Here is a 112,233-nt window from a genome sequence, read left to right on the forward strand (position 1 = left end):
GTTTTTGCCAAGTCAACCGAAACAGTCGTAAGCTGCATGAGGACGCTCCCTTCCGCTAAGTGTGGGTAACACTTTAACTTTGGCACATAGATGCCGTTAGGAAGGGGGCGTCCATTCCATTACCACAGCGTTACGCATCAGCCTTTGAGATGTGTGTAGAGACCTGTTTCAGCCAGCTCATTGGTAACTGATACGCCGCTATCGGAGGCATGGGTATCTACATCTCTTCGGTGAAAACATCACCTGAAAAATGCGGTTTTAGTGGTGAGCAGGCTTGCCCTGCGCGAGGCAAGCCCGTTCACCACAGCGCTATAGAGCCGCTTTAGGATATCTATGTCTCCACGGGGACCGACAACGCCGAGTTACCCAATGCGTGAGTGCGCGCCGCAAAGAACTTCAGCGCGACTCCAGTGCCGTCGAACAACTGCGAATACCGGCGCTTCTGCTGACGAATGAACCCCTCACTGCGCCCCGACACCGAGATCGCCAATGTGCTGGGGCGAGCGTGGCGAATCGCTTCCACCAGGTGGCTGTCCTGCGTGCCCAGCTCGTGGCCGAAGACGCACAACGCACCCTGATGGTTGAGCAGTTGCGCGTAACAGTACGACAGGTAATCCGAACTGCGGATGGTCTTGAGCTTCTCCTGGACGTTGCCTTCGCTGACGAACAGCGGCACATCGTCCAGGGTCTTGAGGGTGTTGTTGATCGCGAAACTGCTGAGCAGGGTGCTGTCGGTACTCGGCAGTTTGCGCGCGGTGCCGTCGAGGTTGCGCACCAGATGCAGGCCGCCATGCAGGTAGAGGATACGCGTGGCGTCGGTGCGGGTATTGCCCAGGTCGAAGCAAGCTTCGGTGCCGCGAAACAGGTCATCGATGCCCGGGGCGTGCAGGATCGCCCAATAGTTGAGCAAGTCGTAATTGCTGGTGAACACCGTGGTGTAGCGGGCCAGCTCGCCATTGATCGCCGCCAGGGTCGAGGGCTGCACCAGGCGCCATGGGATATGCACGGCGTGGATGGTATTGATCAGCGCTTCCTTGATCGCGTAATAGCGATTGCGTGGCGCGGCTGAGCTGACTGCCAGCGCTTTGTTGACCCGGCTGGTGGTTTTCAACGCGCCCAGGGCTTGCTCGAAGCTGCGGGTCTGTAACGCATCAAACACACTGAGTTCGGAGGCGCTCAAGGGTTTTTCTTCGACGGTGCGGGCGTTTTCGAACAGTGAGTCGTAGGCAAAGTCTTCCCAGATCGCCCGGCTGGCGCCGTTGCCGATCAGTATCGCGCTGAAGTCGTGGGTGCTACGCAGCGCGCTCCAGTCTTCAAGGTGGGCGTCAATATCCTGGAAATCCTTCATTGCGGCGGGTCTACTCGAAATCGGCTGGGCGGTGACTTTATCACGAGCCGGCGTTGATCTTGATCAAGGTGCGCCAGGCGGCTGAGGTTGATGCTGTACCTATAACGTCATCCGAGGATTCGCCATGAGCAGCACTTTCTTTATTCCCGCCGTCAACATCATGGGCACCGATTGCCTCGACGAAGCCATGAATGCCATTCGCAACTATGGTTTTCGCAAGGCCCTGATCGTCACCGACGCCGGGCTTGCCAAGGCCGGCGTGGCCGCGATGATCGCCGAGAAACTGGCGATGCAGGACATCGACTCGGTGATCTACGACGGCGCCAAACCCAACCCCAATGTGGAAAACGTCGAGAAAGGCCTGGCGCTGTTGCAGCACAGCGCTTGCGACTTTGTGGTGTCCCTGGGCGGCGGCTCGCCCCATGACTGCGCCAAGGGCATTGCACTGTGCGCCACCAACGGTGGGCATATCGGCGACTACGAAGGTGTCGACCGATCCAGCAAACCGCAACTGCCGCTGGTGGCCATCAACACCACCGCCGGCACCGCCAGCGAAATGACCCGGTTCTGCATCATCACCGACGAAACCCGCCACGTGAAAATGGCCATTGTCGACCGTAACGTTACCCCGCTGCTGTCGGTCAATGACCCGTCGCTGATGGTCGGCATGCCCAAGGGCCTCACTGCCGCCACCGGCATGGACGCCCTGACCCACGCCATCGAAGCCTACGTGTCCACCGCCGCCACGCCGATCACCGACGCTTGCGCGATCAAGGCCATTGAACTGATCAGCGCCAACCTGCGCCTGGCCGTACGTGATGGCAGCGACAAAGTTGCGCGGGAGAACATGGCCTACGCGCAGTTCCTCGCCGGCATGGCCTTCAACAACGCGTCCCTGGGCTTCGTGCACGCCATGGCGCACCAGTTGGGCGGTTTCTACGATCTGCCCCACGGCGTGTGCAACGCGGTATTGCTGCCTCACGTACAAAGCTTCAATGCCAGCGTCAGCGCCAAACGCCTGAGCGACGTCGGCCGCGCCCTGGGCGCCGATACCCAAGGCGCCAGTGACGAAGAGGGCGCCCAACTCGCCATCGCGGCCATCCGCAGCCTGGCCCACGACGTGGAAATCCCCGCCGGCCTGCGCGAACTGGGCGCCAAGTTGCAGGACATTCCCCTGCTGGCCACCAACGCACTTAAGGACGCCTGCGGGCTGACCAACCCACGCCGGGCCGATCAGCGTCAGATTGAGGAGATCTTTCGCAGCGCGTTTTGATCTGCCTTGCAACGGGCGACGCAGATCCACGCGCCGCCCGCTAATGCCACGCACAGAAGCGCCAGAGGCGATGCCTGCTGAGTGACCAGCAGGCTCGCCACGCCACCGATCATGGCCGCCATCAACTGATGGGTAAAACCACTCAAGGCCATGGCGTACGAGCCGCTAATGGGCGCCCCATCGTTGGCCAGTGACAGGCTGATGGGGTAGCTCATTGACTGGCCCAGAACGGCCACGCAATACGGCAGCCACAGCAGCACGGCAAGCCCACTCGCAAACACACTGCCCAGCAACATCACGGCGCTACCCAATAGCACCAGCGCAACCCCCCAACTCATCATGGTCAATCGCCCCGTGCGTGCCACGAAGCGATTGACCATCAAGGCGCCTGCCAGATACGCCCCGCTGATCGGCCAACCCAGCCAACCGTATTGCGCCGCGCTCCACTGAAAATGCCCCTGCAGGATCAGCGGAGCGCAAGTATTGAACGCGATGATCACCCCGTAACCCAAACCGCCGAGCAGCGCGGCATGCAAGAAGGGTGGGTGCCGCGCAATCGTGGCGTAAATGCGCCATGGGGGGGAGCGAGGAATCGGCTTTCAATAATTTAGGAAACGTCACACGTTGCAAGACCATCATCAAGAGGGCTGAGCCGATGGCTAGGCCATAGAAAATTGCCTCCCAGCCAAACGCCAGTTGCACCCTAGATCCCGCAAACTGACCGATGCCCAGTGCGATGACAAACGTCATCCCCAGCCACGACAACCCCTTGGCCAGAAGCGCGCCGCTGAAACTGTCCCGTACCAGAACCCTCGCCATCACCGATACACCGCCCGCGCCAAAGCCCTGAATCAGACGCAAGGTCAAAAACACTTCAACGTTGAACGCTGATGGAATGGTCGCGCTGGCCAACCCATACAACGCGAGCGCCGCCAGCAGCACCGGCTTACGACCAAACCGCTCACCCAGGCTGCCCCACAGCAACATCGGCAGCGCCATGCCTACCAAATACACCGCCAGCGCCAGAGCCACTCGATCCTCGGCGGCGGGCAGAGCAAGGGCGATGGCTGGGACCGCCGGCAAGTAGCTGCTGATGCCAACTTGGGCGAGGAAAGCGGCACTGCAGGCGAGCGCAAGGGTGGTGGTGCTTTTCAATGGCAAGCTTCCTTATTGTTGTTTGGCCGTGGAGCTACAGCGGGGACGCCACAAGCTGGTAGTGTATTTGTCTTCAGGATGCCGTTCATGGCGGGCCTTTGAAGGTAAACCTTATGAGAGTTCTGTTATTCGGCGCCACTGGCATGGTCGGCCAGGGCGTGTTGCGCGAGTGCCTGCTGGCGGCGGATGTGCAGGAGGTCGTCGCGGTTGGCCGTACGCCGCTGCCTCAGGTGCATGGCAAGCTGCATCAGGTGTTGCACGCCGATATGCTGGATTTCCAGCCGTTGGAAAATCTGTTGCAGGGCTTCGATGCGTGTTTCTTCTGCCTGGGTGTTTCTTCGGCGGGCATGAGTGAAGCGCGCTACACCCATCTGACTTACGACCTGACCCTCGTCGCCGCCAGTACCCTGGCGCGGCTCAATCCGCAGATGACGTTTATCTACGTGTCCGGCGCCGGCACCGACAGTACCGAGAAGGGCAAGTCGATGTGGGCGCGGGTCAAGGGCAAGACCGAGAATGCTTTGCTGCGCTTGCCGTTCAAGGCGGTCTACCTGTTCCGCCCCGGGGTCATTCAGCCGATGCATGGCGTGCGTTCCAAGACGCCGCTGTATCAGGCGTTCTATAGGCTGTTCGGGCCGTTGCTTTCGCTGGTGCGTCGGATAAAACCCGAATGGGTAGTGAGCACCGAGTCGGTGGGGCGTGGGATGCTGGCGGCGGTACGCCATGGCGCGCCGCAGGCAGTGGTGAAACAGGCCCAGATCCAGCGTCTGGCCAGCGAGCGTGTGTGATGTTGCACAAGAGCCTGGTGCGGCGCCTGGACTTGATCACCCTGCAACTATTCGTCGCGGTGTTCGAAGAGGGCACGCTGACCCGCGCCGCCACCCGGGAAGCCATCGCAGTGTCCGCCGCCAGCAAACGCTTGATGGAATTGGAGCAGGTGCTCGGAGTCAGTCTGTTTGTGCGCCGGGCCAAAGGCATGGAGCTGACGGCAGCCGGCGAGACCCTGCTACACCATGCACGCAGGATGCTGTTCAACGTCGAAAAAATGGGCCTGGAGCTAGGCGAACACAGCCATGGTGTGCGCGGTTATGTGCGGATGCTGGCCAATCTGTCCGCGATCATTCAGTTCCTGCCCGAAGACCTGCGGGATTTTTCCGAGCTGCATCCCGAAGTCAAAACCGATCTGGAAGAGCGCCCCAGCAACGGCGTAGTGCAGGGTGTACTGGACGGGGTGGCGGACCTGGGGATCTGCTCCTGCGACACCGACACCAAGGGCCTGCCCAGCGTGACCTATCGCCACGACAAACTGGTGGTGCTGATGCCGGCCGATCATCCGCTCGCGGCCCGGCCGGCCCTGGCGTTCGCCGACACCCTGGGCAGCGATCACATCGGCCTGCACGCCGCCAGCTCGATCAACATGCGCACCCATGCCGCCGCGCGCGAGGCTGGCCAGATGCTGCGCCTGCGCATTCATGTGCCGGGGTTCGATGCGATGTGTCGCATGGTCCAGGCCAAGATGGGCATCGGCATCCTGCCGCGCAAAGCCTATGAGCTGTTCGGTCGCCCGCTCGGCCTGCACGCCGTGGCGCTGACGGACGCCTGGTCGGACCGCAGTCTGATCCTGGTCGTACGTGATGAAACACAGTTGTCGCCCGTCAGCCGTTTACTGTTCGACTACCTGAGTCTCTCAGTGCCTTCCCTGGAGCGGCCTGACAGCCTGGTCCTACGGAAAAATCCCTGAGCGTTCGCGTTTAACGAACGCTCCTTGCCAACTGACGGTTGGATTTCTCCCGCGGCGGTCCTCTAGCCTTGGTCACTATTCCAAGAATAAGAGGGACTCCCGATGACGGCTCCACTAAGCGGAATCAAGGTGATCGAGATCGGCACGCTGATCGCAGCGCCGTTTGCCGCACGGCTGATGGCAGAATTTGGCGCCGATGTGATCAAGATCGAATCCATGGGGCAGGGCGATCCGCTTCGCAAATGGCGAAAGCTGCACGAGGGCACTTCGCTGTGGTGGTACCTGCAATCGCGCAACAAGAAGTCCCTGGCCCTGGACCTCAAGTCCAGTGAAGGCCTGGACCTGATCAAGCAACTGCTCGGCGATGCCGACGTCCTGATCGAAAACCTGCGCCCCGGCGGCCTGGAAAAACTCGGCCTGGGCTGGGAGGTGCTGCACGCGCTGAACCCTAAGCTGACCCTGGTGCGCATCTCCGGCTACGGCCAGACCGGGCCGTACCGTGATCGTCCGGGCTTTGGTGCCATCGGCGAGGCCATGGGCGGCATTCGCTACACCACCGGCAACCCGGAATCGCCTCCGGCGCGGGTCGGGGTAAGCCTCGGCGATTCCCTGGCCTCGTTGCATGGAGTGATCGGCGCGTTGATGTCGTTGCTGCGGGTCAAGACCGGCCAGGGCGAGGGGCAGATCGTCGATGTGTCCCTGGCTGAAAGCGTGTTCAACGTGATGGAAAGCCTGGTGCCGGAATACGACATGCTCGGCCACGTGCGCGAGCGCAGCGGCGGTGCGTTGCCCGGCATCGCGCCATCCAATACCTACCCGACCGCCGACGGTGCCTACGTGGTGATCGCCGGCAACAGCGACCCGATCTACAGGCGTCTGATGCACGCCATCGGCCGCTCCGACCTGGCCGACGCGCCCGAACTTGCTCACAACGACGGCCGCGCCGCCCAAAGCGCCGTGCTGGACGCGGCCATCACCCACTGGACCAGCAGCCAGCCCATCGACCGCGTGCTCAGCGCCCTGGAGGCTGCCGAAGTGCCGGCCGGTCGCATTTATTCAGTGGCGGATATCGTCAGTGATCCGCACTACCAGGCCCGCGACATGCTGCTCGATGCCCAGTTGCCCGGCGGTGTGTCGGTGAAGATGCCAGGCATCGTGCCCAAGCTCTCGCAAACCCCCGGCGGCGTGAATTGGCAGGGGCCCGCGCTGGGTCAGCACACCGACGAAATCCTCGGCAACCTGGGCTTGGGTGGTGCTGATATCCAACGCTTGAGAGCGTCGGGGGTGGTGCAATGATCCAGCGTTATGACGACCCGTTGATCGTGCAGGAAGTGTCGCCGCGCGATGGCCTGCAGATCGAGCCGACCTGGGTCGAGACCGCCGATAAGATTGCCTTGATCGATCAGTTGTCCCTCGCCGGTTTTTCCCGCATCGAAGCCGGCTCGTTCGTGTCGCCCAAGGCTATCCCGGCGCTGCGCGACGGCGAGCAGGTGTTCCAGGGCATCGAACGTCGGCCGGGGGTGATCTACGTGGCGCTGATCCCCAACCTCAAGGGGGCTCAGCGTGCTATCGAATCCCGCGCCGACGAATTGAACCTGGTGATGTCCGCCAGCCAAACCCACAACCTGGCCAATATGCGCATGCGCTGCGAAGCGTCCTTGGCAGCGTTCGCCGATGTCGCGCGGTTCGCCGCCGAGCATCCGGTACGTCTCAACGGCAGCATCGCCACCACCTTTGGATGCCCGTTCGAAGGCAAGATCGACGAAGACCGGGTGCTGCAGATTGTCGAGGCGTACCAGGCGCTGGGTATCCAGGGCATTAGCCTGGCCGACACCACCGGCATGGCCAACCCGCGTCAGGTGACGCGCCTGGTCAAACGCGTGTTGCAGCGGGTTTCTGCGCGGGATCTGACCCTGCATTTTCATAACACCCGCGGCCTGGGCCTGTGCAATGTGCTGGCGGCCTATGACGCCGGCGCGCGCCGCTTCGATGCAGCGCTCGGCGGCCTGGGCGGCTGCCCGTTTGCGCCGGGGGCGTCGGGCAATATCTGCACTGAAGATTTGGTCAACCTGTGTGATGAAGTGGGCATTCACACCGGTATCGACCTGCCGCACCTGTTGCAGTTGTCCCGGCGCTTGCCGGCGCTGCTGGGTCACGAATTGCCCGGCCAGGTGGTCAAGGCTGGGCGTAATTGCGACCTGCATCCACCACCGGCGTACACCGCCGCGTTGTGACGCTACACCAGACAACAAAAACAATCGGACGCCGTAGAGCGATCCGCTGGGAGAAAACAATGAGCACCAATACAGTAGAGACCGGCGCGCGCCCGGTCGGTGATGTCGATCCGGTCAAAGCGGTGGTTCACAAGGTTGCGTGGCGCCTGATGCCGCTGATCATGGTGTGCTACCTGTTCGCCTTTTTCGATCGCATCAATATCAGCTTCGCCAAGTTCCAGCTGCAGGCCGACCTGGGCCTGAGTAACACCGCCTACGGTCTGGGCGCGGGGCTGTTCGTGATCGGCTACGTGATCTTCGAGGTGCCGAGCAACATGATGCTGTACCGGGTCGGCGCGCGCCGCTGGATCGCGCGGATCATGGTGTCCTGGGGCCTGGCCACGGCGGCCATGGTGTTCGTCACGGCCGAGTGGCAGTTCTACGCCCTGCGCTTTCTGATCGGGGCGATGGAGGCCGGGTTTGCCCCTGGCGTGCTGTATTACCTGACCTTGTGGTTTCCCCAGGACTTCCGTGGGCGCATCACCTCGATGCTGTTTCTCGCCTCGGCCTTTTCCGGGCTGGTAGGCGCGCCGTTCTCCGGCCTGGTGCTGGAGCATATGGACGGCGTGCTGCAAATGCGCGGCTGGCACTGGCTGTTCCTGCTCGGCGGTCTGCCGTGCGTGGGGCTGGCCTGGATGGTACTCACCCAATTCAAGGACCGCATCGAGGACGCGCCCTGGCTCAGCGCCGAAGAGAAAACCCTGCTGGCCAGCCGCATCGCGGTGCACGAAGTGCACAAGAAAGGCTCGCTGCTGCAAGCCTTGCGGATTCCCGGATTCCTGATGTTGGGACTGATCTACTTCCTGATCCAGGTGGCGTCCTACGGCCTCAACTTCTGGGCGCCGCAATTGATCCGCAGCGCGGGTATCGAAAGCGCGGTGGTGATCGGTCTGCTGACCGCCATTCCGTATATCTGCGGGGCTATCACCATGGTGGTGGTGGGGCGTTGGTCGGATGCCACCGGCGAGCGGCGCAAGTTCGTTAGCGGCTTGGTGGTCATGGGCGCGGTCGGGTTTTTCTGCGCGGGCATCTTCGATGATCAGCAGGTGTTTCTAATTATTGCGTTGGGCCTTTTGGGCGCCGGCATCATTGCCTCGATCCCGACGTTCTGGACCTTACCGCCCAAACTGCTGGCCGGTGCCGGGGCGGGCGCGGCGGGCGGGATTGCGCTGATCAACACGCTGGGGCAACTGGGTGGGATCGTCAGCCCGGTGATGGTGGGTCGCATCAAGGACATCACCGGCACCACCACGCCGGCGCTGTATGTGATCGGCGTGTGTGCGTTGATCGCCGCTGCGTTGCTGATGTGGGGCCTGCCGCAGAAAATGCGCACGTCCGACAAGCGCTGACGCGGGTTCACGCGGACGCCAGCGCTTTGGCTGGCGCGCCGCCGAACTGAATCAACGCCACGCCCCCCATCAGCAACAACGCCCCGACCACCCGGGGCGTTGTCAGTTGACGCTCTGCCAAACCAAACAGGCCGAAGTGGTCGAGCATCAGCGAGGCCAGCATCTGCCCGGCCAACGCCAGCGCGACAAACCCCGACGCGCCCAATTTGGGCAGCAGCATCAGCGCCAGGGAAATAAAACACACACCAAAGGCACCACCGGCCCACATCCACAGGGGCGCCTGGGTGATAAAGGCCAGGCTCGGCAACGGCAGGCGCAGCGCCAACATCACCGGCAGCAGCACCACAATGCTCACCAGCAGCGAGGCCAGCGTGGCCCACAGCGGGTGGCCGAGGCCGCGCCCGAGGTTGGCGTTGATCGCGCTCTGAAATGGCACCACCGCGCCGGCGATCACGGCCAGCACTATCAGCCCAAGCCAATGAAAGGGGGTCATCTCGAATCTCCTGAATGGTTTCGCTGGACTCTAGGATATTCGTCACGCAAATTTAAATTCCAAGTTCTTATGATGAGCATGCAGCTGATGAATGATCTGCGTCGCATCGACCTCAATCTGCTGGTGATCCTCGACGCGTTACTCACTGAGCAGCACGTCACCCGCGCCGCCGAGCGCCTGCACCTGAGCCAGCCGGCGGTCAGCCATGCGCTGGCGCGTTTGCGCGATGTACTGGATGACCCGTTGCTGGTGCGCCAAGGCGGCACACTGGTGCCCACGGCCCGGGCCCTTGAGCTGGCTACGCCGCTGGCTGAAGCCTTGGCACAGGTGCAGGCGCTGCTGGCACCGAATCAATTTGACCCGGCATCGGCCAAGCGCCGGTTTCGTGTGGCGATGTCGGACTACAGCGCGGCGATTTTCCTACCGAGCCTGGTGCGCACTTTGCGCCGCGAAGCGCCCGGTATCGACCTGCAAATCGTGCAAACCAGCCGCGAAGGCATGGTCGACGGCATACTCAACGGCGACCTCGACCTGGCCGCCGGTGTGTTCCCCGATATCCCTAGGGAACTGCGCACCACGGCGCTGTTCGATGAGCACTACACCTGCCTGATCGATCGCGACAGCCTACCGGACAACGCCACGCTCGACCTGCCCACTTACCTGGCACGCCCCCACGTGCTGCTGGAAATGCGCGGCAGCGGCACCCCGGAAATCGAGCGGGCGCTGAGGGCGATCCGCCAGCGCCGACACGTGGCGATCAGCCTGCCGCACTGGGGCGTGGCGCCACAGTTGATCCTGGGCACGGACCTGATCCTGACGGTGTCCGCCCGTGGCGTGCAGAACGTTGATCATCGGCAATTGCTCACTCTGCCACCGCCATTCGCTATTCCATCGTTTGCCTTCGAACTGGCCTGGCATGCGCGGCGGGGTGGGGATACGGGGCTGCAATGGCTGATTGGGCGTATACAAGCGGTGGTGGGTTGAGATCCGCTCGTTTCATAATCTGCGCTCGCACTGTTGGATCTTGCTCAAGCTATTGCGCCGAGGAAATATCATGCTTTCTGGCTTCAACCACCTGACTCTGGCCGTCACCGACGTGCCGCGCAGCGTCAATTTCTACCATGATGTGCTGGGGCTTCAGCTTGACGCCACGTGGGATAATGGCGCGTATTTATCATTGCCGGGGTTGTGGTTGTGCCTGTCCCTCGACAGCTCATGCGGGTCGGAGCCGGCTGCGGACTACACGCATTACGCGTTCTCGGCTGAGCCTCAGGGGTTCACCGCGCTGGTCGAGCGTCTGCGTACCGCCGGCGTGCAGGAATGGCGCGATAACCGCAGCGAGGGCGCCTCGTTCTATTTTCTCGACCCGGACGGCCATAAGCTCGAAGTCCACGTCGGCGATCTGGCGTCGCGCCTGCGAGCCTGTCGCACGCGGCCTTATACCGGCATGACGTTTTACCCGTAAGGCCGGAACGTGCAAAATCCTTGCACCCTTCACTGATCAGAGTCGCGCCATGACCCCTTCCTTGCTGCTCGCTGTGCTTGCTTCGGGTTTTATCTACGGGATTACCCCTGGCCCCGGTGTACTGGCCGTGTTCGGCATCGGTGCCGCCCGTGGTCGGCGGGCCGGGGCGGGTTTTTTGTGCGGGCATTTGCTGGGGGACGTGGTGTGGTGCAGCACTGCGTTGATTGCCATCGTCGGTGCGCGGGAGGTGGGCAGCAGCGCGTTCGATGTGCTGGGCGTGCTCAGCGGTGCGTATTTGTTCTGGCTGGGCTGGCGCGCGATACGCACCCAGCGTCGCAGCAGCGATGCTCCCGAGGGCGCGGCGCGGCATCCGTTCTGGCACGGCATTCTGTTCGGCTTGACCAACCCCAAGGCCTACCCGGTGGCGGTGGCCACCTTTACTGCGTTGTTGTCCAGCCGTGCCGAGCTGCTGACCTGGTCGATGCTGCCGTGGTTGATCGTGTTGAGTTTTATCGGCGGGTTGCTGGCTTATGGGATTCTGGTCGGCGTGGTCGGCGCTCAGCGGGTGCGCACCCTGTACCAGCGCCATGAAATCCTTATCACCCGTCTCTGTGGCGTGATGTTTATCGGCTTCGCCATTAACGCCCTGGCCCATGCTTTGCCCGGCTTGTTTAGCAGCAAAGCGGCCTGACGAGCCGATGACCGTTCGTCGCACTGGTAAGTTTTTTCTAAACCTTTACTCCTGTGAAAATTCGAATTCAGGGCAGGGCCTGTGCCCCGCCCTAATTTTTGCTCTGGAGGAACCCATCATGAGCCGCATGGCTATCCGGTTACGCACCGCCAGTTTCGCGATGCTGCTGGGCCTCGGCGCCAGCAGTGCTTTCGCCCAGTCGCCTGGCGAATTCATCGAGAAGGCGTCGGCCAAGGGCATGGCCGATATCGAAACCAGTCGCATGGCCCACGCGAAAACCTCGTCCCAGGAAATCAAGGACTACACCATCGAAGTCATCAACGAGCGCACCCTGGCCAATCAGCATCTGGCGGCGATTGCCAAGAAGCTCGATCTGCCTGTGGCCCCGCGCGAACAGATCGTGGATAAAGCCGAGACCTTGATGCCCGAACTCAAGGACGGCGACTCTTTCGATGCCGCCTACACGGCCCAGCAGGTCAAGGAGAACGAAGAGGCCATCGCGCTGTTCAAGCAAGAAGGTGCCGCCTCGGATGTACCGGAAATAAAAGCGCTGGTGGATGAAACGTTGCCACGCTTGGAAGAGCGTCTGCAAAAGGCCCGCGCGCTGGCCTCGACCTATGGCAAAGGTCATCAAGGCGATGGTTGAACCTTACGCCTGAACCAAAAAACGGCGGCTGGATCACATCCAGCCGCCGTTTTTTTATGCCTGATTCAGATCGGTTTTACTCGGCGCCGCATCGTCGGCGGCATGCCCGCAGCTGTTGTTGAGGTTCATCGAGGCCGTTTTGCCGATGCTGCGGTATTCCTGGCGCAGTTTTTCCAGTTCCTTGCGGTCAAGGCCATCCAGGCTCAGTACGGCATTCTGCGCGTCCTTGGTCACCCGCAGCAGTTCGTCGATCTTGATATGCAGGATGTCGTTATCGCGGTTTTGCGTGTTCTGAATCAGGAACACCATCAGGAACGTGATGATGGTGGTCGATGTGTTGATGATCAGTTGCCAGGTGTCGTTGTAATGAAAATACGGCCCGCTCAGGCTCCATAGGCCGATCAACGCGACTGCCGCGTAGAACGTGCGCGCGCTGCCCGCCCAGCGAGACAGAGATTGGGAGACTGCAGAGAATTTCATGACCGGGTTCCTTAAAAAATACAGGTGATGAAATTCTGACCGCAGCCGCGCTCTAAAATTTATTTTTACAATTTTGCGTTGTTATGCCTGCTGCATCGGCGCTTCAGTGCCGATACCTGCGCCTATTTCACCGCGCAAAAATCAAGCCCGTTTAACGTTCTTTCGGGAGGCTACAGCGAGTGGCAGCTCGGTGTATCGAAAGCTGGGGTTCGAACCCTTATACAACTGCCAGGCTTTTGTCCGCGGGCCCATCTTGCCCGCCTGATCAGAAGCCCATTTTCGTCTGGCCGCGATCCTCAAGGGCCAACAGATACCGCTTGGCCTCCAGCCCACCGGCAAACCCGGTCAAACTGCCTGACGCACCGATGACGCGATGGCAGGGGGCGATGATCGAAATGGGGTTCCGACCATTGGCCGCGCCCACGGCGCGTACCGCGTTCGGGTTGCCGATTTGCTGGGCGATCTGGCTGTAGCTACGGGTTTCGCCGAAAGGGATGGTCAACAGCGCCCGCCACACCTGGTTCTGGAAGTCGGTGCCGGTGAACTCCAGTTCCAGCTCGAACCTATCGCGCCGGCCCGCGAAGTATTCCGTCAACTGGCGCTCGGTTTCCAACAGCACCGGGTTGTCGTCAGCAGCGCGTAACTCGCCGAGTCGAACCCGATTGGCGCGTTCGGTTTCCCACAAAATGGCACTGAGCTTGTCGTGGCGGGCCACCAGGGTGAGCTGGCCGACGGGGGAGGGCATGAGCATGTAGTCGTAGGACATAGGCGAACTCCTGGGAGGGCGACAGTTTAACGGCGCATCCCAACACTAGCGCCAGCAGACTAAGCGGGCACTACGTTTCTTGCGCTCGAATTTTGCGCCCCTCTAGAAATTCCAATACACCCAGCTGGAGTAATAGGGGGCTACGTACCACCAGGCGATCAGAAACGGCACCTTCACTATCGTCGGATGGCCTACGGCAAACAGTGAGAGGGTATTAAGCACAGTGACGACCAGCGCAAACAGGCTGACGCGCCGGCTGGCGTGGCGCTTGGCAAATCGTACGCCGTACACCGACCCAGCAAGGGAGGCCAACACCAGTAGCAACCCAAACGGCACCGGCAACCTCAGGAACGAAACCAGCAGGGGCAGCACCACCACCCAGCCCACCACCTGATGCAGGGTGGGCTTGGGCGTGGTTTGTGGGTATTCAGGCATGGCGGTCATCTTGCTTCCGGGGGCAGGGGTCGCATCATCCTTACCGGAATCTTTCAGCGCATCCAGATTTTTCCGAACGTGATTTACCGCTGCTAAAAGGTCGCCTCCAGGGAAAACGGCACGCGCAACGCTTCGATGGGCCCATCGCGTACCCCGCACATTTCGTCATGGGCGCACTGTTGCACCAGCACGCAGGGGAAGGGTGCCACGCCTTGCAGCAGGTCGCGCAAGTGTGTGGTGGAGCGGATACGCAAAGGCTGGCCGTCCTCGCCCAACAACGTCATCTCGCCGTGAACCAGCCTGATGCGTGCCACATAGAAACCGCCCTCCAGCGACAGCAATTCCAGTTCGCGGACTTCGCCTTTTGCAGCCACATCCGACAGCATTTGCATATTCATCATTCATCCCCACGCCTGTCAGGCAGGCTGAAAAACCCGTTTATTGGCGACGGAAAAACAGCGTGACCTGCCCCCATTCCACGCCGAACTTGGACATGCTGGAGCGGTTGATCAGGGTGTCTTCGTCCATCAGATACATCCAGTCGTCGAAGCTGACTTCGTACACCGAACCGTCCACCGGCAAGTTGAGCCGATAGCGCCAGCGCAACGCGTTGCCCGCCACCTCACCGATCGCCTCGCCGACCACATCGCCGGCGCGCCCACGCCAGCGCCCGGGGCCGTCCGGGGTGAGCGTCCATACGCGACGTTGGCGAGTGCCATCGCTGTACACGAAACGCTCGTCGAGAATCAGCTGGTTGCCCTCGCGCCGGCTGTCGATCTGCACTTCAAAGCGCTTGGCTACCTCGCCGGAACGCTTCTCGAAAATGCCCCAGGCCTTGACCGGCTTGCTGAAAAAACGCTCCAGATCCAGCTTGGGTTGCTGATCGGCATAGTGATCCACCCCCACGCCCGTGCAACTGCACAGACTTGCGACCAGCAATAGAGAAACCAGTAGACGCACCATGGCGGGGCTCCGTGATCGTGCGAGGCGAAGTGCCCCTATCGCCATTGATACTTGTACAAAATAATTGATTTGTACAGGTTTGCGCTGCGTCGTGATGCGTAAAGGTCGCAAGATCGGGTGGTATCACTGAATTTCGCCCATAAAAAAACCGGCCACCAAGGGCCGGTTTTCTTATGCATCCCCGTCAGCAACGGCGTGACGGGGAGCGAATCTGAGTGGAGCGGGTGAAGGGAATCGAACCCTCGTTATCAGCTTGGGAAGCTGGAGTAATGCCATTATACGACACCCGCTCAGAGCGGCTGACTTTGTACCAGATGTGCGCTGGGATTTGAAGTTTTTCTTTGGAAAATGTGCAGGTTGCGTGCATCTGTCGAGGTGACGAACGGCTTCTTGCCGGCTCACCATGGCGACCGCACGTGTTCGCCATGGTGAGCCGGCAAGGCCTCTGCGGTTCAGAGTGCGAACGCATGTTGCGTTTGGCCGCGGTCGTAGCGCGGCCGGTTGATACGCTGCTCCGGTTTCAAGAAACCCACCACGGCGTCACGGCTGTCCCGACACGCGGCTTTGTGTTCCATGTCCAGAAAGTGACCGGTGGCCTGGATGCTACTGAAGCTGCTGTTCTTCACATATTGACCGAATAGCCTGGCATCGTCGGCGCTGGTGTATTCGTCCCATTCGCCGTTGACGAACAGCACCGGAATGTCGATCTGCTTGGCCGCCTTGAGGTAGCACAACCGGTCGCTGTCGAGCACTTGGCTGATGTGGAAATGCATCTGCCCGTATTCATGCTCGGCCAGGCTGCTCACATGCTTGTGGTTGAACCGTTTGAACAGCGAGGGCAGATGCTTGCCGATGGTGCTGTTGACCAAGTGGCCGACACGATCGCGGTCGAGGTTGCTCAGGTAATCGACGCCGCGTTCCAGGTAGTCGCGCATGGGCGCATTGATCACCGGTGAGAATGAGCTGATCACGGCTTTTTCCACCCGGCGCGGGCGCTGGGAGAGGGCGACCAGGGTGGCGGCGCCGCCCCAGGAAAACGACAACACATGTTCGGCGGCGAAGTGCTCGATCAGCTCCAGCAGGATATGGCCTTCGACGTCCTTTGTGAGCATATGCTCGTGGCGGTTATGGAGTTTGGAACGGCCGGCGTAGGGCTGGTCGTACAACACCACATTGAATTGCGGGTGCAGGCTCTTCACGGTTTGGGCGAAGGATGCCGTGGTGGCCATCGAGCCGTTGACCAGAATGATGGTCTTTGCAGCGGCATCCGCGCGATAGAACTCCGTGTAAACCCGATACTGACCCTGTATATCCAACACAGCGATTTCTGGCCTCATGTCGTAAGACTCCTGGCAAGCGGGTAGGGCGCGCAGAACACTCTGCACGAGCTTTGTGACAGGTAGGCATACGCCTGGAAAAGGAAGGCCCATGTCGGTCCGATTACGGCTGGCCGGCGGGTGTTGTTATGGCGGGCGGTTTGCCTGGAGGGCCCGTGGATCAAGCGCGGGCAGGGCAAGGTGGGTCTTGGAGTTTATAGGCGACTCGTCAGTCATATTGCGGCTGACGGTTTGATTCAAGCAGCAGACCCGGGATGCCGCAAGGCGCTCAAATAGGTTTTTGCAGTCGCCGGCTGAATGGTCGTCAGACCTGTCTGATTTCTGCGTCGGTCAATGCCCGGTACTCGCCCGGCGCAAGGGTCGCGTCCAGCACCAGCGGGCCCATGCGCTCACGATGCAGGTCGATCACTTTATTGTCGAAATGTCCGAACATGCGTTTGACCTGGTGGTAGCGGCCCTCGACGATGCTCAACCGCGCGGTCCTCGGCCCCAGCAGCGTCAGTTCGGCGGGTTGGGTGGTGAGGTCTTCGAAGGCAAAGTACAAGCCTGCGGCGAACGTAGGCGCGTACTCGGGGCCGATGTCCTGTTGCGTCTCGACCCGGTACACCTTGGGCAACTTGGTCTGCGGTTGAGTCAGCCGGCGCGACCATTGGCCGTCATTGGTGATCACCAGCAAGCCCGTGGTGTTGAAGTCCAGCCGCCCGGCAATATGCAGCTCGCCCTTATCCGGCTCATCGAGCCAATCGAGTACGGTCGGGTGTTCAGGATCCAACGTCGCGCTCACACAGCCCCTGGGTTTGTGGAGCATGAAATAACGCGCCGGCTTGCCCGCCTGCAGCACCTCATCGTCCAGGCATACCCGGCTGAATTCGCGCACTTCATGGTGAGGATCGCTGACGGCAACGCCATCGACCCGGATCCGCCGCTCCACCAGTAACAGGCGTACCTGTTTTCGATTGAAGCGCGGCAGGTTGCTGAGGAAACGATCGACACGCATCAGGATCGCTCGGCGTCGCGTAACTGTTGGTCGACTTGGGCACAGCGCGGGCACAGGCAGGCTTGGTTACGCAGGGCGTCCGGCAGGGCTTGCAGCACCGCCGGATCGATGGTGACGCTGTAGCACCAGCAGGCTTGGTCGACGCGGCGAGGGTCGGCCAGGGCGCAGTCGTTGCGAGCGCCGCAGGCGGGGCAGAGGGTGGGCGTGGTCATCGGTCGGTTCGGGCGGTATCGGGCAAGGAGCCGGTCCATTCCGGCGTGCCTTGCACGATACAGGGCCGACCTTGCCTCGGCTACTCAGAGCTGGAACTTGCTGACCAGCACATTGAACGAGGTAGCCAAGCGCGACAGGTCCTGGCTGGAGGCGTTGGTCTGGTGCGCACCGGCGGCTGTCTGAGTGGACAGGTCCTGAATGTTAAGCAGGTTGCGATCCACTTCACGGGCCACCTGGGCCTGTTCTTCCGATGCGGACGCGATGACCAGGTTGCGTTCGTTGATCTTGGCCACGCTGGCGGTAATGCGTTGCAGCGCTTGACCGGCACTTTGCGCCAGGGTCTGGGTATTGTTGGCCCAGGTCAGGCTCTTGTTCATTGCCGCCACCGCGCCGTCGGCGCCCACCTGCACTTCGCCGATCATTTTTTCGATGTCAACCGTGGAGGTCTGGGTGCGATGGGCCAATGCCCGCACCTCATCGGCAACCACCGCAAAGCCGCGACCCTGCTCACCGGCCCGCGCCGCCTCGATGGCAGCATTGAGTGCCAGCAGGTTGGTCTGGTCGGCGATGCTACGGATCACGTCGATCACCTTGCCGATCTCGCGTACCTGGTTGGCCAGGTCGACGACCGATTGCGTCGAATCGTTGATCTCCACCACCATCGACGACATGCCGGATACCGCCTGCTCCACCTGCTGGCGGCCGTCTTCGGCTTCGGCGGTGGCCTGGCGCGAGGCTTCGGAGGTGGACACGGCATTGCCGGCCACTTCGTCCACCGCGGCGGTCATCTGGTTGACGGCAGTGGCGGCCTGTTGGATTTCGTCATTCTGACGGGTCAGGCCACGGGTGCTTTCATCGGTGACCGCACTCAGTTCTTCGGCGGCCGAGGCCAGTTGATCCGAAGCATTGGCGATTTCCATCAGGGTGCTTTTCAGGCCGCCCTGCATGTCCGACAGTGCCATCAACAGTTGCCCGGCTTCGTCGGTACGTTCGGTGAGGATGGCGTGGGTCAGGTCACCGCTGGCAATGCGTTGGGCGCTCTGCACCGCTTGGGCAATGGGGCGGGTGATCAGACGGGTGATCAGCACGCCCACGGTGATGGCGATGATGAACGCCAGTACGATGCCACTGATCATCCACGTCAAGGCGCTGTTGCGCAGCTCGTCGGCGGCGATGGCGCCTTCTTTGATCTGGCGGTTGTTGGACTCGATGATCACGCGGATCAACTCGCGGGCCTGGCGGAACAGTTCGTTGTTGGTGGTGTTGAGTTCAGCCCGAGCCTGATCGATCTTGCCGCTGTCGAGCATCGCTGTAATGCGTTCGGCACTGCTGATATAGCTCGGCAGCACTTTATCCAGTTTGTCACCCGCTGCCCGTTCGTCATCTGCCAGTGGCGTTGCGCGGTAGGTGGCGTAGGCATCCTGGCTGCGCTTGAGTTCGTTGGCGATGTCTTGGCGTACGCGGTCGCGGTCTTGCTGGGACACATCGCCTTGGCTGGCGTCCATCAGGCGGTACAAGCCTCGGTTGTGCGCGACGATCCCATTGAGGGTGGCGGCCGTGGTGCTCACAGATACAAGGTTGTTGGAAAACGTGAGTTCCAATGCCGTGGACAGCCTGACCACGCCCTTGATACCCAGCAAGCCAACCCCGAGGGTGACCAGCGCACACAGTAAAAACGAAAGCAGCAGCTTGGTTGAAATTTTCATGGTTCGAATCCGGGGACGTTAGCGAAGTATGCACGCTAGAGCCTCCCTGGCTGCACGCGACATCATAGTGACATCATGGTAAAGCGAAGAGTTTCAACATCCAAAAATTAACTGAAACGTTAAAGCTCAAGTTTGGATTCGTTCTGCGGAAGTGCAGCGTCCATAGGCATTTATCAGAGGCGGCCTAGGTGTATCAAGTTGTTACAGGAACGCACCAGATTCCGTTTTTGATGTCAGATATTTCGTCATTCAGTGAAAGCTGAATGCCGCCCTTCAGCGTCGCTGAAGGTGCTCTTTCGCGGTCCAGGAGGCCGCCATGTATCGACGAATGCTGCTCAGCGCTTTACTCGGTCTGACCCTTTCCGCTTGCGTGCCCTATTACGAGGGAGGCCAGAGCTACTACCGTTCCGAGGTCTATACCTCACCAGCGCCGACGTACTACTACGGGGGTGGCTCGGTGTATCAATACCGGCGTGATTACTACCCTGCGCCCCGTTACTACGCACCGGCACCGCGTTATTACTCTGCGCCGCGCTACTACCAGCCGGCCCCGCGCTATTACTCGGCGCCGCGTTACTACCCGTCCGGGCCGCGCGCCGGCTACCGGCCTTATCCCAATCAGGGCTGGGGGGATCGCGGTGGGCATGACCGTCGAGGCGACCGTGGCGACCGTGGTGGCGGACGCGGCGGTCATTGGTAAGTTTCCCACTATCGAGCGGCGCATCTAGCGCCGCTTTTTTTCGTCTGCCGTTTGTCGGAACTGTCATATTTGACAGGTATCCTTCGCGCTCCAGATGTATTTCACTCACAGGGATCAGAGTGCCGGTCAGGCATGGAGCGTCCAGTGGTTAAGCGAACAATCTGCCTGCTTGTGGTGATGATCTGCGGCGTTATGCACGCCAGCGCGAAGCAGGGGTGTCCGTACGCGTCCTCCGTTCAATTAAAAGAGGGGCGTTTCCAGGCGCGCGATGGGCAGCTTTTGTGGCAGGGGCCTAAGGTTACCCAACTGGATTTCGTCAGCGGGTTCGTGGGCGCATTGTTCATTCCTACCCAGGGGCAGGCGCGGGAAAACGGCTACGTTGAGAAGTGCATCTACCGAACCAACGGCGATCAAGTAATTGCGCTGCGCTATGGCGGCTCGGAGGAGGTCGACAGCGTGTCGCTGACCAGCAGCCTGCATTGGCGCCTGGCCAAGGATCCCTTCGGCCAGGACATCTATATCTGCGATGACAGCCAGCCCGATAATTGCTCTTTCACCATCGACCGTTCCAAGCACTGAGCTGTCAAAAGTCGGAAAGGTCTGCCAGAGGGTGCCTACCCTCCCACGCTTTGTTGAAGTGCGCCTGCACCACGGCGTCCGGGATCGCATTGATGTCCGGCCAGTGCCAATGAGGCGTCTGATCCTTGTCGATCAACCGCGCACGCACGCCTTCGGCGAATTCCGGGTGACGGCAGCAATTGAGGCTGAGGGTGTATTCCATTTGGAACACCTGGGCCAGGGACAAATGCCGCGCGCGCTGGATCTGCTCCCACACCAAGTGCGCCGTCAGCGGGCAACCTTCACTCAATGTTTTGCCCGCGCGGTTGAACAGCGGGTCGGCATGCTCGCGCAAAGCACTCAAGGCCCGCCACGCACAGCGCACATCGCCCACGTCCAGCCAAGCGTCGATCTGCGCGCGCCGCGGCAGCCATTGCGCGTCGGGTTGCTGGTCGTGCGCCTCCTGGGCCAGGGCCTTGAGCAGGCTGTTGAGCTGCATCGCGGTCTGTTCCTGCCAATTCAATTGCAATAGGCCCTGGAGCAGCTGGTCTTGCTGGTCGTCCCGTAGGAAACGGTCGGCCAGCCCCAGGTCCAGTGCGTCACGCCCATTGATATGCGCTCCGGTCAGGCCCAGAAACAAACCGAGTTTGCCCGGCAGGCGCGACAGGAACCAACTGGCCCCCACGTCCGGGTACAGGCCGATGCTGATTTCCGGCATGGCCAGCCGGCTGCTGGGCGTGACGATGCGCACCGCCGCGCTTTGCAGCAGGCCCATGCCGCCGCCCAGCACATAACCGTGACCCCAGCAGATCAGCGGTTTGGGGTAGGTGTGCAAACGGTAATCGAGTCGATATTCGGCGGCAAAAAACTGCGCGCCCAGGGCGGGTACTTCGCCCGGGTGCTCAAGGCACGCCTGGGCCAGGCTGCGTACCTCGCCACCGGCACAGAACGCCTTGGCGCCATTGCCGCGCAGCAACACGCAGACGATTTGCGGGTCTTTGGCCCAGGCCTCCAGGCGGTCGCCGAGGGCCAGGATCATCGGCAGGGAGAGGGCGTTGAGCGACTTTTCAGCGTCCAGGCTGGCGATGCCGATACGGGCACCGCCGCTGCCGGTGAGTTCTTCGAAGTGCAGATTCATCGTGACCTCAATCGAGAAAGTGAAAAATCAGTATGATCCTTTGGTGGGAAAGTGCCGGTGGTGTGTCAGATCAATTGACAAGCGGGGGCGGCTTTCCTACGGTTCGCCTCATTCTTTTTTTACAAGACACTTCAACGATGACCGACGGCGACCGCATCAAACTCGAACCCAGTTGGAAACATGCCCTACGCGATGAGTTCGACAAGCCCTACATGGCCCAGCTGCGCGAATTCCTGCGCCAGGAGCATGCCGCCGGTAAACAGATCTACCCGCCTGGCCCGCTGATTTTCAACGCCCTCAACTCCACGCCGCTGGACAAAGTAAAAGTGGTAATTCTTGGCCAAGACCCTTACCACGGCCCCGGCCAGGCCCATGGCCTGTGCTTCTCGGTGCAGCCGGGAGTGCCGGCGCCGCCGTCGCTGGTCAATATCTATAAAGAACTCAAGCGCGACCTGAACATCGACATTCCCAACCACGGCTACCTACAGAGCTGGGCCGAGCAGGGCGTGCTGATGCTCAATACCACCATGACGGTGGAGCGCGCCAACGCCAACGCCCATGCCGGCAAGGGTTGGCAGTTCTTTACCGACCGGATTATCGAAGTGGTCAGCGAGCATCAGCCGCACTTGGTGTTTCTGCTGTGGGGCGCCCACGCCCAGAGCAAGCAGAAGCTGATCGATGCCACCAAGCATCTGGTGCTGACATCGGTGCATCCGTCGCCGCTGTCGGCGTATCGCGGGTTTATCGGTTGTGGGCATTTCAGTCGCGCTAACAAGTTCCTTGAGCAGAACGGCGAAACCCCAATTGAGTGGCGGTTGCCGCCTGTCTGAGTACGCCGCCCGGCTTAACCATGCGCCTCACGTAACTCGATGCTTGCGTGATGACCTGCGGCCTCTTGATGTGTATGCATCAAGGGGTACCTGTTATTCCTGACAGTATCCGACCTTCTTGTATCAGCATTAAATAATCTCCCTGGCCTCGTCGGTCTGGTACATGCCAGCACGCTTGTCAGTGGTCAATCATTGGTTCAATGCTTGAGGAGAGTAGAAATGTCTAATTCTAAAGTTTCTTCAAATGCGGAGGCGATGGGCTCAAAAAATGTCGACGTGTCCGGGCGCAAGCGCTCGGGTTCCGCCAAGACCCTCCAGATGCCAACAGTGCCTGAAGCGTTGCCATTACTGCCGGACGAGGCGGCTTGGACGATTCACTCGGACCTCCAGAATCAACCGTTGGCGGTGACGATCGAAGACGTATGGCCAGTCCACTATTCTCACGTCGCCATGACTACAACGGTTGTATATTTTTGGCAGAACCTTGAAGTTCATCGCCGTGAAATCGTGGGGCCTTACGATCCCAATGCTGTGTTTCCTTTGGTTGAGTACTTGCCGGCAAGCGTGTTAAGTACTGGCGGTATACGCCAGCTCAGATATCAGGTGAGTGCGCCGTTGCTAACGACGACTTCCTCGTTTATCACAATGATCAACGTCGACAAGACTGAACCCAATAATAATAATCCAGGTCCGGAGTTGATTTTTGGCCCTGAAGTGGCAGATGGCATTGTCACCGACGATGAACTGGTGGCAAACAACGGTATAGGGGCAGAAGTCGAGCGTTGGACGGATATTCGCCTTGAAGATGAGGTCGAGTTCTTTTGGGGAGCGGTAGCCAACGTCAATTTTGTGGGTAAGCTGATCATCGGGCCAAATCATGTGGCGGGTGCGCCGATTCTGATCCATTTCCCTGAAGACTTTATTCGTAAGAGTGGGCCAGGCCTCAGGTCCGCCTCTTATCGGCTGATCGACCGTGCAGGTAATATCGGCCCGTTCTCCGCGCCCACCGAAATTGAAGTCAGCACCATAATGTTGCCGGATCTTCCCCGTGCTGAAGTGCCCCTGGGTGAAGACGACGGCCTTATAAACCTGGACGATGCTCGTACAGGCGTTATTGTCGAAATCGAACAGATTTTCGGGGCGCAGCCGAACGACACACTCGTCATTTGGTGGAATACCCATACGCTTGCCGTCGTGACAATTGGGGTGGCCCACGCTTGGCCCATCCGTGTACCTGTGAAGTGGGAGATCCTTTCAGCCGAGGGGTTTGAGCAGGCGATTCCCGTGCGGGTGCGTTATCTGTTTCAACGCGGCAGCGCGTCGAAGCCATCGCCTGATAGCTTTTACATTCTGGACTTCAGTGTGGCCGGACCAGACCCGCAAGGACCTGATCCGATCAATACCCAATTGCCTTTGGTCGTCGTAAAAGGAGTTACAGGGGATGATGTTGTCACCCAGGCGGACGCCCCGGGTCCTGTTCGCGTCGAGGTGAGACTATGGAACGGTGACGTAATACCTGGGCAAAAGTTGGAACTGTTCTGGGGCGGAGAGGCTGCGCTGGCGGACGAATATGAGATTCAGCCCGGTGACCTTCCCGGTCAAACCGTGGTTTTTTGGGTGCCTTGGCTTTTGATCATGCGAGCAGCGTCAGGACAAGTACCGGTGTATTACTGGACGGATAACGCTGTCAATCGCCAGCGCAGTCCTGACAAATTGGTGCGAGTGGAGCTTGATACACTCAAGGGCCTGGTGAGGCCTGTATTGCTGAATGACAGCGACCGCAATTTCGTTGCTTGTGATACCCATCCGGAACCCTGGACAGGCGTGTTCATAGGTATACCGTGGGATGCTACCCACTTTGAGGTCGGTGACCGGCTTGAAGTGTATTGGAGTAGCCACCGCACAAAAGATGGTAGCGGAGATCCTTTCCCAGGTACGAGTGTTACGTTCCATGTTGAGTTGTCTGATGCTCACAGAGATCTTCAGCAGGTTGAGGTACAGATACAACCCTTCAATCCGCTGTTTACCCTTCCTGGGCTGGTCGCGGATTGGGGTTCGGGTGTTGTCTTCTATCGGTTATTCAAAGCGTCCGGGCCAACGGGTCTGTCGGCCAAGAAGCTCATTTACATTGATCTGAAAAGGCCAGGTGGTGGCACTTGCCTCGGGCCTATTCAGAGTGAGTGAAAACTGAAAAAAGCGCTCACGCCTGATGCCGATCAATCAAACCCTCTCGCTTGACCCTGGGCGCAAGAAATCGAAATCCGATGCCTGTACTGGCATCGGATTTTTTGCGTCTTGCGCGAGCACTGGAACTGACCCACGACATTGCTTGCACCCGATTTACTCTAGTCGTTGGATACCTTGCTCGATCACTCTTCGGGGGAGCAGCAGCTTGAACTGGCCGGCATGGTGGCACCGCGCAAGCGGCGTTTACCGCTGACAGTGTGCTGCCGGCCCAACGCCTGTCATGGGCCTAATACGCCACGTTTCCAGCGTGTGAGTCCTATAGGAATACCCCCAGTTTCCGCATCTTTACCTGTCAAGGTTGACAGGTGCGCGCCTGGCACAGGGGGGGTTAAATAGACTCGTCACTCGGTCCAGTTAGATGTCTGGAAGCGAGCCATTCTCTATTCCATGTGAGAGTAAGCAGCCATGACAAAACCCAATAACTCCCGAGCGCTTGGATCAACCTCCACGAGCAAAAAAAAACTGACGATAGCACCGAACTCTCCGTTGTTGGTGCGGCCGCCATGGGCTCGAACCCCTCGCGGACCGCGGGTGCTGGATGCGCTACATGTGGTGAATGCATTGCCCGACGTGGCGGACGGGCAAACGAATCTAATGGACATCGCGGAGTTGTACGCTGAAGGCGTTATATGTGAAATCGCAAGGTGGAACGAAATCCTGCCTGTTGGCGACGACGAATTGGAAATTCGTATTAATAATGTCCTTTATGGCTCTCGAATTCCTTTCAGTAAGCCGTTGTCTGCGCACACCTGGCCCTACCGCTTCTCGATACCGGAAGACAAGATCGGCGAACACGGGCTGAAAAGCCTACGCTATGAAGTATTTACCTCCAGCGGTACGACGGATGGCCCTGCTCTTCCTACCTCAGTGACCATTGACCGCCGAGACGCTAATGCCGGTCTTAGGCCAGGCGCGGTGACGTTACCGGGTTGGGTGGGCCACTATGTGACGTTACAGGATGTGGACGATAACGGCGGTAGCCTGACTTTCCAGGTACCGCGTCGCTTGGACCCACAAGTTGGCGACAAACTGGAGATCTTCACAAAGTTTCCCAGTGATACGCCCATACTGACTTTGGAAAATCTACCGCGTACCACTGCGCCGATACAGGTCAGTCTGACCACCGCTCAGCTTGCTGCGGATGGGGGGGGGCTAAAACAGATCAACTTTGTTTACACCGATCGTGCCGGTAACCAAACCAGCTACCCGAGCGCTATGCGAGAGTTCACATTGGTGACGCGCGCCCTCCCCGCTAACCTGCGAGACCCAGAGTGCCCTGCAGCACCGCTCGACCTGACCGACGCTCAATTGAATCGTGCTGAGATCTGGATCCGCAAATACGACAATGCGCAGGCTGGAGACCAGGTTTTTATCGAATTCAACAGTTTTTTGATCGTGGGTACTGTAGATCTGAGCTGGCCGCTTAAGGTAAAAATTCCTTGGGAGGACCTTAGGGATGGAGGTCTCACCGCACCCTACGTGGCAGACGTGTTCTACAACATTCATAGCGGCGGATTAATTGTCGGCCCTTCGGGAACCATCACGGTGGATGTGGACTTGACCTCGGCGGGCGGGCGGCCTGAAGACCCGGGTCCTGTTAATCCCGAGCTGGGTCCAGTGACAGTGACTTCATCCGGGGGCCTGACCAATGAAATCGGCCCTGGCGACTTCGGCGACGCTACCGCCCGGTTTGCGCGCTATACAGGGGCTACGGCGGGGCACCTTATTCAGCTGTGGTGGAAAGGCATCCCTTGTTTCGACCCGCCTTACCTAGTCACTGTGGCAGATGAGACTAATCCCGAGTTCATGCTTACGGTGCCTGCGGAGGTGATCAAGCAGGCAGGCAACGGAGACATTCCCACTTGGTACACACTCAATAACGGGGTGAACGATAACTTCGTCGATTCAGTGGAAACCCTTGTGCATGTCCGCGCGTTTGCCGTAGATAACCTGAATGGCATCGAGTACCCGGACGCGCTGGCCTTCGACGATTTGTTTGCGCTTACCTGCGACCAGGACATTGTTGGTGGGATCAAAACCGTAATCAGAGACCCTGCGAACTTGCAGGCGGGCGATCAGATAACGCTTCATTGGGTTGTTTATGGTCCGGATGATTTCTACTCCGCCGAGAAAACGGTGGATCTGCCTTTCCCTCCCGTGACGGTTAGCCACGACCACACTGATCCGGGCCATCCTGGCGAGCGTTTTACAGTACCGTTCCCGGTCTATATCCAGCCTGTCGTGAGCGGGCGTATTGAAGCTTACTATCACGTACTAAAAGCGGATGGCGTAACTGAAGGCGATTCACCCGTCACCTTTGTGCTGATGACTCGGCGTCAGACAGGTAATACCATCTGTGGTAACTGATGTAACGCGTTGAGGAGCCTTGTCCGCTACCTGGCGGCGAAAGCCTTTAGGTAGCGGTTCTTCGCGTGTGATCCACGCACGAAATTGCCCATTTGTGTGGACGCGGCTGATAGCGTGGTTTCGTGAGATGAAATTGAAGTATTGATCGCGCGCGCTTAGCTAGAGCGAGATTAAGAATAATCCTACGCGACCTTAGACTTGCCTTACATGAAGTTCCTCTTCGGCTCCGTACTCTAGGCCCCCACTGAAAGCCCAGGGCGATAAGCCTTTAATCGCTTGGCTTGTTCAGTCACCCGACTAGAGGTTAATTCTCCGTGACTCATATTAAATTTTTTACTCCAACTCGACTCGCTACTGCTATCAAGTTTTTGGCATTGATGCCATTGTCGCTCGCCGCCACAAAAGCGCTTGCTCTGGAAGTCTTTCCAGGCCATGAACTGACCATTGATGCCAGTTCTCCGTTAGACCGCTATAAGTTGAGCGGTGATGCAAAACTTATTTCCAATGGCGCCACGATCGTCAGTGTCCTTGCCAACGAATCGACCTTCGAAATGAATGGCGGTCGGGTACAGGCCGGCAATGAAGTGGGCGTTTCACTTTATGACAGTTATGCGAGCATCCGTGATGCGCATATTTCCAGTGACCGTTCTATCGGATTGATCGTGGGGAGCCAAGGTGCCCAGGGGTCGACGGCCGATGTTTTCAATACCCTGATCGAGGGCGCCACCCAAGGCGTTATCTTGAATGGCGCCAGCGTACTGACTTTGAATAACAGTGAGGTCATAGGCGGCGAGCAAGGCCTGTTGGCCGTTGATGGGAACTTGAACGCGAATCAGAGCCGCATCACTGGCGCCACCAATGGTATTGAAGTCTATCGGCACCCGACTGCACCGAACCCGGCGTCCTTTACGTTCAACCAGACGGCTGTGGTTGGCGAGAGCGGCGCGGCTATTGTGGTGAAGTCTCCTGGCGTGGTCGAGATCGATGTCAATAACGGCTCCACCCTGCAGGGTGGTAATGGCAACATGCTGGAATTGACGAATGGCGGTTCGGCCAACATGCGCGTCAACAGCAGCGCCCTGGCCGGCAACGTTCAAGTTGGCACCGGCAGCGCGCTGGACCTGAACCTGGACAGCGCCACCATGCACGGCGATGTGATCAACAGCGGCGGCACCGCCAGCGTCGGTCTCGACAACGGCTCGATCCTGACCGGCCGCCTGGAGAACGTCGACAAGCTGGCAATCAACAGCGATGCCACCTGGGTGATGGTCGATCACCAGCAGGTAGGCGACCTCTCCCTGAGCGGCGGCAACGTCAAGTTCGGTGAGTCCGGCACGTTCTACCAATTGGACGTCGCTAACCTGTCGGGCAACGGCACGTTCCATATGACTGCGGATTTCTCCACGTTGACTGGCGATTTCCTCAACGTTACGGGCACTTCCTCGGGTGAGCACAAACTGCTGATCGCCAGCAGCGGTGCCGACCCGCTTAGCGCTGATCGTTTGCACGTGGTTCACACGGCGGACGGCGGTGCCCAGTTCAGTTTGCTCGGTGATCGTGTGGATGTCGGTACTTATTCCTACAGCCTGATCAACGAAAACGAAGGCAAGGATTGGCTGCTCGACCCGGAGAGCAAAGTGATCAGCCCAAGCACCAACTCCGTATTGGCGTTGTTCAACGCTGCACCGAGCGTGCTGTTGGGTGAGACGACTACGCTGCGTACCCGTATGGGTGAGTTGCGTTTCAGCCAAGGCCAATCTGCGGGGCTGTGGACGCGCGCTTATGGCAATCGGTATGAGGTGTCCAACGACAAGACTGGCCTGGGGTACAACCAGTCGCAACGCGGTTTCTCCATCGGTGTAGACGCGCCTGTCGAAGCGGGCGACGGCCAGTGGATTATCGGTGGGATGGTCGGTCACAGTAACTCGAACCTGGATCTGAACCGTGGCAGCAGCGCCACGATTAACAGCTACTACGTGGGCGGTTACGCCACCTGGCTGGATGCCGAAAGTGGTTTCTACTTCGACGGTGTGCTCAAGTTCAACCGCTTGCACAACGAGTCGAACGTGGCCATGAGCGACGGCAAGAAAGCCAAGGGCAACTACACGCAGAACGCAGTGGGCGCTTCGGCGGAAGTGGGTCGGCACATCAAGCTGGCTGACGATTACTTCGTCGAGCCTTACGGCAAGCTGGATGCGGTGATTACCCAGGCCCAGAGTTATACGCTGGACAACGGCCTGGATGCCAAGGGTGACCGGTCGAGCACAGTGATCGGTGAGCTGGGCACCACCGTCGGACGGACGATCCAACTGGAAAGCGGCAGCGTGTTGCAGCCGTACCTGAAGGCGGCGATAGCCCATGAGTTCGATCAGAGCAACCAGGTGTCCGTTAACAATAACGCGTTCAACAATGACCTGTCGGGTTCGCGTTTCAAGGTAGGTGCGGGTGTCGCGATGTCCGTGTCGCAGAACCTGAAGTTGCATGCGGATCTGGAGCACAGCACCGGCAAGAACATCAAGCAGCCTTATGGTGTGAATGTGGGCCTGCGTTACGATTTCTGAGCAGGTAAAACCAACGCCGGATGTCATGCAGTTTGCCGGCACAATAAAAAACCCGCCTCGAAAGAGGCGGGTTTTTTTTAACAATTAAGTTAACAGCGTGGGATATAACACTTACAGGCTGACCACGATGATATTGGCATTTCCAGAGTTGGCCACATAAGCACGGCTGCCATCAGAGGTAATAACAATCTCTTTAGGTCGGTCCAGTGGGTAGCTACTGGTATTGATTTCTCCAGTGATGGATTGGGTGGACGTATCGATGATTTTTATCGAGTTTTCTCCATGTAAACACATGTAGGCTTTTGTGCCGTCTGGCGCAAATGCAATGCCCCAAGGATAGCCGAGGTTGTCAATTCTCTTGATAAGTGTCACGGGGACGGTCGCAGCGGACAACATCATCAAATACCCATCCGTCGCATACGAACCGGCGTTGGTTGCGTAAATAACGTCGGCAGTGGGGCTATAGGCTAATCCAAAGTTTCTTCCTGAGCCACGAGGAACAGTAAATGAGCCTATTATGGTGCCTGAAGCCTGATCGAATGTTCTTATATGATAGCCATTTGTATAAATTCGAGTGCCTGAATGATTGAAGGCAATTGCTTGTGTATAGTAACTGCCGCCATTAAGCCATCTCACATACTTGTTAGTCGAAGTGTCTATTTCTTGGAGACCTCCATAATATTCGTTTCCACTGTAAAGGCGGGATCCTGTTGGGTTTAAGCGTAGAGCTGAGTTGTATGGGAAACCAGCAGACGAGATCGTCGCTATTGTCTGAAAATGCGTGGTTTCAATAACCAGCGTCGAGGTACTCAGTAAGCTGACGTACAGATTCCGGCCATTCGGGCTAACCGCTATACCCGAAAGCGCCCCCGTTCCAGTCACTTGGAGCGTACGAATCACTTCCCCCTTGTCGGTGTCGATCACTGAAATCGTTCTGTCACCCACATTGGTCACATAGAGTCTCGAGTCGTCCTTGGACAGAGCAAGGTGACTAGGGGTATGCCCTACTTGAATCTCGCCTTCCACGACCCCCGATGCTTTTTTGATCCTGTACACCGGTGACCGGCTAAAGTGCTGAGCCGTCGATTCGTTCCCGCTGCCATCGAGCGATACCCGCGCCTGAATCGTCACTGTGCTGTTATCGGGCAGTGACCTGAGGTAGCTGGCAGGGATCAGATCGAGGGTACGTCCGGCCGTGAATTCAGCGGATGTGACGGGCATTGAAACGCGAAGCGCAAGGTCGGTGGAACTCAATATATCAATCCACAGCAATTGCGAGGCCCGGAAAAACGGCCACCGGTTAATTCGCACATGGTTGGCAACACTGGGGTTGATTGCCCCGCCTACTGTTTCGGGAATAGTGACCAAATCAAGTAACGAGTCCGGTAGCGCTAAAACCTCCACGGTAAGATTCGGCGAACTAGTCGTCCCAGAGGCTTCCATCAGTTGGTACGACACGTTGAACTCACCACCCAAGTAAGCCGCGACAAAGTCGCTCGATAAGTTGAAGCGCGTGTAGGTTTCACCCGGTTCGGGTATGGAGGGCCGTGCGGGGATGTCTGGAGTACCGACCCCCGGTTTACCGGTGATAATGATTTTAATGTCTGCGTCGTTCGGAAAGGTGTTCGACGTCACGCGGACTTCCAAGGAAGGTGGGTTGGGTGCAATCACATGCACAGGGTTGAGTTCAACCCGGGTTTCCGAGATGTACGTGGCTTGCACCACACTGGGTAACGGTAAGATACGCGGTCCGCCAATCGCAATGATCAGTTCCAGGGAAAACTGAGTGGGCCCTGGCATTACTGGTTTGAGTTCGTAATACAAATGCGCCGTGCCGCCCTCGTTGTTCAGTACAACGGTGCGACCAATGGTGAAGGGGATTTCGGCATCCTCCCAGTTTTCGTCTATTCGGAACCATGGGCTCGTGTAACTACCACCCGGTTTCGAACCGATGAATATGACTCTGATCTCCGTGCCCGCGACGATAGACGGATGCGGTTGTACCCTGACGTTCAAATTACCTTTGTGGATCAAAGGGTTGAATCTAAAGTCGGGTGGTACTGCCTGCAGTGTCGTAGGCGCCGGCAGTTTATTTTGAGTCTTGCCAACGTAGATGATCGCTACGTCTGACGGTGGCCTTGGAATACCGCCGTTAATGATGTAATGAGCCTTGAAATAGCCTCCGTAGAGGGCGAAGAAGAACGCGCCATCCAAGATGAAATCAATATCGCCCGTGCCGGCGACGTCCGTGTAGGTCGCATAAGTAGGGGCACCACTGGCTGGAAACCCCACCACCACCAGCTCAACCCTATCTTGCGAGTTTTGCCCCATGTAGTGCGGGACTACGATATGCACCGGGTCGGTATTTTCGGGCAACACTCCGTTGATCAGACCCTGCACCTCTGGAGGCGGCAACTGTGTACCGGTGGGGTTGCCGAAAATGTAGTAAAGCGCGGCTGAGGAGTTACGGTCGGGTGTGCCTGGGCGAATCCGTTTGTAGGTGATCAGAATCAGACCATCGACCAGGGGTAAGAGGAAAGAAAGGGGCAGGGGGATATATGCCCTGATCAGGTTGGTATTCGTTACCGTATAGCGCAGCACGATTGAGCTGGATATGGCATGAACAAGCCCATAGACGGTCAGGACGACCACATCGTTGATGTTGTAGCCGTTGAAGCGTATCGGCACTTCGATGGTCGCGTCACCTATGAGATCCGGCACATTGATGACGTCCTTATCGATTTCCGGGTCGTAGTGCGATTCAAGGACATGCACCATTGGCAGCAGCGGTTCCACACCGTTCCCGGCCCGAAGTTCGATCAATCTGGACGGTGAGAAGCCGGGGGAGTGATTGCCTGCCTTATCGACGACGTACCACTGGACCAGATGCACGCCATTGGGCAGTTGGCTCCAGGTCCCATGGTAAGCCACGATCCGTATTGGCTCATTGCCGGAAGCCTCGAAAGACGTGACGGTGTGCTTGATAATTACGCCGCCGATACTGACGTGAATGACATCGTTCTCTTTACGGCTATGGACGGGAGATTCGTTGGTATTCAAAGGGTAATTGGCGATCAGCATCGACACGCCGAGGCCTATCTGCTCATCGGTAACGAACCCAAAGTTTTCGATTTGGGGATCCTCAAACGTGACAGGGCTCATGTTGTCGTTGTAAGGCGTACTGGGGATCGGGTCCCTGCCCACAGGGGGCTCACGGTCTGCGAGAAAATTGAACACTTTGCTGCTTTCGACAGCGCCGCCCGTGCGCTTAACAAAGGCTTGCACGGTGTTGTTCGCTTGGTCGATAAAACGACCGCTGTCCATGAACAGGACAGTGATCTGGTCGTTATCTATTTCTTCTTGGCTAACGGTGTGAATAGGTCCCCGTACGCCATTGATCTCCAGCCAGATAAAGTCATCCGCCTCCCTTTCCAGGTACCCCGGAAGCAGACAGATAACCCCCTTCGTGTGGAGCACCAACGCCGCTTTGTTGAGCGCGGCATCGTGACCGGCAACGGGTTTTGTTTCAGTGGGAAAGATAATCACCAAGTCGCTGAACGGTTTGAGTTCGCCGGGAAACAATCTACGGGGTAAAAGCCCGCTAGGTGGCTTGGGGACGCAATGGGAGATGATTGCAGGTAGGTTAGTACCGTCTGAGCGGGTCTCAGCATTCTGATCCAAGGTCATGATCGTCAGCCTCTTGGGGTTGGTCGGTGCGGACACCCCACCCTCAAGGCAGGGCGCGTCGAGAATCATTGAGCGCCGAGCACAACGAGCTGCCTAGCTGTGAGAAATGACAGTCACGACCAACGGTCATTCGTCCGCTATAACACCACCAAGGACACAGAATCGCCGCCGATATTTGCCACATAGCCATGGGAGCCGTCTGGAGCCACCACCACTGCGCGTGGCTTGTTGAAGCCGGCGTATGTGCCGATCAACTGCCGCGAGCGCGTGTCGATAATGCCCAGTAGGTCGCCGTCGGTCTGCGACACGTAGGCACGGTCGCGACCGCGTTCAAAGGCGATATGCAAGGGCCCGGATAACCCTATCAGTCGCTGGGGGATGCCGTGATTCACGGTATTGCCGATCGTGACGCTGCCGCCTGTCCGGCTGACGATGTAGACCTCCGCCCCCCTGGGATTGTGGGCAATTGCACTGGGCGCCGAAGGGGTGTCGACGCTATCGATCAGGGTGTTGGTGTGCAGATTGAGAATCGACCAGTCAAAAAATGTAGCCACATGTGCGCGGTTGTTATCGGGGCTGACGACCACGTCAATCGGCTCGCGCACTGGAATCGAGGACAGGCGTTGATGGTTGGTGGTGTTGATCACCACCAGCTCTGATGCGCCTGTATCCGCCACATACAAGCGGGAACCGTTGGCGTTAAGAGTGATACCTGCGACCGTTGTAAACCCGGTGATGGTATCGATCAGCGTGTAATCCTGTGTGTTGTAAATGCGAATAGGCGTGTTGACCGCAACGCTGTTGTCCGTCACGTACAATCTTGGAGCGGTTGGATTGATCGCGATGTGCAAGGGCGTCCCTGGCACTGCGAAGTGGTGAATGACACGGTTGCGCAGTGTGTCGATTATCCAGATAGACGTGTCGCCAAACGCGCAGGCGACATACAGCAATTCTCCGTTCGGGCTCAGCACTATGGCGTTCGGCGCACGACCCACCGCAATAGTTGCAAAAACGCCGACGGTATTGGTGATCCTGTAGTGAGCGGTACGCAAGCGGATGGCCGAGGTCTTGTTGGCACTGCCGTTGAGCGATACCCGTACTTCAATCGTCAAGGTGCTTTGAGTAGGCAACGAACGCAGGTAATCGGCGGGTATCGTGACCTCCACGCGCCCGGCGCTGAATTGCGCGGCGGTCAGTGGTACGCCATCAAGCAGGGCAAGATTGGCTGCGCCCTTGAGATCGACCCATATCGCCTGCCCGACGCTTATGAACGGCCATGCAAGCATCAGCACGCTATTAAGCATGTTGGCTCTTACGATGCCGTTCGATGCCTGAGGCACGGTGACCAGATCCAGCATCTGCTCCTGGAAAGGGTCGATGGTCAAGGTTAAAAGCTGGGAGGCGGTGTCGGCACCGGCGCGGGTGACGATGTAGGACAACACAGCTTTTCGGCCCAGATTGGCGGAGATCACTTTGTTGCTCAGGATGAAATCCACATAGCCCTTCGCGGGGTCGCCTGGTCGCGGAGCAATGCTCGGCGTTCCTTGCCCGTGAGTGCCAACGAAACTCGGTTGAATATCGTCGCTGGCCAGCATCGGTGTGTAGCTTACTCGCAGTGTGCATATCGGCGGGTTCAGAACGTGTTGCGGGTTGAGCCTGGCGCTGTTCAATCCCGTGACTGTGCTCTCCAGCACCAGTGGCACCGGCAATTGCAGGCGACTGCCGACGGTGATCACCAGTGCCTTGGAGTAGCGGGTGCGCTGGCCCGGTTTTTCTACCCGATAATAAATGCGAGCCGAACCGTTGAGGTTGGCGAGAATGAACTGTCGTTGGATGACAACCGCCAACTCCTGCCCGACCCATGGTGGGGTGATGAGAAATGCATCGGGTGGGGCGCTGCCGCCGACTGCACTGCCTTCGCAATACAGAGTTACCGTGGCGTCTACAACGAAAGCAGCGTTAGCCGGGACTCTCACATCGGCATTGCCCAGGGATACGTCGGGGTCGAAGGTGAAACCGGGGGCAGGCGCTTGCAGTACTTCAGGCTGGGCCAGTGCGTCCAAGGGGTCGCCAATGCGCAATGACAAAATGTCAGAGGGGGGCCGTTGGCCGATATGGTTGATGAAGTAGTAGAGCATCAGTTCGCCGCTATCCAGTTGGCGGATGTCGCCGTCAGCGCTGTTGGGCAGTTCGAATACGATGCTGTCCTCGCCCGCCACTGCGACATACTCCCGATAAAACCGGTGGCCGTAGACGTTAGCGCCCTCTAGTACCAACGTGACGCAATCAAACGGCTTTTGCCCTGTGTAGCTCGTGATCGTGACTAATACCGGATCGGTCAAGGGGGGCAGGACGCCGCCGCTGGCGGCCGGCACTTGCGGCGCCGCGAGAGCGGTTTGCTCGGGGGTTCCCGTGACTCGGACGAAGGCGTTTTCAGAGGGCACGTTGGCCTGACCTGCGCGGACCCGTTCATAACTGAGTTCGATCATGGCGCCGATAAGCGCGCGTACATCGGCATTGGGCCACGGGACGTCGGTGAAGGTGGGTGTCGTCGACGTGATACTGACGGTGTAGGTTTTATCAACGTCGCCGCCGTCCAGCGCGCGCCCTCGAAGGGTCAGTCGAGCTTCGTCGCCCAATGCCCAGCCTTTGCCAGCAACAGCGAACCTGAGGGTTGCGTCTTTGCCTAGCAAGGCGTCCGCATCCAGCGTTCCTGTAGGTGCCTCGACAACGTGGGCAGGGTCCAGCAGGCGTTCGTTGGGATTAAGCCGCACTTCAATCAGTTGCGTCGGCGAGCGGCCCGGCGCGTGGTTGCCTACTTCATCGATGACATCGTAGGCGCAGGTCTGGTAGCCGCTGCCGATCTGCAGCCATGTGCCGTAATAAACCATGATTGAAATCGGCAGTGTGCTGCTGGCTTCGTTCTCGGTCACGGAATGCTCAATGATTTGCCCACCGATAATCAGGCGAATGCGATCACGAACCGCTCGGTGAGTAGTGGAAGGGCGGGTGAGGTCGGAGGGATAAAAGGGAATTCTCACCGCGACCCCGCGTTGGGCTGCGGCTGAATCGATCAAAAAATGTGCAGGTTGAGGGCGTGGCAGTTGTTCATTTACCCACGGCGGCTGTTGAATAAGGTCGTTGCCGGTTGGCGCTACGGTGTCGATCTTGAGAGTCAGGCGCTGGGTTTCTTCTGCACGCTGATCAGGGTGCGTCACCCGAAAAAACACAGGTCCTACCGCGCCCTCATCCAGTCGCGCCATGGATATGTGCAGGCTGATCGACTTCCCATCGCGCGCCTCCTCCTTGCTGACGTTATGGTGATCGATCGGTACCAGCAAGTCGCCGCAGAACAGTTGGATAAGATCGCCTTCTACCTGACCGGCGTAGGTGCGCAAGATGCAAATCAGGCCGGGGCTGCCATGGTTCTCCAGCAACAGTTTGTACACGCCACCGGAGAAGCCCGCGACTGGCGTCGTCAGGCCAGGAATGTTGGGGGCTAGTTGCCCAACGCTAGGGCGCGCGGTCGGAACCGGAGTCATGCTTGACACCTCGTGCGGATGCTCGAATCACATGCGGATTGAACGCCGAACGAGGCAGCTAGGCTAACTGTGAGAAATGACAGTTGCGACAGACGGTACGGTCCTGCGTGGGAAGCCCGCTACGGCTGGCGATTCCATCGTCGGAACAAGGGTTCCGCCAAAAACAGCACAAACAATAAACGCATCACCTGCATCGCCGTCACCAGCGGCACTGACAGTTGCAGGGTTTCGGCCGTAAGACTCATCTCGGCAATGCCACCCGGCATCATGCCCAGGGTCAGCGAGCGCAGGTCCAAGTGGGTGAGGGCGCTCAGGCCCACGGCGGCCAAGGTCGCCAGCGCCATGGTCAGAGCGGTGCCGACTAAAGTACGAGCCATGAACGACGGCGCGCGGCGGAAGAACTGGCGGTTGAAATGGCAACCCAGTCCACTGCCGATCAGCCATTGGCCGATTTGGCTGCCGCCGTCGGGCAGGCCGATATGCAAATCCCAGACAACGCTGGCGGTCGCACTGACCAATAACGGGCCGAACAACCATGGGTTTGGCTGACGCAGGCGCTGCCAACCCCAGGCCACCAGAGCCCCCAGCGGAAACAGCAACGCCAGCCACGCCCAACTCACCGGTGCCGGATGAAACTGCGGCGCGCCGCCCCCCAGCACATACTTGAAGATCGCCGGTACGCACAGCACCACCGCCAGCACGCGCAGGCTCTGCCCCGCCGCGACACGGCTGAGCACCGCGCCGTTGCGTGCGCCGAGGTTGACCATCTCACCGGACCCGCCCGGCATGCTGGAGAAAAACGCGGTGGCGCGGTCTTCACCGCTACGGCGCATCAGCCACACGCCCACCACGCTCGACAGGCTGGTGACCAGCGCGCCGAAGAAGATCAGGCCGAAGTGGCTCATCACCTGCTCAATCACCACTGGGGTGAAGTGCAGGCCGATGCCGATCCCCACCACCCATTGGCCGCATTTACGTCCGCCGGGAATCTCCGCCAACTGCCAGGGCGTGAGGCAACGCACCAGAATGATCGCCAGCAACGAGCCGACCATGTACGGCAATGGCCAGCCGATCAGGCTGGCCAGGTAACCGCCGGCCAGGCCGACCAGCGGTGTTCCCCACCAATGTTTAAGGGTGACCTCAGACATTGGCCACAGCGCGGCGCTGTTGGGCGCGTTTGCGCCAGATCCGCAGCAGCGGCACGAACAGCATGATCGCGGTCAGTACCCAGACGCCAAAGGTGATCGGGCTCGACCACAGAATCTCCAGCGCACCGTTGGAGATCGATAGCGCACGGCGCAGGTTCTGCTCCATCAGGCCGCCGAGGATAAAGCCCAACAGCACCGGCGACAGCGGGAAGTCCAGCTTGCGCAGGATGTAACCGAAGATGCCGATCCCGACCATCAGGAACAGGTCGAAAGTGGTGGCATGCACCGCGTACACACCGATCGCGGTGATGATGGCGATCACCGGCACCAGCGCCCAGTTCGGCACCGCGAGGATGCGCGTGAAGATCCGGATCATCGGGATGTTGAGGATCACCAGCATGATGTTGGCGATAAACAACGAAGCGATCAGGCCCCAGACAATGTCCGGTTGCTGTTGGAACAGCAGCGGGCCGGGGGTGATGTTGTACAGCGACAGGGCGCCGATCATCACTGCGGTGGTGCCCGAGCCAGGTACGCCCAGGGTCAGCATCGGCACCAGAGCGCCGCAGGCGGATGCGCCGATCGCGGTTTCCGGGGCGGCGAGGCCGCGCATGTCGCCCTGGCCGAACTTGCCGCTGGCACCAGCCATGCGTTTCTCGGTCATGTAGGCCACGGCCGAGGCCAGCGTTGCACCGGCGCCCGGCAACACACCCATGATGAAGCCCAGCAGGCCGCAACGGATATTCACCACGAATACCGACGCCGCTTCCTTGACGTTGAACATCATGCGCCCGGTGGCCTTGACCGCTTCCTGGCCACGGTGGGTTTTTTCCAGCAGCAACAGGATCTCGCTGATGGAGAACAGGCCTAGCACCAGAACAACGAATTGGATGCCGTCGGTGAGGTGGATATTGTCGCCGGTAAAACGGTAAACGCCGCTGTTGGCATCGATGCCGACTGCCGACAGGAACAGGCCGATCAACGCCGCGACGAAGGTCTTCAACGGCTTGTCACCGGCCATGCCGCCCAGGCAGACAATCGCGAACACCATCAGTACGAAATATTCCGCCGGGCCGAAGGCAATCGCCCATTTGGCCAGCAGCGGCGCAAACAGCACCATGCCGCAGGTGGCGATGAACGCACCGATGAACGAACTCCACGCCGACAAAGACAGCGCCACACCGGCCAGGCCTTTGCGGGCCATCGGGTAGCCGTCGAGGGTGGTCATTACGGTGGAAGCTTCGCCCGGGATGTTAAGCAGGATCGAACTGATCCGGCCGCCGTATTCGCAGCCCAGGTACACCGCCGCCAGCAGGATCAGCGCCGATTCCGGCGGCAGGCCCAGGGCGAACGCGATGGGGATCAACAGCGCCACGCCGTTGATCGGGCCCAGGCCCGGCAGCAGGCCGACCACGGTGCCGATCAACGTGCCGCACAGCGCGGTCACCAGGTTGTAAGGGGACAGCGCCACGCCAAAGCCCTGGCCCAAGTAGCCAAAAGTATCCATATCAGTTCTCCAGAACGTCGAGCAGGCCAAGGGGCAACGGCACATCCATGACCTTATCGAACAGCAGGTACAAACCGATGGCCATCAGGGAGACGATCACCACGCTGGGCATCCAGCGGCCGCCGTACAGGCGCGCCATCGGGATGCCGATCAGCATGCTGCTGAGGATGAAGCCCAGCGGTTCGAAGGTGGCGGCGAACACAATCAGCAGCACCACGCAGAGGCTGATCTTGATCAGGGTTTCGCGATCCAGCGCCGGTTCTTCTTCGGTGTGCTTGGTGGCCTGCGGGCGAATCAGCATGTAGATCAGCGCCAGGCTCATCAGCCCGAGGATCAGCAGCGGGTAGGCGCGGGGCCCTACCGGCTCGTAGGAAAACGACGCCTGATAGGGCCAGGCCATCAGCGCCAGACCGGCACAGGCCAGCAGCAGCGCGGCCGCGAATATGCGTTGTAAGAGCATGTTGAACTCCTGGGCCATGCCTGGGGTTTACCAGGCATGGCCGCGCGACAGAGGGGGCGATTACTGGATCAGGCCGAACTCTTTGGCCAGCACTTTGTAGTCAGCCACCTGTTTCTTCACATAGGTGTCCAGCTCCGGGCCGGTCATGGCGAACGGGAACAGCTCGCGCTGGTCACGCAGCTTGGCGAACTCTTCGGAGGCCAGCAGTTTGTCGAACGCGTCTTTCCACCAGGCGTACTCGGCATCGCTGACTTTTGGCCCGAGGTAGAAGCCGCGCACCACTGGCCACACGATGTCGTAGCCTTGCTCTTTGGCGGTCGGGATATCCTTCATTTCCGGCTCGTTCAGGCGCTGCTCGGAGAACACCGCCAGCAGACGCATGTCGCCGCTGAGGATGTGCGGCATGGAGTCGGAGATGTCGGTACTGCCCACTTGAATATGACCACCAAGCAGGGCCGTGGCGATTTCACCGCCGCCTTCGAGGGCCACATAGCGCAGCTCGCGCGGGTTGATCCCGGCGGCTTTGGCGATCAGGGCGGTTTGCATCCAGTCCTGGCTACCGACGGTGCCGCCGGAACCGATCACCACGCTGCCCGGATCTTTCTTCAGGGCTTTGACCAAATCATCGAGGGTCTTGTAGGGCGAATCGCTTTTTACCGCGATGGCGCCGTAACTGGTGCCGACCGCGGCCAGCCAACGTACGGCGCTTTCATCGAAACGCCCGAACTTGCCTTGCGCCAGGTTCAGCAGCGAACCGCTGGACCAGGCCACCAGCGTACCGGCATCCGCTGGACGCTGTGCGACCACGGCGTTGTAGGCCACCGCGCCGACGCCGCCGGGCATGTAGGTCACGCGCATCGGTTTGCTCAGCAGTTTCTCGTTGACCAGTGCGCTTTGCGCCAGTTTGCAGGTCAGGTCGAAACCGCCGCCGGGGGAGGCCGGGGCGATGCATTCCGGGCGCTTGGGCTCGTCAGCGGCCAGCAGTTGGCCGGCGAACAACATGCAGCCGGCGGTGAGGGCCAATTTACGCAATGAAAGGGTCATGGGTGTCTCCGTCGTTTTTGTTATGAGGTTCTACTGCCAGGCACTACTTACCAGAGCGCGACGCTGTAGCTGACGAGCAGGCGCGTTTCATCCGATCCGCAGTCTTCGAAAAGGGCGGTTTGGCTGAGCGACGAAATAAAACCGGCAAGGGCGGTCTGGGTCGGGCGGGAAATACGAACAGGCGGGCAAGTCTGGGGCTGTGTCGACAGCATCGTGGTGCACTCCGGTATTGTTCTTATTTTTACGAAAACGCATCGAGGCGCTTTTCGGGCGCTGCGGATTAGGCAACTGGGTGGGCAAGACTCACCGTGAGCTGGATGCTAAAGGGCGAAGCTTTCACTAACCTTTCAGCCACCTTTCAATGTTTTCGGGCTTCACAGGGCACCGGGCGCCTGTAAACTCCCCGCCAAAGCGTGGCATCGACCACTCCTGAATGAGGCAGAAAACCATGCGTGTCCTTCTGGTTGAAGACCATTTGCAACTCGCCGACAGTGTGGCCCAAGCGCTCAAGAGCACGGGTTTGACCGTCGACGTGCTGCACGACGGCGTCGCCGCCGACCTGGCCTTGAGCAGCGAGGACTACGCGGTGGCCATCCTCGATGTGGGGCTGCCGCGCATGGATGGTTTCGAGGTGCTCGCACGTTTGCGAGCCCGGGGGAAAAATCTGCCGGTGCTGATGCTGACCGCGCGAAGTGACGTCAAAGACCGTGTGCATGGCCTGAACCTGGGCGCCGACGATTACCTGGCCAAGCCTTTTGAACTGACGGAACTGGAAGCACGGGTCAAGGCCCTGTTGCGTCGCAGCGTGCTGGGCGGCGAGCGCCAGCAAACCTGCGGCGTGCTGGTGTACGACTTGGACACCCGGCGCTTCACGTTGGGCGGCGAACTGCTGACATTGACCTCCCGTGAACAGGCGGTGCTCGAAGCGCTGATCGCGCGTCCGGGCCGGGTGATGAGCAAAGAGCAACTGGCCTCCCATGTGTTTGGCCTGGACGAGGAGGCCAGCCCCGATGCGATCGAAATCTACGTGCATCGCCTGCGCAAAAAACTCGATGGGCAACCGATCGCCATCGTGACGTTCCGCGGCCTTGGCTACCTGCTGGAAGCCCGCGATGCATAAGCCCAGCAGCCTGCGCTGGCGCCTGCTGTGGAACCTGGCGCTGTTGCTGGTGCTGTTGATGTTGGCCAGCGGCATGAGTGCCTACTGGAACGGTCGCGAAGCTGCCGATACCGCCTACGACCGTACGCTGCTGGCGTCGGCACGAACCATCGCGGCCGGCCTGACCCAGGTGGACGGCACTCTCAGCGCCAATGTGCCCTATGTGGCCCTGGACACCTTCGCCTACGATAGCGCCGGGCGCATTTACTACCAGGTCAACGACATCGATCAGAAGCTGATCTCCGGCTATGAGAACCTGCCCGGCCCGCCGCCCGGCACACCGCGTACCGATGATTACCCGGCCCTGGCGCGTTTCTACAACGCCAAGTACCAGGGCCAGGAAGTGCGCGTGGTCAGCCTGCTTAAAGCGGTTTCCGAGCCGAACATGAACGGTATGGCGGAAATCCGCGTGGCCGAGACCGACGAAGCAAGGGTCAGCATGGCCCGTAGCCTGATGGCCGATACCCTGCTGCGCCTGGGCATGCTCGCGGTCGGTGCGTTGCTGCTGGTGTGGTTTGCCGTGAGCGCCGCGCTCCGCCCGCTGGACCGTTTGCGTAAAGCCGTGGAGGAGCGTCAGCCCGACGATCTGCGGCCGCTGCCATTGGTGGAGGTGCAACATGAATTCGGCCCGCTGGTCAGTTCCCTCAACCACTTCACCGAGCGCCTGCGCGGGCAATTCCAGCGCCAGGCGCAGTTTATCGCCGATGCGTCCCACGAACTGCGCACTCCGCTGGCCGCACTCAAGGCCCGCCTGGAGTTGGGGTTGCGCGCCGAAGACCCGGCGACCTGGCGCAGCACCTTGGAAACCGCGGCTCAAGGCACTGATCGCCTGACCCATCTGGCTAATCAGTTGCTGTCCCTGGCGCGCATCGAGAACGGCGCCCGGGCGATTGCCGAAGGCGGCGCGCAGTTGTTGGATCTGAGTCAGTTGGCCCGCGAACTGGGCATGGCCATGGCGCCTCTGGCCCACGCGCGCGGCGTGGCCCTGGCGCTGGAAGCCGACGAGCCGGTGTGGCTGCGCGGCGAACCGACACTGTTGAACGAACTGCTGAGTAACCTGGTGGACAATGCCCTGGCGCACACGCCGCCTGGTGGCAACGTGATCCTACGGGTGATGGCGCCGGCGGTGCTGGAGGTGGAAGACGATGGCCCGGGCATCCCGCTGGATGAACGGGATCGGGTCTTCGAACGGTTCTATCGGCGTAGCCAGCAGGGTATGGGCTCGGGCCTGGGCTTGGCGATTGTCGGGGAAATCTGCCGGGCGCATCTGGCGCAGATCAGTCTGCATGATGGCAAGCGGGCAGGTTTGAAAGTGCGGGTAAGTTTTATCGCCGGTTGATTCAGTAGAACATCGACCGTGCTTCATCCAGTTCCGCACGCAGGCTGTCGCTGTAGGGGTCGACGCGCAGCTTTTTCATGGCAGGGATCTCGGAAACCACCACGTTTGCCAGGGGGTGACTGGTGCCGCGGTGGCAGTACAACACGGCGACTTGCACGAGATCAATGTAGTCGAGGCGGTCGGAGTCACGCTCGAAGTTCAGGTACTGCCCCGGCAGTTTTGCCAGCATTTCGGGAAAGTCCCAGCCACTGAGCAACTTATCGCCCAGCTTAGGATGGATGCTGTCGATCACATGATTGAGGCTAACCGGGTCTGCCAGCAGCTCGTAGTGGTCTTCGGCGTAGGTGAGGATCGGCAGCACGCCGATCTGGTGCACCAGGCCACCGAGTGCCGCCTGATCCGGCTTGAGCTGGCTGTGGCTGCGGCACAAGGCATAGCTCACGCCCGCCACTTCCAGGCTGCGGCGCCAGACATCGCGCATTTTCTGTTCGACGACTTCGGAGCGGGCGTGAAAGATCTGCTCCATCACCAGGCCAATCGCCAGGTTGCTGCTGTAATTGGTGCCCAGCCGCGTGATGGCGGTGTGCAGGTCGGTGACTTCCTGAGTGGCGCGCAGCAGCGGGCTGTTCACCACTTTGATCAGGCGTGCGGACAGGGCGGTATCGCGACCGATCACTTTGCTCAAATGGCTGATGCTGATTTCCGGGTCTTCGGCAGCCTGACGAATCTTAAGGGCCACTTCCGGTAATGTCGGCAGAACCAGGTCATCGTTATCGATAGCCTTGACCAAAGCCTGTTGGACTTTTTCCGCCAGCTTGTTCATTCATGATCTCTAGGGTGTTGCAAAAAAGTATGACGACTAGCGTTGGATCTCTCGATCACGGTCGAGGGTATAAGGCAAGTCAAGCAGTCGCAGACCTGGGCCTTCAAGCGTGCCTAAATGCACATCGCCACTATCGGCAGCTTCGGCTTGCAATACGGCCAGAAGTTCAATGACCTGGTCAGCTTTTGCTGCGATCACCACTTCACCGATCGAGCTGCTGTGGCTCGGCGAAAACAGAGGAGTTCCTGGCTCGGGCATTTGCGCCGAATCAAGGCTTAAGCGGTACAAGCGGCGCTTGAGTTTGCCCAGGTACTGCATACGCGCGACGATTTCCTGGCCGGTGTAGCAGCCTTTTTTGAAACTCACACCGCCCACGGCTTGCAGGTTGAGCATTTGCGGGATGAACAGTTCACGAGTTTGCGGCATGACTTGGCCTATACCGGCGCGAATCTGGCCCAGCAGCCATTCATTCAAATCAGCTTGATCAAGGGTTTCACTCAATTGGGCTTTGACGGCGTCGGCTCGATCCGAGGGTACCCAGAGTTCGCTGCGGTCGGGTGAGACCCGAATCGCGATCAAGTGCTCGTTGCGGGCTACGCTATCGGTCTCGGCCGGCAGCTCAAGCCCGAGGTTGGCCAGGGCCGAATCCGCATTCACCAGACCGAAACGGGACCAGGCGGCACTTTCGTCGGTCAGCTTGGACTTGGAGAACACCGCGTATTTTTTCAGGTCGGCCAGTTGCGGCTCCAGTAGCTCGGCCGCCATTGCCAGCAACACGCCATCGCCTTGCAACAAGATGCGAAAGCTCGACTGCATGCGCCCTTTTTGCGTGCAGCGCGCGCCCAGGCTGGCTTGGGTATCACTCAGGTAATTGAGGTTGCAGGTCAATTGGCCTTGCAGGAATTTAGCAGCATCGGCGCCGCGGACGGCGAGGACACCTTCGTGGATCAGGGGGCAGAAGAAAGCAGAGTCAGCCATGGTTCATCGCAGGTCAAAAAGTCATGGGTGCATCATAGAGGGGCGCCCGGCAAATGGATAGTTTCCGTAGGGGCGACCAAAGCCGACTGTTCCACAGCTGTCGGGCCTGTATACTTGCGCTCTATTTGAGGAGCGCTCCATGGTCGAAGATGTAGAACTCAATCGCCTCTACTGGCACAGCCGTCGCGGCATGCTTGAGCTGGATGTATTGCTGGTGCCTTTCGTCAAAGAGGTTTATTCCACCCTTAATGAAGTGGACCGCAAGGTGTATGTGCGTCTGCTGGAGTGCGAAGACCAGGATATGTTCGGCTGGTTCATGGAGCGCGCCGAGTCGGACGATCCGGAACTGCAGCGTATGGTTCGGATGATTCTGGACCGTGTCCAGCCCAAGTAATCGCTTTGAATGTCGCTGGCGGCCGTCACGGCGGCTGCTGGTGGCGTATCTTTTCGCCCAACTGTTCGCATTGGGTGCGTTGGCATTGATTGATCTCGCTTTCTCAACTCTGGCGATAGTGCTGTGTCTGGGGCATGCCGCCTGGGTTTTGCCGCGACACATTCTGTTGTCACACCGTTCGTCGATTCGAGGCCTGCGACGCGATGAGGACGGCTGGCAATTATTCAGTGAGCAGCGTGGCTGGCACGCCGTGCAGTTGCTCCCGGATAGCTTGGCGTTGCCCCTGGTCGTGGTGCTGCGATATCGGGTCAAGGGTCAGTGGTGGGCGCGTTCGATCTGTGTGCCCAAGGACGCGCAGGCGGCGGATACACACCGGCGCCTGCGGGTACGCTTGAAGTTCAGCCGGCGTAGGTGGCTGGCACCAGGATAGTGTCGCGGGCTTCGGGGAGCATCTGCGGGTAGTCGAGGGTGTAATGCAGTCCTCGGCTTTCCTTGCGTTCCATGGCCGAGCGGATCATCAGCTCGGCCACCTGAGCCAAGTTGCGCAGCTCGATCAGGTCACGGCTGACTTTATAGTTGCTGTAGAACTCGTCGATTTCATCCAGTAGCAACCGCACCCGATGTTGTGCCCGTTGCAGGCGCTTGTTGGTGCGCACGATGCCCACGTAGTCCCACATGAAGCGCCGCAGCTCATCCCAGTTGTGGGCGATGATCACGTCCTCGTCCGAGTCGGTGACTTGGCTGGCGTCCCAGCGGGGCAGGGCGGCCGGCACCGGAATTCGCGGCAGTTGCTCAAGGATATCCACCGCCGCTGAGCGGGCGTACACGAAGCACTCAAGCAGCGAGTTACTAGCCATGCGATTGGCACCATGCAGGCCGGTGAAGCTGGTTTCACCAATGGCATAAAGGCCGGGCACATCGGTGCGGCCATGCTGGTCAACCATCACACCGCCGCAGGTGTAGTGCGCGGCCGGTACGACGGGGATCGGGCCTTTGGTGATATCGATATTGAAGGCCAGGCAGCGCTCGTAGACGGTGGGGAAGTGCGTCTTGATGAATGCCTCGGGTTGATGGCTGATGTCCAAGTAGACGCAGTCGATGCCCAGGCGCTTCATTTCATGGTCGATGGCGCGGGCGACGATATCGCGCGGGGCCAGTTCGGCGCGGGGGTCGAAGCGCTGCATGAAGCGTTCGCCGTTCGGCAGTTTCAAGTGCGCGCCTTCGCCGCGCAGCGCTTCGGTGATCAGGAAGCTCTTGGCCTGCGGGTGATACAGGCAGGTGGGGTGGAACTGATTGAACTCCAGGTTGGCCACTCGGCACCCCGAGCGCCAGGCCATGGCGATGCCGTCGCCGCAGGCACCGTCAGGATTGCTGGTATAGAGATAGACCTTTGCCGCGCCGCCCGACGCAAGAATGGTGAAGCGCGCGCCGTAGGTATCGACCTCGCCGCTGCTGCGGTTGAGTACGTAGGCGCCGAGACAGCGCTCGCCTTCCAGGCCCAGGCGCTTTTCGGTGATCAGATCGACGGCGACGCGTTGCTCCAGCAGTTCAATGTTGGGGCGTTGACGGGCCTGATCCAGCAATGTTCTGAAAATAGCCGCGCCGGTGGCATCGGCGGCATGGATGATGCGGCGATGGCTGTGGCCGCCTTCACGGGTCAGATGGAACTCGAAACCGCCGTCGTCGGCGCTGGCGTGTTCGTCACGGGTGAAGGGTACGCCTTGATCGATCAGCCATTGGATCGCTTCGCGGCTGTGCTCAACGGTGAAACGCACCGCTTCTTCATTACACAGCCCGCCACCGGCGTTGAGGGTGTCTTCGACATGGGACTGCACCGTATCGGTGTCATCCAGCACGGCGGCAACACCGCCTTGAGCCCAGAATGTCGAGCCATTGGCCAGGTCGCCCTTGCTCAGTACGGCGATGCGCAGGTGGCTGGGGAGGGTCAGGGCAAGACTCAATCCGGCTGCGCCGCTGCCAATCACCAGAACATCGTGTTGAAATTGTTGGCTCATTTGAAGGATTCCGCAAAAAGCGATCCAAGGACTAGTGGCGCTGACGGGACGCCTGGATCGGCGAATCAAAGGGTCACACGGCCCACTAGTATATAGAGGGGGGGAGCGGCACAATAGCCAGGCATTCGTGGCAATGTGAGATTACGGTGCGCGGCTTGGGTATAATCCGTCGGTTATTGAATTGGGAACTTTTTGCATAAGCCCCGACTCAATAGCAGGTTGCCCGAAAGCTGGGAAAACGTTGAGTTTATTGGCCCGTCGGGAGCATTGGACGCGTCAGGAAACCGACGACAAGATTATTCGCGCAGCCGGCGTTGCCCGCGCTGCGTTTTTCGTGTGTGCCAAATCAGTGCATGCCGGAAACTTGCTTGGAGGGGGAGAACTTTTGCGAAAAGTCCGAGTCTATGTTTGCAAGCCTGATCGTTTAGTTATGCAAGCCTCCTTCAAGTACAACGAGGAGTGTTCATGCTAACCCAGGAAGAGGATCAGCAGCTGGTCGAGCGCGTACAACGCGGCGACAAGCGCGCATTTGATCTGCTAGTGCTGAAATACCAGCACAAAATTCTCGGGTTGATCGTGCGATTTGTGCACGACACCCACGAAGCGCAGGACGTTGCACAGGAAGCCTTTATCAAGGCGTACCGTGCACTCGGTAATTTTCGCGGTGACAGTGCGTTTTATACGTGGCTGTATCGCATCGCCATCAACACGGCGAAGAACTATCTGGTGTCTCGCGGACGCCGCCCACCAGATAGTGATGTTAGTTCAGAAGATGCAGAATTTTACGATGGTGATCACGGCCTCAAAGATCTCGAGTCGCCGGAGCGTGCATTGCTGCGCGACGAGATCGAAGGAACCGTTCATCGCACAATTCAGCAATTGCCAGAAGATTTGCGTACGGCGTTAACTTTACGTGAATTCGATGGTCTGAGTTATGAAGACATTGCGAGCGTCATGCAATGTCCGGTGGGGACTGTAAGGTCACGGATTTTCCGGGCCCGGGAAGCCATCGACAAAGCCTTGCAACCGTTGTTGCAGGAAAACTAAAGACAGCGGCGACAGCCAAGAGAGGAACCGCCATGAGTCGTGATGCCCTGCAGGAATCGCTGTCCGCAGTGATGGATAACGAAGCGGATGAACTGGAACTTCGTCGAGTGCTCAACGCATTCGATGACGCCGAAACCCGTGATACCTGGTCTCGTTACCAAGTCGCTCGGGCGGTGATGCACAAGGATCTTCTAATCCCTCGTCTGGATATTGCTGCGGCCGTTTCTGCCGCGTTGGCTGATGAAGCCGTTCCGGCAAAAGCTGCCCGTGGTCCATGGCGTAGCCTGGGTCGCCTTGCAGTTGCTGCCTCGGTGACTGTCGCCGTGTTGGCGGGTGTTCGTCTTTACAATCAGGACGAAATTGCCGGTGCCGAATTGGCCCAGCAGACTCAGCAACCGGTCATGGCTGGCCCGCAAGTCAAAGGTCCGGCAGTGCTCGCAGGCTATAAGGAAAGCTCCGACGCCACCGGCCCTATGGCCAACGGTGTATTGCAGGGGCAATCCGGTTGGCAGGATCAGCGTCTCCCAGGATACCTGCGTCAACATGCACAGGAATCTGCCCTGAAAGGCACTGAAAGCGCTCTGCCATACGCTCGCGCCGCTAGTCTGGAAAATCGTTGAACCGCTAAGGAGCTCTATGCGCGCCATACCGCTCCTTACGCTTTTGCTCAGTGGTTGGTTTGTACTTCCCGCCCATGCCGATGAAGCCCAAGACTGGCTGAGTCGACTTGGGCGCGCAGAGCAACAGCAAAGTTTCGAAGGTACGTTCGTCTACGAACGTAACGGCAGCTTTTCCACCCATGACATCTGGCACCTTGCCCAGAATGGGCAAGTCCATGAGCGGCTTTTGCAGCTTGATGGCTCTGCTCAGGAAGTTGTGAGAGTGGACGGCCGCACACAATGCGTAAGCGGCGCGTTAGTCGCCGGGCTTGGCAATTCTCGAAACGCCTCTTCCCGTGTGCTCGATCCGCAGAAACTCAATCAATTCTATGATCTGGCCGTGATAGGGAAATCCCGTGTTGCTGGCCGAAATGCTGTGATTGTGTCTATCACTCCTCGTGACCAATACCGTTATGGATTTGAACTGCATCTGGATCGTGAAACCGCCCTACCGCTCAAGTCCTTGTTGCTCAACGACCAAGGTCAGTTGTTGGAGCGCTTTCAGTTCACTCGCTTGAATACGGCGATTTCGCCTGAAGATCGTAACTTGCAACCGAGCAAGGATTGCACGCCGGTCGCAGCGGTAAACAGCGACGAGTTAGAGATAGCACCAACCGAGGCGTGGCACTTGGAATGGTTACCGCCGGGGTTTCAGTTAACGAATTCCAGCGCGCGCGAGGATGCCCACACCAAAAACACCATCGACAGTTTGATGTATGAAGATGGTCTGGCAAGATTTTCGGTGTTTCTTGAGCCCATCAGTGATGGCGGTGTCACGGAAAACCGTACGCAGCTAGGCCCCACTGTCGCGGTCTCCCGTCGCTTGAATACGGTTGACGGCGAAATGATGGTGACGGTTGTTGGCGAAATCCCTATCGGTACCGCCGAGCGTATTGCGCTGTCGGTGCGCGGTGAAAAAAAGGCAGCCGCTAAGCCTTTGCCGTGAGTTGTTAATTCTATGTTCATCCTGATCTTTCAATTTACAACCATGCACGCTTGGCTGCCGAGAGCATGAAATGTCTGGATCAGGATTTTCACTTGCAAAAATCTTCCATCTTTTTTATAGGTCAGAGTTTGTCGGCTCTGGCCTTGTTTTGTTCGCGGAACAAAAACGGCGGACGCAGTTTCCGGCGTTTCTTGAACCCTATCGCTCAACCTTGCTCGTTGTAACGGGAGCTGTATGTCGATACCACGTTTGAAATCCTACCTATCCATAGTCGCCACGGTGTTGGTGCTGGGTCAGGCTGTGACCGCGCAAGCGGCTGAGTTGCCTGACTTCACCCAACTGGTTGAGCAAGCCTCGCCTGCCGTGGTGAACATCAGTACCACGCAGAAGCTGCCAGATCGCAAAGTGTCGAACCAGCAGATGCCGGATCTTGAAGGCCTGCCGCCGATGTTGCGCGAGTTCTTCGAGCGTGGGATGCCACAACCGCGCGCCCCCCGGGGGGGCGGTGGTGGTCAGCGTGAAGCGCAGTCTCTGGGTTCGGGCTTCATCATTTCGCCGGATGGCTACATTCTCACCAATAACCATGTCATTGCCGATGCAGATGAAATTCTCGTACGCTTGGCTGATCGCAGTGAGCTCAAGGCCAAACTGGTTGGCACCGATCCACGCTCCGATGTGGCATTGCTGAAAATCGACGGCAAGGACCTGCCTGTGCTGAAGCTGGGCAAATCCCAGGATCTGAAGGCCGGTCAGTGGGTAGTCGCCATTGGCTCGCCGTTTGGCTTTGACCACACGGTCACCCAAGGCATCGTTAGCGCCATCGGTCGTAGCCTGCCAAATGAAAACTACGTGCCGTTCATCCAAACCGACGTGCCGATCAACCCGGGCAACTCCGGCGGTCCGCTGTTCAACCTGGCCGGCGAAGTGGTGGGTATCAACTCGCAGATCTATACCCGGTCCGGTGGATTCATGGGCGTATCGTTCGCTATCCCGATCGACGTGGCCATGGACGTTTCCAACCAGTTGAAAAGCGGCGGCAAGGTCAGTCGTGGTTGGTTGGGCGTAGTTATCCAAGAAGTGAACAAGGATCTGGCTGAATCCTTCGGCCTCGACAAGCCGGCGGGCGCGCTGGTCGCACAGATTCAGGATGATGGCCCGGCGGCCAAGGGTGGCCTGCAAGTGGGTGACGTGATCCTGAGTATGAATGGCCAGCCAATCGTAATGTCCGCCGATCTGCCCCATTTGGTGGGCGCACTCAAGGCCGGCAGCAAAGCCAAGTTGGAAGTGATTCGTGGCGGCAAGCGCCAGAACGTTGAGCTAACTGTCGGTGCGATTCCTGAAGAAGGCGCCACCCTCGATGCCCTGGGCAACACCAAGCCAGGCGCCGAGCGCAGCAGCAACCGTCTGGGGATTGCCGTAGCCGAACTGACGGACGAGCAGAAAAAAGCCTTCGACCTCAAGAGCGGTGTAGTAATTAAAGAAGTGCAGGATGGACCTGCTGCGTTGATCGGCCTGCAGCCGGGCGATGTGATCACTCACCTGAACAATCAGGCGATCGACAGCACCAAGCAATTCACTGATATCGCCAAAGCATTGCCGAAGAATCGTTCGGTGTCGATGCGCGTACTGCGCCAGGGCCGCGCCAGTTTCATCACCTTTAAACTGGCCGAGTAACCTGCCAGCTCAATAAAAAGCCCCGCGTTCGTTTGACGAAGGCGGGGCTTTTTTGTGGGGGATGGTTTAGCTCATCATGCCTTTGACCAAGCGTTCCTGCTCGATCAACTCACGCTGGCGTGCATCGATACGTGATGACAGTGGAAAGTTGTTTCCGGCCCTTCGCTTGGCAAAGTCCAGTTGCTGGATGGCCTGCTGGAAGTCGCCCACCAGCGCAAAGTATTCGGCACGGGCCTGGTGCAGGCCGATGATGTTGCCGGACAAGCCACGTGTTTCGGCGACCTGATACCACACATCTGGATCATCCGGGCGCGATTTGAGCAGCCCATCCAGCGCCTTTTCCGCATCGGCGGTGCGATTCTGCTTGAGCAGCAGGTCAACCCGAACCTGATTCAACGGGTAGTTGCTGGGGTACTGGGTCAACATCCTGTCGGTGCGTTGCTGGGCGTCGGGCAGGCGGTTGTTGATGATGTCCAGTTCGATCTGCGCCAGATTGTAGGTGATGTCGTTGGGCGCCTTGGCCAGCAGCGGCGCCAGGTTCTCCCGGGCTTCCTTGAGTTGCGTGCCTTTGATCTGGGCGATGGCCAGGCCGTAGCGCGCCACGTCGTTTTTCGGGTTTTCGTCGAGTTGCGCTTGGAAGCGTTTGGCGGCGAGGCCAGGGGTGTCTTCGTATCTCAATTGCACTCGCGCACGTATCAATTGGTAGCGCAGGCTGTCTTCCTTGCCGCCTGGCTTAGCCTGTTCGGCCCGGTTACGGGTGTCGGCGATCCGAGACTCTGTCACAGGGTGGGTCAGCAGGAATTCCGGCGGTTTGGCATCGAAGCGGTACTGGCGCATCAAACGCTCGAACATGGTCGGCATGGAGCGCGGGTCGTAACCAGCTTTTTCGAGGTTGACGATGCCGATGCGGTCCGCCTCTTGTTCGTTTTGCCGGGAGAAACGGCGCTGCTCCTGGATCGCGGCGGCCTGGGTGCCGGCAATCGCGGCAATGCCAGCATCGCCTGCGCCCGCTGCCGCCGCAATGATGCCACCCAGCAGCGCAGCCATCATCGGCACTTGCATGCGCTGTTGGGCTTCAACGCCTCGTGCGAAGTGGCGCTGGGACAAGTGAGCCAATTCGTGGGCTAACACCGAGGCGTATTCCCCTTCGGTCTGGGCATTGAGGAACAGTCCACCGTTGACCCCGACAATTCCGCCTGGTGCGGCAAATGCGTTCAGTTGTGGGCTGTTGATCAGGATGAACTCCAGACGTCGGTCGTTGACCTGGCTGGTCTCCACCAGTTTGTAAACGCTGGTCTCGACATAATCCTTGAGTTGCGGGTCGTTGAGTTGCGACACCTGGCCCCGCAAGTACGCCAGCCAAGCGCGGCCCAGTTGGTACTCCTGCTGCGGCGAGACAATGGCAGAACTGGCGTCGCCCAGCGACGGCAGGTCATCGGCGAAGCCTGGGGAGGCCAGCAGGCAAGCCAGCGTCAGCAGGGTAGGGCGCAAAAAATTCATGCACAGGGCCTTTCGACAAAGAGCTTACTGTAGCCGGACACTGAGCTTCGGACCAGATATTCTAAGCACCCCGAACGCTTGACCCGGAGTAAACCCATGACCGACACCGTCGCCTTTGATGCTGAACTCGATGCGAGCGGGCTCAATTGCCCGTTGCCCTTGCTCAAGGCCAAGTTGGAGCTCAATCGATTAGCCAGCGGTGCGGTACTCAAAGTGATTGCCACCGATGCAGGCTCCCAGCGCGATTTCCGCACATTTGCCAAACTGGCCGGGCACACCCTGTTGCACGAAGAAGACGCTGCCGGTGTGTACCGTTACTGGTTGCGCAAGGCCTGAACCGTTTGTTCCCACAGCCCGAGGTTGATTGATGTTCAAAGTGTTACGTGACTGGGTTCAGCGCTACTTCTCCGATGAAGAAGCGGTGGTGCTGGCGGTCTTGTTGTTCCTCGCCTTTACGGCGGTATTGACCTTGGGTGGCATGCTGGCCCCGGTGCTAGCGGGCATGGTGTTGGCGTATCTGATGCAGGGATTGGTGACGACGTTGGAGCGCCTGCGCGTACCCGGCGGGGTAGCGGTTGGGTTGGTGTTCGCGTTGTTCATGGGCCTGCTGGTGGTGTTTATCGTGGTGGTGTTGCCATTGCTCTGGCATCAGCTGATCACGCTGTTCAACGAATTACCGGGGATGCTCGCCAAGTGGCAATCGCTGTTGCTCCTGTTGCCGGAGCGTTATCCCCATCTGGTATCGGACGAGCAGGTGCTGCAAGCCATCGAAGTGGCGCGCGGTGAAATTGGGAAATTCGGGCAATGGGCGTTGACGTTCTCCCTGTCCAGTCTGCCGTTGCTGGTCAACATCATGATCTACCTGGTACTGGTGCCGATCCTGGTGTTTTTCTTTCTCAAGGATCGCGTAATGATCGGTCGTTGGGTGCGTGGCTATCTGCCGCGGGAGCGGGCGTTGATTACCCGTGTGGCGCAGGAAATGAATCGACAGATCGCCAATTACATCCGTGGCAAGGTGATCGAGATCTTTATTTGTGGCGGTGTGACCTATATCGCCTTCATCGCTTTGGACCTCAACTATGCCGCGTTGCTGGCATTGCTGGTCGGCGTGTCGGTGGTGGTGCCGTATGTGGGCGCGGTGGTGGTGACTGTGCCGGTGACATTGATCGCACTGTTCCAGTGGGGCTGGAGTGATCAATTCATCTACCTGATGGCGGTGTACGGGATCATCCAGACCCTGGACGGCAACGTACTGGTGCCGCTGCTGTTTTCCGAAGCGGTCAACCTTCACCCAGTGGCGATTATCTGCGCGGTGCTGTTGTTTGGTGGGTTGTGGGGGTTCTGGGGAGTGTTCTTTGCGATACCCCTGGCCACGCTGTTCAAGGCCGTGCTGGATGCCTGGCCGCGACAGGAACCGGTGGTGGCGCCGCTGTTGTAGGGGCGAGCTAGCCCGCCCCGCAGCGTTTGTTCAGGCCTTGTTCAAGGCTTGGGCGGCGGCCAGGACGGCATCTACATGGCCTGGCACTTTGACGCCCCGCCATTCCTGGCGCAGCACGCCATCTTTGTCGATCAGGAAGGTGCTGCGATCCACACCCAGGTATTCCTTGCCATACAGCTTTTTCAGCTTGATCACATCAAACAGCTGGCAGACTGCCTCATCTTTGTCGCTGATCAGCTCAAAGGGGAACTGCTGCTTGGCCTTGAAGTTCTCGTGGGACTTCACGCTGTCGCGAGACACGCCGAATACTTCCGTATTGGCTGCCTGGAACGCCGCGTGCTGGTCACGAAAACCCTGGCCCTCGGTGGTGCAGCCTGGTGTGCTGTCCTTCGGATAGAAGTAGATCACCACTTGCTTGCCCTTGAGGGCGGCCAAGCTGAAGGTCTGGCCACTGGTGGCCTGGGCTTCGAAGTCGGCTACGGGTTGGTCGATGACTACCGCCATGGGTACTTCCTTACATTGGGTTCTGTGGGCGCCACGGTTCGATCAGGGCGTCGAGGTTCAACGCATCGGCGAAATCCAGGAACTGATCGCGCAGCCAGCTGATCTGCACTCCAGCCGGCAAAGTGACGGTAAAGGTGGCATTGAGCATGGTGCCGCCGGTCTGGGGCGCCTGGTAGGTGTCGCACGTCAGGTTTTCCAGCTCGACGTTATGGTCGATGAAGAACTGGCACAGCTCATTGACGATGTCCGAGCGGTAGGCCGAACTGACGTAGGCAACGTATGGCAGGGCCTGTGGGCGATTCTCCAGAGCGGCACTGCGTACCACATTAACGGTGAAATCATGCTTCTTGGCCAGGCCCGGCAGACCGGTCTCAAGGCGCGCCAGGGCGTCCCAGCTCCCGGAGATCTGCAGCACCAGGGCGCTGCACTCGCCATGGCGAGTCAGCCGAGAGGTTACGACGGCGCAGCGGTTTTCATGGCTGGCGCGGCACAGGACGTTGGTCAGCTCCATGGGGTTGGCGCCGAGGGCACTGATAACAAGGAATTGTTCGCGAACTGTGGGGGTGGACATGCAGCCTTCCTAAAGCGATGAGCGGTCGATACCGAGATGGCCGTATCGATCAAAGGATCAAGGGTAGCGAAAAGCGTCGCCAAGGGCTAGGAGGTGGCGTTTTCATTGCGTCGTTCAGCGGTTTTCACTGCTCGTCAAACCGTGCTCTGGCCCGATGATGGCGTTGATCGATGTTTAGTTGCGTCAGAACGCATCCTCACGCGGTACTTCGCTTGTGCAAGCATCTTGGCGCCAGTACCATTACGGCTCTCTTTTTCCGGCAGGAGCGGTTGCATGATTGCGGGCAGTATGGTGGCACTGGTCACACCCATGGATGCACAAGGTCATCTCGACTGGGACAGCCTGGGCAAACTGGTGGACTTCCACCTGCAAGAAGGCACCAACGCGATCGTTGCGGTCGGCACCACGGGTGAATCGGCCACGCTCGATGTGGAAGAACACATCCAGGTCATCGAGTTCGTGGTCAAGCGCGTTGCCGGTCGTATCGCGGTCATCGCCGGTACCGGTGCGAATTCGACGCGTGAGGCGATCGAACTGACCAAAAACGCCAAGAAAGCCGGTGCCGATGCCTGCTTGCTGGTGACCCCGTACTACAACAAACCAACCCAGGAAGGCCTTTACCAGCACTTCCGCACCATTGCCGAAGCCGTCGACATTCCGCAGATCCTCTATAACGTGCCGGGCCGTACCGCCTGCGACATGAAGGCCGAGACCGTGATCCGCCTGTCCACCGTGCCGAACATCATCGGCATCAAGGAAGCCACTGGTGACCTGCAGCGCGCCAAGGACATCCTGGCCGGCGTGAGCAGTGACTTCCTGCTGTATTCCGGTGACGACGCCACCGCTGTCGAGCTGATCCTGCTGGGTGGCAAAGGCAATATCTCTGTGACCGCCAACGTGGCCCCTCGCGCCATGAGCGACATGTGCGCCGCCGCACTCGCCGGCGATGCCGACAAAGCCCGAGCAATCCACCAGAAGCTGATGCCGCTCAACAAAGAACTGTTTATCGAATCCAACCCTATTCCCGTGAAATGGGCTCTGTACGAGATGGGCATGATGCCGGACGGTATCCGTCTGCCGCTCACCCGCCTCAGCGAAGCCTGTCACGAACCGCTGCGACAGGCCCTGCGCCAGTCCGGCGTCCTGGTTTAATTGAGGAAGCACTACGCATGAAGCGATTGGCCGGACTTTCCGCACTTGCCTTGATTATCTCCAGCACCAGTGGCTGCGGTTGGATCTGGGGCCCGGAAGGCTACTTCCGTGACCGCGGCAGCGATTACCTGGAAGCCCAAGCAACCAAACCGATGCAATTGCCGCCGGACGTCAATGTCGCTAAGCGCCTTGACCCGTTGTTGCCGATTCCACGCAATGTTGCCGATGACACCACCAAAGGCGAGTACGTGGTGCCACGTCCACAGCCGATCGCGGCCGTGGCTGATGCCAGCGACTACAGCCTGCAAAAAAGCGGCGACTCGCGTTGGATCGTGGCGCAGCGCCCACCTGCCGAAGTCTGGCCGGTGGCGGTGCAGTTCTTCCAGGACAATGGTTTCCGCATTGACGAACAGCGCCCGCAGACCGGTGAATTCACCACTGCCTGGCAGCAGGGCAGCGAGTTGTCCGCCAGTATGGCCAAGCGCCTGCAGGCCGGCGGTGTCGCCTCCGGCAGCGAAACGCGCGTCCGTGTGCGCATTGAGCCAGGCGTGCAGCGCAATACCAGTGAAGTCTATGTGGTGAGCGCCGAGCGTCCTGCCGGCAGCACAGCCAACGTCGACTTCACCAACCGCTCGGTCAACACCGGCGTCGACTCGGCATTGGTCGATGAAATGCTGGCCAGCATGAGCCGTATTTCCGAGAAGGGCGGTTCGGTTTCCCTGCTCGCTGCGCGAGATTACGACACCCCGAGCCGCGTCAGCCTCACCGAGGACGGCAGCGGTAACGTGGTGCTGAACCTGGGTGAAGACCTGGATCGTGCCTGGGCCAGCGTAGGCCGTGCATTGGAGCAAGGTCCATGGCGTGTGGAAGACATCAACCGCAGCCTGGGTCTGTACTACATCAACGTGGCGGAAAAGGCCGAACGTAAAGACGACGAACCGGGCTTCTTCGGCAAGCTGTTCGGCAGCAAGCCGACCAAGGAAGAAGTCGAGACCCGCGCCGAGCGTTATCAGGTGCGTTTGAGCAAGGTTGGCGACGCCGTTCAAGTCACGGTCGAGAAGAACATCAACACCGTAGCGCCGGCTGAAACAGCGCGCAAAGTGTTGGGTGTGATTCAGGACAACCTGGGCTGATCCGATGCGTTTTGCCGTTCTCGGCAGCGGTAGCCAAGGGAACGGCACGCTCGTCGCCCATGACGACACCTATGTGCTGGTTGATTGTGGTTTCTCGTTAAGAGAAACCGAGCGCCGCCTGCTGCGCCTGGGGGTTCACCCTGCGCAGTTAAGCGCGATTCTGGTGACCCACGAACATGCCGACCATGTGCATGGCGTAGGTTTGCTGTCTCGGCGCTACAATCTTCCGGTGTATCTGAGTCGCGGTACCTTGCGCGGGATGCGCAAACCCATTGAGCCTGCGGGTTTCCTGGCCGGTGGCGAGACCTTTCGGATCGGTGCCTTGAGCATTGATGTGGTCGCCGTAGCGCATGACGCTCAGGAACCCACGCAGTATGTATTCAGTGATGGCGAGCGACGTTTCGGTGTGCTCACCGACCTGGGTTCTTACTGCGCCAAGGTGCTTGACGGTTACCGTAATCTCGATGCCTTGATGATCGAGTCCAACCACTGCCGTGACCTGCTGGCTCGTGGTCACTACCCCTACTTTCTCAAGCAGCGGGTGGGCGGCGAACTGGGGCATTTGAACAACCACCAGGCGGCGTACCTGGTGTATGAGTTGGGCTGGCAAGACCTGCAACACCTGGTCCTGGCCCACTTGAGCAGCAAGAACAACCTGCCGATGCTTGCCCGGCAATGTTTTGTCGACACCCTTGGGTGCGACCCGGACTGGCTGCAACTGGCCGATCAAGATTCAGGGCTCGACTGGCGACATATCGCCTAGCCCACCTCACTCAAAGCGGAGCCCATCATGGAAAAACGTGAAGAACTCTACCGCGGCAAAGCCAAGTCGGTGTACAAGACCGACGACGCCAACCGCCTGATCCTGCTGTTTCGCAACGACACCTCGGCGTTCGACGGCAAGCGCATCGAACAGCTCGATCGCAAGGGCATGGTGAACAACAAGTTCAACGCCTTCATCATGCAGAAGCTCGAAGCGGCCGGTATTCCGACCCAGTTCGACAAGCTGCTGAGCGATAACGAGTGTCTGGTCAAGAAACTGGACATGATCCCGGTCGAGTGCGTGGTGCGTAACTACGCCGCTGGCAGCCTGGTCAAGCGCCTGGGTGTGGAAGAGGGCATGAAGCTCAATCCGTACACCTTCGAGTTGTTCCTGAAGGACGATGCCAAAGGCGATCCCTTCATCAACGAATCCCACGTCGTGGCCTTTGGCTGGGGCACCGCTGAGCAACTGGCGCGCATGAAGGAGTTGTCCCTCAAGGTCAACGACGTGCTGAGCAAGCTGTTCGACGACGCTGGCCTGCTGCTGGTGGACTTCAAGCTGGAATTCGGTGTGTTCCACGACGGCTCCATTGTCCTGGGCGACGAATTCAGCCCGGACGGCTGCCGCCTGTGGGACAAGGCCACTAAGAAGAAGATGGACAAAGACCGCTTCCGCCAGGGCCTCGGTGACGTGATCGAAGCCTACGAAGAAGTCGCCAACCGTCTTGGCGTACCGCTGTAATCGACGCAAGCATCTGATAGCACGGAAAAAAATCTCGTAAGAGCTTTGCTTCCATGAAACAGGCTGTTATGATGCGCGCCGTTGGAGAGATGCCAGAGTGGCCGAATGGGACGGATTCGAAATCCGTTGTACCTTCACCGGTACCTAGGGTTCGAATCCCTATCTCTCCGCCATTACAGAAAAACCTTTGTAAATCAATGAGTTACGAAGGTTAAGAAACAGCGATTTGTAGCAGTGGTTTGCAGCATTCTTTGCAAAACTACAGCGATCAAATCGCTGTTTTTTTTCGTCTGTCTTTTTAATCAGGTGATCCTGGCTGTCTAGTCTCATTAGCCAGTATCCTCTGTGGGCGTCTATGGTGCGAAACGGCGGGGTTCCCCTCGCTTTGCTCAGCACGCGAGCGAATATGCGTTAGACGCTCTTGCTTTGCGGCACAGACCGTTTGACGAACGGCATTAATATGGGAAGGGGTGAACCAAGGTAGTGTTGCTTCTAAGACAAATGTCAGTGAGGATGGAGGCATAACGCCACCAAGGAAAGGGTCACCATGTCTTACCAGATCGTCTGTCTAGCAAACTCGTGGAAGCACAAGGCACGTTGTGTTGCCGGAAAAATCGTTAGTGGCAAATATAAAGGCTATTGGGTTCGACCTGTCGGTAACAGAGAAGAAAACAGAGCGATTTTGGATGCGGAACGCCAGTACGCTACGGGAGGATTTGCGGTCCCTCTTGACGTAATGCAAATTTCTTTTTCTGCTAAGCAGGAAGGAACATTTCAGCAAGAAAACTTGATTATCTCTGGTGAAAAATGGCAGCGTGTAGGGCGACTGACAATTGCTGATTTAGCCGGTTATATGGACTCACCAGATAAGCTTTGGGAGAACGGTCACGACAGTACCTATGGCACCAATGACAAAGTCCCTAGTGTTTTTCTGGCCAGCCCAATCAAATCCCTATATTTAATTCGGCCGGAAAACGTCCATATCAGGGTTGCTATGGAGCATGGTGATAAGCCAAAGGTTCGGGTTTTTTTCGACTATAACGGCGTAAAATATGGTCTGACCGCGACTGATTCATCGTTGGTATTTGATTATCAAAATAGAGCGGTTGGGAGCTATCAGCTAGCCAATATTTCCTATTTGACGATTAGCTTAGGTGAAAAACTTCCCTCTGGTGACAGCTACAAGCTGATCGCCCACGCTTTCTGAGGCTGCCAATGAAAATATTCACTATCGGATTTACAGAGAAAAAAGCAGAACGTTTTTTTTCTCTCATAAAATTATCTGGCACCAAGCGGGTTGTTGACGTTCGATTGAATAATATTTCTCAGCTCTCAGGTTTTGCAAAAAGAGATGACTTGAAATATTTTTTAAAAGAAATATGCGACGTCGACTACGTTCATTTGCCAGAATTGGCACCTACAAAAGAAATTTTGTCGCCATACCAGAAAAAAGAAATTTCTTGGCAGCAGTATGAAGATAAATTCCTCAATCTTATGGCGAAGCGAAATATTGAAAAGCACGTAAAACCAGAAATTATTGATGAGGGATGCTTGCTTTGCAGTGAGCACCAACCGCACCACTGCCACAGACGTCTGGTTGCAAATTACCTCAAGCAAGCGTGGGATCAATCTGATGCAGTTGTCAAAGATTTAGTATGAGCAAAGAAGCAAAGGTCTTGATCGCATATCCTATTGACTTTCTTTCATATTCCAAGTTTGAAAGAAAAGTCGATAAAATTATCAGCTCTCTTGAAAAAGTAGAGCTGATTTACGTGCGTGATGAAAACGAATTCATAGAAAATTATTCGAAGTCGAAAGGTTTGCATGTCATGCGTTTGGGCTCCGATGATGACGCTTTGGATAATGTTACGCATGCGATTCTTTTCCAGGACGAAGAAAGAAACTGCTTTTTCATGCTCTTTAATAAGTTGCTTGACAGAAAAATACCTATAAGAAAAGTAAACTTGAAAATAACCAAGGTCTCAAATAAGGATTTAGGTGATAGCTATGATGTTTACATTGGCAGGGGGACTCTTTGGGGTAACCCTTACCAAATGGGCAAAGAGGGGACACGCGACGAGGTAATAGCCAAATTCGCTTATGATTTCGAAAGGCGTTTTCTCAAATTGCCGGAACAGTTTGATATGAATATTGAAAAGTTAAGGGGTAAAACGCTAGGTTGTCACTGTAAGCCGGCGGCTTGTCATGGAGACGTAATTGCAAATTACCTAAACTCCCAAGATGATGGTGAGTAAATTCGGATGTCATAAAGGTACTAATCGTCCAGTCATGTTTAAAAGCTTTCTAGTTTCTAATCGGTGTTCATCAGTGTCGCTAAAGCTAGTTACTTTGTCCTTAATTGGTCAATTTTCTTCTGTTCTTCAAGTTTCTTGCGTTGAAGCCAAAGGCCAAGAAATGAGCTTTCAGTACTTTTCTGAGTGAAAATGTAAATCAAGGTACTGATACTTGCACCCGCAAAAGCAATGATAATTCCCCATTCATCGTTCCTTGGCATGCCTTTATCAATCATCAGATAGCCAATGGTTAGCAGTGCAGCAATATTGAATAGTGTTGCGATGATTTTCATTTTTCACTCCCTGACAATTTACCATCGGCCCAGCTTAATAATTCCTGTTGTTTTTGTCTATCCAAAAACAGTGTTAAACTGCCACCATTTGAGCTGCAGTCACTAGGGGTGTGAGCATGGATACAAACATGGGTAGTTTGGAGTTGTTTGATTTATCACAGTTGAATTATAAAAAGCGTCAGCATTATGTTTCGAAATTTTATCTGAAGTTATGGCTGGCTGGTGAAAGAATATTTGTCAAGAGAAGTGTAGGGGAAGTGTTCTCTGTCTATCCAAAGACAACCGCTGATGATGTAGCTGTTGAAAATTATTTTTACGAGATTGAAATGGATGATGTGGTCTGGGATATGTTGGACTACACATATAGTGAGAAGGCAAAAAAAAGTCCGCTTATTAAAAAAATTCTGCGGGAATTACTTTTTTTGAAATTGGCGGATGACACCATTAATAAAGGAGTTGGGATTGTCAACGATCATAAGGTGTTAAGGGATAACGCTAAAGAAATTCTTAAGCATATGAAAAAGCATCATCTTGAAGATGCTTATGAGGAAATTGAGACTGCTGTTTCCACTGAAATAAATGCATTCAGTAAATCTCAGGGCTCTACTGTATTTGTTCCGCCAACTGCTGAGACGTTCAAAAATATTTTGGTTTTTTACAGTTTTCAATTGTTTAGGACTAAGGGGAGGATTACTTTAGTTGAGCAAAAAATATCTCAGTTGCTTCTAGAACGTGGCGATGAGAAATTCATTCTGACACCTGTTCAAAAGCAATCGGTTTTGAAATGTATGTTGTATATTCAGGCTTATGAGTTTTGCCTTCAGCTTGAGAAAGCTGGATGTAGCATGGTAATTTCAAAAAACCATACGAATTTGAATTACCTGACGTCTGACTGTCCGGCAATGTATTTCGATGAAACTGTCAACCAGCCGGGGCTGAAAGCTTATGGGGCTATGCCCTTAACACCAAGGCTTATGGTTCAAATCAGTGTGCCTGATATTAGTAGAAAAACTGGCACGATTGGACTGCAGGATGTATATGACATAAAAATAGTACAGATGACAAATAAAATTATTGAAAAAGAGTCGCATGAACTGTTGTTCGCAAAAACAATGAAAGACTTCGAGTTGTCTGAAATTGCGGTTGATACTTTAAAAGTCTAATGCTTGCACAGGGGCTAGTTAAAAAGGCAGGCATCAAGCAAGCAAAGAATGTGCATTATCAGAATTTAGAGTGCTCTTGAATGAACCAAAAAAAAGCGAAAGTCAAAAATCAAAAAGTGACCTTGCCTAATGGTGACGTCATTGATATGCACGAACGCCATGATTTTGATAAGCCCACGAAATTGCTCTTACAACACATGGCTGCCGGGGTGTGTTCAAATCCCGATTGTCTGAGTTATACAATTGGTGCGAATTTGGTACGTAATAATTACGCTGGTAATGGTATTGCTGCTCACATTTGTGCGGCCGCTCCCGGTCCCGGTGCTGCTCGATACAATAAAAATCAGACCAAGTTGGAGCGTAGTTCCTACAAGAATGGAATTTGGCTTTGTGGGTCTTGTTCAATAATCATTGATCGCGATGAAGCCCGCTATTCAGTTGATCTATTAAATGAATGGAAGTTGAAGGCTGAAAAACGTTCAATGTCTATGGTCGGAACAAAGTCTTTAACTCAATTTGAATTATCTGAAGGCATACGCACGGAGGTTTTTCGGGCTTTAACGCTAAATTTTAACAATATGGTAAACCCTTTTAAATTCCCAGTTCAATCTGTTCATCTCGCCTACACCGACGCAATTAAAAAACTTGATTCACGCTTTGACGTGATGGTGGAAATTTCTGATTCAGGGACTCTCCATACAATTACCCCAAAACCCGGTCAGAATCCAAAAATTACGCTTGTTCTTCGCAATGAAGAAAAGCGGGGTGAGATGAGTCAGCGGTGGTCGGATATGCTAAGAAAAGGTCATCCTCTTGAAGTCTCATTAAATGATATAGGCTTTGAAGGTTCACCGTTATTTGAAGCGATTGTTACCGAAAGAGGAGTAGATGGTCGGTTGGTCATTAGTCCAAATCAGCCAGATATTCAAACAATCATGTATCTAGTTGCTAAAAATGGTTCTGAATTTGAGGTTGGCACCTCACTCTCTACAGTGGTTTCTGGTTCTGATGAGTTAACAATACGTGGTTCGTTTTTAGATGGAATGTTCTCCTTTGTGTACTGTAGTTTGAAAGATAGAAAAGCGGTTAAATTGGATTTCTCGTTTAATTTGGAGATTTGGCAAGATCGCGAAATTCGTAATCTGCCCCATTACCATAAGGCTATGAAAATAGCTAAGTTTATTCATCAACATACACATGTTCAGATTGGTGTTGACTTGATATTTGGCTCTAATAGTGTCCGGATTGGTGAGGAACATACTGCTGAGTATAGAGAGTTCTTAAGTGTTTTTCATTGGCTAGTACGCATGGTTGAGAAGGGCAAAGCCATAGCTAACAAAATAAAAACTCCTTTGCTAATCCGTTCATTGCTAATTGATGAAGAGGATGAAAGCCGAATTAATAATCTATACCCCTTGGTAGATGGTCCTCTTGAACAGATAGTGGCGGCGGGTGAAGAGATATGGGATGCGTTCTACGAGAACTACGAACCTACCCCCCTTGATGGTCATTCTGGAAAACCGATTCAAGCTGATGTTCAGATAAAAGAGATGCAGGCCAAACCCTTCAATCTGTTTGGTAATATTATTCAGACCCCTTGCTTTGAGACAAGAATCAAGGGGTTCATGCCTGTGATTGATCAGTCAAATACTAATGACGATGGTAGCGTGAACCTGAAAATTGTCTCCATTGATGGCACTCAGATGATTAGCTCATTAGCTGAAGGAGACTGGACAATTTTGTAGCAGAATTTTGTAGCAAAATACTCGAAATTGCCTGTAGTTGTTGGTTTTGACGGGTTGTGGAGTATGATTCTGAACGTCCCTATCTCTCCGCCATTATTGAATAACCAAAAGCCCCTGAAAGGTTTAATCCTTTCAGGGGCTTTTGCGTTTCCGATTGCTTCATTTTAGAGGTGGGTTGTGTCCAGTGCGAGCACCAGCGTCCTTCACTTAAACACTAGCCCCTCACTCCCCAAAGCCTGCGCCATTTGCGCAAACTGCGGCAGCCGCGCGACATATTCCGTTTCGAACGCCAAATACCTATCCTGCGCCGCCACGTAACGAATCTGCGGTTTAACCCGTGGGATGTCCTTGGAGGACAGTTTCAATACATCGTTGCTGCACTGGTTCCACAACCACGCCAAGGTGTGGGTGCCGAAGGTTTGCGTGTGATAACTCCACACCCACCAATCACCGTGGCCACGGGCAACGTCCAACCGGCCGTGAAAGGTGCGCAGGGTGATGACTTGCCTGGGCTGAGTGACCAGCAGGCGCGTGTCCTGGCGCACTTCGCTGCCGAAGCCGTCCAGTACCGCCTGGGTGCTGGTGCCGGTGACGAAGTTAAAGCGCCATGCTAGCAGCACGCTTTCCTGGTAGCCGGGGTGTTCGGGGTTGGGGCGCGCGCCTTCGCTGAATAACAGCACCTCATCGCCTCCCAGGTAAGCGGTGGCTGCGCGCAGTTGATAGGCTTCAGCCGGCATCGGTTTGGCGGCAATGGTGACCGGTTGTGCAAGGTATTGACTCCAAATCCAGCAGCACGGGCCGTTGTGCTGCATAAACAGCAAACGGTTGGGGCCGATGGGCAGGAGGGTCAGTTCATCGGGGTGTTCGAAAATGATCTCGCTGGTCTGCGCGGTGATGCGCCAGATCCGCGTCAATGCCTCGGGTTCGTAGAGGCGTTGACGCTCGAAGACTTGATCCTCGACCACCACGCAGGGATCTTCAAACGCCGGCCATTGCGTCTCGACGGGGCCGAAAACCTCAACGCTGTTGCCCTTGCGGATCTCGTATTGATAGCGATCATCCGAACGGTACGCGCCGCGCGTTACCTGACGTTTCCACAGGCTGCGTTGAACGTTGGCATCGATCAGTTGCAGATCGGCGCCGTCCACGCCGTCTTTGCGGAGTTCGAGCATGTCCTGCTCGGTAGGCGGCCAGGCGTTGTAATCGATCAGGAAGCATAACCAGCTATCGTCCTCCTGCTCAGTGATCGCGGCCCAGCCGTTGCGATAGTTGCCTTCGTGCACATACGTTGGGCCTGGGTATTCATGTACGTCCTGCAGCCACTGGAGCTTGCTGCGTTTGGGCTTGGCTGCGGGCGGTGTTTGCGCTTGGATGAGTGTCGGCTTGAAATGCAGGGCTGTCTTCTGTCCGCACCAATGTTGGGTAAACCGCTCGCGCTGATTGGCGGGGACAATCACCGGGCGGTAATCGTCGCCCCCCGCGTCGAGGTTCCACAGGTCGAAGCCTTCGCGCGCCAGTGCAGTGGCCAGCGCTTCGAAGCACACCTCGGGCATTTCATTGCAGAGTTCATCCAGCAGCGTTTCGAAGGCCGCGCCGGAAAACACGCTGATGTGGGGGTAGACAGGTGGCAGCAGTGACAGCCATTCGCCGCCGGGGGTTTTCCAATCGATATGCACTAACGGATTAAAACCAGCAGTCATCACATCAGCCTCCCCCTGGAGTTTTGTACCTGTGCATCATAGAGCAAGAATGCAAGGCCAAGCGGCCGAGGCTCAATACAGCCGCTCGCGCAACAGAGTGTTCGGGGTTGTGCTTCTGACCGGTTTGAGCACGGTGGTGCTGGCCTGGTTGTTGACGCGCAGTATGTTCGGTCCGCTGGGCCAGTCGATGCGCGCCGCGCAAGCGTCGCCCGGGGCGAACTGACCCAGACCGTGCAGGTCAGTGGCAACGATGAAGTGACCCGCTGGTTCGTGGGGTGTTTTTGCGCTAGTTCACGGTGACGTCCTTCACGATCTCGATATTGATCGCCTGCCACTCACCGCCCGGACCTCTGACCCGTTCGTAGGTCACGACTTGCCCAGGACGCAGTACCGGCTCACCGTTATAGCTGAAGAAAACCTCTTGCTCGCCGTAGGGTATCGTCTCGTTGCTGGTGGGAATTGCAGTCTGTGGAGTTTCAATGGGCATGGCCGTTCTCCTTTTTCAGTGCAATACGTGGCCGGTTGTGGCCGGTAAGCGTGTGGGGGTTATTTTTCGACTTGGACTTTGTCCGCCTGCATGCCTTTCTGTCCCTGCACAGCCTCGAAAGTGACCTTTTCCCCTTCGGTCAGCGTTTTGAAGCCGGTGCCCATAATCGCTCTGAAATGCACGAACAGGTCAGGCCCATTCTCCGGGCTAATAAAGCCGAAGCCCTTGGCTTCGTTGAACCACTTCACAGTGCCGTGTTGTCTGTCGCTCATTGCTCATATCCTCGAAGCCTTGGTGTCTACCGTCAGTCGAGTCGACCTGACGACGGTATCCATAATCAAAGTTCCGATGAGTCTGGGCGTCAACGCGTCACAAGACCGGCGGTACTGTCATTCTTGACAGGTTCGCCACCCTTGGAAATACGCCAGACTACGCAGTTATTGTCTGAAAAATCAGGTTGAGGACCCAGGTTTGGACGGTTCTAGCCCCTGGCGGATTTTTTCCAGCAATTGATCGATATGAAATGGCTTGGTGATCAGGTCCATGCGTTCGCCGAGAAAATCCTGTCGGTTTGCCGCGTTTTCGGCGTAACCGGTCATAAATAGGATCGGTAGCTCCTCGCGCATGCCCCGTGCGTGGTCCGCCAGCTCGCGACCGGTCATGTAGGGCAGACCGAAATCGGTAAGCAGTAGGTTGATTGTTGGATCGGCCCGCAGCATGACAATGGCCTCGTCGCCGTCCGCTGCCAGGCTGCAGCGGTAGCCCGCATCCATCAGGACTTCGGCCACGAAACCGCGCACAGACGGCATGTCTTCGACCACTAGGATATGTTCGCCGTGACCCATGCCTGGCAATGCTTCTACCTTGATGGCCTGGGCCGCAGGACCGTCGGCAGCGGGCAGCATGATGGTCACTTCGGTGCCCTGGCGGGTCACGCTGCGGATCTGTGCGTCGCCGCCGGACTGGCGCGCGAACCCGTAGATAGTCGACAGGCCCAGGCCGGTGCCTTGGCCCACCGGTTTGGTGGTGAAGAACGGGTCGAACACCTTGTCGATGACGCTGGGTTCGATGCCCACACCGTTGTCGCGTACCGACAGGGCAATGTACGGGCCGTTTTCCAGCTTGGGGTTACCGGTGGAATACGCCGGGTAGGTGGTGACCCAGATGATCCCGCCTTGTGGCAGGGCATCCCGGGCGTTGATCACCAGGTTGAGCACAGCGCTTTCCAGTTGAATCGGGTCCACCATCGCCACAGCCGGGTTGTTGGTCAGCTCCAGATTCAGCGCGATGTGCTCGCCGATGGTGCGCATCAGCAACTCTTCCAGGGAACGGATATGCGCGTTGATATCGGTAGGGCGCGTATCCAGAGGCTGCTGGCGCGCGAATGCGAGCAGGCGGTTGGTCAGGCCGGCGGCGCTCAGGGCGGAGTTCAGCGCGGCGTCGGCATAGCCCAGTACTTTTTCGGTGCGCTGGCTCTGGATGCGTTTTTTGATCAGTTCCAGGCTGGTGATGATGCCGGTCAGCAGGTTGTTGAAGTCGTGGGCGATACCGCCAGTGAGCTTGCCCAACGCATCCATCTTCTGCGCCTGCAGCAATTGGGCTTCGGTGCGCGCCAGTTGGCTCGCGGCGTTGGCCAGTTCGGCCTGTTGATGCCGTTCGCGATGGCGATGCTCGGTCACGTCTTCAACAAACACCAGGCTCAGGCCGGCGCGGCGGTAGGGTGAAATCTGCCACTCGGTCTCGCGCAACTGGTCGTCGACCTTCATCAGCAAGGTGCCTTTCCAGCGTTCACCAGCGGCCAGGCGCAGGCACAGCTCCTGGATCACGGCCAATTGATCGGCGGCGAAGCATTCCAGCAGAGCGTCTGGGTTGAGGTTGTCGTGAATCAGTTGAGCGAAGGCGTGGTTGCACTCGTGGACTTTGAGCTGCGCGTCCATCACTGCGATAGGCGCACTGATGTTGAAGAAAATCTCACGAAAGCGTGCCTCACTCTCGCGCAAGGCGTACTCGGTGTCGCGGACCCGCAACAAGGTGCGCAGGGTGGCCAGCAGTACTTCAGGGTCCACCGGGTGGATCAGGTATGCGTCGGCGCCGGCGTCCAGGCCGGTTATGATATCGCCGGTCTCGATCGAAGCCGCCGACACATGCACCACCGGCAGCAACGCGGTGGCGGGGTCAGCGCGCAGGCCGCGCACGATGTCGAAGCCGCTCATGTCCGGCAGGTTGACGTCCAGGATCAGCGCATCGATGGTACGGCTGGCGATCAGGTCCAGGCCGTCCTGACCGGTGCCGGCCTCCAGCACTTGGTAGTGATGGTTCTCCAGGCGCCGGCGCAGGGCGTAACGCGTGGCGGCGTTGTCGTCGACGATCAGCAGTTGGATGTCACGTTTCATCGACGGTCTCGTTGGCGATGGAAAGGGGAATGACCACAAAGAACAACGAACCCACGCCGGGCGTGCTTTCTACCCCAACCCGGCCGCCCAGCAGCTCGGCGAAGCGCTTGCACAGCGACAGCCCCAGCCCGGTGCCCCGCAGGCGCTTTTGCAGCGGCGAGTCGATCTGCGAGAAATCCTCGAACAGGTTGCTGTGCAGTTCGATGGGGATGCCAAGGCCGGTGTCCTGCACCGCGAAGCGGATCTCCCGCTCGTTCTCCATGCGCGCCGACACCCGCACCTCGCCCTGCAGCGTGAACTTCAGCGCGTTGGAGATAAAGTTGCGCAGGATCTGCGCGAGCTTTTTGTCATCGGTATAAAGCTTGGGCAGGCCGGCGGGCTCTTCGAAGATCAGGTCCACCGACGACGCATCCACAATCGGCCGGAACATGCCACGCAGGGCCGAGAATAGGTCGAACATATCGAACCAGGCCGGGGAGATGCTGATGCGCCCTGCCTCGATCTTGGCCAGGTCCAGCAGATCGTCGACCATCTCGCGCAGTTCTCGCGCCGAGCTGCGGATAAAGCCCACCTGGGTGTGTTGCTCGGGGCTGAGTGGGCCGTCGAGTTCATCGTCCAGCAGGCTGGTGATACTCAGGATCGAGCCCAATGGAGTACGGAACTCGTGGCTCATATACGACAGGAAGCGGCTCTTGAGGTCCGAGGCCTGGCGCAGTTGATCGGCTTGGGTATCCAGCTCGGCATACAGCGCCAGCACGCCTTGGTTGGTCTCGTCCAATTCGGCGCGCAGCGCATCGGCCTCTTGACGCAAGCGCTGGACTTCTGCGGCGAGCGAGGCAGTGGTATCAGCCATCGATGGCCTCCAGGGCAATCACGAAAACGGTGACGTCATCCCGGCCGCGACAGAAGTCACGGTGCAGGATGGCGGCGATCAAAGCCGGGTGGCGGTGCGTCAGCCCGGGGTAGTCGGCCAGGTTCCAGCGTGACTGCAGGCCGTCGCTGAACAAGATCAGCAGCTGGCCGCTGACCTCAGCGTAGTCGAATGGCTGCGCCTTGCGAAACTGCACGCCGACGATGCCTGGATGAGACGCCAGACCGCGGGACTTGCCAGGGCCGATCAGGCTGGCGCCGATATTGCCCACGCCGGTAAAGCGCAGGCTGCCGGTCGCCGCGTTGTATTGCGCCACGGCCACGGCACCGCCACGGGTACCGCTCATGCCGGCGTGCATATCTGCCATCAGCAGCGTCGCTTCGTCAAAGGCGCCCCGTGCGAACACCTGTTCGCCGTCCCGCGCGGCGCGTTCGGCTTCGCTGCCATGACCCAGCCCATCGGCCACCATCACACTGAAGCGGCCGGGTTCGATTGCCAGGTGCCAGGCATCGCCGCAGGCCGGGTCGTCATGCAGGGAGTGTTGGCTGACCCCGTAACGTATGTCCTTGGCCGTTGAGGCTCTCGGATACAGGCGCGCGAGCATCGCCGTACCGCGTGGGTCGGCGTACACATCGAACACTTGGGCCACCCGTGAAATGGCGCCCATGCCGATGCCCTGGGTGCCGCCGGTGGAAAACCCGTCCACCAGGCAGCTGTCCAGGTCAAAGCCCTGGCCGCGATCCACGGCGATCATCTCCACACCGCCGTTGCCGGTGGCGCGCAGGTGCAATTGGCCGTGGGCGGCATGCTTGAGGATATTGCTGCTCAGTTCGGTGGCCACCAGGGCCACGCGACCGGCGTCGGTTTCGTCGAAGCCCAAGTGTTCGGCGAGTTTCTGTGCGGTACGTCGGGCGTGACCAATCTGGCTCACATCCTCGATCAACAACACCTGCGTGAGGGCGCTGGGAATATTCAGGACCATCGAGTGATCGTCACGCGGGTGCCCTGGCCGGGTGCGGTATCCAGTTCGAATTCGTCCACCAGGCGCTTGGCGCCGGTCAGCCCCAGGCCGAGCCCGCCGCCGGAGGTCCAGCCGTCGGTCATCGCCAGTTTGATATCGGGAATGCCTGGGCCTTCGTCGCGAAACGTCAGACGAACGCCGGAGCGCAGGTCTTTCTCGACTATTTCCCAATCCATATACCCGCCGCCGCCGTAGACCACCGTGTTACGCGCCAGCTCACTGACGGCCGTGACCAATTTGGTCAGGTCGATCAGGCGCATGCCGCAATCCTGGGCCAGTTTGCGGACCAGTTGTCGAGCCAGCACAACGTCCTGTTCGATCAGCACGGGATGAGTGCCATTGCTGGCCAGGGTCATGAGTTTTCTACCCGCTCGCGCAACAGCTTCATGCCGCGTTCGACATTGAGTGCGGTGGCGACTCCAGGCAAGGTCATGCCCAGCTCCACCAGGGTAATGGCCACTGCCGGCTGCATACCCACCAGCACGGTCTGTGCATCCATGATCCGCGAGAGCCCGGAGATGGTGCCGATCATGCGGCCGATAAAGGAGTCGACCATGTCCAGCGCCGAGATATCGATCAATACCCCACGCGCCGAGGTGCGGTTGATGCGTTCGGACAGGTCGTCCTGCAGCGTCAACGCGAGCTGGTCGTGCATATCCACCTGGATGGTCACGAGCAGAAACTCGCCCATCTGCAAAATCGGGATGCGTTCCATGGTCAGACGGCCTTGGTCACGGTCACGCCCAGACGCTTGAGGGACAGGGCCAGGGCGTCGGCGAGATTGGCCTTGGTGACTACGCCTTGCAGGTCAAGGCCCAGGTGAACGATGGTCTGGGCGATCTGCGGGCGCACGCCGCTGATGATGCAGTCGGCGCCCATCAGGCGAATGGCGGTCACGGTCTTGAGCAGGTGCTGGGCCACCAGGGTATCGACGGTCGGCACGCCGGTGATGTCGATGATCGCAATTTCCGCGCCGGTGTCGACGATGCGTTGCAGCAGCGATTCCATCACCACCTGGGTGCGCTGGGAATCCAGGGTGCCGATCATCGGCAGGGCCAGCACGCCGTCCCACAACTTGACCACCGGCGTGGACAGTTCCAGCAGTTCTTCCTGCTGGCGTTTGATCACCAGCTCGCGGGACTTCTGGAAGGTACGGATGGTGTGCATGCCCAAGGCGTCCAGCAGCTCGGAGATTTCCCATAGCTGTTCGGCCAGTTGCGCTGGCTGCTCGGCATATTCGCGTTGCAGCAGGGCGAAGAGCGGGCCTTTGAGGGCGAAGATGAAACTGGCGGTTTGTTGCGAGTCCTGGCCGACCAGTGCGCGGCTGTGGGACAGCTTTTCCAGGAGTACGCGGGTTTCGGCCCAGTTCTCCTGGTTAACGTTCTGCGAACCGCCTTGTTCCAGGGCTGCAATCAGTGTGTTCAGGAAGTCGTTGGCCTGTTGTTTCAGGTCGGCTTCCTTGACGTTGCGGGTGGCACCCGAAGCTTCGAGGCTTTCGATCCATGTGGTCAACAAGCTGAGTTTGTTGCTTTGCAGCGCCTGAACGGTAGTCGCGTGAAGTGTCGCCATTGGAAAGCTCCTGGATGCCTGTTATATGCTGCGCGCAATCTATACCAAAATGTGTGGTTTGAAACGGTTTACGCTAATTATTCCGGGGGATGTCTACAAAGTGCGTCGCGCCACGTTCATGGCCCTCGGGTACTATAGATCGCCCCCCCTAGTCGGCCAGTGTTTCCCGTGATTATCAATTTCGATCTCAATGACCTTCAGGCCTTTCGTGCCGTGGTGGACAAAGGCAGTTTCCGCGGCGCTGCCGAGGCGATCCGCATCTCGCAACCGGCCTTGAGCCGCCGCATCGAAAAGCTCGAATCGGCGCTGGACGTGAAGCTGTTCGAGCGCACTACCCGGCGCGTCAGTCTGACCATGGTGGGACGCGCTTTTCTCCCGCAGGTCGAACGCATGCTCGACGACCTGGACCTCGCCCTGATGGGTATCAGCAACGTGGCATCGACGCGCATGGGCAACGTCACCATCGCCTGCGTGCCTTCTACCGCGTACTACTTCATGCCTCACGTGATCTCCGAATTCCACAAGCTCTACCCGAAGATTCGTCTGCGGGTACTCGACGCCAGTGCCGGCGAGGTGTGCAGTGCGGTGGAAAGCGGCGAGGCGGATTTCGGCGTGAGTTTCAGCGGCAGCCTGGCCGATGAGGTGGAGTTCGAACTGTTGTTGCAAGAGCGCTACGTGTTGGCGTGCCGGCGTGACCATCCGCTGGCCGGACGCGCCAGCGTGACGTGGGCCGAAGCCTATGAGCACGACTACATCAGCGTGGACAAGACCTCGGGCAATCGTTTTCTGCTCGACCAGGCCTTGCGTGGCGTGCGCGTTAAGAAGCTGAGTATTTGCGAGACCCACCACGTGACCACCATGATCGGGCTGGTAGAAGCGGGGCTGGGGGTGGCGATGGTGCCGTCGATTGCGATGCCAGCGTGCGAGCACCCGATTCTGGTGAGCGTGCCGCTGGTGGAGCCGCAGGTGATGCGCAATGTGGGCTTGATCAAGCGCCGCGGGCGGACTTTGCCGCCAGCGGCGCTGGAGTTGGAGCGCTTGGTGCGCGAGATGCCGTTTCGGTCAGTGTGACACTGAGTCCAGGCCGGTGGCCCGCACCGCCGGTTGCACCTCGGGAGAGGCAAGGAACTGCAGCAGCGCCTTGGCCTGCTCAGGGTGCTCGGCGTTCACCGGAATGCCCGCGGCGAAGCGCGTCACCGATTGCACGTCTTCAGGGATCTTGCCCACAAAGGTCACGCCCGGTACCGGCAACAGTTCCGCCACCTGCTGCAAGCCCACATCGTAATCACCCTTGGCTACCTGCTCGGCCACCGGCAGGCGTTCGATCATGGTGCCCTTGGCCGGCATACCGAGTTTCTTGAACAACTCTTTTTCCACATACACGCCGCTGGCACTGTCGGAATACGCCACGGACTTGGCGTTGCTGAGCACAGCCTTTAGCTCGGCGTCGGTGCCAATCGCTGGTTTTGGCTGCCCTTGCTTGACCACCAGGCCAATGCGCGAGTCGGCCAGTTCCACCCGTGAAGCGGGGTCCACCTTACCTTGTTTGATCAACTCATCCAGGGCATAGCCGACCATGATCACCACGTCGGCATGCTCGCCGCGGGCCAGGCGGTTGGGAATCGCTTCCGGCGCCTTGCCCATGGATGGGCCGAGAATAGTGTCGAGGGTGTCGCCGCTACGCTGGGCATATTGCGGGCCCAGCACTTTATAAGCTGCGGTGAAGCCGCCGGACGTCATCACCTTGAGCTGTTCGGCCTGGGCCGTTAGTGCCAGGGCGCCGAGGGCGAGGGCGGTCAGGGTTTTGAACATTGATTTCATCACACGGCCCCCTGCATCACTTGACCACGGGCGTTGGCGCGGCGGTACAGCGCCAGGGTCGAGCACAGTGCACACAGCGCGGCGAACATCATCCAATAGGCCGGCGAGGCTTTGTCTTCGGTGATGTGAATAAACCAGGTGGAAATAGCCGGGGTGAAGCCGCCGAAGATCGCGGTCGCCAGGCTGTAGGCCAGAGAGAAACCCGCCACGCGCACTTCCACCGGCATGATTTCGGTCAGCGCCGGGATCATGGCGCCGTTGTACATGCCGTACAGGAAGGAGAACCACAGCAGGGTTTCCAGCATATGCGCAAAGCTCGGCGCGTTGACCACGTAGGACAACGCCGGATAGGCCGTGAGCACGGTCAGCGCAGTCATGGCGATCAGCACCGGTTTACGACCGAAACGGTCACTGAGAGTGCCGCCGATGGGCAGCCAGACGAAGTTGGAGATGGCCACCAGCAAGGTCACCAGCAGTGCGTCGGAAGTGCTCAGTTGCAGCACGGTCTTGCCGAAGGTCGGTGCGTACACGGTGATCAGATAGAACGCAGTGGTGGTCATGGCCACCATCAGCATGCCGCCGATGACTACGGTCCAGTTCTTTACCAGGGTTGCCAGCACTTCGCGCATGGTCGGGCGATGCTTGCGGTTGGCGAATTCTTCGGTTTCCTGCAAGTTGCGACGCAGTACAAAGATAAACGGGATGATGACGCAACCCACCGCAAACGGAATGCGCCAGCCCCAGTCGGCCACCACCGACGGTTCCATCCACACGTTCAAGCCATAACCCAGCGCGGCGGCGACCACGATGGAGATCTGCTGGCTGCCCGATTGCCAGCTGGTATAGAAACCTTTGCGGCCCGGCGTGGCCATCTCGGCCAGGTACACCGACACACCGCCCAGTTCCGCGCCGGCCGAGAAGCCTTGCAGCAGGCGACCGAGCAGCACCAGCAGCGGCGCCCACAGACCAATGCTGTGATAGCCCGGCACCAGCACGATCAACAGCGTACCGCTGGCCATGATCGATAGCGTCACGATCAGGCCTTTGCGGCGACCCACGTCATCAATATAGGCACCCAAAACGATTGCACCCAGGGGTCGCATCAGGAAGCCTGCGCCGAACACGGCGAAGGTCATCATTAATGACGCAAACTCATTAGCGGCGGGGAAGAACGCGGCGGCAATGTAAGTGGCATAGAAGCCGAACAGAAAGAAGTCGAACTGTTCGAGGAAGTTACCCGAAGTAACGCGCAATACCGCGCCCACTTTGGAGCGGGCAGAGTCAGGCCGGGTTGAGCTAGTCATGGTGTTGTGTCTCCAGCGTTCTTTTTAAAGTGCTTGTTTCGCTTAAGACTTGGGATAGTGGCTGACACATTTAGAAATGATAAGTGAAAATTTTGGATTTATTGATGCGTAATAGCTATCAATCAAGAAGGCGGCCAAACCCTTTGTCCTGTTCTATGCTTGTAGCTGTGTCCAATTCTTGGGAGGGGAGGTGACAATGGGCAATGAACCGAAGCATCACGATGAACCGGAGCAGGAGCAGCCCCGGCAGCGCCACGAGGAGGAAAAACCGCAGACCTGGAAACATCCCGACGATGGCACGGAGCTGTCCGAGCGAGATCAGGAAATACCGCTCAAACCCTGATGACCCGGCCTGACCAGCACCGGCGGGTACCGACCTGCCGGTGTGTTTGGCGGCAATGCGCATAGACGCCCGCCGCGGCGCTTTCTACACTGCGGCTCGTCTAGGGCAAAGGGCAGGCGCGATGAATCGCAATGAATTACGCAAGGCCGACATCAATCTGATGGTGGTTTTCGAAGCACTGATGCTTGAGCGCAACGTCACGCGCGTGGCGGAGAAGCTGTTTCTGGGCCAACCCACCATCAGTTCGGCGCTCAACCGTTTGCGTACGCTGTTTAACGACCCGTTGTTTATTCGCGTTGGCCATCGCATGGAGCCAACTGCGCGGGCCGAGGAAATCATTCAGCACCTGTCACCGGCCCTGGATTCATTGTCGTCGGCCTTGAGCCTAACCCACGATTTCGACCCGTCCATCAGCACCATGACGTTTCGCATCGGCCTGTCCGACGATGTGGAATTCGGCCTGTTGCCGCCGCTGCTGCGCGCCTTGCGCCAGGAAGCGCCGAAGGTGGTGTTCGTGGTGCAGCATGTCGACTACTGGCGCATTCCCGATCTGTTGGCATCCGGCGACATTACCGTCGGCATCACCCAGACCCGTGGCCTGCCGGCCAATGCCAAGCGCAAATTGTTGCGTCATATCCGTCCGCGCCTGTTGCGCGCCGATGCCTCGGACACGCCGCTGACCCTCGATGAATATTGCGCACGGCCTCATGTGCTGGTGTCCCACACCGCCAACGTGTCGGGGTTCGCCGATGAGTGGCTGGCGGAAATCGGCCGCAAGCGTCAGGTGGTGCTGTCGGTGCCGCAGTACAGCGCCTTGCCAGCGCTGCTGGCCGGCACTGACTTGATCGCCAGCCTGCCGGACTACGCCGCCGAGGCCATGGCCGTTTCAGGCAATCTGTTCTGCGAGCCATTCCCGTTCGAAACGCCGACCTTGGATCTGTCGATGGTCTGGCTCAGCCATGTGGACACCGACCCGGCCGAGCGTTGGGTGCGTTCGCGATTGGAAGCGTTTATGGGGGATCGCGGGCCGGTGAACCCAGCCTGATGGTTTTATCCGTGTTATATCTACGCGTCTTCCTACAAATAACTCGGAGCGATCAATGCCGCACCTGCACCTGGAATACACCGCGAACCTCACCGACCTGGCCGTCGAGAAAACCCTGTTGCGGCTCAATAACGTGCTGATGGCGTCCGGGCAGTTCGGTTCCGAGTTCGATATCAAAAGCCGTGCGTTGAAGGTCGAGAGTTTCCAGGTCGGAACCTCGCTGAGCCCGCGGGCCTTTATCGCGGTGAAACTGTCCTTGCTCAGCGGGCGCTCGCCTCAGGTTAAAAAGCAGTTGTCGGAGAGCCTGTTGGCGGCCTTGCAGGACGTGGCCGAGTGGCCGGCAGATATGCAGGTGCAACTCAGCGTGCAGTTGGTCGATATGGATCGCGAGTCCTACAGCAAAGTCGCCATCGGCTGATCACTGCCCCTAAGGTACGCGGGCGTCAGAGCAAGCCTTGCTCGGCGCAGACCTTCACCAGTTGTTCCCGGAACCAGGCATTGGCGCGGTCTTGCCCGCTGCTTTCATGCCACTGCATATCCAAAGTGAACCCCGGCAAGCCGTTGGGGGCTTCGCAGTGGCCGAAGGTGGTGGCCGGTGCCAGCAGTTTTTGCACGCGGCGGGGCAGGGTGACGACGTAGTCGGTGCCGCTGATCATCTTCAACGCCGCGCTGTAGCTGTTGGCCCGCGCCACCACCTGGCGTTTGTGCGCCTGGCGCCCGAGCCAGCCGTCGATCATGTTGGTGTCGGATGTCCAGGGTGTCGGAAAAACATGGCGGCGTTCGACGAAGGATTGCAGGCTGAACGCCGGTTCCCGTGGCGCGGCGCGTTTGTCGAACACACAGACCAGGTCATCCTCCAGCAGCATTTGGGTCTTGAAGTCTTTATGGGCGCGGTGGAAATGCGGGCCGAAACAGATCACCAGGTCCAAGCGGCCTTCGCGCAGGTCGTCGGCGGGGATATCGGTCTCCAGCTTGCGCACATTAACGATCACCGGCAGGTCGGCGCGATCGAATTGCTTGAGCAGGCGCGGCAGGATCAGCTGTTCGAAGTATTCCGGGGCGCACACATTGAAGGTCACCGCCTGCTGCTTGGGGTCGAAAGCCTGGCCACCGGCGTGGCACAGGTTGATGCTTTCGAGGATCTTCTGCACATGCTCGTACATGGTGGTGGCCTTGTACGTCGGCCGCATGCCCGCACGGGTGTTGATAAACAGCTCGTCCTCGAAACTGGTGCGCAGTTTCTTGAGGCTGTAGCTCACCGTGGACTGGCTGACAAACAGCGTTTCTGACACCTCGGTAACGCTGCTCTGGTCATAGACGGCGATAAACACCATCAAGTCCTGCATATCGAGTTTTCTGAGCAAGTTACTGTTTAACATCGGTTTCGTCCGTAAATCCCATGTACCGAATTCAGTACAAGACAGCGCAAAAGATTAACGGAACGGTCGTACCAATAGAAAGCTCTGTAGGGCGTTTCTATGTTTGTGGTGGGACATAAACTGTTGGCAATACGACCTCAGCGGAAATGGCGCGCGTAATGCTTCGGGTCGAAGCGCGTGACCATCAGCAGCATCACCACGATCACTCCGGTCAGTGCCCACCAAGCCCATTCGAAGCTGCCCAATCGGTCGCGAATCACCCCGGCGATTAGCGGCGACACACCGGCGATCAGGTAGCCGATGCCCTGCACAAAGGCGGTGAGGCCGCCGGCGCGGCGCGGGTTGTCCAGGTGATCGAGGGACAGGATCAGGCTCATCGGGAACAACCCGCCGATGCCCAGGCCGAGCAGGCATGGCCACAGCAGGCTCACGTGTTGCGGTGCCAGAATCAGGCCGCAGAAACCGAGGATGATCAGCACCAGCAACGTCGCCACCACGCTGCGTTTATCCTGGCGACGGTTGGCAATGGCCGGCGTGATCAGCCCCGACACCACTTCCATTGCCGTGAGAAAGCCCAGCACCAGGCCGGCGTTCTGTTCGCTCCAGCCTTGTTCCACGTAGTACGGCGCCAGCCAGGCGAGTACACAGGTGTAGGACGCGGTTCCGAGGCCGAAAAAGATCGCCAGCAACCAGGCGCGTGCGTTGCCGAAAAAGCGTTCCTGCGTGTCGGAACCGGCCTGGGGCACTGGCGGCAGCGTCGAGCGCTGGGCGTACCAGAACACCAGCGCCAACACGGCAAGCATCGCCCAGATGGCCAGGCCGATGCGCCAACTGCCGGTCTGCACCTGCACGAACGGCGCGAATGAAGCGGCCAGCGCAGCGCCGCCCATGATCGCCGTGACGTACAGCCCCATGAACAGCGAGACGTTCTGGTTGAAGCGGGTCTTGATCAGCGCCGGCATCACCGCCTGGATCAGCGCAATCCCCACCCCGGCGGCGATGGCGCTGACGATCAGCTCCAGCGCCGAGTCCAGCCACAACCGCGACAACGTCGCTACGCCGATCACCCCCAGGGACAACACGATGCTGCGGTGCTCACCCACCCGCTTGGCCAGGCCCATGCCGAAAAACATCGCCAGCCCCATGGCCATCACCGGCAGCATGGTCAACAACGCCGCGCTGCTGAAACTCAATGGCACATCGCCGCGAATCGACGACAACAACGGCCCGACCGCCGCCATCGAAGGGCGCAGGTTAAGGGCGACCAGCACAACACTAAGCATCAGCCAGACGGCGGTAGTGGGTTTTGCGTGAACGTTTTCCATGGGCAAGCCTTGAGTGAACAAGCGCAGATCAGGCCATGGCGGATGCCGGCGGAGCAAATGAGAAAGTCGCAAAGGCTATTGAAAAATTGCACTGGGGTTAATGGGCGTGGTCCTTTGCTTGCCCCCTCGGCTCACATCGCCTTCATCCACAGCCCCTGATCGATTTCAATCAACGTTGGCCCTTGCCGTTGCACGGCGGTGTGCAAGGCATTGCTTAGCTGCTCAACGTCGTGTGCGCTGTCAGTGGCACTGCCAAGGGCCTTGGCCACGCCGATAAAGTCCGGGGTGTAGATATCCACGCCCACCGGTTCGATGGCGCGGTTGAGCATGTAGCGCTTGATCTCTTCATAGCCCTGGTTGTTCCACAGCAGCACGATGATCGGCGTGCGGGCTTCCACGGCACTGGCCAGTTCCGGAAGGGTGAATTGCAGACCGCCGTCGCCGATCAGGCACACCACCGGCCGGCCATCGCCGCGTCCGAGCCAGGCGCCGATGGCGGCGGGCAGGGCATAGCCCAGGGTGCCGTAACCGGTGGAGGCGTTGAACCAGCGACGCGGATGGTCGAGGTTCAGGGTCAGGTTGCCGCTGTACACCGGTTGGGTGGAATCGCCTACCAGCACGGCATCGGGCAAGGTCGCCAATACCGTGTTGAGGAACAGGGTCTGCGCGCGGGTGGCGGCGTCCCAGGTCGGCGCCAAGTCCGCCCACAACCGTGCGACGCGGTGCTGCCCCCAGTGTGGATCGCGCGCAGGCAGCGGCGTGTGGTTCAATTCGGCCAGCAAGGCCTCGGCGGCGATCCGCGCATCGGCCACCAACGCCACGGCGGGCCGATAGTTGCGCACGGTCTGGTCCGGGTCGATATCGATGCGCAGCAAGGTGCCAGGAATCTCGAAGCCGCCGGCGAAGGTCGTGTCGTAGTCGGTTTCCGCCAGCTCGGTGCCGATGGCCAGCACCACGTCGGCTTCGGCCACCAGGGCGCGGGTAGCGGGCAAGGTTTGGGTCGAGCCGATCAGCAGCGGGTGCGCGGCGGGCAGCAGGCCCTTTGCGTTGATGGTCAACGCGACCGGCGCGCCGAGGGTATCGGCCAGGGTGGTCAGTGCCGCAGCGGCTTCAATGGCACCGCCGCCGGCCAGGATCAACGGACGCTTGGCTGTGGCGAGCAAGCGACCCATCTGCACGACGGACGCCGGTGCGGCACCGGCGCGGGCCACGCTGACCGGCGCGCAGTCCAGCAGCGCGTCGGCGTTTTCCACCAGTACGTCCAGGGGGATTTCAATATGCACTGGGCGCGGCCGCCCGGCCTGGAACAGCGCAAACGCCCGCGCCAGCACACTTGGCAGTTCCGCCGCCGACATCACGGTGTGGGAGAACGCCGCTACCCCAGCCACCAGCGCACTCTGGTTCGGCAACTCATGCAACTTACCGCGCCCGCCGCCCAACTGACTGCGCGACTGCACGCTGGAAATCACCAGCATCGGGATCGAGTCGGCATAGGCTTGGCCCATGGCCGTGGTGATATTGGTCATGCCAGGGCCGGTGATGATGAAACACACGCCGGGCTTACCACGGGTGCGCGCGTAACCGTCGGCCATAAAACCGGCACCCTGTTCGTGGCGCGGGGTGATATGGCGGATGCCGGAGCGGGCCAGGCCGCGATACAGCTCCACGGTGTGCACGCCGGGGATGCCGAACACATGGTCCACACCATAGCCTTCCAAAAGGTTGACCAACACTTCGCCGCAGGTCGCCATACAGGTCGCTCTTATGAATGAGAGAAGGCGGTATTGGAACGGTTGGCCCATGGCGCCCACAATCGATAAAACGTCATACTTGGCATGTCCCCACGTCATGGCTCATCGCATGAAACGCCTTCCGCCGCTGCCTGCGCTGCACACCTTTTGGGTCACGGCCCACTGCTGCAACTTCACCCGCTCCGCCGAACATCTGCATATCACCCAGGGCGCGGTGAGCCGGCAGATCGCCGGGCTGGAGCGCCACTTGGGCTACCCATTGTTTCTGCGCCAGGCGCGAGGCTTGAGCCTCACGGAGCAGGGCCGCGCGTGGCAGCACTGCGCGCAGCAGGTGTTTGGCCTGATCGGCGACGCGGTGGAGCACATCGGTCGGCGCCAGCAAACCCTGCAACTAAAGGCCTCCACCTGTGTGATGCGCTGGCTGCTGCCGCGCCTGATGCAATGGCAACGGGAACGCCCGGATGTGCCGGTAGAACTCACTACCACGGTGGCCAACACCGTGGACTTTCGTCGCGAGCCTTTCGATGCAGCAGTGATTTACGCGCCCATCGCCGAGCAGCCCGCCGAGGCCCGGCATTTATTCGATGAACGACTCACCCCGGTCTGCGCCCCGGCCTTGCTCGCGACGCTGCGCACACCGGCGGATCTGCAACACCAGGTGCTGCTACATCCCACGCGAGACGAGCGGGATTGGACGCTCTGGCTGAAGGCGGCGGATGTGCGCTTGAGCAGGGTCAGCCAAGGTCATCATTTCGAAACCCTGGACCTGGCGATGACGGTGGCGTCCCAAGGCTCTGGCGTGGCGATCGGTGACTGCGCGCTGATTGGCGAGGATGTGAAGGCAGGGCGGCTGGCCATGCCATTTGAACGGCGGGTGCCGACGGGGATGGGATATTACCTGGTGTCTGCGCCGGGTACGCAGCCACTGCCGGAGCTTGAGGCATTGATGAATTGGCTGCAGAGCCAGGCCCACTCTTCAGATCAGGGGTGGGGCAGCGGTACTTGAACTGACCGATCGATCGCCATCGGGGGCAAGCCCCCTCCCACAGTTTTGATCTGGTTTCCTCAGTCCATGTGGGAGGGGGCTTGCCCCCGATAGCGATGGATCAGTCACTCCATCAATCAGTAACCGACCGTAAAACGCTGGCGCGGGTGCTGATGCTTTTCCACTTCATCGATCATCGCGATAGCGTAGTCGGCAAAGCTGATCCAGCTGCGGCCTTCGGCGCTTACCAGCAAATGGTCCTGACCCAGGCGGAACGTGCCGGTGCGCTCGGTCTCGACAAATTCCGCCGACGGCGACAGGAAGGTCCAGTCCAGTTCCCGTTCCTGGCGCAGGGCCTCCAGGAACTCGGCGCCGGCGCTGGCTTCGGCTTTGTATTCGGCCGGGAAGCCCTGGCTGTCGATCACGCGGCTACCGTCCGGCAACAACAGTGAGCCCGCGCCGCCCACCACCAAAAGGCGTTTGACCCCGGCTTTTTTCACCGGACCGAGCACCGCCGCAGCGGGCAAGGTGGCGAAGTGCGCCGCGCTGATCACCACGTCGCAGCCGCTGACGGCCTGTTGCAGGGCCTCGGCATTCAGGGCGTCGACCTGCTTGACGGTGACGCCGTCGCGCGCCGGCAAGGCGTCGGTATTGCGGGCGATGGCGACCACGCTATGGCCGCGACGCAGGGCTTCTTCCAGCAGTTGGCTACCGGCACGACCGGTGGCGCCAATGATTGCGATCTTGCTCATGATGTTCTCCAAGTAAAGGTCAGGTTCTACAACGGTTCACCACTTCATTTCGCCCTTGGCGACTTTGGCGCTCAGCTCCAGCGAGCTGTCGTCGGCGAGGGTCGGGTAACGCTTTTTCATGGCCGCGATCAGCGCGGCGGAGTCCTTGGCCTTGGCGGTTTCCAGGTCAAAAGCCTTGATGTAGTCGGCGGTGAAGGCCACTGACGCCAGCGACGGCGTGCCCAGGTAGTGCCCCGGAATCACCGTGCGCGGTTGCAGCTGTTGGATGCGCTGCAGAGTCGCCAGCCAGTCTTTGTGAGACTGCGCGCTTTGGGTGTCGGCCATCCACACATGAATGTGCTCGGCGACCACCACGCCACCCACCACAGCCTTGATCGACGGGATCCACACAACGCTGCGATCCGGCTGCGGGCCGTCCAGGCCGATCACCTCCAGTGTCTGGCCTTCCAGGCTCAGGCTATGACCTTCAAGCAGCTGGGGCACGATGATCTTGGCCGGTTTGTCGGCGCCCATTTTCGGGCCCCAATAGGCCAATTTGCCGGCCTCGGTGGCTTTGATGTGCTCGACCACCGGTTGTGGGGCCAGCACTTTGGCGTCGGGGAAGGCCGCAGTGAGGGTGTCGAGGCCGAAGTAGTAGTCCGGGTCGCCATGGCTGATGTAGATGGTGGTCAGGTGCTTGCCGCTGGCGCGGATTTTTTGCACCAGTTGCTCGGCCTGGCCTTTGCCGAATTGTGCGTCCACCAGGATTGCGTCCTTGGCGCCGCTGACCAATACCGAACTGACCGGGAAAATCGCTGCTTCACCGGGGTTGTACACGTCCAGGCTCAGGTCGGCCGCTGCCGCATGGGCCGCGAAAGCCAGGGCGGCGCTGGCCAGAGTCAGGCGCTTGAAAATTGAGAACATCGGGTAGCTCCAGCATCGATTCAAAGAATGCACAGAGCTTAGTTGCACCAAACCAAACTAAAAATGCGATGCTGGAACATAGTTTGTTTCTAAAAGCGAACAGATCATGGATCGTCTTCAAGCAATGCGTGTGTTTGTCACCGTGGTCGACCTGGGCAGCCAATCCGCCGCCGCCGATCATTTGGACCTGTCGCGCACGGTGGTATCGCGCTACCTGGCCGAGTTGGAGGATTGGGTCGGCGCGCGCCTGCTGCACCGCACCACGCGCAAGCTCAGCCTCACGGCGGCCGGCAGCGAAACTCTGCCCCGTTGCCGGCAAATGCTGGAGTTGAGTGCCGATATGCAGGCCGCCGTCAGCGAACCGGACGATGCACCCCGTGGCCTGTTGCGCCTGAGTGTGAGTACCTCGTTCGGCCAGGCGCAACTGGCCGAGGCCATCGCCGAGTACGTCAAGCGCTACCCGTTGGTCACGGTCGATCTGCAGATGCTCGACCGCACCGTCAACTTGGTAGATGAGCGTATCGATTTGGCGATCCGCATGAGCAACGACCTGGACCCCAACCTGATCGCCCGGCGGCTTACGGTTTGCCGCTCGGTGGTGTGCGCCACCCCGGCGTACTTGCGTGAGCATGCGGCGCCGCACAACGTCGAGGACCTGGCGCGACACAACTGCCTGACCCACTCGTATTTCGGTAAGAGCCTGTGGCATTTCGAAGAGCGGGGCGAACCTGTCTCTGTGCCGGTGAGTGGCACCATCACCGCCAACGAGGCGAGCACTCTGCTGCGTGTCACTCTGGCCAGCGCCGGAGTGGCGATGCTGCCCAGCTATCAGGCCGGGGATTACATCCGCCGTGGCGAACTGGTGCGCCTGCTGCCCAGCGCCGAACCCCGGCAGATGAACATCTACGCGGTCTACGCGTCGCGCAAGCACATGCCTTCGGCGCTGCGCAGCCTGCTGGATTTTCTGGTGTTGCGCTTTCCCGAAGAGCCGGCGTGGGATGAGGGTTTATACGCGACATAAACGGGTTGAATGGCGTCCAATAATGGCATCCTGCCCCGGCTGACCTATGCTTTAAACAGCACCGTGTATATCTGTGCAGAGGTCAGTGCCATGAGCATCAAAACCCGCAAGTACCTGATGATTTTCGCCCTCAGCGCGCTGGCCAGTGCGCTCTACGGGACGGCCGCCTACCGCGTCGAGCAGACCCGCATGCAACCGACCTTTGCGATCAGTTGCCATCAGGACCAGTGCATTCCCCACAGCGGCAGTTTCAGCGCGCTCAGGTAGGCTGCTGCGCTTTTAACTGTTCACGAAATGCCTTGGGTGAAAACCCGACCCGGCGGCGGAACAGCCGCGAGAAATTGGTCGGGTCGGAAAAACCCAACACCTCCGACATCTCATTGATGGTCATGCTGGTGTACGTCAGCAGGCGCTTGGCTTCCAGCAACTGGCGGTCATGCATGATCTGCAGCGCGGGCTGCCCGGCCAATTCGCGGCATGTACCGTTCAGGTGCGACACCGAGATCCCCAGTTTGTGGGCCAGGTCCTCGATTTTGGGATGCTCGCGGTAGTGCTGTTCCACCAGCTGAGTGAAGCGTCGGAAATACTCACGACCCCGTGGTGCCCGTGGATGGCGGCGCTGGATCGCCTGGCGGCTGATCCACACCAGCAGCACGCTGACCAGGGCGTGCATCAGCATGTCCCGTGCCGGTTGCTCATCGGCGTATTCATCCTGCAGGCGCGCGAACAAGCTATTGAGGTAATCGCTGTCCTTGCCCGCTGGGTAATTGCCCAATGTCTGCAAGGCATCGACCGTGGAACCCAGTTGCGCCTGCATGTGGTCCACCAAGGGCGCGGCGAGGGTCACCACATAGCCTTCGACATCTTCACTGAAGCGAAACCCGTGCACGCACAGCGGCGGCAGGACCTGCAGCGTGGCTTCGTTGAGCGTGGTGCGCTGACCTTCGATCTCCAGCTGGGCCTGGCCTTTGTGCACATACAGCAACTGGCACAGATCCGCGTGCCGGTGGGGCTGGATCTCCCACTGGTATTCCCGACTGCGCCGGGAAATGGTTTCGCAGTGCAACAAATCGGGCGTCGGCCATTGCTGGCTTTCCCCGTACAGCTTGAAGACCGGAATCGCGGTTTTGGTCATGGTTTCAATCCGATACTCAGGATAGGGGTGCGGTAATCGCCCCGATTGGTAAAAAGCGCAGGCTTTGGCGCAGTTTTCACCTTCTTATGCCGTGCACTCAAGTGAAAAATGTCAGCTACAAGATCAATGACAACTCTTTCACTCAATCCGTTCGAGTGGAACTTGCGGGCGATAAAAATAATGAAAACGCTGAATACCCAAGTCGCCATTATCGGCGCCGGTCCGTCCGGACTGTTGCTCGGTCAGTTGCTGCACAACGCCGGCATCCAGACCGTGATCCTTGAGCGTCAGAGCGCCGATTACGTGGCGGGGCGCATCCGCGCCGGGGTGCTGGAGCAGGGCATGGTTGACCTGCTGCGCGAGGCCGGTGTGAGCCAGCGCATGGATCGCGAAGGCCTGGTGCACGACGGTTTCGCGCTGGCGCTCGACGGTCAACTGACCCCTATCGATCTCAAGGCGTTGACCGGCGGCCAATCGGTGATGGTTTACGGCCAGACCGAAGTCACCCGCGACCTGATGGCCGCGCGCGCGGAAGCGGGCGCCACCACCCTGTATGAAGTGCGCGACGTACAGCCCCATGACCTCAAAAGTGATCGACCTTGGCTCACCTTCGAACACCAGGGCCAAGCGCTCCGGCTGGAGTGCGATTACATCGCCGGTTGCGACGGTTTTCACGGCGTGGCACGTCAGTCGATTCCGCCTGAGTCATTGACCATCTTTGAACGGGTCTACCCCTTCGGTTGGCTGGGCATCCTCGCCGACACACCGCCGGTGCACGAGGAACTGGTGTACGCCAAGCACCCTCGCGGGTTCGCCTTGTGCAGCATGCGGTCGCCGACCCGCAGCCGCTATTACCTGCAAGTGCCGGCGGACGAAGACCTGGAGCAATGGTCGGATGCGCGCTTCTGGGAGGAGCTCAAACGGCGCCTGCCCCCGGCATTGGCCGAGCAACTGGTGACTGGGCCGTCCATCGAAAAAAGCATCGCCCCGCTGCGCAGCTTTGTGGTGGAACCCATGCAGTACGGGCGCTTGTTCCTGCTCGGCGACGCCGCCCATATCGTGCCGCCCACCGGGGCCAAGGGCTTGAACCTGGCGGCCAGTGACGTGAGTACGTTATTCAGGATCTTGCTTAAGGTTTACCGCGAAGGCCGCGTGGATTTGTTGGAGCGCTATTCCGCCATTTGCCTGCGCCGCGTGTGGAAGGCCGAGCGGTTTTCCTGGTGGATGACCTCCATGCTGCATACATTCGCCGAGGCCGATGGCTTCAGCCAACGCATTGCCCAAAGCGAGTTGGAGTATTTCGTCGGCTCCGAAGCCGGGCTCAAAACCATCGCAGAAAATTACGTCGGACTTCCTTACGAGGCTATTGAATAGCCTGCTATCGTATTGCGCATTGCCGTGGGCGCCTTTCCCACGGCCTTGCTCGAAGGTTCCTGCGTGACTCAGCTTAATCACTCCACCCCACCTGTTCCCGCCGTGCGCAGTATTCTGATTGCGCTGATGATGGCCATCTTTCTTGGCGCCCTCGACCAGACCATCGTTGCGGTGTCCATGCCCGCCATCTCGGCGCGCTTCCACGACGTCAACCTGCTGGCCTGGGTGATTTCCGGTTACATGGTGGCGATGACGGTGGCGGTGCCGATCTACGGCAAACTCGGCGACCTGTACGGGCGTCGGCCGATGATGCTGATCGGCATGGGGCTGTTCACCGTGGCCTCGCTGTTGTGCGGCATGGCGCAAAGCATGGAACAACTGGTGCTGGCGCGGGTACTGCAGGGGATCGGCGCCGGGGGCATGATCTCGGTGAGCCAGGCGATCATCGGCGACATCATCCCGCCTCGCGAGCGTGGGCGTTATCAGGGCTATTTCAGCAGCATGTATGCGGTGGCCAGCGTGGCCGGGCCGGTGTTGGGCGGCTACATGACCGAGTACTTGTCGTGGCGCTGGGTGTTTCTGATCAATTTGCCCCTGGGCGCCGGTGCCTGGTACGTGGCCCATCGCACCCTGGTGGGGCTACCGGTGCCGCAACGCAAGCCGATCATCGATTACCTCGGCACTGTGCTGATGATCGTCGGCCTGACCGCGTTGCTGCTGGGCATCACCGAAATCGGCCAGGGCCATTCGTGGCGCGATTCGCAGGTGTTGGGGCTGCTGGGCGGTGCGCTGGTGGTGCTGACGCTGTTCGTGTGGCATGAACGCCGCGCGCGCGAACCGCTGCTGCCGATGCATCTGTTTGCCAACGCCAGCGCGGTGCTGTGCTGGTGCACGATTTTTTTCACCAGTTTCCAGGCGATTTCCCTGACGGTGCTGATGCCCCTGCGCTTTCAGACGGTGACCGGCGCCGGTGCCGACAGCGCCGCTCTGCATCTGCTTCCTTTGGCCATGGGCCTGCCGATCGGTGCTTACTGCGCTGGGCGCCGCACGTCGGTGACCGGGCGCTACAAACCGATGATCCTCAGCGGTGCGCTGTTGAGCCCGCTGGCGATCCTCGGCATGGCCTACAGCGCGCCGCAGGCGGTGGGGTTGACGGCGGTGTTTATGCTGCTGTGCGGGATCGCCGCCGGGATGCAGTTCCCCACCTCCCTGGTGGGCGCGCAGAACTCGGTGGCACAGCCGGATATCGGTGTAGCCACCAGCACCACCAACCTGTTCCGCTCCCTGGGCGGCGCGGTGGGGGTGGCCTGCATGTCGGCGCTGTTGCTGGCGTTGCTACAGGATTCCAGTTTCGCCCACCTGGCCAGCGGCGCTCTGGTGGCCGAGGGCGCGTCCGGCAACGTGCTGCTCGACGGCCTCAACGCCGCCCCCAGCCCGGCGCAAGACGCCCTGCGCGCGGAACTGGCGGTCACCTTCCGGCATTTGCTGATGGTGAGTGCGGCGGTGTCGTTGCTGGGGCTAGCGGCCGCCGTGGCCATGCCTGATCGCATACTGCGCGGGCGTGAGGACAAGGCCAAGTAACGGGAACCGTGAACGACAAGCCGTGGGAAGGTTTATTCCCTCCCACACCTGCATGCAGTCCAATTCAGATCAGGGGCTGTAGTAGCCCACCGCAACCATGAAATGCCCGGCCTTGCGCACATACGCATGCTTGTTCTCGACCTTGCCGGTCACCGGGTTTTTCCAGCGGTATTTGTATTCGCCCTGATCCTGCTCCGTCATCAGCTTAAGCATCGGCTCGCCTACCGGTTTGCCGTCCGGGTCCTTGATCTTGCTGAAGTCGGTGTTGATCAGCCGCAATGTGGTGCCGTGGGCCACGTAGCGGTGGGTATTGAGGTCGACCACAAATACATACAGGTCATCCTGTAGAAAACCGCCTTGCAGTGAGTTGATTGCCTTGAGTGTGCCGGTCTCGTCCTTGAGTAACGCGTTCACCGCTTTATTACGCAGCGCCCGCGCCTGTTCCGGCGTGGCCCTTGGCAGGTAGTAGCCCACCGCCAGGATGCGTTCGCCGACGCGCTGGTAGAACACATGTTTGTGCTCGACCTTGCCGTCGTTCCAGTTCTGCCAACGATAGTCAGCCTGCTGGATGCCCTGGCCTTCCGGAACCTTGAGCGCTTGCTTGAATGACTCACGCAGGTCCGGCCCCAGCACCTCGGACACATCGCGGCCGATCAACGCCGAAGACGGGCCGCCACTGGCCAGCAACACGCCTTTGGTGTCCACCACGAACACATAGCGGTCATGGTCGACGAACTCGCCCTGGCGGCTGAACGCGGCGAACGCCTTGTCGCCATTGCTCTGGTAATAAACCAGGGCTTTTTCCAGCAGCGCCTTGGCTGCCTGGGCGTCTTCATCCCGAGCGGTATCGGCATGCACCTGACTGAAACCCAACAGCAGCAACCAAGTGATGCGCAGCAGTCCCTTCATGAGCCAATCCTCGTTCTTGTTGATGTGAGCACAGCGTAGACGCCTATGGCTCAGGGCGCCGCCAGCCATTGATCGACGATGCCTTGGTACACCCCGGTGGCCACACTCAGGTGCAACCATTGGTCGACATAGCTTTTCCACGCCACGTCATCGCGGGGCAGCAGGAAGGCTTTTTCGCTGTACTGCATCTGCTTGTCCGGGTTGACCGCGCACAGCCCCGGCTTGAGTTTCTGCTGGAAGCGCGCCTCGCTGGCATCGGTGATCATCACGTCGGCCTTGCCCGCCAGCAACTCGTCGAAAATCGTCACGTTGTCATGCAGGCGAATCTGCGCTTTGCCCAAATGCGTGCGGGCGAACACTTCGTTGGTCCCGCCCGCCGGTTCGATCACCCGCACCTGGGGCTGATTGATCTGCTCGACGCTCTGGTAACGCTGCACGTCGGCGCAGCGCACCAGCGGGATCTTGCCGTCGACCCCGAGGGACTGGCTGAAAAAGGCTTTTTTCTGGCGCTCCAACGACACTGAAATGCCGCCCACCGCGATATCGCAGCGTTGGGCCAGGAAGTCTGGCATCAGGGTTTTCCAAGTGGTGGGCACCCATTGGATCTTGGCGTTGAGGCTCTTGGCCAGGGATTCGGCCATGGCAATGTCGATGCCTTCGTAGCCGCCATCGGCGCGCAGGGAGGTGTAGGGCTTGTAGTCGCCGGTGGTGCACACGCTGAGGGTGCCACGCTGCAACACTTCATCGAGGCGCGACGGGGCGGTGTCGGCCAGAGCCGGCGCGGCCAGGCTGGCCAATACACCGAGGGCTAAAAGAGCTTTCATGCAGTCGCGTCCTTGGGGCGGGGTCGGGCGGCCATTATTTCCAGCGCGGGGCAGGGTGGCAAGGCGTGACGATTGTTTAGTCGGGCTGCAACCATACTCCGCCAACCGTGAATTTAACCGGCGCTCGCGGCATGTGAGGCTGGCGCGCATCCCATCAGTGTGATTCGCCCATGGCCGCTTCCCCCGACGCCCACCTCGCGACACTGCCGTCCGCGCTGGCGTTCTGGGCGCTGTTCCATTGCCGCCACGCGCGCCCGCCGGATACCGCTCTCCTACGTTGATTGGCCCATTGGATGACGCACGCCTGTGCCCATCTGCCCGGCGGCGCCCGCGCGCCTGCCAGACCCACACGTATGAGAGCCCCCATGAGTGTTTTCGCCAGCCTGCACGAAGCCCAGTCTTTTCTTGAACACAACCCGGATATCGAACTGTTCGAGCTGTTTATCCTCGACAACAACGGTGTGCCCCGCGGCAAGCTGCTGCACCGCGATGAACTGCTGGCGGTGTATGAAAGCGGCCGCCCGCTGCCCAGTACCATCCTCGGCCTGACCATCAACGGCGACGACGTGGAAAACTCCGGGCTGGTTTGGGAGGTCGGCGATATCGACTGCCGCGCCTACCCGATCAGCGGCAGTTTGCAGCGTATGCCGTGGCGGTTGATCCCCACGGCGGCGGTGCAGGTCAGCATGCACCCCAGCGAAGGCCTGCCTGCCACCGTGGCCGACCCGCGCCAGGTGCTGGCCAAGGTGATCGACGCACTCAAGGCCGACGGCTATTACCCGGTGATGGCGGCCGAGCTGGAGTTCTACCTGCTCGATCAGAAACCCGACAGTCATGGCCGCCCGCAACCGGCGCTGGATCAGGACGGCGGCCGGCCGCGCGCGACCCAGGTCTACGGCCTGCGGGAACTGGAGCAGATCGAACCCTTCCTCGCCGACCTCTACAGCGCCTGCAAACTGCAAGGCATTCCGGCGCGCACGGCGATTTCCGAATACGCCCCGGGGCAGGTCGAGATCACCCTGGAGCACCGCTCCGACGCCCTGCAGGCCATGGACGAAGCGGTGCGCTACAAGCGCCTGGTCAAGGGCGTCGCACACAAACACGGCATGGCCGCCTGTTTTATGGCCAAACCGTTCGACGACCTGGCAGGCACCGGGCTGCATATGCACGTCAGCCTGGCGGATGCCGAAGGCCGCAATTTATTTGCCAGCGCCGCCGCCGATGGCACGCCGCTGTTGCGCCACGCGGTGGGCGGCATGCTCAGCACCTTGCTGGATTCGCTGCTGATGTTCTGCCCCAACGCCAACTCCTACCGGCGCTTCCAGGCCAACAGCTACGCGCCGTTGGCCGCCACCTGGGGGGTGGACAACCGTACCGTCAGCCTGCGTATTCCCGGCGGGCCAGCGCCCTCGCGGCATATCGAACACCGCATCTGCGGCGCCGACGCCAACCCATACCTGGCCGCCGCCGCGATCCTGGCCGGCATTCATCGCGGCATTCGCGAGCAGCGCGACCCCGGCGCCCCGGTGGAAGGCAACGGTTACGCCCAGGCCAAAGAGCGGTTGCCCACCGACTGGCTCACCACCCTGCGCGCACTGGAAGGGTCGCATTGGGCGCGGGAAGCGTTCGGGCCTGAGTTTCTCGGCGTGTACCTGGCGGTCAAGCGCGCCGAATACCGCCAGTTCATGGGGCAAGTCGGTGAACAGGACTGGCGCTGGTATTTGCATCAAGCATGACGGGATTAACGGTAGTGTCTTCGACCTTTTTTTCACGTTGCCGCCGTTAAGCTGCCAATCAAGGTCGTTCACTACCGTTTCACCCAGATGAGCCCATAGATGTCGTCACAACCTCCATCCTCCATCGAGATTGAATACGCCGAACGCTGTGGCCGTGAACACGCCCGGGTCTGCGGCGATACGCGCCCGCCAGGGCTGCGCCGGCGTCTGGTGGCGTGGCGCGACGCCTGGCTGGTGCGCCAGGCGTTGAAAGTGGCCGGTGAGCCGGGGCTGATCCTCGACCTGGCCTGCGGCTCGGGGCGGTTTTGGCCGGTGCTGGCCGAGCACGTCAACCGGGTGATTCTGGCCTCGGATAATTCCCAGGCCATGCTCGACCATGCTCGCACCCACTACCCGGCGTCGTTGCTCAAGCGCGTCAAGACGTTCCAGGGGTCGGCGTTTTCCATTGGCTTGTCGGAAAACGCGGTGGATTGCATCTTCTGCCTGGAATTGTTTCGTCATGTGCCCAACAGCGAAGGGCGCCTGGCGCTGCTGCGCGAGTTTCATCGGGTCAGTCGCGACACCGTGATTGTTTCGGTCAACTCCCGCGCCGTCGTCGAGGCAGAGTTCCGTCAGGCGGGGTTCAACGTGCTGCATCATCAGGAATTCGTGCCGGGCTCGGCGGTATGGCGAGTCTACGTACTGCGTAAGAGATGATAACTCCCATCTGTCGGACTATTCTTCAACTCCTGTCTGAGTTTTCATGATCGGCTGTGCACTGTGGATGCTCGCAAGCCTCTTGCGCGATATATACTGCGCGCCATTCTTCAAGGGAGAGCCGTGTGGCCATCGATATTCACTGGATCTGCGACAACGATAGCCTCGGCCAGCATTGCGCCGAATGGCAGCAGTTGCCATTCGTCGCCCTCGACACCGAATTCATGCGGGTCGATACCTTTTACCCCATTGCCGGGCTGATCCAGATCGGTGATGGCGTTCGCGCCTACCTGATCGATCCCCTGACCATCGACAACTGGCAACCCCTGGCCGCCTTGCTGGAAAACCCAGCCGTGATCAAGGTGGTGCATGCCTGCAGCGAAGACCTCGAAGTACTGTTGCGCCTGACCGGCAGCCTGCCGGTGCCGTTGTTCGACACCCAACTGGCAGCGGCTTACCTGAACCTCGGGTTCTCCATGGGCTATTCGCGTCTGGTGCAAGCCGTGCTGGATATCGAGCTGCCCAAGGGCGAAACCCGCTCGGACTGGCTGCAGCGGCCATTGTCCGAAACCCAGATCAGCTACGCCGCCGAAGACGCGGTGCACTTGGCCGAGGTCTACACACGCTTGCGCCCACGGCTGTCGGACGACAAATACGCCTGGGTATTGGAGGACGGTGCCGAACTGGTGGCCAACCTGCGCCGCGAAGTCGACCCGTATGAGGTGTACCGCGAGGCCAAGCTGGCGTGGAAACTGTCCCGCGCGCAACTGGCCGTATTGCGTGAGCTGTGCGCCTGGCGCGAGCAACAGGCCCGTGCCCGTGACCTGCCGCGCAACCGCATCATTCGTGAACATTCGCTCTGGCCCCTGGCCAAGTCCCAGCCGGATAACCTCGCCGCCCTGGGCAAGATCGAAGACATGCACCCGCGCACTGTGCGCCAGGACGGCCAGTTCCTGCTGGATCTGATCAAGCGTGCCGGCAGTGTGCCCGCCGATCAATGGCCGCCGGCCATCGCCGAACCGTTGCCGGTGGACGCCGCCGCGCTGATCAAGCAACTGCGCGCACTCGGCCAGGCCGAAGCTGAACGCCTGGACATGGCGCCGGAGCTGATGCTGCGCAAGAAAACCCTCGAAGCCCTGGTTAAAAGCGGCTACCCCGATGGGCCTTACCAATTGCCAGACTCGCTGCGTGGCTGGCGCCGTGAGTTGATGGGCCAGGCGCTGCTCGACAGCCTGGCCACTGCCGGAGAACAGCCTTGAAACGTATTTGCTCCATCTACCGCAGCCCCAAACGCGCCGGCATGTACCTGTACGTGCTCAAGAGCGATGCCCTCGAACGCGTACCCGAAGGTTTGGTGAGCGTATTCGGCAAACCGGTGCATGCCTTCGACCTGGTGCTGACGCCCGAGCGCAAGCTGCAACAGGAAGACATCCACCAGGTACTGGAAAACCTCGACAAGCAGGGTTACCACCTGCAAATGCCGCCGGCCGAGGACGAGTACATCGAACACTTGCCCGAAGAGCTGCTGCGTCGCAATGACCCGATGTGATCGGTAGGTGCCCTGTCCGGGCACATTTTCAATGAAATCGTATGAGTTGGCGGTGGCCGTAAGGATGCGGGCGGCCGTCTGCACTGTTTTTGAAAGGTTTGAACCATGCGTGTTCTGATTGCTGAACAGGATCACCCGCTCTATGCGCGACTGCTGCGCGAAGCCGCGCCGGACCTGGAGGTGCTGACCAGCGGCGACTCCGCCGAGTTATCGCGCCTGGCCGCCGATTGCCCGGTGTGGCTGGGCCAGCCGGACCTGCTGGCGACGCTGTTACGCCAGGGCCATCAGCCGCAATGGCTGCAATCGACCTGGGCCGGCATCACGCCACTGTTGGCCGACGGCTTGCCGCGCAACTATCGCCTGACCCGTGCGGTAGGCATCTATGGCCAGGTGATGGCTGAGTTTGTGCTCACCTATATGCTTGGCCACGAGCGTGAAGTGCTGGCACGTCTGGTCAGCCAGGTCGAGCGCAAGTGGGACAACCGCATGGGCCAGAGCCTGGCGGGGCGCACGGTGCTGATCGTCGGCTGCGGCGATATCGGCCAAAGCGTGGCGCAGTTTCTGCTGCCGTTCGGCGTCAAGTTGTACGGCATCGCCAGCACTGCGCGGGAGCAGGCGCCGTTTATCGAAGTGGCCGGCCTCGATCAACTGGGGCGGTTGGTGGGGGAGGCCGACTACGTGATCAACCTGCTGCCGAACACGCCCAACACCCACGACCTGTACGACGCGGCGCTGTTCAAGCAATTCAAGCCGACCGGGCTGTTTATCAACGTTGGGCGCGGCGTGGCGGTGGTCGATGCCGACCTGGTCGAAGCCCTCAAGGAAGGGCATCTGGCGGGCGCGGTGATCGACGTCTGTCGCCAGGAGCCGTTGCCGCAGCGCCATCCGTTCTGGACCGCCTGGGGCCTATTGTTGACCGGGCACAGTTCGGCGCCGACCTCGCCGCCGATGATGGTGGATTTGTTTATCGAAAATTTACGCGCGTATCAGGCCAGTGTGCCCTTGCGCGGCGCCGTGAGTTTCGACCGCGGCTATTGAATACACAGGGTCGCGGCCGTTCGGCCATGCGGCGGTCGAGGGTGGGGCTCACGGAGTTTAAAAACGTCTGCTCACACTCAGTCGATTTCGCCGTTTACCGCCCTGTGTGAGGCTGGCGCTCTTTGCCAAAAAGAGTGCCCGCCCATGCTCAGTTCCGGTGCTGTTTCCTCATCTTCTGGCGTTACTCCGTTATTCCCCGCGCCGGCTGCCGACGCGGTCATTCCCCCGTCCCAGGTACCGGCGGCGTTGCCCACCGCTAATGCTCACTTGCGCACGGCGTTGGGCGACCGGCATAACTGGAAAGTCCTCGGGCAACAGCTCGCAGCCATGGCGACCCGGCTTGGCCCGGCGGCCACGCCACAGGCTGTGCAGGCTGCGTTGCGGCAGACGCGGATGGACCTGCATCCCGACTCCTCAAGCCTTGCGCAGCTCGGTGCCGCCCCAACACTTGAGGCTTTTATCCAGGCCAACGGTCTGCGCCTGCCGGCCAGGTTCTTTCACCTGACAAGCCTGGCGGACGCGGTTAGCGAGCGCGCCCTGGCGCATCCCTTGGGTAATTTCGGCGGTGGCCTGTCCTGGCCTGTCGCGCTGACGAGCGATGCACAGCGCATGTTGCTGCGCGCCGCCACCGACTATGCCGCGCGTCACCCGAATAATCCCCAGGCGGGCCCCAGTGCAGGGGTGCTGGAGTACCTCAACGGCAACCGTCCGCTCCCCAGCGATGCCGCCGACGATCCGGCGAAGGCGTTGCAAATGCTGGTCGGTTCCGCCCGTGGCCAGGCACTGGGCCAGGCCATGCAGCAACAGTTAAATGGCATCGCCACCGACACCAGCGTCAACGATTACACGCTGGCGGCCATCAACGTGGTGCTCGATCCCCAATCGGTCGCCGCACCCCGTCGCAATACAGTCGCAGGCTTCGATTTGGCTCAGCCGCGCTACTGGGGCAGGCCCATCACCGAGATACGCGCCGGGCTGAAGCAGCATTTGGTGGACAGCGGCCAGACCAGCGCCGGCATGGCCAATGTGGGCGCCTACGCGCTACTGGCCCGCACCGCCCCGCAGCTTCTGGTGAAGGATCTGCCTGACAACGTGACCTTTGGCAGCCCGGCCTGGGTCAGCCTGTCGATTGCGGCGGCGGCCATTGAGGCCCAGGCGCCGGGGTCGGTGCCGAATATGACGTTTGCCCAGGTCATGCTCCAGGCCAAGCGTGCCGCCATGGCCGATCCGCTAGTCACCCAACACGCCCAGAGGGCCGCTTTGCTGGATTGGGGCGTGGTCAACGGCGTGGTGTCGGCCAAACCCGACGACCGCTACACCCCAGCCGAGATCGAGCGGGTCAGAACCGCTTTCAATCGCCAGATGGATGAGCGTGTGCAGGCCTCCAGCCTGATGGAAACCGAGCTGCCGAACCGCAAGGAGATTGCGTTGGCCAAGCTCAAGGAGCGGTTCGGCGAGGGCCTGCCCTTCGAGGCCAAGCGCCTGAGCGTCAAAGACCCGAGGCCCGGATTCGACCAGCCACTGTACGACCCGAACCGCGCGCCAGCGGGGCTGCATTCGATGCTCGATATTGCCATGGGCGGGTTGCACAACTACGCCTGGGAAACCCGCGACCCACGCCTGAGCAAGGCGATCAAGGGCAAGTCCCTGAAGCTGGACGCCCATGGGGTTTTCAATAACCAACTCAACCAGGCAATCGCTGCGCGCAAGCAGGGCATAGGCACGACGATTAAACACCTGGTGGCGCAATTGCCCTTGGCTGATCGACAAAACCTCGAATATGGAAAACTCGAGTTTTTCCAGAACCATACATACGCGCTGGGGCTGGGCTTGACGGGTAGGACCCTGGAGCACAAGAACCCCACGCTACTGATCAAGGCCACCCGGCCCCATGGCGTCAGCGTCTACGCCCTGGATCTGAAGCAAGGCGCTATTAGAACGATGCCGGCTTCGGTGCTGACCCGCGAGCGTGAGCGCGAGGCCAACCGGGTCTTCCCTATCGAACCCTTCACACCGCGGCATAACAGCGGTGCTGCGCCGAATCGGGTAGAGCAGGCCGTTCCGTCAAGTTTTGAGAGCGCGCGAACACAGTTCATCGCCGACGCCTTTGTCGAACATTTGGATATCGACAATGACGAAGCGGTCAAGCAGGCCAAGGGCGTCACGACCTACGATCGGCAGATGGGGAACGAATGGAAGCTGGCGGATTTTTTCCTGAATCTGGTGCCGCTCAGGTCAGCGATCGGCAATTTTAAGCAGGGCAATTACCTGGATGGCGCATTGGATCTGGGTATGGATGTCTTCGGTTTTGTCACCGCCGGCGCAGGGGCCTCAACCAGGTTGGCGAAAGTGGGCGCCACGGCGGCGTCTGCTGGGGTCAAGGTGTTGAAGGTGGCCAGGATCATCGGCACTACCGCAATCGGTGCATTCAACCCGGCCAGTGGCCTGGGCGATTTGATTGGTCAAGGCGCGGGGTTGATCCGTCGGGGTGGCAGTTACCTGCTGGGCAAGGCGTTGAGCGGGGTCAATCAGCTCAAGGGCGCCGCCGGCAGCTATGACCTGTTGAAGACGGTCAGCAAGCAGTACGACGCAGCGGCAACCGGCACGTTCAAGGTAGCGGGCCAGGCCGTTGAGGGGGGCGCGGTACTTAATAACGGTCGTTGGTATGCCTTTGATGTCGACCACCTGCGCCCATATGGGCCCCCGCTGGAGGAGTTCACCGCGCAGACCAAAGCGGTAGGCGGGGCCTTGACCAGCGTAAGACGCGATCCGGGTAGCGAGCTGAGTAACCGACTCCTGAAGCAGTACAGCGTGCCCGAATCCAGGATTGCCGGGCTTACGCGCAACAGTCGAGGGGTTTATACGGGAGCGGATGGCCATCTGTCCTTTATCCGCCAAACCGACAGCACCGGTGCAACCGCTGTGTATGAGGTTCGGCAAGTTACCCGTACCCAAGACGGTGCGGTGCAGGCGAGGATTTACCACAACAATCGCCAGACGCCGGTGATGGTGCAGCATGTCGAAGGCGACCAGTGGCTGCGGTTGGGCGCGCGCGGCGGTAATCCACCTACGGTTGCCGAGGATCTCGGGCCCATCATCGGCGCAGGTGGCGAAGGCACAATTTACGAAAGCCTTGACGGCAAGAGTGTCTATAAAGAGTTCGTTGATCCCGTCCGTGGCTATATCCCCAGCTATGTGCAGATAGAAACTGACTGCCTGAACACCTATTACGGCGCTGGCTTTGCAACGGCGATTATCGAAGGCGAGCAGGCCTATATAAAAATGGGCAAGTTGGATGGCGTCGCGCTCAGCACCGTCGGCGGCCGCAGCTTGCCGCCGCAGGCCAGCACCTTACTGGAGGACGCACTGCGGCGAATGGAGGAAAAAGGCATCTATCACCAGGACTTGCAGCTCAAGAACTTCCTGTATTCGGCCCGCGATAAAGTGGTGTATCCGGTGGATATCCAATCGATGCCGGCGGAGTTCGTGGTCGGCCCCGTTCTGGATGCCTACAACGACATGAAGAGCACCTTGCTTTGGCAGTTCAGTGGGTTGGTTGGCTCATGACACGACGGGGGCGGGCGTAGGTTTGAGCCCAGGTGGCGTCACAGCATGCCCTGCCGTTTGAGCGACAGGGCGTACGGGCTTACAGGCTGAAATCACCTTCGGATACCAACTCGCTCAACGGCCGGCGCGGGCTCGGCAGTTCGCGGCCTTGCAGGTATTCCGGCAGGCTCGATTTGTCGCCCAGCTTGCCCACGGCCACCGCCGCATGCAGTGCGTAACCCTCGGGAATCTTCAACTCTTTGCGGGTCAGTTCCTGATCGAAACCGGCCATGCCATGGGTGTACCAACCGCTGAGGCTGGCTTGCAGTGCCAGATGGCCCCAGGCCGAGCCGGTGTCGAAGGTGTGCCACAGCGCCGGGGTTTCCTCGCTGGCGCCAGGGGCAATGAAGTCGGTTTTCGAGGCGATGATCACCAGTGCCGAGGCATGCTGTGCCCAGCCGCGATTGAATTCATTGAGCAGGCCCAGGAAACGCTCCCAGTCCGGCGTGTCGCGGCGTGCGTAGAGAAAGCGCCACGGCTGCGAGTTGTAGGCCGATGGCGCCCAGCGTGCGGCCTCGAAGAAACTCAGCAAGGTCTCCTTCGGGATGCTCTCGCCGGTAAACGCGCGGGGCGACCAGCGCTCGGTGAACTGGGGATGGATCGGGTAGTCGGCAACGCGGGTCATGGGCGGGTTCCTGATGGTCAATTCGGCGCTCCAAGCTACTGCGCGCCCGCTAGACTGACAAGTCTTGCAACACCGCCAGTCGTAAGCGCTTGGCCCCGAGGGGCGAGGGCACTAGACTGGCGGCCTTTTCACAGACCGATACCGATGCAGACCCATGGCCGCCAAAGTCGAACCCTTCTGGATACGCAAAACCCTCGATCAACTCGACCAGGAGGAATGGGAGTCGTTGTGCGACGGCTGTGGCTTGTGCTGCCTGCAAAAGCTTGAAGACGAAGATGACAACAGCGTTTATTACACGCGCATCGCCTGCAAGTTGCTGGACCTGAAAACCTGCCAGTGCACTGACTACCCCAACCGCCGCGCCTCGGTGCCGGACTGTATCCAACTCACGCCAGGCCAGGCCGACCAGTTCAAGTGGCTGCCGCCCACCTGCGGCTATCGCCTGGTGAGTGAGCGCAAGGATTTGCCGCTTTGGCACCATCTCGTCTGCGGTGACCGCGACGCCGTGCACCATGAACGTATTTCCCAGTCCGGGCGCATGCTCAGCGAAGGCAGCGTGCCCGAAGACGACTGGGAGGATTACCTGATTTTCCGCGCTGGCTGAGGGGAGTGTGTATGACAGTTGCAGCCAAGTGGGCGGCAGGTCTGGTGATGCTGGCCATCAGCGGCGCGGCGTGGAGCGCCAGGAAAGTCGACCTGGACTACCACGTCAAACTGCTGCCGCAGACCGAACAGGCCGAGGTTCGTATTAGCCTGTCCCAGGGCTCGGCGGTGCGTGGTCTGGATTTCGATTTGGGCAGCGGCGGCGACTACAGCGACTTCAAGGCTGAAGGGCAGTGGAAAGTCACCGGTCATCGTGGCCTGTGGCAGCCCGGCGCGGACAAAGCCAGCCTGACCTACCGGGTCCGCCTTACGCATACACGCAAGCCGGGTGTGTATGACACCCGGTTCACGCCGAGCTGGGCAGTGTTTCGCGGCGAGGATCTGGTGCCGCCCGCGCGGCTCGATCAGCAGGACGGGGTTGAGTTGGTCTCGCGCCTGGTGTTCGACCTGCCGGCCGGTTGGAAGAGCGTCGAAACCGCCTGGCCACGGATCGGTAAGAATAAATTCCGTATCGACAATGTCTCGCGCCTGTTCGACCGTCCCACTGGCTGGATGCTCGCCGGCAATCTGGGCAGTCGTCGCGTGCGCCTGGGGGAGACCGATGTCACCGTGGCGTCGCCCAAGGGGCAGGCCATGCGGCGCATGGATGTGCTGACGCTGCTGACTTTTGTCTGGCCGCAAGTGGAAGCGGCATTCCCGCGCCACCCGGCGAAACTGCTGGTGGTGGGCGCCAGTGATCCGATGCGCCGAGGTGCGTTCGCGGCGCGTGACTCGATCTTTCTCAACAGCCGCACGCCGTTGGTCAGCGAAAACGGCAGCAGCCCGTTGTTGCGCGAGGTGGTGCAGGCGATTGGTCGCTTCAATGACCATGACACCAGCGACTGGATCAGCGAAGGGTTGGCAGAGTTTTACGCCATCGAATTGCTGCGCCGTGGCGGTGGTATCACCGATGAGCGCTACGCGGCGATTCAGGCGCGGCTGACCAAGGAAGGCAAGGACGTGACCAGCCTGCGCGGCGAACATGTCAGCGGTGCGACGGTTTCCCGGGCGGTACTGGTGATGCAGGAGCTGGATCGCGAGATCCGCGTGAAAACCCACAACAAGCGCTCACTGGATGACTTGGCACAAGCAGTGATGCGCGCCGATAGCATCACCACCGCGGAGTTTGTGCAGTTGGCCGACAGCATCATCGGCGAATCGTCGGTAGTGCTCGACTCCAAGCTTTTACGCTGATCCTCAGCCCTGCACGCACAAATCCAAACGTGGGAGTGGGCAATCCCCCTCCCACATTTGAATCTCCACTATGTCGAAGAGCTGTATCAGCCGGCAGTCTTAACTGCTTTCTCCGCCGCCACTTCGGCACGGGTCTTGAGGCTCTTCAACTCTTCACCGGCGCGCTCGATCTTTGTGCGCACGGCGTTCATTTCCTGGCGGCCTTGTTCCAGTTTGTCCTTGAGCGAGCTGTGCCCGGTGAAGCCGCGCGCCAGGGCGACGCCGCCGATTGCCACTTGGATCAGGCCGAAAATCCCGCCGCGGCGCAGGCCTTTGCCGACCATCACGACGCCACCGGCCACGGAGCCGATGCGCTCCCAGCCGTGTACGTTTTGGGTGGGCTGAGTCTGGAACGGCGTGTGTTCGATGACAGGGCGCAAGGTTTTGCTGTCGCTCATGATCTCTCTCCAACAAGGGCAAGTGTCTGCAACTGACTGCTCGCAGACGCTGGATGTTCCGAAAAAATCAGTACTTGGGGCCCGAACGGGTGTTGTTGCCCTTGGCCAAACGGTCGTAAAGCACCACGTTGACCGTGGCGGCGAGGTTCATGCAGCCGGTGGTGGGGATGTACACCACGTCTTCGCACCAGTCGCGGATGTCTTTATCCAGGGAGCCGTCTTCCGGGCCGAAGATATACAGCGCGCGGTCGGGATGGGTGTACTCGGGCAACGGGCGGGCGCCGTCCACCAGTTCCACGGCCACTGGAATGCAGCCCAGCGGCAGGATTTTTTTCAGGTCATCGATGCCGATCAGCGGGATGTCGTGATGGACCTTCTTGGTGTCGGTGATGAAGTCCCGGGCGCGCTCGTAACGCACGCCGGTGTAAAACACCGAAGCCACGCCATAGCAGCCGGCGGCACGCATCACCGAACCGACGTTTTCGGGGGATTTGGGGTTATACAGACCGATGCAGCTGTAGCGTTTATTGCCCACGGGGAAGGGTGCCTTGAAGAAAAGCGGAGATTATACGGCCTGGAGGGCATGTATTGCTTGGGCCCGCGTTATCGGGGGCAAGCGCCCTCCCACATTTCGCTTGTGAGCCCCTACAAATGTGGGAAGCGGGAGGGAACAGGCGACGGCAATTTTCAGTCGTCTTTCTTCATCAAGCCCGCCAATGCCGCGAACGGGTTGTGGGTGGCCTTGGCAATCGTTGGGCTGCTGGTCGAGCCTTCGCCGAAGTACTGCTGGTCGGTGTAGCGCGAGTGTTCGTTGTCGTGGCAATACAGGCACAGCAATTCCCAGTTGGAACCGTCCTGGGGATTGTCATCATGGTTGTGGTTGCGGTGGTGTACCGTCAGTTCACTCAGGCGCTTGCCGGAGAATTCGCGGGCGCAGCGGCCGCATACGTGGGGGTACATCTTCAGCGCTTTGTCGCGGTAGCCCATTTCGCGGTCGCGCTGGGCATCGGCGAGGATGCGGTCCAGCTTGGCGGTGTGGGAGGGCGGGTTAGTCGAGCTCATCATGGCTCCTGGCTATTAGGTGGGTCACGGATAGGGTTGATTCTAGCTGCTTGAGGGCAGTCACTGCACCTGGCACCGATAGACCGCTATCGGGGCCGAGCCCCCTTCCACATGGGATCTTCAACGGATTCAGCCCTTGAGCTTTTCCGCAATCCAGATGGTATGCCGCGTGCCTTTGTTGCCATGGGCGAACACCTGCACCTCTTCGGCCTTGAAGCCGGCCTTGCGCAGTTTATCGCTGAACAGTTTATCGGCACTGGCCGACCACACCGCCAGCACCCCCTTGGGGCGCAGCGCTTTGGCGCAGGCGGCCAGGCCACCGGCGGAGTACAGCCAGCTATTGGCCTTTTGCGTCAAACCTTCCGGGCCGTTGTCGACGTCGAGCATGATCGCGTCAAACCCTTGGGGCTCGGCCTGCAGCACCTTGGCCACGTCTTCCTCGCGGATCACCGTGCGTGGGTCCAGCAATGGCCGGCCGGATTTTTCCCCCAGCGGTCCACGGTTCCATTCCACGACCCCAGGCACCAGTTCGGCCACCACCACTTCGGCATTTTTGCCCAAATGCTTGAGAGCCGAGGCCAGGGTGAAGCCCATGCCCAGACCGCCGATCAACACCCGCGAGTTCGGGCGACCGGCGACTTTGCGGCAGGGGATCTCGGCCAGCGCGTCTTCGGAACCGTGCATGCGCGTGTTCATCAACTGGCCACCGTCGCCGCCCTGGATCTTGATGACAAAATCCTCGCCGTATTCGAACAGGCACAAGGCACCGCCGTTGTCAGGGATTGGGGTGGTGTCCAGCAGAACGAAACGTTTCATGGAAATCTCATTGGGAAGGGCATTCTTGCGCGGTTGGGAGTAGCCTTACGACATTCCGGTCAGGCCATGGAGCCATCGATGAAGTGCAGCATTCTAACGGTCATTGTGTTGAGCGCGCTCGCATTGGGTGCGGCGCAGGCTCAGGAGTTGCAAACCGTACCGGTCGCCCCCACGCCAACTCCCGGCGCACCGGGTACGCCAACGCCCACCCTGTATCCCCAGGTCACCCCGCCGGTGGTACCCAAGAGCAACGGTTCGCCGCCCCTGGCGCCCATCGTCTTGCCCGCACCGCCAAAAGACCAGACAGTGCCCGGCTTGCAGCAGAACGACAGTAAACCGAAGACACCCGGCGGCTAGAATTGCTGCGATAGCAGTTGCCCGTCAGCCATGCGCAGGCGCTTGGACAAGGCAATCGCAATCGCGCGGATAATCTTGGCAGCGACCCGTGGCGCTTCGTTGAGCATTTTCTCCAGGGAGTCTTTGCCCAGGTTCAATAGCACGCAAGCACTGGCGGCCACGCAACTGGCCGAGCGTCGCTCGCCGTCGAGCACCGCCATCTCGCCAAAGGCCCGGCCGCTGCGCAGGGTGGCGATGGTCACGGGTTGGCCGTCGTGATGAGCCTTCTGCACCGCCACTTGGCCGCTGTGGAGGATGCACATGAAGGTGCCCGCATCGCCTTCGAGAAAGATCACCTCGCCTTGGGCAATGCTGCTGATGTTGAAGTAGCCGGCAGCGATATGAAAATCTTCCGGCAACAAAGGATCGAACAATCCGCAGTCCATCAGCATGTCGCGGATTTCATTATTGAGTTGTGTCGGTGGTGGCATGGCAGCAATTGGGTCCATCAAAACAGGGGCGGTCCTGTGTTCAGACCGAACCGCCGCACTAAGTTCCTAAATCAACCCGAGCGCCTTGAACACAAATGCATATTCGAGCGCTACGTCACGTAATCCCTGATAGCGACCGCTCATTCCACCGTGACCGGCGCCCAGTTCGGTCTTGAGCAATAGCAGGTTGTCGTCGGTCTTGGTGTCGCGCAGCTTGGCCACCCACTTGGCCGCTTCCCAGTACTGCACGCGACTGTCGTTGTAGCCGGCAATCACCAGCATGGCCGGGTAAGCCTGGGCGCGGACGTTTTCGTACGGCGCGTAGGCTTTGATGCGTGCGTAGACATCCGGGTCTTCTGGGTTGCCCCATTCGTCGTATTCGGTGACGGTCAGCGGCAGTTCCGGGTCGAGCATGGTGTTCAGCACATCCACGAACGGCACTTCGGCAATCGCCGCCTGGAACAGCTCGGGACGTTGGTTGAGTACCGCGCCGATCAACAAACCGCCGGCACTGCCGCCGCTGATGACCAGTTGCTTGGACGTGGTCAGGCCCTGGGCGATCAAGTGTTCGGCGCAGGCGATAAAGTCGCTGAAAGTGTTCTGCTTGTGTTCCTGCTTGCCGTTGCGATACCAGGCCTCGCCCAACTCGCCACCGCCGCGCACATGCGCAATGGCAAACGCGACGCCCCGGTCCAACAGGCTCAGGCGCGCATGGGAGAACCAAGGGTCCAGGCTCGAACCGTAGGCACCGTAGCCATACAGGTACAACGGTGTCGGCTTGCCCACCTGATCGCGCTTGACCACCAGGCTGATCGGCACCTGGGTGCCATCGGCCGACGTGGCCCACAGGCGCTGGCTCACATAGTCGTCGGCATTGAACACGCCGAGTACCGGGGTTTCCTTGAGCACCTGTTGCGCGCCACTTGCCAGCTCCAACTGCCGCACTTGGGCCGGACGGTTCAGTGCTTCGTAGCGCAGACGGATGCGGTCGCTGGGGAATTCCAGGCTGTTTTGTACGTAGAGGCTGTACGCGGCGTCGGGCAACTCCACACGGTAGGCCGCCAGGTCCTGGGGATGCACTTCGATCACCGGCAGGCCGCCGATGCGCAGGCTCAGGGTCATGGCGCGGGCGTTCAGGCTCACGCCGTCGAGCATCACGTCGTCGCGGTGCGGGATCAGGTTGTGCCAATCGGCTTCGGTGGGCACCTCGCCGGTGTCGGCGGCGACGAACAGCGCGTAGTTGATGCCGTCGCGGTTGCTGCGGATAAACCAGGTCCACTGGCCATCGAGCTGGCCGTGGTCCACATCGTATTCGTGATCCTCCACCCGTGGCGCCACGCAGGTGAAGTCCAGGTGCGGCTGGTTGGCGTCCAGCGCCCAGATTTCGCTGGTGGTCTTGCTGCCCAGCGCCAGCAGCAACTGGCGTTCGGAGCTTGAGCGGTAGCAATGCAGGAAGAACCGTCCGTCAGGCTCGTGGAACACTTCCTGCGCCGCCGTGCCATCCAGGCGATAGCGATACAGCTTGTGCGGGCGGTGGGTGTCGTCCAATTCGCCGAAGAACAGGGTCAGGCTGTCGTTGGCCCAGGTCATGCTGCCGTCGCAGTGATCGAATTCCAGTTCGCTGACTTTGTCGGTGGCCAATTCCTTCACGAACAGGGTGTAGATCTCATCGCCACTGGTATCGAGGCTGTAGGCCAGGCGCTGATGGTCGGGGCTGATGCTGAACGCGCCAAGGGAGAAGAACCCGCCGTTGGCCAGCACGTTCGGGTCCAGCAGCAGTTCTTCGCTGCCTTCATCCACTTGGTTGCTGTCGTCGGCGGGGCGACGGCAGCGGTAGTGGCGCGCATATTCGTCACCGGCGGTGGTGCGCGTGTAATACAGGTACGGGCCCCAGGGGGAGGGCAGGGACAGGTCGGTTTCGAGGATGCGCCCCTTGATCTCGTCGAACAGGCTTTCGCGCAGGGCCGCTTGATCGGCGAGCTGGGCTTCCTGCCAGGCGTTTTCGGCTTTGAGGTAATCGAGCACTTCGGCGCTGTCACGCTCTTGCAGCCAGGCGTACGGGTCCTGGCCGGGGGCCTTGCGGGCAATCGGGGCGGCAGTGATGTGGGTCGATGACGGCATGGATCACTCTCTGTCTGGCGGAAGGTGGCGGGCATTGCAGCCGTGACACGCAAAAGCCGTTATGATAGCCGCCTGTTTGCCAACCTTGCCATGGACACCATGACCGAGAACGACTATCTGACCGCTTGGGGCCTTTACGCCTTCGCCGCTTTGGGCTGCCTGTTGGTGTGGTGGCGCCTGACCCGCTGGATCTGGCGCTGGCTGCGCGAGCCGCTGCAACTGCTGATGGCGGTGCTGTTGTTCAGCCCGACCATCGTCGATCCGGTCAAGACCCAGTTCGCGCCGGCCGTGGCCATTACGGCGATGGACCTGGTGCTCAAGGTCGGCAATAACGCCTGGCGTGCCATCTCCGATTTGTTCATGTACACCATGATCGCGTTCGGCGTGTACCTGGTGTTCGTGCTGATCCGCTGGCCCATCGAGCGTGCCGCCAAGGCGCGCCGCGAGCGCAAGGCCGCCACCGACGCCGCCCTGGCCGCCGAAGACCAGGACGATGACGAACCTTTCCGGCGTCCGGCGCCCGTCAGCGGTATGCGAGTCGAACCGCGTCTTTAACGTTGTAAGCCCTGCAGCGAGAGCCCTGGCATGTGTGAATTATTGGGCATGAGTGCCAACGTCCCCACCGATATCGTGTTCAGCTTTACCGGGCTGATGCAGCGCGGCGGGCGCACCGGGCCGCACCGCGACGGTTGGGGTATCGCGTTCTACGAAGGCCGTGGCCTGCGTTTGTTTCAGGACCCGGCCGCGAGCAGCGAATCGGAAGTCGCCCTGCTGGTGCAGCGTTATCCCATCAAAAGCGAAGTGGTGATTGGCCATATCCGCCAGGCCAATGTCGGCAAGGTGAGCCTGGCCAATACCCACCCGTTCGTGCGCGAGCTGTGGGGGCGCAACTGGTGTTTTGCCCATAACGGCCAACTGGCGGACTTCGCCCCACGCGCCACGTTCTACCGGCCGGTGGGCGATACCGACAGCGAAGCGGCGTTCTGCGATCTGCTCAACCGCGTGCGCGAAGCCTTCCCCGAGCCGGTGGACATCGAGCAAATGCTGCCGGACCTGATCGCCGCCTGCGCCGAGTACCGCAGCAAAGGCGTCTTCAACTGCCTTCTCAGCGATGGCGACTGGCTGTTCTGCTATTGCTCGACCAAGCTGGCCCAGATCACCCGGCGTGCACCGTTCGGTCCGGCGCGCTTGAAAGATGTCGACGTGATCGTCGATTTTCAGGCCGAAACCACGCCCAACGACGTGGTCACGGTGATTGCCACCGAACCCCTGACCGACAACGAAAACTGGACCCGCTACGAACCGGGTCAATGGAGCCTATGGCGACGCGGAGAATGCGTCAGCCAGGGCATTACCGAGTAAGGACATCGACTATGTTGCTCAGCTATCTGCGGTTGGTGCTGTTTGCCATTGGCCTGTTGGTCGGTGTGCAAGTGCCGGGGTTTATCAGCGATTACGCTAAGCGCGTCGAAGCCCACCTGATCGAGGCCCAGACCAGCCTGCGTGGCTTCGAAACCACGGCGCAGCAGTTCTTCAAGGGGGACATGCACGCCCTGGTCGAGCATTACCGTGCCAGCGATGACCCGGTGTTCCAGAGCGATGCCAGCAGCCTGGGCGCTTTGCTCGATCGCCAAGTGGCGTTGGACAAGCAATTCCAGGCCATGCAGGGCCCCTGGTATATCCGCGCGCTGCAAGTGGCGGTGGCCGCGGACCCGGATATCCGCCAGGAAACCTGGAACGGCTACAGCTACCAGATCCTGCTGACCCCCGAAGCCATGGGCTGGGGCCTGGGTGGGGCGATGCTGTTGTCGTTCGGCCTGGAATGCCTGTACCGCTTGATCGACTGGATCGTGCTCGGCGGCAAGCGCCTGCGCCAGAGCCGGCCGATTGAAGAGCGGGACCTCAAGGGGCTCTAACGCCCAACTCGATCAAGTGTGGGAGGGGGCTTGCCCCCCGATAGCAGTGGATCAGTCAGCCGAACTGTCACTGACGCTATCGCGGGCAAGCCCGCTCCCACATTCATATCCGGTTTATTAAGTTGCCAGCACCATCCGCTCTTCGCCGACTTCCTCGGCATACCGGGCCACTACTTTCTGGCACAACCCCACGATCTCCTCCGCCAACTCCACGCCCACGCGCCACGACACCACCACTTGCAGGTTCGGCAAACGTTGTTCCATGGGCAGCATCAGCAGTTCGCCGCGGGCCAGTTCTTCGCCGACCAGCACCGGCGGCAGCGCGCCAATCCCGAAACCGTCGCGCAGCAGGCGGGTGATCGCCGACACTGAGTTCACGCAGTTCATACGCGGCGCAGCAACGCCATTGGCTTGCATCAGGCGGATCACGTCCTGGTGCGGGTGGGAATTTTTCGAATAAGTAATGATGCGTTCCTGGGCCAGGTCGGCAAGGGAGGCATAGTCACGGTTATAGATCGATTGGCTGGCGACGATCCAGGCCATCGGGTGGCTGCCCAGTTCCAGGCTGCGCACGGTTTCCAGGCGCAGCAGGTCGGTTTGCAGGATCAGATCGAGAAAGCCTTTTTGCAGCTGATCGCTGAGGTTCAGCGCGGTATCGGCGACCAATTCGATTTCCACCAGCGGGAAATGGTCCATCAATTCCGCCACCAACGGGCTGAGCCAGGTGTGGATCACTGTGTCCATGGCGCCGATCCGAATCCGTCCGACCTTGCTGCTGGTGGTCTCCAGGGATTGTTTCAAACCTTGCAGGGTCACCATCATCTGCTCGGCATAGTCGAGCACCTTGACGCCTTCCGGGGTCAGGCTCACCCCCCGGGAATCGCGCAGGAAAAGCTTCACCCCCAGTTCGCTTTCCAGCACGGCGATGCGGCTGGAGATCGACGCCTGGGTGGTAAAGAGCTTTTCGGCGGTCAGGCGAAAGCTCTTGAGCCTGGCGACCCAAACGAAGGTTTCGAGGAACTTCAAATTCATGGGATCAACTTTTTCTTATGCTTGGATCGGTTTTTATTAGTTGGACGCCGCACGGGGCGAGCGCCAAAAATCGAGTCGTTCCACGATAAGCGGCGTGGGGGTGTCAGGACAAGTTGCGTGTCCGACGGTAAAAATCCCACACTACAAAAAAACAAAGCCTACAGGAGCGACCACCGTGAGCCGCCTGCTACTGAATTGTGATATCGGCGAAAGCTTTGGCAACTGGACCATGGGCCTGGATGCCGAGGTCATGCCGTTCATCGATTGCGCCAACGTGGCCTGCGGCTTTCATGCCGGCGACCCGAGCATCATGCGCAAGACTGTCAGCCTGGCGCTCAAGCATGGCGTGCAAATCGGTGCGCATCCGGCGTACCAGGACCTCCAAGGGTTCGGTCGCCGCTCGATGGCTTACAGCCCTGAAGAAATCCAGGACCTGTTGCACTACCAGATCGGCGCTCTCGATGGCGTTTGCCGTGCCCAGGGCGCCCGCGTCAGCTACGTCAAACCCCACGGTGCGTTGTACAACGACATGATGGCCAAACCCGCGCAACTGCGCGCGGTGATGCAGGCCATTGCGGCCTACGATGCCAGCTTGCCGTTGATGCTGCTGGCCACCCGTGATAACAGCGCAGCCCAGGCGATGGGCGACGAATACGGCCTGACCTTGTGGTTCGAAGCGTTCGCCGACCGTGCTTACGATAGCCACGGCCACCTGGTATCGCGCCAACTGCCGGGCGCAGTGCATCACGACGCTGACACCGTGCTCCAGCAAGCCCTGACTATTGCTCGCGGCGAGCCGCTCACCGCCAGCGATGGCAGCGCCCTGGTATTGCAGGCCAATACCTTGTGCGTCCATGGCGACAACGCCAGTTCCATCGCCGCCGTGCAACGTATCCGCGCGGCGTTGACGTCAGCATGAAGCCACGCATTGAAGTGGTGGCCATCGATTGTCTGATGGTGCGTCTGTTCGACGTGATCGCCGAAGCCAATAT

At 59.4% G+C, this 112,233-nt stretch carries 112 protein-coding genes, 2 tRNA genes and 1 pseudogene (1 of these 115 only partly in view); 60 read left to right on the forward strand and 55 right to left on the reverse strand.

The window, feature by feature from the left end; all coding sequences use genetic code 11:
- Positions 1-331 precede the first annotated feature (331 nt).
- Entirely contained in the window at positions 332-1,348 is a 1,017-nt protein-coding gene (locus ABX75_RS20630; RefSeq protein WP_047882570.1) for a DUF4917 family protein, read from the reverse strand.
- Positions 1,349-1,472: 124 nt separating this feature from the next.
- On the opposite strand from ABX75_RS20630, the gene yiaY reads away from it, so the two are divergent.
- Positions 1,473-2,621 carry an L-threonine dehydrogenase gene (gene yiaY / locus ABX75_RS20635; protein WP_034096354.1) on the forward strand — a complete coding sequence of 383 codons (1,149 nt, stop codon included), beginning with the start codon at positions 1,473-1,475 and terminating at the stop codon, positions 2,619-2,621.
- Here yiaY and ABX75_RS20640 read toward each other — a convergent pair.
- Positions 2,588-3,776, reverse strand: a pseudogene (locus tag ABX75_RS20640) (MFS transporter). The gene yiaY and the pseudogene ABX75_RS20640 sit on opposite strands and share 34 nt — an antisense overlap.
- 113 nt (positions 3,777-3,889) lie before the next feature.
- Here ABX75_RS20640 and ABX75_RS20645 point away from each other — a divergent pair.
- The 5 genes from ABX75_RS20645 (at position 3,890) to ABX75_RS20665 (ending at position 9,139) form a co-directional block, all read left to right on the forward strand.
- On the forward strand, positions 3,890-4,564 hold the full coding sequence (locus ABX75_RS20645) for an NAD(P)H-binding protein (protein ID WP_047882571.1): 675 nt from the start codon (positions 3,890-3,892) through the stop codon (positions 4,562-4,564).
- The gene (locus ABX75_RS20650) at positions 4,564-5,517 is read left to right on the forward strand and encodes a LysR family transcriptional regulator (protein ID WP_034096357.1); all 954 of its coding nucleotides are present in this window, start codon (positions 4,564-4,566) and stop codon (positions 5,515-5,517) included. Before ABX75_RS20645 ends, ABX75_RS20650 begins: the two co-directional genes overlap by 1 nt.
- Before the next feature lie 102 nt (positions 5,518-5,619).
- The gene (locus ABX75_RS20655) at positions 5,620-6,813 is read left to right on the forward strand and encodes a CaiB/BaiF CoA-transferase family protein (RefSeq protein ID WP_047882572.1); all 1,194 of its coding nucleotides are present in this window, start codon (positions 5,620-5,622) and stop codon (positions 6,811-6,813) included.
- Positions 6,810-7,751, forward strand: a complete 942-nt coding sequence (locus ABX75_RS20660; protein ID WP_034112370.1) for a hydroxymethylglutaryl-CoA lyase — start codon at positions 6,810-6,812, stop codon at positions 7,749-7,751. Before ABX75_RS20655 ends, ABX75_RS20660 begins: the two co-directional genes overlap by 4 nt.
- 59 nt (positions 7,752-7,810) lie before the next feature.
- Complete coding sequence (locus ABX75_RS20665; protein ID WP_034096360.1) at positions 7,811-9,139, forward strand: MFS transporter; 1,329 nt, start codon at positions 7,811-7,813, stop codon at positions 9,137-9,139.
- 7 nt (positions 9,140-9,146) lie between these two features.
- Here ABX75_RS20665 and ABX75_RS20670 read toward each other — a convergent pair whose 3' ends face one another.
- Complete coding sequence (locus ABX75_RS20670) at positions 9,147-9,632, reverse strand: DMT family transporter (protein ID WP_034096361.1); 486 nt, start codon at positions 9,630-9,632, stop codon at positions 9,147-9,149.
- 69 nt (positions 9,633-9,701) lie between these two features.
- Between ABX75_RS20670 and ABX75_RS20675 the strand changes: the two genes are divergently transcribed.
- The 4 genes from ABX75_RS20675 (at position 9,702) to ABX75_RS20690 (ending at position 12,434) form a co-directional block, all read left to right on the forward strand.
- Complete coding sequence (locus ABX75_RS20675) at positions 9,702-10,616, forward strand: LysR substrate-binding domain-containing protein (protein WP_034096362.1); 915 nt, start codon at positions 9,702-9,704, stop codon at positions 10,614-10,616.
- 70 nt (positions 10,617-10,686) lie between these two features.
- A complete protein-coding gene (gene fos, locus ABX75_RS20680; protein WP_040267565.1) occupies positions 10,687-11,097 on the forward strand; it encodes a fosfomycin resistance glutathione transferase in 411 nt (136 codons plus the stop codon).
- A gap of 49 nt (positions 11,098-11,146) precedes the next feature.
- The gene (locus ABX75_RS20685; RefSeq protein WP_034096364.1) at positions 11,147-11,788 is read left to right on the forward strand and encodes a LysE family translocator; all 642 of its coding nucleotides are present in this window, start codon (positions 11,147-11,149) and stop codon (positions 11,786-11,788) included.
- Positions 11,789-11,906: 118 nt separating this feature from the next.
- Entirely contained in the window at positions 11,907-12,434 is a 528-nt protein-coding gene (locus tag ABX75_RS20690) for a DUF4142 domain-containing protein (RefSeq protein ID WP_034096365.1), read from the forward strand.
- 54 nt (positions 12,435-12,488) lie between these two features.
- Here the strand turns inward: ABX75_RS20690 and ABX75_RS20695 are convergent, their stop codons facing one another.
- The 10 genes from ABX75_RS20695 to ABX75_RS20740 form a co-directional block, all read right to left on the reverse strand.
- Positions 12,489-12,914 carry a low affinity iron permease family protein gene (locus tag ABX75_RS20695; RefSeq protein WP_034112375.1) on the reverse strand — a complete coding sequence of 142 codons (426 nt, stop codon included), beginning with the start codon at positions 12,912-12,914 and terminating at the stop codon, positions 12,489-12,491.
- A 265-nt stretch (positions 12,915-13,179) separates the two neighbouring features.
- Positions 13,180-13,680 (reverse strand): methylated-DNA--[protein]-cysteine S-methyltransferase, encoded by a 501-nt coding sequence (locus tag ABX75_RS20700; RefSeq protein WP_047882573.1) that lies wholly within the window; start codon positions 13,678-13,680, stop codon positions 13,180-13,182.
- Positions 13,681-13,782: 102 nt separating this feature from the next.
- Positions 13,783-14,124, reverse strand: a complete 342-nt coding sequence (locus tag ABX75_RS20705; RefSeq protein WP_309295754.1) for a hypothetical protein — start codon at positions 14,122-14,124, stop codon at positions 13,783-13,785.
- A gap of 83 nt (positions 14,125-14,207) precedes the next feature.
- Positions 14,208-14,513, reverse strand: coding sequence for a DUF6482 family protein (locus tag ABX75_RS20710; protein ID WP_034096782.1), 306 nt, complete (start codon positions 14,511-14,513; stop codon positions 14,208-14,210).
- A 40-nt stretch (positions 14,514-14,553) separates the two neighbouring features.
- Positions 14,554-15,078 (reverse strand): DUF3833 domain-containing protein, encoded by a 525-nt coding sequence (locus tag ABX75_RS20715; protein ID WP_034137336.1) that lies wholly within the window; start codon positions 15,076-15,078, stop codon positions 14,554-14,556.
- A 216-nt stretch (positions 15,079-15,294) separates the two neighbouring features.
- Positions 15,295-15,368 (reverse strand) — tRNA-Gly (locus ABX75_RS20720).
- Positions 15,369-15,530: 162 nt separating this feature from the next.
- The gene (locus tag ABX75_RS20725; protein ID WP_034096369.1) at positions 15,531-16,415 is read right to left on the reverse strand and encodes an alpha/beta fold hydrolase; all 885 of its coding nucleotides are present in this window, start codon (positions 16,413-16,415) and stop codon (positions 15,531-15,533) included.
- Between the two features lie 304 nt (positions 16,416-16,719).
- Positions 16,720-17,412 (reverse strand): pseudouridine synthase, encoded by a 693-nt coding sequence (locus tag ABX75_RS20730; RefSeq protein WP_034096370.1) that lies wholly within the window; start codon positions 17,410-17,412, stop codon positions 16,720-16,722.
- Positions 17,412-17,624 (reverse strand): cysteine-rich CWC family protein, encoded by a 213-nt coding sequence (locus tag ABX75_RS20735; protein WP_034096371.1) that lies wholly within the window; start codon positions 17,622-17,624, stop codon positions 17,412-17,414. Before ABX75_RS20735 ends, ABX75_RS20730 begins: the two co-directional genes overlap by 1 nt.
- Before the next feature lie 84 nt (positions 17,625-17,708).
- Positions 17,709-19,331, reverse strand: coding sequence for a methyl-accepting chemotaxis protein (locus ABX75_RS20740; RefSeq protein WP_034096372.1), 1,623 nt, complete (start codon positions 19,329-19,331; stop codon positions 17,709-17,711).
- A gap of 316 nt (positions 19,332-19,647) precedes the next feature.
- On the opposite strand from ABX75_RS20740, the gene ABX75_RS20745 reads away from it, so the two are divergent.
- A complete protein-coding gene (locus ABX75_RS20745; protein WP_034137340.1) occupies positions 19,648-20,031 on the forward strand; it encodes a hypothetical protein in 384 nt (127 codons plus the stop codon).
- Positions 20,032-20,175: 144 nt separating this feature from the next.
- Complete coding sequence (locus ABX75_RS20750) at positions 20,176-20,610, forward strand: DUF3757 domain-containing protein (protein WP_034096374.1); 435 nt, start codon at positions 20,176-20,178, stop codon at positions 20,608-20,610.
- Between the two features lie 4 nt (positions 20,611-20,614).
- Here the strand turns inward: ABX75_RS20750 and ABX75_RS20755 are convergent, their stop codons facing one another.
- On the reverse strand, positions 20,615-21,727 hold the full coding sequence (locus ABX75_RS20755) for an enoyl-CoA hydratase/isomerase family protein (protein WP_034112382.1): 1,113 nt from the start codon (positions 21,725-21,727) through the stop codon (positions 20,615-20,617).
- 137 nt (positions 21,728-21,864) lie between these two features.
- Here ABX75_RS20755 and ung point away from each other — a divergent pair, with 137 nt between their 5' ends.
- From ung to ABX75_RS20775, 4 genes are all read left to right on the forward strand, one after another.
- Positions 21,865-22,557 carry a uracil-DNA glycosylase gene (ung, locus tag ABX75_RS20760; protein ID WP_034096376.1) on the forward strand — a complete coding sequence of 231 codons (693 nt, stop codon included), beginning with the start codon at positions 21,865-21,867 and terminating at the stop codon, positions 22,555-22,557.
- Between the two features lie 219 nt (positions 22,558-22,776).
- Positions 22,777-24,741, forward strand: a complete 1,965-nt coding sequence (locus tag ABX75_RS20765) for a hypothetical protein (protein ID WP_047882574.1) — start codon at positions 22,777-22,779, stop codon at positions 24,739-24,741.
- A gap of 594 nt (positions 24,742-25,335) precedes the next feature.
- Complete coding sequence (locus tag ABX75_RS20770) at positions 25,336-27,171, forward strand: hypothetical protein (RefSeq protein ID WP_144419311.1); 1,836 nt, start codon at positions 25,336-25,338, stop codon at positions 27,169-27,171.
- Positions 27,172-27,548: 377 nt separating this feature from the next.
- Positions 27,549-29,732: an autotransporter outer membrane beta-barrel domain-containing protein gene (locus tag ABX75_RS20775; RefSeq protein ID WP_082136183.1), complete on the forward strand. Its 2,184-nt coding sequence runs from the start codon at positions 27,549-27,551 to the stop codon at positions 29,730-29,732.
- Between the two features lie 111 nt (positions 29,733-29,843).
- Here the strand turns inward: ABX75_RS20775 and ABX75_RS20780 are convergent, their stop codons facing one another.
- From ABX75_RS20780 to ABX75_RS29135, 7 genes are all read right to left on the reverse strand, one after another.
- Positions 29,844-33,419 carry a YncE family protein gene (locus tag ABX75_RS20780; RefSeq protein WP_158231138.1) on the reverse strand — a complete coding sequence of 1,192 codons (3,576 nt, stop codon included), beginning with the start codon at positions 33,417-33,419 and terminating at the stop codon, positions 29,844-29,846.
- A gap of 137 nt (positions 33,420-33,556) precedes the next feature.
- Positions 33,557-36,961: a YncE family protein gene (locus tag ABX75_RS20785; RefSeq protein ID WP_047882577.1), complete on the reverse strand. Its 3,405-nt coding sequence runs from the start codon at positions 36,959-36,961 to the stop codon at positions 33,557-33,559.
- 119 nt (positions 36,962-37,080) lie between these two features.
- Positions 37,081-38,109, reverse strand: a complete 1,029-nt coding sequence (locus tag ABX75_RS20790) for an AbrB family transcriptional regulator (protein ID WP_034096382.1) — start codon at positions 38,107-38,109, stop codon at positions 37,081-37,083.
- Positions 38,102-39,616, reverse strand: a complete 1,515-nt coding sequence (locus tag ABX75_RS20795; RefSeq protein WP_034096383.1) for a tripartite tricarboxylate transporter permease — start codon at positions 39,614-39,616, stop codon at positions 38,102-38,104. The genes ABX75_RS20790 and ABX75_RS20795 overlap by 8 nt, the downstream gene beginning before the upstream one ends.
- A 1-nt stretch (position 39,617) precedes the next feature.
- Complete coding sequence (locus ABX75_RS20800) at positions 39,618-40,076, reverse strand: tripartite tricarboxylate transporter TctB family protein (protein ID WP_034096384.1); 459 nt, start codon at positions 40,074-40,076, stop codon at positions 39,618-39,620.
- Between the two features lie 60 nt (positions 40,077-40,136).
- On the reverse strand, positions 40,137-41,120 hold the full coding sequence (locus ABX75_RS20805; protein WP_034096385.1) for a tripartite tricarboxylate transporter substrate binding protein: 984 nt from the start codon (positions 41,118-41,120) through the stop codon (positions 40,137-40,139).
- Between the two features lie 47 nt (positions 41,121-41,167).
- Positions 41,168-41,332, reverse strand: coding sequence for a hypothetical protein (locus tag ABX75_RS29135; RefSeq protein WP_177449827.1), 165 nt, complete (start codon positions 41,330-41,332; stop codon positions 41,168-41,170).
- Positions 41,333-41,568: 236 nt separating this feature from the next.
- Here ABX75_RS29135 and ABX75_RS20810 point away from each other — a divergent pair, with 236 nt between their 5' ends.
- Together ABX75_RS20810 and ABX75_RS20815 are read left to right on the forward strand one after the other, a co-directional pair.
- A complete protein-coding gene (locus ABX75_RS20810; protein WP_034096386.1) occupies positions 41,569-42,240 on the forward strand; it encodes a response regulator in 672 nt (223 codons plus the stop codon).
- Positions 42,233-43,618 carry a sensor histidine kinase gene (locus ABX75_RS20815; RefSeq protein ID WP_034096387.1) on the forward strand — a complete coding sequence of 462 codons (1,386 nt, stop codon included), beginning with the start codon at positions 42,233-42,235 and terminating at the stop codon, positions 43,616-43,618. Before ABX75_RS20810 ends, ABX75_RS20815 begins: the two co-directional genes overlap by 8 nt.
- Position 43,619: 1 nt before the next feature.
- Here the strand turns inward: ABX75_RS20815 and ABX75_RS20820 are convergent, their stop codons facing one another.
- A complete protein-coding gene (locus ABX75_RS20820; protein ID WP_034096388.1) occupies positions 43,620-44,441 on the reverse strand; it encodes an HDOD domain-containing protein in 822 nt (273 codons plus the stop codon).
- Between the two features lie 36 nt (positions 44,442-44,477).
- A complete protein-coding gene (locus tag ABX75_RS20825) occupies positions 44,478-45,419 on the reverse strand; it encodes a folate-binding protein YgfZ (protein ID WP_047882578.1) in 942 nt (313 codons plus the stop codon).
- 139 nt (positions 45,420-45,558) lie between these two features.
- Between ABX75_RS20825 and ABX75_RS20830 the strand changes: the two genes are divergently transcribed.
- Both ABX75_RS20830 and ABX75_RS20835 read left to right on the forward strand, forming a co-directional pair.
- Positions 45,559-45,813 (forward strand): succinate dehydrogenase assembly factor 2, encoded by a 255-nt coding sequence (locus tag ABX75_RS20830; RefSeq protein WP_034096390.1) that lies wholly within the window; start codon positions 45,559-45,561, stop codon positions 45,811-45,813.
- Entirely contained in the window at positions 45,797-46,243 is a 447-nt protein-coding gene (locus ABX75_RS20835) for a protein YgfX (protein ID WP_082136184.1), read from the forward strand. The genes ABX75_RS20830 and ABX75_RS20835 overlap by 17 nt, the downstream gene beginning before the upstream one ends.
- Here the strand turns inward: ABX75_RS20835 and nadB are convergent.
- Positions 46,212-47,828: an L-aspartate oxidase gene (gene nadB / locus ABX75_RS20840; RefSeq protein ID WP_034096392.1), complete on the reverse strand. Its 1,617-nt coding sequence runs from the start codon at positions 47,826-47,828 to the stop codon at positions 46,212-46,214. The genes ABX75_RS20835 and nadB overlap by 32 nt on opposite strands.
- Positions 47,829-48,293: 465 nt before the next feature.
- Between nadB and rpoE the strand changes: the two genes are divergently transcribed.
- The 4 genes from rpoE to ABX75_RS20860 all read left to right on the forward strand — a co-directional run bounded on the left by rpoE (position 48,294) and on the right by ABX75_RS20860 (position 52,154).
- On the forward strand, positions 48,294-48,875 hold the full coding sequence (gene rpoE, locus ABX75_RS20845; protein WP_003172477.1) for an RNA polymerase sigma factor RpoE: 582 nt from the start codon (positions 48,294-48,296) through the stop codon (positions 48,873-48,875).
- A gap of 32 nt (positions 48,876-48,907) precedes the next feature.
- Positions 48,908-49,495, forward strand: a complete 588-nt coding sequence (locus ABX75_RS20850; RefSeq protein WP_034096393.1) for a sigma-E factor negative regulatory protein — start codon at positions 48,908-48,910, stop codon at positions 49,493-49,495.
- Positions 49,496-49,511: 16 nt separating this feature from the next.
- Positions 49,512-50,480, forward strand: a complete 969-nt coding sequence (locus ABX75_RS20855; protein WP_034096394.1) for a MucB/RseB C-terminal domain-containing protein — start codon at positions 49,512-49,514, stop codon at positions 50,478-50,480.
- Positions 50,481-50,714: 234 nt separating this feature from the next.
- Positions 50,715-52,154 carry a DegQ family serine endoprotease gene (locus ABX75_RS20860; RefSeq protein ID WP_034096395.1) on the forward strand — a complete coding sequence of 480 codons (1,440 nt, stop codon included), beginning with the start codon at positions 50,715-50,717 and terminating at the stop codon, positions 52,152-52,154.
- 66 nt (positions 52,155-52,220) lie between these two features.
- On the opposite strand, the gene ABX75_RS20865 is transcribed toward ABX75_RS20860, so the two are convergent.
- Positions 52,221-53,654: a M48 family metalloprotease gene (locus tag ABX75_RS20865; protein WP_034096396.1), complete on the reverse strand. Its 1,434-nt coding sequence runs from the start codon at positions 53,652-53,654 to the stop codon at positions 52,221-52,223.
- Positions 53,655-53,750: 96 nt separating this feature from the next.
- Between ABX75_RS20865 and ABX75_RS20870 the strand changes: the two genes are divergently transcribed.
- A complete protein-coding gene (locus tag ABX75_RS20870; protein ID WP_034096397.1) occupies positions 53,751-53,990 on the forward strand; it encodes a sulfurtransferase TusA family protein in 240 nt (79 codons plus the stop codon).
- A gap of 31 nt (positions 53,991-54,021) precedes the next feature.
- The gene (locus tag ABX75_RS20875; protein WP_034096398.1) at positions 54,022-55,092 is read left to right on the forward strand and encodes an AI-2E family transporter; all 1,071 of its coding nucleotides are present in this window, start codon (positions 54,022-54,024) and stop codon (positions 55,090-55,092) included.
- Positions 55,093-55,122: 30 nt separating this feature from the next.
- Here the strand turns inward: ABX75_RS20875 and ABX75_RS20880 are convergent, their stop codons facing one another.
- A complete protein-coding gene (locus ABX75_RS20880) occupies positions 55,123-55,596 on the reverse strand; it encodes a peroxiredoxin (RefSeq protein WP_034096399.1) in 474 nt (157 codons plus the stop codon).
- Between the two features lie 10 nt (positions 55,597-55,606).
- Positions 55,607-56,167, reverse strand: a complete 561-nt coding sequence (locus tag ABX75_RS20885; protein ID WP_003189463.1) for a glycine cleavage system protein R — start codon at positions 56,165-56,167, stop codon at positions 55,607-55,609.
- 273 nt (positions 56,168-56,440) lie between these two features.
- On the opposite strand from ABX75_RS20885, the gene dapA reads away from it, so the two are divergent.
- From dapA to ABX75_RS20925, 8 genes are all read left to right on the forward strand, one after another.
- Complete coding sequence (dapA, locus tag ABX75_RS20890; RefSeq protein ID WP_034096400.1) at positions 56,441-57,319, forward strand: 4-hydroxy-tetrahydrodipicolinate synthase; 879 nt, start codon at positions 56,441-56,443, stop codon at positions 57,317-57,319.
- Positions 57,320-57,336: 17 nt separating this feature from the next.
- Entirely contained in the window at positions 57,337-58,452 is a 1,116-nt protein-coding gene (bamC, locus tag ABX75_RS20895) for an outer membrane protein assembly factor BamC (RefSeq protein ID WP_034096401.1), read from the forward strand.
- 4 nt (positions 58,453-58,456) lie between these two features.
- The gene (locus ABX75_RS20900) at positions 58,457-59,215 is read left to right on the forward strand and encodes an MBL fold metallo-hydrolase (protein WP_034096402.1); all 759 of its coding nucleotides are present in this window, start codon (positions 58,457-58,459) and stop codon (positions 59,213-59,215) included.
- Positions 59,216-59,242: 27 nt separating this feature from the next.
- Positions 59,243-59,956, forward strand: a complete 714-nt coding sequence (purC, locus tag ABX75_RS20905; protein WP_034096403.1) for a phosphoribosylaminoimidazolesuccinocarboxamide synthase — start codon at positions 59,243-59,245, stop codon at positions 59,954-59,956.
- 83 nt (positions 59,957-60,039) lie between these two features.
- Positions 60,040-60,129, forward strand: a tRNA-Ser gene (locus tag ABX75_RS20910).
- A gap of 374 nt (positions 60,130-60,503) precedes the next feature.
- Positions 60,504-61,163 (forward strand): hypothetical protein, encoded by a 660-nt coding sequence (locus ABX75_RS20915; protein WP_034096404.1) that lies wholly within the window; start codon positions 60,504-60,506, stop codon positions 61,161-61,163.
- A gap of 8 nt (positions 61,164-61,171) precedes the next feature.
- Positions 61,172-61,615 (forward strand): DUF488 family protein, encoded by a 444-nt coding sequence (locus ABX75_RS28660; RefSeq protein ID WP_082136185.1) that lies wholly within the window; start codon positions 61,172-61,174, stop codon positions 61,613-61,615.
- On the forward strand, positions 61,612-62,211 hold the full coding sequence (locus ABX75_RS20925) for a DUF4326 domain-containing protein (RefSeq protein WP_034096406.1): 600 nt from the start codon (positions 61,612-61,614) through the stop codon (positions 62,209-62,211). Before ABX75_RS28660 ends, ABX75_RS20925 begins: the two co-directional genes overlap by 4 nt.
- Positions 62,212-62,300: 89 nt before the next feature.
- Here ABX75_RS20925 and ABX75_RS20930 read toward each other — a convergent pair whose 3' ends face one another.
- A complete protein-coding gene (locus tag ABX75_RS20930; RefSeq protein ID WP_034096407.1) occupies positions 62,301-62,543 on the reverse strand; it encodes a hypothetical protein in 243 nt (80 codons plus the stop codon).
- A gap of 116 nt (positions 62,544-62,659) precedes the next feature.
- On the opposite strand from ABX75_RS20930, the gene ABX75_RS20935 reads away from it, so the two are divergent.
- Both ABX75_RS20935 and ABX75_RS29145 read left to right on the forward strand, forming a co-directional pair.
- Complete coding sequence (locus tag ABX75_RS20935) at positions 62,660-63,706, forward strand: DUF4238 domain-containing protein (RefSeq protein WP_082136186.1); 1,047 nt, start codon at positions 62,660-62,662, stop codon at positions 63,704-63,706.
- Positions 63,707-63,786: 80 nt separating this feature from the next.
- Positions 63,787-65,451, forward strand: a complete 1,665-nt coding sequence (locus ABX75_RS29145) for a hypothetical protein (RefSeq protein WP_144419312.1) — start codon at positions 63,787-63,789, stop codon at positions 65,449-65,451.
- Positions 65,452-65,654: 203 nt separating this feature from the next.
- Here ABX75_RS29145 and ABX75_RS20945 read toward each other — a convergent pair whose 3' ends face one another.
- Positions 65,655-67,151, reverse strand: a complete 1,497-nt coding sequence (locus ABX75_RS20945; protein WP_047882580.1) for a hypothetical protein — start codon at positions 67,149-67,151, stop codon at positions 65,655-65,657.
- 49 nt (positions 67,152-67,200) lie between these two features.
- Here ABX75_RS20945 and ABX75_RS29150 point away from each other — a divergent pair, with 49 nt between their 5' ends.
- Positions 67,201-67,374, forward strand: coding sequence for a hypothetical protein (locus ABX75_RS29150; protein WP_236238685.1), 174 nt, complete (start codon positions 67,201-67,203; stop codon positions 67,372-67,374).
- Positions 67,375-67,437: 63 nt separating this feature from the next.
- Here the strand turns inward: ABX75_RS29150 and ABX75_RS20950 are convergent, their stop codons facing one another.
- From ABX75_RS20950 to ABX75_RS20985, 8 genes are all read right to left on the reverse strand, one after another.
- Complete coding sequence (locus ABX75_RS20950; RefSeq protein WP_034096411.1) at positions 67,438-67,638, reverse strand: cold-shock protein; 201 nt, start codon at positions 67,636-67,638, stop codon at positions 67,438-67,440.
- A 59-nt stretch (positions 67,639-67,697) separates the two neighbouring features.
- Positions 67,698-67,910 carry a cold-shock protein gene (locus ABX75_RS20955; RefSeq protein WP_047882581.1) on the reverse strand — a complete coding sequence of 71 codons (213 nt, stop codon included), beginning with the start codon at positions 67,908-67,910 and terminating at the stop codon, positions 67,698-67,700.
- Positions 67,911-68,090: 180 nt separating this feature from the next.
- On the reverse strand, positions 68,091-70,031 hold the full coding sequence (locus ABX75_RS20960; protein ID WP_040267596.1) for a response regulator: 1,941 nt from the start codon (positions 70,029-70,031) through the stop codon (positions 68,091-68,093).
- On the reverse strand, positions 70,021-70,884 hold the full coding sequence (locus ABX75_RS20965; RefSeq protein WP_034096414.1) for a sensor histidine kinase KdpD: 864 nt from the start codon (positions 70,882-70,884) through the stop codon (positions 70,021-70,023). Before ABX75_RS20965 ends, ABX75_RS20960 begins: the two co-directional genes overlap by 11 nt.
- Entirely contained in the window at positions 70,877-71,884 is a 1,008-nt protein-coding gene (locus tag ABX75_RS20970) for an ATP-binding protein (RefSeq protein ID WP_082136187.1), read from the reverse strand. The genes ABX75_RS20965 and ABX75_RS20970 overlap by 8 nt, the downstream gene beginning before the upstream one ends.
- On the reverse strand, positions 71,875-72,279 hold the full coding sequence (locus ABX75_RS20975) for an anti-sigma regulatory factor (RefSeq protein ID WP_034096415.1): 405 nt from the start codon (positions 72,277-72,279) through the stop codon (positions 71,875-71,877). The genes ABX75_RS20970 and ABX75_RS20975 overlap by 10 nt, the downstream gene beginning before the upstream one ends.
- Positions 72,276-72,638: an STAS domain-containing protein gene (locus tag ABX75_RS20980; RefSeq protein ID WP_034096416.1), complete on the reverse strand. Its 363-nt coding sequence runs from the start codon at positions 72,636-72,638 to the stop codon at positions 72,276-72,278. Before ABX75_RS20980 ends, ABX75_RS20975 begins: the two co-directional genes overlap by 4 nt.
- A gap of 2 nt (positions 72,639-72,640) precedes the next feature.
- A complete protein-coding gene (locus tag ABX75_RS20985) occupies positions 72,641-73,492 on the reverse strand; it encodes an STAS domain-containing protein (protein ID WP_034096417.1) in 852 nt (283 codons plus the stop codon).
- A 168-nt stretch (positions 73,493-73,660) separates the two neighbouring features.
- Here ABX75_RS20985 and ABX75_RS20990 point away from each other — a divergent pair, with 168 nt between their 5' ends.
- Complete coding sequence (locus ABX75_RS20990) at positions 73,661-74,563, forward strand: LysR family transcriptional regulator (protein ID WP_034096418.1); 903 nt, start codon at positions 73,661-73,663, stop codon at positions 74,561-74,563.
- Here the strand turns inward: ABX75_RS20990 and ABX75_RS20995 are convergent.
- Positions 74,555-75,313 (reverse strand): substrate-binding domain-containing protein, encoded by a 759-nt coding sequence (locus tag ABX75_RS20995; RefSeq protein WP_034096419.1) that lies wholly within the window; start codon positions 75,311-75,313, stop codon positions 74,555-74,557. The two genes, ABX75_RS20990 and ABX75_RS20995, sit on opposite strands and share 9 nt — an antisense overlap.
- On the reverse strand, positions 75,313-76,617 hold the full coding sequence (locus tag ABX75_RS21000; RefSeq protein ID WP_034096420.1) for an MFS transporter: 1,305 nt from the start codon (positions 76,615-76,617) through the stop codon (positions 75,313-75,315). The genes ABX75_RS20995 and ABX75_RS21000 overlap by 1 nt, the downstream gene beginning before the upstream one ends.
- 196 nt (positions 76,618-76,813) lie before the next feature.
- On the opposite strand from ABX75_RS21000, the gene ABX75_RS29480 reads away from it, so the two are divergent.
- From ABX75_RS29480 to ABX75_RS21015, 3 genes are all read left to right on the forward strand, one after another.
- A complete protein-coding gene (locus tag ABX75_RS29480) occupies positions 76,814-76,960 on the forward strand; it encodes a hypothetical protein (RefSeq protein ID WP_169867479.1) in 147 nt (48 codons plus the stop codon).
- 121 nt (positions 76,961-77,081) lie between these two features.
- Positions 77,082-78,005: a LysR substrate-binding domain-containing protein gene (locus ABX75_RS21010; RefSeq protein ID WP_034096422.1), complete on the forward strand. Its 924-nt coding sequence runs from the start codon at positions 77,082-77,084 to the stop codon at positions 78,003-78,005.
- Between the two features lie 55 nt (positions 78,006-78,060).
- Positions 78,061-78,423 (forward strand): 5-carboxymethyl-2-hydroxymuconate Delta-isomerase, encoded by a 363-nt coding sequence (locus tag ABX75_RS21015; RefSeq protein ID WP_034096423.1) that lies wholly within the window; start codon positions 78,061-78,063, stop codon positions 78,421-78,423.
- A gap of 25 nt (positions 78,424-78,448) precedes the next feature.
- Here ABX75_RS21015 and ABX75_RS21020 read toward each other — a convergent pair whose 3' ends face one another.
- The 3 genes from ABX75_RS21020 to ABX75_RS21030 form a co-directional block, all read right to left on the reverse strand.
- Positions 78,449-79,384: a LysR family transcriptional regulator gene (locus ABX75_RS21020; protein ID WP_034096424.1), complete on the reverse strand. Its 936-nt coding sequence runs from the start codon at positions 79,382-79,384 to the stop codon at positions 78,449-78,451.
- Positions 79,385-79,521: 137 nt separating this feature from the next.
- Positions 79,522-80,709 (reverse strand): cyanate transporter, encoded by a 1,188-nt coding sequence (locus ABX75_RS21025; protein WP_034096425.1) that lies wholly within the window; start codon positions 80,707-80,709, stop codon positions 79,522-79,524.
- Between the two features lie 131 nt (positions 80,710-80,840).
- Positions 80,841-82,460: a 5-guanidino-2-oxopentanoate decarboxylase gene (locus ABX75_RS21030; protein ID WP_034096426.1), complete on the reverse strand. Its 1,620-nt coding sequence runs from the start codon at positions 82,458-82,460 to the stop codon at positions 80,841-80,843.
- A 109-nt stretch (positions 82,461-82,569) separates the two neighbouring features.
- Here ABX75_RS21030 and ABX75_RS21035 point away from each other — a divergent pair, with 109 nt between their 5' ends.
- The gene (locus ABX75_RS21035; protein WP_034096427.1) at positions 82,570-83,466 is read left to right on the forward strand and encodes a LysR substrate-binding domain-containing protein; all 897 of its coding nucleotides are present in this window, start codon (positions 82,570-82,572) and stop codon (positions 83,464-83,466) included.
- Between the two features lie 116 nt (positions 83,467-83,582).
- Here ABX75_RS21035 and ABX75_RS21040 read toward each other — a convergent pair whose 3' ends face one another.
- A complete protein-coding gene (locus tag ABX75_RS21040) occupies positions 83,583-84,197 on the reverse strand; it encodes an NAD(P)-dependent oxidoreductase (RefSeq protein WP_047882582.1) in 615 nt (204 codons plus the stop codon).
- A gap of 36 nt (positions 84,198-84,233) precedes the next feature.
- A complete protein-coding gene (locus ABX75_RS21045) occupies positions 84,234-85,100 on the reverse strand; it encodes an MBL fold metallo-hydrolase (RefSeq protein ID WP_047882583.1) in 867 nt (288 codons plus the stop codon).
- A 106-nt stretch (positions 85,101-85,206) separates the two neighbouring features.
- Here ABX75_RS21045 and ABX75_RS21050 point away from each other — a divergent pair, with 106 nt between their 5' ends.
- A complete protein-coding gene (locus tag ABX75_RS21050; protein ID WP_047882584.1) occupies positions 85,207-86,121 on the forward strand; it encodes a LysR family transcriptional regulator in 915 nt (304 codons plus the stop codon).
- A gap of 90 nt (positions 86,122-86,211) precedes the next feature.
- Positions 86,212-86,388 (forward strand): hypothetical protein, encoded by a 177-nt coding sequence (locus tag ABX75_RS29485; protein WP_167389878.1) that lies wholly within the window; start codon positions 86,212-86,214, stop codon positions 86,386-86,388.
- Here the strand turns inward: ABX75_RS29485 and ABX75_RS21060 are convergent.
- On the reverse strand, positions 86,381-87,256 hold the full coding sequence (locus tag ABX75_RS21060; protein ID WP_034112419.1) for a helix-turn-helix domain-containing protein: 876 nt from the start codon (positions 87,254-87,256) through the stop codon (positions 86,381-86,383). The two genes, ABX75_RS29485 and ABX75_RS21060, sit on opposite strands and share 8 nt — an antisense overlap.
- A gap of 189 nt (positions 87,257-87,445) precedes the next feature.
- On the opposite strand from ABX75_RS21060, the gene pobA reads away from it, so the two are divergent.
- The gene (gene pobA, locus ABX75_RS21065) at positions 87,446-88,630 is read left to right on the forward strand and encodes a 4-hydroxybenzoate 3-monooxygenase (protein WP_177329703.1); all 1,185 of its coding nucleotides are present in this window, start codon (positions 87,446-87,448) and stop codon (positions 88,628-88,630) included.
- A gap of 129 nt (positions 88,631-88,759) precedes the next feature.
- Positions 88,760-90,211 carry an MDR family MFS transporter gene (locus ABX75_RS21070; RefSeq protein ID WP_236238688.1) on the forward strand — a complete coding sequence of 484 codons (1,452 nt, stop codon included), beginning with the start codon at positions 88,760-88,762 and terminating at the stop codon, positions 90,209-90,211.
- A 69-nt stretch (positions 90,212-90,280) separates the two neighbouring features.
- Here the strand turns inward: ABX75_RS21070 and ABX75_RS21075 are convergent, their stop codons facing one another.
- Both ABX75_RS21075 and ABX75_RS21080 read right to left on the reverse strand, forming a co-directional pair.
- Positions 90,281-91,120: a cache domain-containing protein gene (locus tag ABX75_RS21075; protein WP_040267610.1), complete on the reverse strand. Its 840-nt coding sequence runs from the start codon at positions 91,118-91,120 to the stop codon at positions 90,281-90,283.
- A gap of 50 nt (positions 91,121-91,170) precedes the next feature.
- The gene (locus tag ABX75_RS21080; protein WP_034096435.1) at positions 91,171-91,944 is read right to left on the reverse strand and encodes a transporter substrate-binding domain-containing protein; all 774 of its coding nucleotides are present in this window, start codon (positions 91,942-91,944) and stop codon (positions 91,171-91,173) included.
- A gap of 365 nt (positions 91,945-92,309) precedes the next feature.
- Between ABX75_RS21080 and ABX75_RS21085 the strand changes: the two genes are divergently transcribed.
- The 6 genes from ABX75_RS21085 to ABX75_RS21110 all read left to right on the forward strand — a co-directional run bounded on the left by ABX75_RS21085 (position 92,310) and on the right by ABX75_RS21110 (position 100,530).
- Entirely contained in the window at positions 92,310-93,680 is a 1,371-nt protein-coding gene (locus tag ABX75_RS21085; RefSeq protein ID WP_034096436.1) for a glutamine synthetase family protein, read from the forward strand.
- Between the two features lie 99 nt (positions 93,681-93,779).
- Positions 93,780-94,376 (forward strand): class I SAM-dependent methyltransferase, encoded by a 597-nt coding sequence (locus tag ABX75_RS21090; protein WP_034096437.1) that lies wholly within the window; start codon positions 93,780-93,782, stop codon positions 94,374-94,376.
- A gap of 125 nt (positions 94,377-94,501) precedes the next feature.
- Positions 94,502-95,635, forward strand: a complete 1,134-nt coding sequence (rnd, locus tag ABX75_RS21095; RefSeq protein WP_034096438.1) for a ribonuclease D — start codon at positions 94,502-94,504, stop codon at positions 95,633-95,635.
- Complete coding sequence (locus ABX75_RS21100; protein WP_034096439.1) at positions 95,632-95,925, forward strand: YcgL domain-containing protein; 294 nt, start codon at positions 95,632-95,634, stop codon at positions 95,923-95,925. The genes rnd and ABX75_RS21100 overlap by 4 nt, the downstream gene beginning before the upstream one ends.
- Before the next feature lie 105 nt (positions 95,926-96,030).
- Positions 96,031-96,963 (forward strand): D-2-hydroxyacid dehydrogenase, encoded by a 933-nt coding sequence (locus ABX75_RS21105; RefSeq protein ID WP_034112423.1) that lies wholly within the window; start codon positions 96,031-96,033, stop codon positions 96,961-96,963.
- Between the two features lie 144 nt (positions 96,964-97,107).
- Complete coding sequence (locus ABX75_RS21110) at positions 97,108-100,530, forward strand: hypothetical protein (RefSeq protein ID WP_144419313.1); 3,423 nt, start codon at positions 97,108-97,110, stop codon at positions 100,528-100,530.
- Between the two features lie 79 nt (positions 100,531-100,609).
- Here ABX75_RS21110 and ABX75_RS21115 read toward each other — a convergent pair whose 3' ends face one another.
- Positions 100,610-101,194: a nitroreductase family protein gene (locus tag ABX75_RS21115; RefSeq protein ID WP_047882587.1), complete on the reverse strand. Its 585-nt coding sequence runs from the start codon at positions 101,192-101,194 to the stop codon at positions 100,610-100,612.
- A gap of 154 nt (positions 101,195-101,348) precedes the next feature.
- On the opposite strand from ABX75_RS21115, the gene ABX75_RS21120 reads away from it, so the two are divergent.
- Positions 101,349-101,798: a YcgN family cysteine cluster protein gene (locus ABX75_RS21120; RefSeq protein ID WP_034096443.1), complete on the forward strand. Its 450-nt coding sequence runs from the start codon at positions 101,349-101,351 to the stop codon at positions 101,796-101,798.
- An 11-nt stretch (positions 101,799-101,809) separates the two neighbouring features.
- Entirely contained in the window at positions 101,810-103,030 is a 1,221-nt protein-coding gene (locus ABX75_RS21125; protein ID WP_034112430.1) for a hypothetical protein, read from the forward strand.
- 86 nt (positions 103,031-103,116) lie between these two features.
- Here ABX75_RS21125 and ABX75_RS21130 read toward each other — a convergent pair whose 3' ends face one another.
- The 4 genes from ABX75_RS21130 to ABX75_RS21145 all read right to left on the reverse strand — a co-directional run bounded on the left by ABX75_RS21130 (position 103,117) and on the right by ABX75_RS21145 (position 105,345).
- The gene (locus tag ABX75_RS21130; RefSeq protein ID WP_047882588.1) at positions 103,117-103,467 is read right to left on the reverse strand and encodes a DUF2892 domain-containing protein; all 351 of its coding nucleotides are present in this window, start codon (positions 103,465-103,467) and stop codon (positions 103,117-103,119) included.
- A gap of 67 nt (positions 103,468-103,534) precedes the next feature.
- A complete protein-coding gene (locus ABX75_RS21135) occupies positions 103,535-104,002 on the reverse strand; it encodes an RNA methyltransferase (RefSeq protein ID WP_034096446.1) in 468 nt (155 codons plus the stop codon).
- A 152-nt stretch (positions 104,003-104,154) separates the two neighbouring features.
- Complete coding sequence (locus ABX75_RS21140; protein WP_025858458.1) at positions 104,155-104,529, reverse strand: YajD family HNH nuclease; 375 nt, start codon at positions 104,527-104,529, stop codon at positions 104,155-104,157.
- Positions 104,530-104,658: 129 nt separating this feature from the next.
- Positions 104,659-105,345, reverse strand: a complete 687-nt coding sequence (locus ABX75_RS21145; protein ID WP_047882589.1) for a spermidine synthase — start codon at positions 105,343-105,345, stop codon at positions 104,659-104,661.
- Between the two features lie 78 nt (positions 105,346-105,423).
- Between ABX75_RS21145 and ABX75_RS21150 the strand changes: the two genes are divergently transcribed.
- The gene (locus ABX75_RS21150) at positions 105,424-105,702 is read left to right on the forward strand and encodes a hypothetical protein (RefSeq protein WP_047882590.1); all 279 of its coding nucleotides are present in this window, start codon (positions 105,424-105,426) and stop codon (positions 105,700-105,702) included.
- Here the strand turns inward: ABX75_RS21150 and ABX75_RS21155 are convergent.
- Positions 105,699-106,172 carry a cyclic nucleotide-binding domain-containing protein gene (locus ABX75_RS21155; protein WP_034096785.1) on the reverse strand — a complete coding sequence of 158 codons (474 nt, stop codon included), beginning with the start codon at positions 106,170-106,172 and terminating at the stop codon, positions 105,699-105,701. The genes ABX75_RS21150 and ABX75_RS21155 overlap by 4 nt on opposite strands.
- Before the next feature lie 66 nt (positions 106,173-106,238).
- Complete coding sequence (locus tag ABX75_RS21160; protein ID WP_047882591.1) at positions 106,239-108,293, reverse strand: S9 family peptidase; 2,055 nt, start codon at positions 108,291-108,293, stop codon at positions 106,239-106,241.
- Between the two features lie 24 nt (positions 108,294-108,317).
- Here ABX75_RS21160 and ABX75_RS21165 point away from each other — a divergent pair, with 24 nt between their 5' ends.
- From ABX75_RS21165 to ABX75_RS21175, 3 genes are read left to right on the forward strand one after another with little or no spacing between them, the layout of a single operon-like run.
- The gene (locus ABX75_RS21165) at positions 108,318-108,848 is read left to right on the forward strand and encodes a hypothetical protein (protein WP_034096450.1); all 531 of its coding nucleotides are present in this window, start codon (positions 108,318-108,320) and stop codon (positions 108,846-108,848) included.
- Between the two features lie 30 nt (positions 108,849-108,878).
- A complete protein-coding gene (locus ABX75_RS21170) occupies positions 108,879-109,655 on the forward strand; it encodes a class II glutamine amidotransferase (protein WP_034096451.1) in 777 nt (258 codons plus the stop codon).
- Between the two features lie 11 nt (positions 109,656-109,666).
- Positions 109,667-110,209 carry a DUF2937 family protein gene (locus tag ABX75_RS21175; protein WP_034096452.1) on the forward strand — a complete coding sequence of 181 codons (543 nt, stop codon included), beginning with the start codon at positions 109,667-109,669 and terminating at the stop codon, positions 110,207-110,209.
- A 117-nt stretch (positions 110,210-110,326) separates the two neighbouring features.
- On the opposite strand, the gene ABX75_RS21180 is transcribed toward ABX75_RS21175, so the two are convergent.
- Complete coding sequence (locus ABX75_RS21180; RefSeq protein ID WP_034112438.1) at positions 110,327-111,241, reverse strand: LysR family transcriptional regulator; 915 nt, start codon at positions 111,239-111,241, stop codon at positions 110,327-110,329.
- A 175-nt stretch (positions 111,242-111,416) separates the two neighbouring features.
- On the opposite strand from ABX75_RS21180, the gene ABX75_RS21185 reads away from it, so the two are divergent.
- Both ABX75_RS21185 and pxpB read left to right on the forward strand, forming a co-directional pair.
- The gene (locus ABX75_RS21185) at positions 111,417-112,160 is read left to right on the forward strand and encodes a 5-oxoprolinase subunit PxpA (RefSeq protein ID WP_047882592.1); all 744 of its coding nucleotides are present in this window, start codon (positions 111,417-111,419) and stop codon (positions 112,158-112,160) included.
- On the forward strand, positions 112,157-112,233 hold the beginning of the coding sequence (pxpB, locus tag ABX75_RS21190; RefSeq protein WP_040267623.1) for a 5-oxoprolinase subunit PxpB. 628 nt of this gene lie beyond the right edge of the window; 77 of the gene's 705 nt are visible here — the first part of the coding sequence; it begins with the start codon at positions 112,157-112,159; the stop codon falls past the right edge of the window. Before ABX75_RS21185 ends, pxpB begins: the two co-directional genes overlap by 4 nt.

The sequence above is a fragment of the Pseudomonas sp. ARP3 genome (assembly GCF_001029595.1).
In the GTDB taxonomy this organism is placed as follows: domain Bacteria; phylum Pseudomonadota; class Gammaproteobacteria; order Pseudomonadales; family Pseudomonadaceae; genus Aquipseudomonas; species Aquipseudomonas rhodesiae.

Coding starts and splice junctions, on each gene's coding strand:
- ABX75_RS20675 (WP_034096362.1), top strand. CDS start 9,702: ATGATGAGCATGCAGCTGATGAATGATCTGCGTCGCATCGACCTCAAT.
- ABX75_RS20880 (WP_034096399.1), bottom strand. CDS start 55,596: ATGGCGGTAGTCATCGACCAACCCGTAGCCGACTTCGAAGCCCAGGCC.
- ABX75_RS20735 (WP_034096371.1), bottom strand. CDS start 17,624: ATGACCACGCCCACCCTCTGCCCCGCCTGCGGCGCTCGCAACGACTGC.
- ABX75_RS21020 (WP_034096424.1), bottom strand. CDS start 79,384: ATGTTAAACAGTAACTTGCTCAGAAAACTCGATATGCAGGACTTGATG.
- ABX75_RS21090 (WP_034096437.1), top strand. CDS start 93,780: ATGTCGTCACAACCTCCATCCTCCATCGAGATTGAATACGCCGAACGC.
- ABX75_RS21025 (WP_034096425.1), bottom strand. CDS start 80,709: ATGGAAAACGTTCACGCAAAACCCACTACCGCCGTCTGGCTGATGCTT.
- ABX75_RS21145 (WP_047882589.1), bottom strand. CDS start 105,345: ATGAAACGTTTCGTTCTGCTGGACACCACCCCAATCCCTGACAACGGC.
- ABX75_RS20965 (WP_034096414.1), bottom strand. CDS start 70,884: ATGGCTGATACCACTGCCTCGCTCGCCGCAGAAGTCCAGCGCTTGCGT.
- ABX75_RS20780 (WP_158231138.1), bottom strand. CDS start 33,419: ATGACCTTGGATCAGAATGCTGAGACCCGCTCAGACGGTACTAACCTA.
- ABX75_RS20655 (WP_047882572.1), top strand. CDS start 5,620: ATGACGGCTCCACTAAGCGGAATCAAGGTGATCGAGATCGGCACGCTG.
- ABX75_RS20915 (WP_034096404.1), top strand. CDS start 60,504: ATGTCTTACCAGATCGTCTGTCTAGCAAACTCGTGGAAGCACAAGGCA.
- ABX75_RS20725 (WP_034096369.1), bottom strand. CDS start 16,415: ATGAGGCCAGAAATCGCTGTGTTGGATATACAGGGTCAGTATCGGGTT.
- ABX75_RS21000 (WP_034096420.1), bottom strand. CDS start 76,617: ATGACTAGCTCAACCCGGCCTGACTCTGCCCGCTCCAAAGTGGGCGCG.
- ABX75_RS20825 (WP_047882578.1), bottom strand. CDS start 45,419: ATGGCTGACTCTGCTTTCTTCTGCCCCCTGATCCACGAAGGTGTCCTC.
- ABX75_RS20700 (WP_047882573.1), bottom strand. CDS start 13,680: ATGTCCTACGACTACATGCTCATGCCCTCCCCCGTCGGCCAGCTCACC.
- ABX75_RS21150 (WP_047882590.1), top strand. CDS start 105,424: ATGAAGTGCAGCATTCTAACGGTCATTGTGTTGAGCGCGCTCGCATTG.
- ABX75_RS20685 (WP_034096364.1), top strand. CDS start 11,147: ATGACCCCTTCCTTGCTGCTCGCTGTGCTTGCTTCGGGTTTTATCTAC.
- ABX75_RS21080 (WP_034096435.1), bottom strand. CDS start 91,944: ATGAAAGCTCTTTTAGCCCTCGGTGTATTGGCCAGCCTGGCCGCGCCG.
- ABX75_RS20980 (WP_034096416.1), bottom strand. CDS start 72,638: ATGGAACGCATCCCGATTTTGCAGATGGGCGAGTTTCTGCTCGTGACC.
- ABX75_RS20650 (WP_034096357.1), top strand. CDS start 4,564: ATGTTGCACAAGAGCCTGGTGCGGCGCCTGGACTTGATCACCCTGCAA.
- ABX75_RS20995 (WP_034096419.1), bottom strand. CDS start 75,313: ATGAAATCAATGTTCAAAACCCTGACCGCCCTCGCCCTCGGCGCCCTG.
- ABX75_RS29150 (WP_236238685.1), top strand. CDS start 67,201: ATGCAAGGCCAAGCGGCCGAGGCTCAATACAGCCGCTCGCGCAACAGA.
- ABX75_RS21160 (WP_047882591.1), bottom strand. CDS start 108,293: ATGCCGTCATCGACCCACATCACTGCCGCCCCGATTGCCCGCAAGGCC.
- ABX75_RS20790 (WP_034096382.1), bottom strand. CDS start 38,109: ATGTCTGAGGTCACCCTTAAACATTGGTGGGGAACACCGCTGGTCGGC.
- ABX75_RS20670 (WP_034096361.1), bottom strand. CDS start 9,632: ATGACCCCCTTTCATTGGCTTGGGCTGATAGTGCTGGCCGTGATCGCC.
- ABX75_RS21120 (WP_034096443.1), top strand. CDS start 101,349: ATGGCCGCCAAAGTCGAACCCTTCTGGATACGCAAAACCCTCGATCAA.
- ABX75_RS21180 (WP_034112438.1), bottom strand. CDS start 111,241: ATGAATTTGAAGTTCCTCGAAACCTTCGTTTGGGTCGCCAGGCTCAAG.
- ABX75_RS20695 (WP_034112375.1), bottom strand. CDS start 12,914: ATGAAATTCTCTGCAGTCTCCCAATCTCTGTCTCGCTGGGCGGGCAGC.
- ABX75_RS20875 (WP_034096398.1), top strand. CDS start 54,022: ATGTTCAAAGTGTTACGTGACTGGGTTCAGCGCTACTTCTCCGATGAA.
- ABX75_RS20860 (WP_034096395.1), top strand. CDS start 50,715: ATGTCGATACCACGTTTGAAATCCTACCTATCCATAGTCGCCACGGTG.
- ABX75_RS20630 (WP_047882570.1), bottom strand. CDS start 1,348: ATGAAGGATTTCCAGGATATTGACGCCCACCTTGAAGACTGGAGCGCG.
- nadB (WP_034096392.1), bottom strand. CDS start 47,828: ATGAGCCAACAATTTCAACACGATGTTCTGGTGATTGGCAGCGGCGCA.
- ABX75_RS21170 (WP_034096451.1), top strand. CDS start 108,879: ATGTGTGAATTATTGGGCATGAGTGCCAACGTCCCCACCGATATCGTG.
- ABX75_RS21105 (WP_034112423.1), top strand. CDS start 96,031: ATGCGTGTTCTGATTGCTGAACAGGATCACCCGCTCTATGCGCGACTG.
- ABX75_RS21130 (WP_047882588.1), bottom strand. CDS start 103,467: ATGAGCGACAGCAAAACCTTGCGCCCTGTCATCGAACACACGCCGTTC.
- ABX75_RS20740 (WP_034096372.1), bottom strand. CDS start 19,331: ATGAAAATTTCAACCAAGCTGCTGCTTTCGTTTTTACTGTGTGCGCTG.
- ABX75_RS29480 (WP_169867479.1), top strand. CDS start 76,814: ATGGGCAATGAACCGAAGCATCACGATGAACCGGAGCAGGAGCAGCCC.
- ABX75_RS20755 (WP_034112382.1), bottom strand. CDS start 21,727: ATGAATCTGCACTTCGAAGAACTCACCGGCAGCGGCGGTGCCCGTATC.
- ABX75_RS20765 (WP_047882574.1), top strand. CDS start 22,777: ATGTCTAATTCTAAAGTTTCTTCAAATGCGGAGGCGATGGGCTCAAAA.
- ABX75_RS21010 (WP_034096422.1), top strand. CDS start 77,082: ATGAATCGCAATGAATTACGCAAGGCCGACATCAATCTGATGGTGGTT.
- ABX75_RS20645 (WP_047882571.1), top strand. CDS start 3,890: ATGAGAGTTCTGTTATTCGGCGCCACTGGCATGGTCGGCCAGGGCGTG.
- ABX75_RS20785 (WP_047882577.1), bottom strand. CDS start 36,961: ATGACTCCGGTTCCGACCGCGCGCCCTAGCGTTGGGCAACTAGCCCCC.
- ABX75_RS20955 (WP_047882581.1), bottom strand. CDS start 67,910: ATGAGCGACAGACAACACGGCACTGTGAAGTGGTTCAACGAAGCCAAG.
- ABX75_RS21175 (WP_034096452.1), top strand. CDS start 109,667: ATGTTGCTCAGCTATCTGCGGTTGGTGCTGTTTGCCATTGGCCTGTTG.
- purC (WP_034096403.1), top strand. CDS start 59,243: ATGGAAAAACGTGAAGAACTCTACCGCGGCAAAGCCAAGTCGGTGTAC.
- ABX75_RS20930 (WP_034096407.1), bottom strand. CDS start 62,543: ATGAAAATCATCGCAACACTATTCAATATTGCTGCACTGCTAACCATT.
- ABX75_RS21140 (WP_025858458.1), bottom strand. CDS start 104,529: ATGAGCTCGACTAACCCGCCCTCCCACACCGCCAAGCTGGACCGCATC.
- ABX75_RS20960 (WP_040267596.1), bottom strand. CDS start 70,031: ATGAAACGTGACATCCAACTGCTGATCGTCGACGACAACGCCGCCACG.
- ABX75_RS20900 (WP_034096402.1), top strand. CDS start 58,457: ATGCGTTTTGCCGTTCTCGGCAGCGGTAGCCAAGGGAACGGCACGCTC.
- ABX75_RS21035 (WP_034096427.1), top strand. CDS start 82,570: ATGAAACGCCTTCCGCCGCTGCCTGCGCTGCACACCTTTTGGGTCACG.
- ABX75_RS29485 (WP_167389878.1), top strand. CDS start 86,212: ATGAGCATCAAAACCCGCAAGTACCTGATGATTTTCGCCCTCAGCGCG.
- ABX75_RS21060 (WP_034112419.1), bottom strand. CDS start 87,256: ATGACCAAAACCGCGATTCCGGTCTTCAAGCTGTACGGGGAAAGCCAG.
- ABX75_RS20950 (WP_034096411.1), bottom strand. CDS start 67,638: ATGCCCATTGAAACTCCACAGACTGCAATTCCCACCAGCAACGAGACG.
- ABX75_RS21030 (WP_034096426.1), bottom strand. CDS start 82,460: ATGGCGACCTGCGGCGAAGTGTTGGTCAACCTTTTGGAAGGCTATGGT.
- ABX75_RS20665 (WP_034096360.1), top strand. CDS start 7,811: ATGAGCACCAATACAGTAGAGACCGGCGCGCGCCCGGTCGGTGATGTC.
- ABX75_RS20970 (WP_082136187.1), bottom strand. CDS start 71,884: ATGGTCCTGAATATTCCCAGCGCCCTCACGCAGGTGTTGTTGATCGAG.
- ABX75_RS20830 (WP_034096390.1), top strand. CDS start 45,559: ATGGTCGAAGATGTAGAACTCAATCGCCTCTACTGGCACAGCCGTCGC.
- ABX75_RS21040 (WP_047882582.1), bottom strand. CDS start 84,197: ATGAGCAAGATCGCAATCATTGGCGCCACCGGTCGTGCCGGTAGCCAA.
- ABX75_RS20800 (WP_034096384.1), bottom strand. CDS start 40,076: ATGCTCTTACAACGCATATTCGCGGCCGCGCTGCTGCTGGCCTGTGCC.
- ABX75_RS20705 (WP_309295754.1), bottom strand. CDS start 14,124: ATGACCGCCATGCCTGAATACCCACAAACCACGCCCAAGCCCACCCTG.
- ABX75_RS21045 (WP_047882583.1), bottom strand. CDS start 85,100: ATGTTCTCAATTTTCAAGCGCCTGACTCTGGCCAGCGCCGCCCTGGCT.
- ABX75_RS20660 (WP_034112370.1), top strand. CDS start 6,810: ATGATCCAGCGTTATGACGACCCGTTGATCGTGCAGGAAGTGTCGCCG.
- ABX75_RS20865 (WP_034096396.1), bottom strand. CDS start 53,654: ATGAATTTTTTGCGCCCTACCCTGCTGACGCTGGCTTGCCTGCTGGCC.
- ABX75_RS20820 (WP_034096388.1), bottom strand. CDS start 44,441: ATGAACAAGCTGGCGGAAAAAGTCCAACAGGCTTTGGTCAAGGCTATC.
- ABX75_RS20710 (WP_034096782.1), bottom strand. CDS start 14,513: ATGAATATGCAAATGCTGTCGGATGTGGCTGCAAAAGGCGAAGTCCGC.
- ABX75_RS21085 (WP_034096436.1), top strand. CDS start 92,310: ATGAGTGTTTTCGCCAGCCTGCACGAAGCCCAGTCTTTTCTTGAACAC.
- ung (WP_034096376.1), top strand. CDS start 21,865: ATGACCGACGGCGACCGCATCAAACTCGAACCCAGTTGGAAACATGCC.
- ABX75_RS20715 (WP_034137336.1), bottom strand. CDS start 15,078: ATGGTGCGTCTACTGGTTTCTCTATTGCTGGTCGCAAGTCTGTGCAGT.
- ABX75_RS20975 (WP_034096415.1), bottom strand. CDS start 72,279: ATGACCCTGGCCAGCAATGGCACTCATCCCGTGCTGATCGAACAGGAC.
- bamC (WP_034096401.1), top strand. CDS start 57,337: ATGAAGCGATTGGCCGGACTTTCCGCACTTGCCTTGATTATCTCCAGC.
- ABX75_RS20925 (WP_034096406.1), top strand. CDS start 61,612: ATGAGCAAAGAAGCAAAGGTCTTGATCGCATATCCTATTGACTTTCTT.
- ABX75_RS20870 (WP_034096397.1), top strand. CDS start 53,751: ATGACCGACACCGTCGCCTTTGATGCTGAACTCGATGCGAGCGGGCTC.
- ABX75_RS20885 (WP_003189463.1), bottom strand. CDS start 56,167: ATGTCCACCCCCACAGTTCGCGAACAATTCCTTGTTATCAGTGCCCTC.
- ABX75_RS21070 (WP_236238688.1), top strand. CDS start 88,760: ATGGCCATCTTTCTTGGCGCCCTCGACCAGACCATCGTTGCGGTGTCC.
- ABX75_RS29135 (WP_177449827.1), bottom strand. CDS start 41,332: ATGCTGTCGACACAGCCCCAGACTTGCCCGCCTGTTCGTATTTCCCGC.
- fos (WP_040267565.1), top strand. CDS start 10,687: ATGCTTTCTGGCTTCAACCACCTGACTCTGGCCGTCACCGACGTGCCG.
- ABX75_RS20810 (WP_034096386.1), top strand. CDS start 41,569: ATGCGTGTCCTTCTGGTTGAAGACCATTTGCAACTCGCCGACAGTGTG.
- ABX75_RS20855 (WP_034096394.1), top strand. CDS start 49,512: ATGCGCGCCATACCGCTCCTTACGCTTTTGCTCAGTGGTTGGTTTGTA.
- ABX75_RS20815 (WP_034096387.1), top strand. CDS start 42,233: ATGCATAAGCCCAGCAGCCTGCGCTGGCGCCTGCTGTGGAACCTGGCG.
- dapA (WP_034096400.1), top strand. CDS start 56,441: ATGATTGCGGGCAGTATGGTGGCACTGGTCACACCCATGGATGCACAA.
- ABX75_RS21125 (WP_034112430.1), top strand. CDS start 101,810: ATGACAGTTGCAGCCAAGTGGGCGGCAGGTCTGGTGATGCTGGCCATC.
- ABX75_RS21155 (WP_034096785.1), bottom strand. CDS start 106,172: ATGCCACCACCGACACAACTCAATAATGAAATCCGCGACATGCTGATG.
- ABX75_RS28660 (WP_082136185.1), top strand. CDS start 61,172: ATGAAAATATTCACTATCGGATTTACAGAGAAAAAAGCAGAACGTTTT.
- ABX75_RS20805 (WP_034096385.1), bottom strand. CDS start 41,120: ATGACCCTTTCATTGCGTAAATTGGCCCTCACCGCCGGCTGCATGTTG.
- ABX75_RS20985 (WP_034096417.1), bottom strand. CDS start 73,492: ATGGCGACACTTCACGCGACTACCGTTCAGGCGCTGCAAAGCAACAAA.
- ABX75_RS20945 (WP_047882580.1), bottom strand. CDS start 67,151: ATGACTGCTGGTTTTAATCCGTTAGTGCATATCGATTGGAAAACCCCC.
- ABX75_RS20730 (WP_034096370.1), bottom strand. CDS start 17,412: ATGCGTGTCGATCGTTTCCTCAGCAACCTGCCGCGCTTCAATCGAAAA.
- ABX75_RS29145 (WP_144419312.1), top strand. CDS start 63,787: ATGAACCAAAAAAAAGCGAAAGTCAAAAATCAAAAAGTGACCTTGCCT.
- ABX75_RS20935 (WP_082136186.1), top strand. CDS start 62,660: ATGGATACAAACATGGGTAGTTTGGAGTTGTTTGATTTATCACAGTTG.
- ABX75_RS21110 (WP_144419313.1), top strand. CDS start 97,108: ATGCTCAGTTCCGGTGCTGTTTCCTCATCTTCTGGCGTTACTCCGTTA.
- ABX75_RS20850 (WP_034096393.1), top strand. CDS start 48,908: ATGAGTCGTGATGCCCTGCAGGAATCGCTGTCCGCAGTGATGGATAAC.
- rpoE (WP_003172477.1), top strand. CDS start 48,294: ATGCTAACCCAGGAAGAGGATCAGCAGCTGGTCGAGCGCGTACAACGC.
- yiaY (WP_034096354.1), top strand. CDS start 1,473: ATGAGCAGCACTTTCTTTATTCCCGCCGTCAACATCATGGGCACCGAT.
- ABX75_RS20775 (WP_082136183.1), top strand. CDS start 27,549: ATGCCATTGTCGCTCGCCGCCACAAAAGCGCTTGCTCTGGAAGTCTTT.
- ABX75_RS20795 (WP_034096383.1), bottom strand. CDS start 39,616: ATGGATACTTTTGGCTACTTGGGCCAGGGCTTTGGCGTGGCGCTGTCC.
- ABX75_RS21050 (WP_047882584.1), top strand. CDS start 85,207: ATGGATCGTCTTCAAGCAATGCGTGTGTTTGTCACCGTGGTCGACCTG.
- ABX75_RS21015 (WP_034096423.1), top strand. CDS start 78,061: ATGCCGCACCTGCACCTGGAATACACCGCGAACCTCACCGACCTGGCC.
- ABX75_RS20745 (WP_034137340.1), top strand. CDS start 19,648: ATGTATCGACGAATGCTGCTCAGCGCTTTACTCGGTCTGACCCTTTCC.
- ABX75_RS21075 (WP_040267610.1), bottom strand. CDS start 91,120: ATGAAGGGACTGCTGCGCATCACTTGGTTGCTGCTGTTGGGTTTCAGT.
- ABX75_RS21115 (WP_047882587.1), bottom strand. CDS start 101,194: ATGACCCGCGTTGCCGACTACCCGATCCATCCCCAGTTCACCGAGCGC.
- ABX75_RS20690 (WP_034096365.1), top strand. CDS start 11,907: ATGAGCCGCATGGCTATCCGGTTACGCACCGCCAGTTTCGCGATGCTG.